Genomic DNA, 112,138 nt, shown 5'->3' with positions numbered 1-112,138 from the left:
CCTGAATACCGGGGTGACAGGCCGATCTGGTCGCACTAGGCGGGCAGAGTGCGCTGGGATGGGCAGCCCAGAGACCGCCGCAATGGAGATTGCAGAACTCTTTACAAACCTGCCGAGCGTCACCAATGTCCGGAACGCACAGGCTCGGCTACGGCGACTCTCCGACCCAGCCGCGACCTTTTCAGTGCTATGGCGCCAGTACATCAATTGCGGGTTCTCCAGTCAGGAAAAGAGCGATCCTGATACGCCTCTGGGCCGGTTCGCCAAAGGTGACTCGCCGCTCATGGACCTGCAGTCGATTCTCGACCGTGGCGAGGATTCTGAGTGGATCGCAGCCGAACTCGCGGCTGCCGGCCTCAATCGGATGACCCAGAGGAAGACGAAGCTGGTCCTCTCAGCGAGGGAGGCGTTTGCGGCGGCGAAGGGGCACGACGATCTGCTGGTCAATGGGCGCGCTGGCTCCGGACTAGACGTCTTTCTCGATCTAGCGAGTGGCCGTGCCAATGACCGCGACATCGCCACCTCGGCAAAGTTCAGTCAGCGCATTAATGCGGGACAGCTGTATGGCATCGGCCACAAGCAGATCCGAAACATCCTCGTGAATACCGGCCTTGCACACAACGTCATTCCGATTGACTCTCGATGGAAAGAGTACGTTGGTCATCGGATGCACTTCGATGCGGCTGATCTTGCGCAGCGCCCCCGCTATCTTGAAATCGAGGACGTGATTCGCAAGGCGTTGATGCTTGCCCAGGAGCGCCGAAACGACATCCCAAATCTCGCTGTGTTGGACGCGGTTGTCTTCGCGGTCCAATCAGCTGAAGGACACGCCGTTGGTGGCTGGACCGGGGCTTGATCGAGGGGCGCGCAGCCGTCGCTGGTGTTCACGGCAGCACGACTTCGGTCACATTGGACTAACAACCCGTAGCCTTGCCAAATGACCGCAAGCAGCCTACGTCGCGCTTTCCCAGCTTGTGCGGTAACGGACCGCAACCGCTGCATTGCAGCCGTTCATGACGGGTCGCATCTGTGATCGTGATGAACGTCCAGGACCAATAGACAGGCGGGCGCTTCCGTACGAACTGAATTCGACGATGTTGAGAGCCAAGCTCGCCTAGGTCGGTACGTGAAAGACTAGTACTGTCAGGATGAGTTCGCGGTTCGCATCGCCCTTGCTACTCAAAACATAGCGAAAACCACTCTCATGCGGCCAGTTCACAGGCCGCTTGAAGTTCGGATGTTGCTTCATCGTCGCGTCGACGCCGGTAAGGACCGTGCTGGTATCTACTCCGCGATTGAATACCAGGATCGCCGTCTTGCCATCGCGCCAAGTGGCATAGCCAAGCAGCTGGTCGATCGCTTCGCCGAATGCCTTTGGCCCTTTCCAGATCTTGCACTCGGCGATGAAGACGTTGCGATCACCTTCGCGTAGAAGGATGTCGGTCTTGCCCCCCATGTTGAAGGTCTCGCCGGTGGCCTTGCCTTCAAACTGGCCGTTCAGCTGCACGAGGAAGTGCTGTCGCAGCGCCTCTTCGTTCATCGACTTGAAGGCCCCAGGGCTGCGCTCCATGACGATCGCCATGTCCTGCATGATTTTCAGGGCCTGTTCGTACTGCTCCATCGCCCAGGCCGGCTCCGGTGTGAACGGCGCGGAAGATGCCGGGGGCAAAGATGGCGCGGCGTTGCGGCGTGTCGTCGGGATGGCATAGGTCCTTGGCGCATCGTCACGTCGTCTGACTGGAATGCCGAGAGCAGAAGCACGCTGCGACTGCGCAAGCAGTCTGGCCCGACGTTGTTCGATCGTCTGCATTGCAAGGCCAGACAATGCCGCGTTGTGCGCCTCGATCATCGGCTTCTGCCAGCTGATGTGCCGTTCGATGTCCTGCAAAGCACTATCAATCAGCGGGCGTACGTCTCTGGGCGAGTCGGCCGGACTTTCATAGCGGAGGATCAGCTCATTGCCGATAACAACTGCTCGTGGCGGATTCGAGCTCATCATGTTCGACTGTGAGTAGAAGAGTTCTGCCTCTCCCTCGAACGGGATGCGAACCTCCGTCCGCTCTCCCGGAATAAGCACTGGCCTGCTCGTGTCACTGATGTAGCGCATCCGATCGTGGCGCACGTCGATCTGAATTTCGGTCGTGTCGGCATACCAGTCGTCACGGAGTAACTTGATAGGCTCAATCCTGAACTTCTCTACAAAATGCTCGGCCAGATCACTGGGAGCTGTATTGAGAAGCCGATTGCCGTCGAGCTTCTCGATCTCCAGCCGCAAGGCGTCCTGCGTGTTCCTGATCGTCCCTGACAGATCGTAGGTACAAAAGAGCAGGCCTTTGCTCTTATCGATGCTTCCAAACATGTGTGCTCCTATTCCCGAGGGTACTTTTTGTATTTCATCCAGCGTAGTTCTGGTCAACCCGGCGGTCAATGGCAGAAGCCGATGGAGGATTCAACCGGACCAACTTTCCCTCATCACGAAGGCCTCAGCCGCCTTACCCCAAAACCCTTGTTCCCCAGGCGGGCCGCGAATCCGCAGCCCGCAGCCCGCAGACCAGCCGCTACCCGCCGGTCTCAGGCGCCCTGTGTCGCGCCTTCTCGTTCAACTGAAACAGCTCCCCAGCCTTGCGAGCCAGTTCAGCCGCAAGCCAAAGCAGGTTGTCCAGTTGTCGAGGCCCGCTCCCGCTGCACCAGTCGATGTCTTCCCCGTGGCAGACCCACAGGAGTGCTTCGAGTTGGGAGAGGGTGTTTTCGAGACGATCCGCCGGGTCTTGGGCGTTGTCTTCGGAAGCTCCGGGCGTACGAGGCCGGGCTATAGTCTTGGTAGCCATTTTTGTGCGTTCCTTTCCAAGGTGATTGCACGGATTTGGTTAGACGGTCGGGGTGCTCGTAACACCCTGGCCGTCGCCTTTTGATACCTCGCATTTGCATCGCTGCTTTCGCACCGACAACCTGCCGCGAGGCAAGCAGCCTTCATACATCTCGGTGTGTGGGTGTGTGGCGCCTTTCTTCTTCCCTAGGTGGGATATCGAGTGACAGGGGCATCCACTTTAGAGAAGAGCGCTGGCGCAGTGGCCGTTTCTTGCCGCACGAAGTCTCGGCAATCGCCAACAAATGCAGCTTCCGCAATGCGCCGCGCGCGTGCCTCAGGGGCCACGCGGTCTCAGTGCGCAACCGCGCTGAACGCGCAGGCCGATGGGGTGCCTTGCGCAGCGAAATAAAGGAGGAGGCCGAAGGCCGGGGGACATTCGCGGAGCAAGGTACCCCGTCGGCCTGAGCGCCCCCCGAACGCGAGCAGAAAGAGTCAGTCCATCCAGGACCGCGCCCGGTCCAGATGCTCGCGGCATTCGCGCACCATGCGTTCGAGCAGCTCCGCGCAGGTCGGAATGTCGTCGATCAGGCCGATGCACTGGCCCGCCGACACCACGCCGTTCTGCACCTCGCCGGATGCCAGCGCCGCCTTGCCGCGCGCGCCGGCGACCAGCGGGCGCACCTCTTCGAACTCGCAGCCGCCCGCGCGGTTCTCCATCGCCACCACCTCTTCGGAGATTGCGTTGCGGAACACGCGCGCGGTGTTGCGCATGGTGCGAAACATCAGCTTGGTGTCGCGCTCGGTCGCATCGACCAGCGCCTGCTTGATGTTGTCGTGGATGGGCGCTTCCTGGGTCACGCAGAAGCGCGTGCCCATGTTGATGCCCTCGGCGCCCAGCGCCAGCGCGGCGGCCATGCCGCGCCCGTCGGCGATGCCGCCCGACGCGATGATCGGAATGCGCAGCTTGCGCGCCGCAATCGGCAGCAGCACCAGGCCGGGCACGTCGTCCTCGCCCGGATGGCCCGCGCACTCGAAGCCGTCGACCGACACCGCGTCTACGCCATTGCGTTCGGCCGACAGCGCATGGCGCACCGAGGTGCACTTGTGCACGATCTTCACGTCATGGCGTTTCAGCGCCTCGATGAAGTCCTTCGGGCTGTTGCCCGCGGTCTCCACGATCTTCACGCCGCTGTCGATGATGGCCTGCACGTACTCGGCATATGGCGGCGGCTTCACCGACGGAAGAATGGTGAGGTTCACGCCGAAGGGCTTGTCGGTCATCGTGCGCATGCGCGCGATCTCGTGGCGCAGGTCGTCGGGCGTGGGCTGCGTCAGCGCCGTGAGCACGCCAAGGCCCCCGGCGTTCGACACGGCCGAGGCCAGCTCGGCGTGGCCCACCCATTGCATGCCGCCCTGAATGATCGGGTAGCGAATGCCGAGCAGCTCGGTGATGCGGGTCTTCATCGGCGCAGCCTCTTACAGCGCCTTCACCAGCTCGGGCACGGCCACGAACAGGTCGGCGACGAGGCCGTAGTCGGCCACGCTGAAGATCGGCGCTTCTTCGTCCTTGTTGATCGCGACGATGACCTTCGAGTCCTTCATGCCGGCCAAGTGCTGGATGGCGCCCGAAATGCCCGCTGCGATGTACAGCTGCGGCGCGACGATCTTGCCGGTCTGGCCCACTTGCCAGTCGTTGGGCGCGTAGCCTGCATCCACTGCAGCGCGGCTGGCGCCCAGGCCTGCGTTGAGCTTGTCGGCCAGGGGCGCCATCACTTCGGTGAACTTCTCGGCGCTGCCCAGGGCACGACCGCCCGAGACGATGATCTTGGCGGCCGTCAGTTCGGGGCGTTCGCTCTTGGTGACCTCACGGCCGACGAAGCTGCTCTTGCCGCTGTCGGCGACGCCTTCAGCGGTTTCGACGGTTGCAGTGCCACCGGTGGCCGCTGCAGCATCGAAGCCGGTCGTGCGAACCGTGATCACCTTGGTGGCGTCGCTGCTCTGCACGGTGGCGATGGCGTTGCCTGCGTAGATCGGGCGCTCGAAGGTGTCCGGGCTGTCCACCTTGGTGATGTCGCTGATCTGGGCCACGTCCAGCTTGGCAGCGACGCGAGGCGCCACGTTCTTGCCGTTGGCGGTCGAGGGGAACAGGATGTGGCTGTAGTTCGCCGCGATGGCGAGCACCTGAGCGGCGACGTTTTCAGCGAGGTTCTCGGCCAGGCTCGGGCTGTCCGCAGCGATGACCTTGGTCACGCCTGCGATCTGGGCTGCGGCCTTGGCGGCTTCGGCAGCGTTCGCGCCAGCAACCAGAACGTGCACTTCGCCACCGCAAGCTAGGGCCGCAGTCACGGTGTTGAGGGTGGCCGGCTTGATGCTGGCGTGGTCGTGTTCGGCAATAACAAGTGCGGTCATGTTCAGATCACCTTCGCTTCGTTCTTCAGTTTGTCCACCAGCGCTGCAACGTCGGGCACCTTGATGCCGGCACCGCGCTTGGGCGGCTCGCTGACCTTCAGGGTCTTCAGGCGGGGCTTCACATCGACGCCCAGGTCTTCGGGCTTGAAGGTGTCCAGCTGCTTCTTCTTGGCCTTCATGATGTTCGGCAGCGTCACGTAGCGCGGCTCGTTCAGGCGCAGGTCGGTCGTGATGACGGCCGGCAGCGTGAGGGTCAGCGTTTCCATGCCGCCGTCGACTTCGCGCGACACGGTGACCTTGTCGGCGGCCAGGTCGACCTTCGAGGCGAAGGTGGCCTGCGGCAGGTCGGCCAGCGCAGCCAGCATCTGGCCGGTCTGGTTGGCGTCGTCGTCGATGGCCTGCTTGCCCAGGATGATGAGTTGGGGCTGTTCCTTGTCGACCAGCGCCTTGAGCAGCTTGGCAACCGCCAGGGGCTGCAGCTCTTCGGTCGTTTCGACCAGGATGCCGCGATCGGCACCGATGGCCATCGCGGTGCGCAGGGTTTCCTGGCACTTGGCATCGCCGCAAGAAACAGCGATGACTTCGGTCACGATGCCCTTTTCCTTCAGGCGAACCGCCTCTTCGACAGCGATCTCGTCGAACGGGTTCATGCTCATCTTCACGTTGGCAATGTCCACCCCGGTGCCGTCGCTCTTCACGCGCACTTTGACGTTGTAGTCGACGACCCGCTTCACGGGCACAAGAATCTTCATGGTTGCTCCTTCGGATATCGGATGAGGTTCACTCGAGCTTTGCGCCCGATTGCTTGATCAGGCGCTCCCACACCGGGCGCTCTTGCTTCCAGGCGGCGGCAAAGAGTTCGGGTGAGCTGTCCTTGATTTCGAAACCCATGGCCGCGATGCGCTCGCGCACTTCGGGCTGTTGCGAGGCCTTGCGCACCTCGTCGGCAATGCGGTCCACGATGGCCTTGGGCGTCTTGGCGGGCACCGCGAAGGCGAGCCAGCCGGTCACGCTGTACGCCTCGTCCTTCAGGCCTTGCTCGGCCAGGGTGGGTATGTTGGGCAGCGCGGCCATGCGGCGCTCGCCGCTCACGCCGATGGCCCGGACCTTGCCCGCTTCGATGTGCGGCTTGGCCACCAGCGCGCTGGCATAGGCCATCTGGATCTGGCCGCCGATCAGGTCCTGCATCATCGGCGCCTCGCCCTTGTAGGCGACGTGGTTCATGTCGGCCTGCTGCGTGAGGCTCATGTGCGCGCCGGCCAGGTGCGGGTAGGCGCCCACGCCGTACGAGCCGTAGGCGACCTTGCCCTTGTTCGCGGCCACGTACTTCAGGAGTTCGGGCGCGGTCTTCACCGGCACGCTCGGATGCATCACCAGCACCAGCGGCCCCATGGCGACCTGGTAGACCAGCGTGAGGTCGCGCTGCGTGTCGTAGGGCAGCTTGTCGTAGAGGAACTCGTTGGTCAGCAGCGAGTTGCTCAGCGAGAAGACGACGGTGTAGCCGTCGGGTGCCGACTTGGCGACCGCGTCGGTGCCGATGATGCCGGCCGCCCCGGGCTTGTTGTCGATGAGCACGGGCTGGCCCAGGCCGGCCGACATCTTCTGGCCCAGCACGCGCGCCAGCACGTCGGTTGCGCCGCCTGCCTGGTAGGGAACCACCAGGCGGATCGGCTTGTTCGGATAGGGCGCCTGCGCGTGGGCGGGCGCCCACGCGAAGAGCGCGGCGGCCGACGAGGCGGCGCAAAGCAGGGCCCTGCGGTTGGGGCGTTGTGCAGTCATGGCTTGTCTCCAGTCTCTGGTTATAAAAAAGTCACTTCAGCGCGATGCGCGTCTTGAAGGGCAACGGCGCCAGCGCCTTGAGCAGCTGTTCGTGCAGCGGCGCGGCCAGCGCACCCGCCGCCGCGGCGTCGATCTGCACATGCACCAGGCTTTCGCCTTCGGTCTTCACCACGGGCCGCGCGGCCTCGCCCACGCCGAGCGCGGCGCACACCTCGGCCACCGTCGCGGCCACCACCTGCCGCGCGGCCATGGCGCGCAGCTCGGGCTTGTAGATCTTTCCGACGTTGGTCATCGGCATGGCCTCGATCACCGACACCCACTTGGGCCGGGCGGGCGCCTCGTCCACGCGGCCGGCGGTGAAGGCCAGCAGCTCTTCTTCGGTCGCCGAGGCGCCGGGCACCAGCGTCGCGAAGATCACCGGCAGCTCGCCCGCATAGGCGTCGGGCGCGCCCACGGCGGCGCACAGCTGCACGGCGGGGTGCGCGCCCAGCGCGTCCTCGATGGTCTTGGGGTCGATGTTGTGGCCGCTGCGAATGATCAGGTCCTTCGAGCGGCCCGTGAGGTTAAGGCGCTCCTCGCTGTCGATCCAGCCCAGGTCGCCGGTGGCGAGCCAGCCGTCGGCCGTGAAGGCCTTGGCGTTGTCGGCCGGGTCCACGAAGCCCGAGAACAGGTTGGGCGACTTGAACAGCACCATGCCCTGTTCGCCTTGCGGCATCTCGCGGTCGCTGGCGTTGCCGTTCTCGTCGAGTGCCACCACGCGCATCTGCATGTACGGCAGCCGAAAGCCCACGCAGCCCGCGGGCCCGCTCACGCCCGGCGGCGTGATGGTCGAGATGCCGGCCATCTCCGTCATGCCCAGGCTCTCGTGCACATGCAGGCCGAACAGGCGCTCGAAGCGCGCGGCCAGTTCGGGTGAGAGCACCGCGGCGCCGGTGCGGCAGTAGGTGATCGACGAAATATCGGCGCCGTCCAGCGGCACGTTGGCCAGCGCCGCGAGCACGGTGGGCACGGCCGACAGCGAGGTCGGCCGGTACTTCGCCACCAGCTTCCAGTAGTTGGCCAGCACCTCCTTGTTGCGCAGCAGCGAGGGCGTGGGAATGATCACCTCCACGCCCGCCGACAGCGCTGACAGCGACGCCGGCAACACGCCCGCCACATGGAACAGCGGATAGCCGTTGATGGAGATGCCGTTCTCGTTCATGCCCGCGACCTGCACGCTGGCCCAGGCGGTGAACACCTGCGCGCCGTGGCTGTGGCGCGCGAGCTTGGGCGCACCGGTGGTGCCGCCGGTGTGGAAGTAGGCCGCGATGTCGGTGGGGGCGATGTCGCGCCCGCTCACGAGGCGGTCGGTCGGCTGCGCGGCGCGCAGCACGTCGAACTCGGCCACGCCCTCGGGGAGTTCGCCCGCCGCGCCGGGTGCCTCGTCGTGGGGCGCCACGCGCAGCACGGTGGTCAGCGTGGGCACCTGGCCGCGCAGACGCATCGCCTTCGACCACATGCCCGACTCGCTGTCCGAGCCGTAGGCGATCAGCACCTTGGCGCGCGCGGCGGTCATCAGCGCGACCAGCTTCTCGTCCGTCAGCAGCGGGTTCAGCGGCTGCACGATGCCGGCCGCCTCGCCGCCCCACAGCGCCAGGTGGTACTCCAGGCAACCGGGCAGCAGCACCGCGACCGCGTCGCCAGGCCCCACGCCCAGCGTGTGCAGCAGGTTGGCGGTCTGGTGCAGGCGCGCGAGCAGCTCGGCGTACGACCAGCGGATCGGCTCGTCGGCCGGGTTGCCCGTGCGCAGGAAGGTCAGCGCGGTCTTGTCGCCGAAGGCATGGCCCGCGTTGCGAAAGATCTCGTAGGTGCTGCGCACCGTGACCGCCTGGTCCAGCGGCGTGGCTTCGAGCCGGTGGATGTCCGCGAGGCTGCGCACCGGGAACGCGGGGCGAAACGGCGTGCCGACCGGGGTCTTGTAGTTGTTGGCGTGCTTGTCTGTCATGTCTGTCTCCTTGGTGTTGTCGCCCTGCCGGCCCGGCCGGTTCTGGTTCTACTGGTTCGTGATGTGGTTGTCGCGAATGACCTTGCCCCAGCGCTCGAAGTCCTGCTTCATGCGCACGCCGGTCTGCTCGGGCGTGCGGTAGGCCGCGAAGGAGCCCACGCTCTCCAGCTTGTCCTGCACTTCCTTGTCGGCCAGCGCCTTCTTCAGCTCGGCGCTCATGCGCTCGACCACGTCCTTGGGCGTGCCGGCAGGGGCCAGCATGCCGCCCCACGAGGTGGCGTCGAAACCGGGAAAGCCCTGCTCGGCCACCGTCTTCACGTCGGGCAGCAGGCTCACGCGCTTGCCCGAACCCACCGCGATGGCGCGCACCTTGCCCGCACGGATGTGCGGAATCACGGCCACCAGGTCGGAGAACATCGCCGGCACCTGGCCGCCGATCAGGTCGGTCACGGCCGGCGCGCTGCCGCGGTAAGGCACGTGCTGCATGTCGAACTTGCCGATGTTCTTCAGCTGCTCGGTCGTCAGGTGGCCGAAGCTGCCGGCGCCGGCCGTCGTGTAGTTGAGCTTGCCGCCTTCGGCCTTGGCCTTGGCGATCAGGTCCTGCAGGCTGTTGACGTCGGGCAGCGACTTGGGGTTGACCACCAGCACGATCGGCAGGTCGTACACCGAGCCCACGGGCGTGAAGTTCTTGAAGATGTCGTAGCCGCCGGTGGCGCCGTACAGGTGCGAGGCCAGCAGCGTGGGCGTGGCCAGCATCACGAAGGTGTAGCCGTCCGGCGCGGCGCGCGCGGCCGTGGCGGCGCCCACGGTGCCCGAGGCGCCGCTGCGGTTGTCGATGACGATGTTCTGCTTGAGCGCGAGCGACATCTTCTGCGCCACGATGCGCGAGGCCACGTCGGTCGGGCCGCCGGGCGGGAAGGGCACGATCAGCGTGATCGGCTTGCTGGGCCAAGCTTGCGCGAAGGCGCTGCCGGCCACGAGTGAAAGGGTGAGGGGAAGGGCCAGGGCAAGGAGTGCGCGGCGAACGGGATTGCGGAGGGAACGGAAAGCGGGGGAGGCCATGGACTTCTTACTTCAGGGATGCACAGGGGAACAAGGGAAAACGGCGCGTCTTGCTCAGACCACGCCACTCGATTTCAGCGCGGCCAGCTTTTCATCCGACAGGCCGAGCAGGGACTGCAGCACGTCGTGCGTGCCTTCGCCCAGGGTGGGCGGCGCGCTGCGCACCGGCAGGCGCTCGCCGTCGAAACGGTAGGGCGGCGCCAGCACGTCGACCGTGCCGGCCACCGGGTGCGGTTGCCGGGTGACCAGGCCGGCATCGGTCGCGCGCTTGGATTGCAGCGCCTCCAGCAGGCCCAGCACCTCGCCGCACGGAATGCCCGAGGCGGTGAGCTTTTCGAGCAGGCCGGCGCGCGGGCGCTTGGCCAGTTCGGCGTGCAGCTCGGGCAGCAGCACCGCGCGGTTGGCCGAACGCAGGATGTTGGTCTTGAAGCGCTCGTCGGCCGCCAGGTCGGGCCGTTCGATCACCTCGGTGCAGAAGCGCGCGAACTGCGCGTTGTTGCCCACGGTGATCACCAGCGGGCCGTCGGCCGCGTCGAACACGCCGTACGGCACGATCGACGGGTGCGAGTTGCCGTAGCGCGGCGGGTCTTCGCCCATCAGCAGCGCTTCGAGGCCGTAGTAGGCGGTGATCATCAGGCCGCAGTCGAACAGCGCCATCTCCACGTGCCGGCCCTTGCCGGTCTTCTCGCGCTGGTACAGCGCGGCAAGGATGGCCTGCGCCGAGTACATGCCGGTGAACAGGTCGACCACGGCCACGCCGAACTTCAGCGGCGGCTGGTCGGCTTCGCCGTTGAGCGCCATCAGGCCGGCTTCGCCTTGCACGACGAGGTCGTAGCCCGGGCGCGCGGCCTCGGCGCCGGTGCGGTCGTAGCCCGAGATCGAGCAGTAGATGAGGCCGGGCTGCTCCTTGCTGAGCTGCTCGTAGCCCAGGCCCAGCTTGTCGATGCCGCCGAACTTGAAGTTCTGGATCACCACGTCGCACTGCTTGGCCAGGTCGCGCGCGATCTGCTGGCCTTCGGGCGTCTGCAGGTCGAGCGTGACCGAGCGCTTGTTGCGGTTCACGCTGTTGAAGTAGGCGGTTTCGGTCTTGCCGACACGCAGGCCCCAGTCGCGCGTGTCGTCGCCGCGGCCCGGGTGCTCGACCTTGATCACCTCGGCGCCCATGTCGGCCAGCACCATGCCGCACCAGGGGCCCGCCAGGATGCGGGACAGGTCGAGGACGCGCACGCCGGCGAGCGGCAGCGATGAATTCAATAGAGGCATGACACAGACTTCGGAGAAACGAGAAAGCCCCGCACAACGTGCGAGGCATGAAGTGAAAGCAGCACGGGTCGGGTCAGGACGCGTCCTTTGCCTTGTCGTGGCGCAAGGCGACGAAGTCGGCCTTGCGCTTGCCCAGGAACGCGCCGATGCCCTCGGCCGCTTCGGCGTCGCCCTGCGACTCGACCATGAACACGGCCTCGGCGTCGAGTTGCGCTTCGAGCGTGGCGTGGTGCGCCTGGCGGCACAGCGTCTTGATGCGCGTGGTGGCGCGCTGCGGGCCGGTCGCGACCTTGGCCGCGAGCGCCACGGCCTCGGCCAGCGCCGCGCCCTTGTCGGTCAGGCGGTTGACCGCGCCTAGCTGGTTCAGGCGCTCGGCCGTCATGCGGTCGCCGGTGAGGCACAGCTCGGTGAGCACCTGGCGCGAGACGAACTCGGCCAGGAAGGCGGTGGCGCCGCCGTCGGGCGTGAGGCCGACCTTGACGTAGGCCACGGTGTAGAACGCGTCGCGCGCCGACACCAGCATGTCGCAGGCCAGCGCCATCGACAGGCCTGCACCGGCCGCGCCGCCTTCGACCGCCGCGATCACTGGCTTGCTGCAATCGCGCAGCGCGCGGATCAGGTTGTTCAGGCCTTCCAGGATCTGGCGGCGTTCCGCCATGGGCAGCTCGCGGCGCTTGGCCAGCAGGTTCAGGTCGCCGCCGGAGCAGAAGAAGTCGCCCGCGCCGGTGAAGACGATGGCGCCGACTTCGGGGTCCTGCTCGGCGTCGGCGAGCGCGGCGCTCAGCTCGGCATACAGCGTCGGCGTGATCGCGTTGCGCGCGCCGGGGTTGCTGTTGGTCAGGATGCGCACGGCGCCTTCCTGCGAGATCAGCACGGTCTTGCTCGTCGTGTCCGTCATGCCGCGATCTCCTTGCCGAGCTGGATGTAGCGCTGCAGGTGATGGTCTTCGTCGCCCAGCTGGTGGTCGATCATCACCAGGCGCTTGGCGTAGTGGGGCAGGGGCAGCTCCCACGTCATGCCGATGCCGCCGTGCATCTGGATGCTTTCTTCGGCCACCAGCGCGCCGATGCGCCCGATGCTGAACTTGGCGGCCGACAGCGCGCGCTCGCGCGTCACGCGGTTGCCCGTGTCGAGGGCGGCCGCGGCGTTGATGACGGCCGAGCGGGCCTGCTCGATCTCCAGCAGCAGGTCGGCCATGCGGTGCTGCAGGGCCTGGAAGCTGCCGATGAGCGTGCCGAACTGCTTGCGCGTGCGCAGGTAGTCCAGCGTCGCGGTCTTGGCGGCTTCCATGGCGCCCAGCGCTTCGGCGCACAGCGCGAGCACGCCGCGGCCGATGGCGCGCTCCAGCGTGGCGTGGCCCTGGCCTTCGGCGCCCAGCAGCGCGTCGGCGCCCAGCTTCACGCCGTCGAACGCGAGTTCGGCGACACGGCCACCGTCGATGGACGGGCAGCCGCGCACCGTGAGGCCTGCGGCTTTCGCAGCTTTTGCGGGCACGAGGAACAGCGAGATGCCGGCTTCGTCGTCCACGTTGCCCGAGGTGCGCGCGGAGACCAGGAACAGGTCGGCCTGCTCGCCTTGCGGCACCACGGCCTTGGCGCCGTGCAGCACCCAGCCATCGCCATTGCGTTCGGCCTTGGTGGCCACGCGCGTGCGTTCGTAGTGCGTGTCGGCTTCGTCGTGCGCGAAGGCCACGACGCTCACGCCGTTGATGACGTCGCCGAGCTTTTCCTTCTGCGCCTCGGTGCCGGCCACGCTGAGGGCCTCGCCGACCATCACCGCGCCCAGCAGCGGCTCGACGACGAGGCCGCGGCCCAGGGCCTCGAAGACCACGGCAATGTCGAAGCCGCCGCCGCCGAAGCCGCCGTCGGCCTCGCTGAACAGCGCGCCGATCACGCCGAGTTCGGCGAACTGCTGGAAGATTTCCTTGCTGAACCCGTGCTGCGACTTCGCGATGCGGTCGCGCGCGTCGAAGGCGTACTGCTCGCTGATGAAGCGGTTCAGGCTGTCGGCGAGCATGCGCCGGTCTTCGGTGTGTTCGAAGTTCATTGCGTGTCTCCTTACAGGCCCAGGATCATCTTGCTGATGATGTTCTTCTGGATTTCATTGGAGCCGCCGAAGATCGACAGCTTGCGGTTGTTGAAATAGCGCGAGGCGGCGGCCGACGCGTAGTCGGGCCCGAAGGTCTCGCCGGTGTACCCGTCCTTCAGCGCCTCGGCCACGAAGGGGCGGCCGTACACGCCCATCGCGCGGCGCGCCAGCGACGAGATTTCCTGGCGGATCTCGGTGCCGCGGATCTTCAGCATCGAGCTTTCCGCGCCCGGCACGCCGCCGCCGGCCACCGCCGCGATCACGCGCAGGTTGGTCGTCTTCATGTTCTCCAGGTCGATCTCCACGCGCGCCAGGCGCGCCGCGAAGGCCGGGTCGTCCGCCAGCGGCTTGCCGTTCTTGGTCTGCGAGGCGGCAATGCCCTTCAACTGTTCGAGCGCGGCCACCGAGAAGCCCACCCCCGCGATGTTGGTGCGCTCGTAGGTCAGCAGGTACTTGGCGCAGGTCCAGCCCTTGTTCTCCTCGCCCACCAGGTTCTCGGCCGGCACGCGCACGTCGGAGAAGAACACTTCGTTCACTTCATGCTCGCCGTCGAGCGTGATGATCGGGCGCACTTCCACGCCGGGCGAGGTCATGTCGATCAGCAGGAAGCTGATGCCCTCCTGCTTCTTCGCCTCGCGGTTGGTGCGCACCAGGCAGAAGATCATGTTGGCGTGCTGGCCCAGCGTGGTCCAGGTCTTCTGGCCGTTCACGATGTAGTGGTCGCCCTGCGCGTCGATGCCGCGCACGGCGGACGTCTTCACCGCCGCCAGGTCGGAGCCGGCGCCGGGTTCCGAGTAGCCCTGGCACCACCAGTCGTCGCCGTTCAGGATGCGCGGCAGCCAGCGCTGCTTCTGCGCCTCGTTGCCGTACTTGATGAGCACCGGGCCGAGCATGTTCACGCCGAAGGGCACGATGCGCGGCGCGAAGGCCAGCGCGCATTCGTGTTCGAAGATGAACTTCTCGACCGCCGTCCAGCCCGGGCCGCCGTACTGCTCGGGCCAGTGGTTGGCGAGCCAGCCGCGCGCGTTCAGCGTGGCGTGCCACTCCTGCATGTCGGCCTTTTCCAGGATCTTGCCGCCGCGCACTTTCTCGGACAAGCGCACCGGCAGCTTGTCGGCCAGGAAGGCGCGCACTTCGCTGCGGAAGGCTTCTTCTTCGGGGGTGAAGTTCAGGTCCATCGCGCGTTCCTCAGTAGATTTCGAACAGGCCTGCGGCGCCCATGCCGCCGGCGATGCACATCGTGACCACCGCGTACTTGGCGCCGCGGCGCTTGCCTTCGATGAGCACGTGGCCCGTGAGGCGCGCGCCGGTCATGCCGAAGGGGTGGCCGATGGAGATGGCGCCGCCGTTCACGTTCAGGCGCTCCGACGGAATGCCCAGCTTGTCCTGGCAATAGATCGACTGCGAGGCGAAGGCTTCGTTGAGCTCCCACAGGTCGATGTCTTGCACCTTGAGGCCGTGGCGCGCGAGCAGCTTGGGCACGGCGAACACGGGGCCGATGCCCATTTCGTCGGGCTCGCAGCCGGCCAGCGCGAGGCCGCGGAAGGCGCCCAGCGGCTTGATGTTGGCGCGCTCTGCATCCTTGGCTTCCATCAGCACGCAGGCCGAGGCGCCGTCGGAGAGCTGCGAGGCGTTGCCGGCGGTGATGAACTTGTCCTCGCCCATCACCGGCTTGAGCTTGGCGAGCGCCTCGTAGGTGGTGCCGCGGCGGTTGCAGTTGTCTTCGGTGGCGGTGACTTCGCGGTGGGTGACTTCCTTGGTCTCCTTGTCGGTCACGGCCATGGTGGTGGTGCAGGCGACGATCTCGTCCTTGTAGCGTCCGGCGATCTGCGCCTCTTCGGTCTTGCGCTGGCTCTCGGCGGAGAAGCGGTCCTGCGCCTCGCGGCTGATGTTGTAGCGCTTGGCGACGATGTCGGCGGTGTCGATCATCGCCATGTACAGCTCGGGCTTGTGCTCGACGATCCACGGGTCCAGGCTGAGGTCGCCGCCATCGCCGGGGCTGCGGCCGCGGATCTGCGAGATGCTTTCGACGCCGCCCGCGATCATCGCCGGCGCGCCGTCCACCACGATGCGGCCTGCGGCCATGGCAATCGCCTGCAGGCCCGAGGCGCAGAAGCGGTTCACGGTGGTGCCGGCGATGCTGATCGGCAGGCCCGAACGGATGATGGCCTGGCGCGCGATGTTGCGGCCGGTGGTGCCTTCGGGGTAGCCGCAGCCGAGGATCGCGTCCTCGATGAGCGCGGGGTCGAGGCCCGAGCGCTCGACCGCCGCCTTCACGGCGAAGGACGCCAGCGTGGCGCCGGGGGTGATGTTGAATTCGCCGCGGTGCGCCTTGGTGAGCGGGGTGCGGGCGGTGGAAACGATGACGGCTTCACGCATGGGGTGTCTCCTGGACGGCTGTCTCTGTGATTACTCGGATTGATTGAGGCTGGCGAAATCTGCGCCGCGCTCCACCAGCTGCACCAGCAGCGGCGACGGCTTCCAGAAGATCGGGTCTTCCTTCGCGAACTCGCGGATGTCGGCCAGCACCTTCGGCAGGCCCACGGTGTCGGCGTACTTCATGGGGCCGCCGCGGTGGCGCGGGAAGCCGTAGCCGTACAGGAAGGTCACGTCCACGTCGAGCGGGCGCAGCGCAATGCGCTGGAGCACCACGTTGGCGCCTTCGTTGACCATCGCGGCCATGTAGCGGCGCATGATTTCTTCTTCGGTGAACTGGCGCGGCTTGATGCCCGCGCGTTCGCGTTCGGCGTCGATGATGGCCAGCACCTCGGGGTCGGGTTGGCCGGCGCGGGCGCCTTCGGGGTACAGGTAGTAGCCGCGCTGCGTCTTCTGGCCGAACCAGCCGCGCTCGCAGATGCGGTCGGCAATCTGCACATAGCGCGCCTGCGGGTCGCGCGTGGCGGCCTTGCGCTTGCGCGTGGCCCAGCCGATGTCGCCGCCGGCCAGGTCGGACACCTGGAACGGGCCCATCGGGTAGCCGAAGTTGCGCACGGCCGCGTCGATGTCGTACGGCGAGGCGCCGTCTTCCATCATGTGGTCGGCCGCCTGGCGGTACACGGCCAGGATGCGGTTGCCGATGAAGCCGTCGCACACGCCGGCGCGCACCGGCACCTTCTTCAGCTTCTTCGCGAGTTCGAAGCCCGTGGCGACCACGTCGGCGCTCACCTTGGCGGGCACCACGATCTCCAGCAGCTTCATGATGTTGGCCGGCGAGAAGAAGTGCAGGCCCACCACGTCCTGCGGGCGCGAAACGCTGGCGGCGATCTCGTCGATGTCCAGGTACGAGGTGTTGGTGGCCAGCACCGCGCCTTGCTTGCACACGCGGTCGAGTTCGGCGAACACGGCCTTCTTCACCGCCATGTCCTCGAACACCGCTTCGACCACGATGTCGGCGTCGGCCAGGGCGTCGTAGCTCGTGGAGCCGTTGAAGCGCGCCATCACCGCGGCCTTGGCCTCGGGCGTCATGCGCTCCTTCTTGATGAGGCCGTCGTACACCTTCTCGACGTTGGCGCGGCCATGCGCGAGCTGGGCGTCGTCGCGCTCGATCATGGTCACGGGCATGCCGGCGTCCAGCATGGCCACCGCAATGCCGGCGCCCATGGTGCCGCCGCCGACGATGCCGGCGGACGCCAGCGCGCGGGGCTTGGCCGACCGGGTCTCGGGCGCCTTCAGCACTTCGCGCTCGGCGAAGAAGGCGTGGATCAGGCCGGCGCGCTGCGGGCTGTCGATGCACTGCAGGAACAGCTTGCGTTCCAGCGCCATGCCTTCGTCGAAGGGCAGCGTGAGCGCGCCTTCGACGGCTTCGATGATCTTCATCGGCGAGAACAGGCCGCGGCTCTTCTTGGCGGTGTCGGCGCGCGCGGCTTCGAGGGCGGCGCGGCTGGCTTCCTTGTCGGCGAGGCCGGTGGCTTCGCGCGTGCGGCGCACGGGCGCGTTGGCGGCCACCAGTTCCTGCGCGTAGGCCAGGCCTTCGGCGCGCGCGTCGGCGTCGGTGGCCAGGCGGTCGACGAGGCCCAGCGACAGTGCTTCCTTCGCGCCCGCATGGCGGCCGCTCAACATCAGTTCCAGTGCGGGCTTCACGCCGATCAGGCGCGGCGCGCGCTGCGTGCCGCCCGAGCCGGGCAACAGGCCCAGCGCCACTTCGGGCAGGCCCAGCTTGGCGGTGGGCGAGGCCACGCGGTAGTGGGCCGACAGCGCCACTTCGAGCCCGCCGCCGAGCGCGGCGCCGTGGATGGCGGCGACCACCGGCTTGGTGCAGTTCTCGATCTTCAGGCAGGCCTCGGGCAGCGAAGGCGCTTGCGGCGGCTTGCCGAACTCGCGGATGTCCGCGCCGGCGATGAAGTTGCGGCCGGCGCCGACGATCAGCACCGCCCTCGCGGCGCCGTCGGCCTCGGCCGCGTCGATGGCGGCCACGAGGCCGCGGCGCACGTCCACGCCCAGGGCGTTGACGGGCGGGTTGTCGATGGTCACCACGAACACGTCGCCATGACGCTCGAAGGTGACGGGACCGGAAGACGTGGAAGGGCTGGTATCGGTTGTGGCCATGGTGCTTGTCTCTTGCGTGGCGGGCCCGCACGCGCGTCGCGCGAGGGGTCCGGAGGCTCTGGGGGGTGAACCCCGCATTCTTTGCCCGTAGCGGCGCTTTGACAATTGCATAGCTGGTTGACAGACTGTCAAAGAATTTTTGACACAATCCGGTGCATGGACCTGCAATCGCTCACCCTGCTGGTGGAAATCCTCGATGCGGGCAACCTGAGCGCGGCAGCCCGCCGCCTCAAGATGACCCGCGCCAACGTCAGCTACCACCTGAACCAGCTGGAGCGCTCGGTGGGCGCGCAGCTGGTGCGCCGCACCACCCGGCGCGCCGAACCGACCGAAATCGGCCTGCGCCTGTACCAGCACGGCGTGGCCATCCAGGGCGAGCTGCTGGCCGCGCGCGAATCGGTCACCGAGCTGGGCCAGGGCCTGCAGGGCCGCGTGCGCCTGAGCGTGCCCAGCGGCTACGGGCAGCTGGTGATGGCCGACTGGCTGATCGACTTCAAGCGGCAGTACCCGGGCATCGTGCTCGACGTGGTGTTCGAAAACCGCATCGAAGACCTGCTGCGCGACGAGGTCGACATCGCCATCCGCGTGATTCCCGAGCCGCCGCAGAACCTGGTGGCGCGCGAGATGGGGCCGGTGCGCTACGTGGCGTGCGCCTCGGCCGACTACGCGGCGAAGCACCCGCTGCCCGACCAGCTCGACGCCCTGCAGGGCGCGCCGGTGGTCACGGCCGCCGTCATCGGTCGCCAGCTGCGCGTGTCGGCCTACCAGGGGGAGACGCGGCGCGAGGTGATCCTGGAGCCGACGCTCATTTCGGAGAATTTCCTGTTCCTGCGCCAGGCCATCCTCGCGGGCCTGGGCATCGGCCTGGTGCCCGACTACGTGGTGCAGGACGACGTGCGCCGCGGCGACGTGGTGACCACGCTGGACGACTGGCGCCTTAGCATCTTCGGCACGCAGATGTTCATGCTGTACATGCCGAACCGCCAGCACACGCGGGCGATACGGACCTTCATCGACTTCGTGCTGGAGCGGGTACGCGGGCCGGGGGATGGGCCAGGGGATGGGCTGGGCGAGGTGCCTTAGCCGCTCGGCTACGTGCGCCGGTCGAGGCCCGTGCTCTCGTAGTACCGCGCCTTGTCCACGTACATCGCCCGGTCCGCGCGCTGCAGTGCGGCTTCCAGAGACTCGCCGGCATTGCAGGTCGCCAGCCCGATGGCCAGGCTCAGCGGATGGCCGCTCTGGCCCGCGTGGAACTGGTTGTTCAGCTCCAGCAGCATGAGGATGCGCTCGCGCATCGCGTCGGCGCCGCGCTCGTCGGTCATCGGCAGCAGCACGGCGAACTCGTCGCCGCCCACGCGCGCGGGCCAGGCCGGCGGCGCGACGGCCTTGTCGAGCACCTCGCCCATGCGGCGCAGCATCGAGTCGCCGGCGGCGTGGCCTTCCTGGTCGTTGAGCTGCTTCAGGCCGTTGAGGTCGATGACGACGATCGACACCGGCCACGGGCCCTTGCGCGACAGCCGGTTGAGCTCCTCGGTGTAGTAGGTGCGGTTGCACAGCTGCGTGAGCACGTCGTGCTTGCCGAGGTACTCGAGGTAGGCCTCGGCCTTCTTGCGCGCGGTGATGTCCACCAGCGACACCAGCACCAGGTCCCAGGTGTCGAGCCGGTCGTCCTGCACGGCGAACTGCATGTGGATGTTGAGCGCCTCGCCCGACAGCGAGTAGTTGAGCACCTCGCGGTGCTGCACCGTCTTGCCGTTCCACAGGTCGTGCAACTGCTCCGCGAAAGATTCGCGCATCTCGTCGCGAAAGACGCGCGACAGGCTGCCCAGCAGCGTGGTCAGGTCGGGCGCGCCGAACATGCGCAGGGTTTCCTGGTTCACGTCGATGACGCGGATCTCCTGCATGCAGCGCGTGACGAACTCGGGATGCACCTTGATGAAGGTGGCGAAGTCGGTGATGCCGCGCGCGCGGATGTTGTCCATCAGCGTGCGCACCGCGCTGAAGTCTTCCACCCACAGCGACACCGGCGAGCGGTCGAACAGGCTGCGCGCGTACCTGGCGCTTTCGTCGCGCAGGCGCTGCGCGGCCACGCGCTCGGTGATGTCGTCGAGCGAGACCAGCACGCGGTCCCAGCTGTCTTCATGGCCGGGCAGCACGCGGGCGCGCACGCGCACGTCGAGCCGGCGGCCGTCCAGGGCGTAGTTGACGGTCTCGCTCTCGAAGGTGAGTTCGCCGCGCCACAGCCGGTCGAGCTCGTGCACCACGGTGGCCGACATGTCGCCTCGGAACACGCGGTCGAGCGCGCCGAGCAGGGTTTCCTGGCTGTCGGCCGCAAAGAGCTTCAGCGTGTGCTGGTTGACCCGCAGCACCTTCAACAGCGCCATGCAGTCGCTCACGCGCAGGGGGTCTTCGGCCAGGTAGGCGACCAGGTCGGTGACGCCTTCGGCGCGCCAGCCGTCCAGCTTGCGCTTGAGGTCGCTGTAGTCCTCGACCCAGAGCGAGACGGGCGCCAGGTCGAACATGGCGTCGAGGTCGCCGGCGGAGGGTGGAGCGGTGGAGCCCGTTGAAACCGATGAAGAGGCGGACGCGGCTGCTGGCATGACCATCGATGAAGCTTTCGGAAAAGCGGCAGCAGCCATGGCTGACCGGCGCCGGCGAACGGGAGCCTTAATTATTACCCGCGTGCATAGCTTTGCATTTGACACGCGGCGCCCCGTTGACGCGCCCCCAGCGGGTCTTGCGCAACGACAGCACCGGCGGCATCAGCGGCATCAGCGGCTGTACAGGCCCACCACGCTCTGTCCGCCCAGCGCATGGCCCTTGAGCGCGGCCACCAGCGCGTCGCGCGACAGTCCGGCAGGCAGCGCGCCCGGTGCGAGGTCGGAGGCGACCACGGTCATCACGTAGTGGTGCGGCCGGTCGCCCACCGGCGGGCACATGCCGCGGTACGCGGGCGCGCCGGCCACGTTCGGGCCCATGGTGAAGTTGAAGTTCGAGCCCGCCTGGCCTTCGCCGGCCTTGAGTTCGCCGCGCTCGGCCGCGATGTTGTAGGCCACCCAGTGCGACACGCCCAGGCCGGCCGCGCCGTCCGGGTCGAAGATCAGCACGGCGACCGATTTGGTCTTGGCCGGCAGGTTGCTCCATGCCACGGGCGGCGAGACGTTCTTGCCGCCGCACTCGCCGGCCCCGGCGTGCTCGGCCGGGATCAGGCCGTTGTCGGCGAAGGCGCTGGAGCTGACGCGCATGCCCGTGAAGGCCTTGCCGCCGGCGCCGGTGCCGCCCGACATGCCGGTGCAGCCGGCCATGAGGCCTGCGAGGGCGAGGGCCGCCACTGGCGAGGCGAGGGAGTGAAGCTTGTTGCGCATGGAATCTCCTGTAAAGGTTGTGTTCATCCGGCGTGGCCCAGCCACACGCTGCCGTCCGTCTTCTCGTGCACCGCCAGCGGCGTGAGCCGCGCGCCGCGGCAGGGGCCGCCGACGCACTTGCCGGTGTCGGGCTCGAAGATGGCTCCGTGACGCGCGCACATCAGGAAGCGGCCCGAGCTTTCGAGCACCTGGCCCTCGAAGTCGAGCGGGCCGCCCGCATGCGGGCACTGGTTGAGGTAGGCGTACACCCCGCCGTGCCAGCGCACCGCGAAGGCGGGCACGCCATGGGGAGCGGTGAACTTGCTTGCGAGGCCATCGTCGGGGAGGTTGGCGCAAATCGGGCCGGGGGCGGGTGCCGTGGCGCCGTCATCGGGCGTAGGGGCGGGCGCTGTGGGGTCGTCGGTCATCTGCCAGCGAGGGTAGCCAAGGTTCGGGGGCTGCGCAATGCGCAATGGCCGGCTTACAAATCGCAGCCAGATGACAGGATTTCCGCGGGACGGCCGCGGTTTAAAACTGTATATTCATACAGTACCCGCTTCATCAAGGCCCCCGTGGACATCCAGCGCAAACTCGCCATCCTGGCCGACGCCGCCAAGTACGACGCCTCCTGCGCGTCGAGCGGCTCGCAGCCGCGCGATTCGCTGGGCGGGCGCGGCATCGGCTCCACCGAGGGCGCGGGCATCTGCCACAGCTACGCGCCCGACGGCCGCTGCATCTCGCTGCTGAAGGTGCTGCTGACCAACCACTGCCAGTACGACTGCCTCTATTGCGTCAACCGCGCGTCGAGCAACGTGCCGCGTGCGCGCTTTCGCGTCGAAGAAGTGGTGCAGCTCACGCTGGATTTCTACCGCCGCAACTGCATCGAGGGCTTGTTCCTGTCCAGCGGCATCATCAAGTCGCCCGACCACACCATGGAGCAGGTGGTCGAGGTGGCGCGCGTGCTGCGCGAGGAGCACGACTTTCGCGGCTACATCCACCTGAAGACCATTCCCGACGCCAGCGACGAACTGCTGGCGCGCGCCGGCCGCTATGCCGACCGGCTCAGCATCAACGTCGAGATGCCCACCGCCGAAGGGCTGCAGGCCCTGGCGCCCGAGAAGAACGAAAGCGCCATTCGCCGCTCCATGGCACGGCTGCGCCTGCGCATCGACGACACGCGCGAGGAGGCGCGCCGCGTGGTGCCCATCCGCGCGCTGCCGGGCGCCGCGCCCACCGCCGCCAAGCCGCCGCCTTTCGCGCCCGCAGGCCAGAGCACGCAGATGATCGTGGGCGCCGACGCCACCGACGACCGGCGCATCCTCGCGTCCAGCGCCACGCTGTACGGCGCCTACAAGTTGAAGCGCGTGTACTACTCGGCCTTCAGCCCCATTCCCGATGCGGCCCGCGCGCTGCCGCTGGTGGCACCGCCGCTCATGCGCGAGCACCGGCTCTACCAGGCCGACTGGCTCATGCGCTTCTACGGCTTCGAGCACCAGGAGATCGTGGCCGCGCCCGACGGACTGCTGCGGCTGGACGTCGACCCCAAGCTGGCCTGGGCGCTGGCGCATGCCGAGCGCTTTCCGGTCGACCTGAACCACGCGCCGCGCGAGATGCTGCTGCGCGTGCCCGGGCTGGGCGTGAAGGCGGTCGAGCGGCTGCTGCAGGCGCGGCGCGTGCGCCGGGTGCGCGCCGACGACCTGCGGCGCCTGCACGTGCCGGCGCGCAAGGTGCTGCCGTTCGTGGTGGCCGACGGGCACCGGCCGGCTGCGGGTGCCATGGCGTCGGCTGCGCCTGCGGCCCGGCCGGCGCAAGCGGCAGCGCAGGCTTCGCTGTTCTGAGCAAGGGCTGAAGAAAGGCCGAGGACCAGCACCATGCGCATACGGCTCGAAGACCCGGTCGATCTCGACGCTTTCCGCCGCCATGCGCGGCGCTTGCTGGCCGGCGGCGTGCCGCCCGACCAGGTCGAATGGAGCGACGGCGCGGTGAGCGAAGGCGCGGCCGGTGACCTGTTCGGCGGGGCTGGCGACGAAGGCGATGCGTTCGAGCTGGCACCGTCGCCACCGGCCGCCGGCGCCGTGCGGCACGCGGTGCCCGCGTTCTTCGTCGCGCTGTGTGCCGACGTGATCCTGCACCGCGATCCGCAACGCCTGGCGCTGCTGTACCGGCTGCTCTGGCGCCTGACCCGCGAGCCGGCCCTGCGGCACGACCCGCTGGACGCCGACATGATGCAGGCGCAGCAGATGGCCAAGGCCGTGCACCGCGACATCCACAAGATGCGCGCCTTCGTGCGCTTCACCCGCGTGGCGGACGCGCAAGTGGGCGAGCGCCACGTCGCGTGGTTCGAGCCCGACCACCGCATCGTGGCGGCCAACGCGCCGTTCTTCGCGCGCCGCTTCGCGCAGATGCGCTGGGCCATCCTCACGCCGGATCGCTGCGTCGAATGGAATGGCGAGGCCCTGTCTTTCCGCGACGGCGCCGACCGCCGCGAGAAGCCGCCGCCCGATGCCGGCGAGCAGCTCTGGCTGACCTACTACGCGCACATCTTCAACCCCGCGCGCCTGAAGGTCGCCATGATGCGGCGCGAGATGCCGCGCCGCTATTGGCACAACCTGCCGGAGGCCGCGCTGATCCAGCCGTTGACGGACGCGGCCGCGGCGCGCAGCCAGTCGATGATCGATGCGCCGCCCACGGTGGCCCGGCGCATCCGCGCACCCGTGCCGCTGCACCTGCGGCCGGCCGACGGCGTGGCGCCGGCCAGCCTCGACGAGTTGCGTGCCGCCGCGCATGCGTGCCGCGATTGCCCCATCGGCGCACTCGCCACGCAGGCCGTGTGCGGCGAAGGCCCGCAAGGCGCGCGGCACATGCTCGTCGGCGAGCAGCCCGGCGATCAGGAAGACCTGGCGGGCCGCCCCTTCGTCGGCCCGGCCGGCCAGCTGCTGGACCGCGCCATGGCGCAGCTGGGCTGGGCGCGCGACAGCGTGTACCTGGCCAACGCCGTGAAGCACTTCAAGTACGAGCTGCGCGGCAAGCGCCGCATCCACAAGACCGCGGCGCAGCGCGAGGCGCTGGCCTGCGCGCACTGGCTCGACAGCGAGATCGCGCTGGTGCGACCGCAGGCGCTGGTGGCGTTGGGCGCCACGGCGGCGCGCTCGCTGCTCGGGCGGGCGGTGGCGGTGCAGGCCGAGCGCGGCGCCTGGCTGCATGAGCGCGCGGACGGGCGGCCCGTGTTCGTCACGCTGCACCCGTCGGCGCTGCTGCGGCTGCCCGACGGGGAGCGCGCCGAGGCCTTCGAGCGCTGGCTGGCCGACCTCGCGTTGGCGCGCGGCACGCTTTCTGCTGCAATCGCGGCATGAACGATGCCCTTTCCATCGGCGCCGCGCCGCTCGCCGCGCAGCCGCTGACCGCCCAAGCCTTCGCGCCGTACGGCACCGTCATCGCGGCGCCCGCCACCGACCCCGGCCGGCCGATCAACGGCGGCAACGCCACGCGCTTCGACCTGCTGGCCGACCTGCAGCTCGGCGCCGACGGCGGGCGCCCGATGCTCGCGCTGTTCCGCGCGCAGGCCCGGCGCTTTCCGCATGCCGTCACGGAAATGGAGCGCCATGCCCTCGGCAGCCAGAGCTTCGTGCCGCTGGGCGAGCGCCGCTTCGTCATCGTGGTGGCGCGCGCCGGCGATGCGCCCGTGTCGGCGGGCGAGCTCGCTGCTTTCGTCACCAATGGGCGTCAGGGCGTGGTGCTTGCGCCCGGCACCTGGCATCACGCGCTGCTGGCGGTGGATGCGGGCGACTTCGTGGTGGTGGAGCGTGCGGGTGGCGAGGTCGACTGCGACATCTGCCACCTGGAAGTGCCGGCCGTCATCGAGGGATGATGCTGCCGCAAGCGAGGGTTCGGGGCGGCACTAGCGGCCCCGGTTCAGTTCAGGCTCAGGCTGCCAGGCGCTCGGCCAGCGCAACCAGAGACCGGTCCGACCCCGCCGGCCCCAGCAGCGAGAGGCCCAGCGGCGCGCCGTCGCGCGTCGCCAGCGGCATCGACAGCTGCGGAAAACCGGCCAGCCCCGCAATGCACAGCATCCGGATCGCGCGGTTGCGGTAATCCTCCAGCGAGGCCTCGCTGTCGCTGCGCAGCGGCGCGATGTCGGGCATGGTCGGCATCAGCAGCACGCCGTCGTCGCCGAGCAGCGCGGCCAGGTGGTCGCGGAACGCGGCGCGGAAGCCGCGGGCCGTGACCACCTGCGCGTCGGTCACTTCGCGGGACCACGCGAAGCGCTCGGCCACGCCGGGGCCCAGCGGCGGCGCGTAGCGCTCGATCAGCGGGCCGTCGGTGAGCCAGGCCTCGCGCGACTGCAGGTAGCGAAAGTTCCAGAACATCGTGTCGAAGGACTCGAGCGCCACGGTGGTCCCTTGCGCGGGACCGAACAACGCCTGCGCGCGGTCGGCCACGCCCTGCAGCGCGTTGGCGGCCGCGGGCACGGCCAGCGCCCACACGTCGTCGGGGCGCAGCAGGCGAACCCGCGCGGGAAGGCGGGCCGTGTCGGCGCCCAGCAGCACGTCGGCCACGCGCGCGAAGGTGCCGACGTCGCGCGCGAACCAGCCGCAGGTGTCGAAGCTGGGCGCGAGGTCGAGCGCGCCTTCCAGGCTCACGCGGCCGTGCGTGGGGCGCAGGCCGTACAGGCCGCAGTGGTTGGCCGGTGCGCGCACCGAGCCGCCGGTGTCGGTGCCCAGCGCGAAGTCGCACAGGCCCGACGACACGGCCGAGGCCGAGCCCGACGAGCTGCCGCCGGTGATGCGGTCCTTGGCGGCGCCGTTGAGGGGCGCGCCGAAGTGCGCGTTGTTGCCGTTCATCGAGAACGCGAGTTCGTCGGTCACGGTCTTGCCCGCGAAGCGCGCGCCGGCGTCGAGCAGCTTTTGCACGGTCGGCGCGGTCTGCGTCTTGATGCCCGACATCGCCAGCACGATGGGGTTGCCGCCGCCCGTGGGGTAGCCGGCCACGTCGAACAGGTCCTTGGCGGCAAAGCTCAGGTCGGCCAGCGGGCCGGTCGCGGCGCGCGGCACCGGCGCGTCGGGGTAGGGAACGAAGGCGTGGGCGGGGTCGTGCAGGGGCATGGCGATGAAGGGCGATGGAACGGTGGCTGAAAGGGCCTGGCGCAGCTCAGGCCATTCAGGCAACGAGCACCGGCGCGATGGCCGCCGCCGCATCTGTGTGGATGCAGCGTGCACGGTGATTCTGCGCGAGCTCCACCACCGGCGGTTGCGCGGCGCGGCAGGCGTCGCTGGCGAGCGCGCAGCGCTCGGCGAATGCGCAGCCCGGCGGCAGCGCGGACAGGTCGGGCGGCGCGCCGCCGATGGTCTCCAGCCGCGTGCCGCGCGCCAGTGCGCCGTGCGCGCGGCTCTTGAGCAGCGCAATGGTGTACGGATGCCGCGGCGAGCGGATCAGCTCGCGCGCCGTGCCTTCCTCCACGATGCGCCCCGCGTACATCACGGCGATGCGGTCGGCCACCTCGACGGCGGCGCCGATGTCGTGCGTGACGAAGATCACCGACAGCCCGAGGTCGCGCTGCAGCTCGCGCAGCAGCAGCAGGATCTGGATCTGCACGGTGGCGTCGAGCGCCGTGGTGGGCTCGTCGGCCAGCAGCAGCTGGGGCTTGCAGGCCAGCGCCAGCGCGATCATGGCGCGCTGGCGCATGCCGCCCGACATCTCGTGCGGGTAGGCCTGCAGCCGCCGCTCGGGGCTGGGAATGCGCACGCGTTCGAACAGCGCGAGCGCGCGTTGCTGCGCCTCGGCCGCGCTGACGGATTCATGGCGGCGGATCGACTCGACGATCTGCGCGCCCACCGAGTACACCGGGTCGAGCGCCAGCAGCGGCTCCTGGAAGATCATCGACGCGACCTTGCCGCGAAAGTCGGCCAGCTCGCGCTGCGACATCGCGAGCACGTCGCGCCCGGCCACCTGCACCGTGCCGCCCATGCGCGTGCGGCGCTCGGGGTGCAGGCGCAGCAGGGTGCGCATGGTCACGCTCTTGCCCGAGCCCGATTCGCCGATCAGCGCGACCACTTCGCCGCGCTGCACCTCCAGGCTCACGCCGCTGACGGCATGCACGGGCTTGCGAGCGCCGCTGAAGGTGACGCTGAGCTCGCTCAGGTGCACCATCGGCCCTGTGCCGGCAGCGGCGTCGTTCGTTGCTGTTGCTGTTGCGCTCATGCGGCCTTCCTCTGGAGCGTGGAGGCCATCGGATGGCCGCTGCCCGCCTCGTGGATCAGGCAGCTCACCGCATGCTGCGCACCGGTGGCGATGCGCTCGGGCACCACGCGGCTGCACACCGGCGCGGCGAGCGCGCAGCGCGGATGAAAGCGGCAGCCCGAGGGCGGGTTGATGGGGTTCGGCGGATCGCCCGCGAGCGCCGCCTCTTCGGTGCGGTGGTCGGGGTCCATCGACGGCATGGAGGACAGCAGCGCGCGCGTGTAGGGGTGCGCAGGCGCCTCGTACAGCGCGTCGGACGGGCCGATCTCCGCCACCTGGCCCAGGTACATCACCATGACGCGGTCGCTCACGTAACGCACCACGTTGAGGTCGTGGCTGATGAACACGTAGGTCAGGCCGAACTCGGCCTTCAGGTCGAGCAGCAGGTTGATGACCTGGGCCTCCACGGACTTGTCGAGCGCGGACACGGCTTCGTCGAGGATGACCATGCGCGGCTGCAGCGCCAGCGCGCGCGCGATGTTCACGCGCTGTCGCTGGCCGCCGGACAGTTCGTGCGGATAGCGTTCGGCAAAGCGCTGGGGCGCAAGGCCCACGCGCCCCAGCAGGTCGCGCGCCCGAGCCACCGATTCGCGCCGCGACACGCCGTGCACCTGCGGGCCGAAGGCGATGGAGTCTTCGATGGTGAGGCGCGGGTTGAGCGAGGCGTAGCTGTCCTGGAACACCATCTGCACCTGGCGGCGAAACTCCTTGAGCGGCAGGTCGCGGCTGCCGACCTCGCGCCCGTCGAAGACCACCTCGCCGCGCGTGGGCTCGATGAGCTGCATCAACAGGCGCGCGGTGGTCGACTTGCCGCAGCCCGATTCGCCGACCACGCCGAGCGTTTCGCCCTTGAGCACTTCGAAGTCCACGCCGTCCACGGCGCGCACCACGCCGCCGCCGCGTCCCAGCGGATCTTTCTTCAGCGGGAAGTGCTTGACCAGGCCCGTGACCGTGAGCAGCGGCTGGGCCGGGCCGCCGATGTCTTTCAGTGTGTCCATGGCGTCAGCCCTTGTTGTCCATCGCCGAGCGCAGGCCATCGGACAGGATGTTGAAGGAGATCGAGGTGATGAAGATCATCGCCCCCGGCAGCGCCGCCACCCACGGCTGCACATAGATCGCGGTACGCAGCGTGTTGAGCATCAGGCCCCATTCGGGTTCGGGCGGCTTCACGCCCAGGCCCAGGAACGACAGGCCCGAGGCCAGGATCATCGACACCGCGATCAGGCTCGTGGCATACACGAAGATCGGGCCCAGCACATTGCCCAGCACATGCACCCGCACGATGGTGAAGGGGCTGGCGCCCGAGGCGCGCGCCGCCTCCACGTAGTCGCGCGTGCGCACCTGCGTGGTCACGCTCTCGGCCACGCGCGCGATCTGCGGAATGAACACGATGGTCAGCGAGATCAGCGAATTGACCACCCCCGCGCCCAGCGTGCCCGACAGCGCAATCGCCAGCAGCACCGACGGGAAGGCGTAGAACACGTCGATGGTGCGCATGATCAGCGTGTTGACGATGCCGCCCGCATAGCCCGCGACGATGCCGATCACCGTGCCCAGCACGAAGGCGCACAGCACCGGCGTGATGCCGATGAACAGCGACAGCCGCGCGCCCACGATCAACCGCGAGAGCATGTCGCGGCCCAGCTCGTCGCTGCCCAGGGGCAGGCCCTCGGTGCCGATGGGTTTCAGGCGCTTGAGCATCGACGCCTGGTAGGGGTCGGACGGCGCGAGCCACGGGCCGAACAGCGCCAGTGCGACCATCAGCAGCACCACGACGGCCGCGCCCACGGCCACCGGGTCGCGCCGCAGGCGCAGCCACACCGAGGCCCAGTAGCCGCGCGAGCGCTGCATCGGCAGCGGCTCGGGCGTGGAGGAGGAAGGAGAAGAAGCGAGCACGGTGGACATTGGGTGTGTCTTTGGGGTGTCTTTGTCTTCTTCAGGCGCGCGCGATGCGCGGGTCGAGCAGGGTCTGCAGCACGTCGACCAGCAGGTTGAGCAGCACGAAGAACAGCGCCAGCACCAGGATCGTGCCCTGCAGCAGCGGCAGGTCGCGCTGGAAGATGGCCGAGTTCAGCAGGAAGCCGGTGCCAGGCCAGGAGAACACGGTCTCGATGAGGATGGAGCCGCCGAGCAGGTAGCCCAGTTGCAGGCCCATGACCGCCAGCGCCGTGGGCGCCGCGTTCTTCACCATGTGGCGGAACACGCCCACGTGCGTGAGCCCCTTGGCGCGCAGCCCGACGATGAACTCCTGGTCGAGGATGTCGGCCACCAGCGCACGCACCGTGCGCGCGATGATGCCCATGGGAATGACCGACATGGTGAGCGCCGGCAACACCAGGAACTGCAGGTGCTCCCAGTTCCAGGCCCACTCGCCCGAGCCGCCGGGCCCCGCGCCCGTGGCCGGCAGCCACATGAGCTGCGACGAGAACACGATGACCATCACCATGCCCAGCCAGTAGTGCGGCACGCTCACGCCCAGCACCGAGAACATCGAGGCCAGGCGGTCGACCCACGAGCCGCGGAAGTAGCCCGCCACGAAGCCGAACAGGCAGCCCAGCACGAAGCCGATGAAGGTGGCCACCACCGCCAGCCGCAGCGTGTTGCCCACGGCGGTGAACACCTCGCCGGCCACCGCGCGGTTGCTGGCGATGGAGGTGCCCAGGTCGCCGTGCAGCGCGCGCCACAGCCACATGGCGAACTGCTCGGGCAGCGAGCGGTTGAAGCCGTAGAGCTCGCGCAGCTGCGCCTGCAGCTCGGCCGAGGCGTCGGGCGGCAGGATCGACACCAGCGGGTCGCCCGGCGCGATGTGCACGAGCAGGAAGCACACGAGGGCCACGCCGATCATGATCGGCACGGCGTAGAGCACGCGGCGCAGGAGGTAGGCGAACATCGTCTGGAATGGCTGGCTGGTGGGCTGGCTGAAGAGGCGCTCAGTCCATCGTCATGGTCGCGATGTCGATGAACCAGCTCTTGGGCTGCACCACGTTCTTGACCTTGACCGACATGGCGCGCGGACCCACGTCGTGCGCGATCCACACGAAGGGCGCGTCGTCCACGATGTGCGTGTGCAGCTTGGCGAGCGCGGCGTCGCGCGCCTTGTCGTCGAAGCTGGTGCGTGCGTCGGCCACCAGCTTGTCGACTTCGGGGTTGCCGTAGTAGCCCCAGTTGTTCGACACCGGTGGAAAGGCCTTGGTGCTCACGAAGCGCACCATCGCGAAGAACGGGTCCATGGCCGCGAAGCTGATGTTGACCGCGTTGGCGCCGTTGGCCGACGGGTCCTTCGCGCCCTTGCGCCAGTTGGTGAACAGCGTGTTCCATTCGATCACGTCGAACTGCACGTCGAAGTAGCACTGCTTGAGCGACTGCTGGGCGAACTCGTTCATGGGCAGCGGCTGCATCTGGCCCGAGCCCGAGGCAGAAATCTGCACCTTCACCTTGATCGGCTTGGCCGCCGAGTAGCCGGCCTGCGTCATGAGCGCCTGCGCGGCCTTCACGTCGTAGCGGATGTCGAAGGTTGGCTTGCCGAACCACGGGTGGCCCGGCGGCACGGTGCCCTTGGGCTCGGCCATCATGCCGCCCAGCAGCTGCTTCATGCCGCCGCGGTCGATGCACAGGTTGGCGGCCTGGCGCACGCGCTTGTCGAGCCAGGGCGAGCCTTCGGCGAACGACAGCTGCCACGGCCACACATGCGGCTGCGCGTTCGAATAGACCTTGAAGCCGCGCTGCGTGATCTGCGCCATGGCGTCGGGCGAGGGCGCCTCGATCCAGTCGACCTGCCCGCCGAGCAGCGCGGCGGTGCGCGCGTTGGCCTCGGGCATGGGGATCAGCACGACCTTGTCGATCTTGGGCACGCGCTTGGCGTCCCAGTACGTCTTGTTGGCGGCGAGCTCCAGGCGTTCGCGTGCCACGAAGCGCGTGACCTTGAACGGGCCCGAGCCCGAGGGGTCGGCGGCGAAGGCGGTCCAGGCGGCCTTGGCCTTGTCGGCGGGCGTGGCGCCGGCGGCGGCGTCGAACTTCTTCTGCCAGTGCGCGGGCGAAGCCATGAACAGGTTCGACAGGTTGATCGGCAAAAAGGCGTCGGGCTCGCTGGTGGTGAGCTCCACCGTCAGGTCGTCGATCTTGCGGGCCGACTTGAGCGTGGGCATGCGCGAGGCCGTCACGCCGACCTGGCTGGGGTCGAACTGCGGGGCGTCCTTGTCGAGCACCTTCTGCACGTTCCACACCACAGCGTCGGCGGTGAAGGCCGAGCCGTCGTGGAACTTGACGCCGGGGCGCAGCTTGAAGACCCACTTGGTCTTGTCCTTGGCGTCGACCGCCCATGCGGTGGCCACGCCCGGAATGAGCACGCTGGGCGCGTCGGCCTTGGACAGGTCCCACTGCGTGAGCGAGTCGTAGATGGGAATGCCGGTGAAGCGGTTGCCCTCGAACCCCTGGTCGGGCTGGCCCAGCGTGCGCGGAATGTCGGCGGCCGTCATGGCGATGCGCAGCGTCTTCTCCTGCGCCATGGCGCCGGGCGCGGCCAGCATCAGGGCAGCGAGTGCCGCGCAGGCGGCCAGGGGGTTCAGGAACAGGGCAGGGGCGGCACGCTTCACATGGAACTCCGGTGGATGGGTGACTGAAAGGTTCAAGAGAAGCTCTCAAGCACGACATGTGCCAGCCGCTGAAACCGTTGGCGGTTCCGCTGCGTACATGACCTGACGGCTACGCCATCCGGCGAATAGACGCCCTGGGGCTGCGTTTTGACAATACAAACAAGCTCATTCCAGAGTCCGCGATTCAAGCGTCAGGAGAGGGAATCCCAATGATCACGCTGAAACAGGGTTGGCGCGGCGCCGACGTGCGCCGCTTGCAGGAGGCACTGAACCGCAAGCTGTCACCCAGCCCGGCGCTGGCCATCGACGGCGACTACGGCCCGCGCACCCGCGCCGCGGTGCTGCGGCTGCAGGCCGCGCACTGGCTGGTGGAAGACGGCGAGGCCGGCCCTTGCACGCAGAACGTGGCGTTCGACGGCGAGCGCGAGGCCCCCATCCTGCATCCCGTGGCACTGATTCCGCCGCTGGAGCCCGCGCTGTGCTGGGCCGCCGGCATCGCGATGATGACCCGCTCCACCGTGGCGGCGGTGCTGGCACGCACGCCCGGCGACCTGCTGGCCACGGACGGCGCGTTGCAGCCCTTCGTCTGCACCCGGGTAGAGGGAGCCGAGGGAGCCGAGGGCGCCGAAGGCGGGGCGGAAGGCGACTGGCGCTTCGCGCAGGCGCACGGCCTCACGGTGCGCGCGCCGTCGCCCTGGTCGCTCGCATCGCTGCGCGCCGCGCTGCAGGAGGGCCCGGTCATGCTCGACATGCTGTGGGGCCCCAAGGGCTATGCGCAAGGCGTGGGCCGGCCTGGCCACACGGTGGTGGTCGCTGGCATCCGCGGCGACTGCGACCCGAGCGGGCGCGGCACCACGCTGCGCGTCTTCGACCCCTGGCCGCCGAAGAAGGGCGCACGCAGGTCGGTCAATTTCTTCAAGTGGGTGCAGGCCGCGGGGACGCGCACCTGCCGGGTGTTCCAGCGGTAGCGGCCGCTGCTGAAGGCCGGGTGCAACGCGGGCCGCAGCGCCGCGCGCGCCGCGGGGCCGATGCGACAATCGCCCCCGCCATGACAGACACCCTCACGATCACCCGCCCCGACGACTGGCACCTGCACGTGCGCGATGGCGCCGCCCTCGAAGCCGTCGTTCCCCACAGCGCCCGCCAGTTCGGCCGCGCGCTGATCATGCCCAACCTGCGCCCGCCCGTGACCACCGCCGCCCAGGCGCTGGCCTACCGCGACCGCATCCGCGCCGCCGTGCCCGAAGGCGTGGCCTTCGAGCCGGTGATGTCGCTCTACCTCACCGACAAGCTGCCGCCCGAAGAAATCGCCCTGGCCGCGCAAGCCGGTGTGCGTGCGCTCAAGCTCTACCCGGCCGGCGCCACCACCAACAGCGATGCCGGCGTGACCGACATCCGCAAGACCTACAAGACGCTCGAGGCCATGCAGAAGCACGGCCTGCTGCTGCTGGTGCACGGCGAGGTGACCGACCCGGCCATCGACCTGTTCGACCGCGAGGCCGTGTTCGTCGACCGCGTGATGATTCCGCTGCGCCGCGACTTTCCCGAACTGAAGGTGGTGTTCGAGCACCTGACCACCCAGGAAGGCGCCCACTACGTGCGCGACGCCGACCGCTTCACCGCCGCCACCATCACGGCGCACCACCTGCTGTACAACCGCAACGCCATCTTCACCGGCGGCATCCGTCCGCACTACTACTGCCTGCCCGTGCTCAAGCGCGAGACGCACCGCGTGGCGCTGGTCGAGGCGGCCACCAGTGGAAGCGACCGCTTCTTCCTGGGCACCGACAGCGCGCCGCACCCGGCGCACCTGAAGGAACACGCGCTCGGCTGCGCGGGCTGCTACACCGCGCTGACCGCCATCGAGCTCTATGCGGAAGCCTTCGACAGCGTGAACGCGCTCGACAAGCTCGAAGGCTTCGCGAGCTTCCACGGCCCCGACTTCTACGAGCTGCCGCGCCACACCGACACCGTCACGCTCCAGCGCGAGAGCTGGACCGTGCCCGAGACCGTGCCCTACGGCGAGGCCACGCTCAAGCCCTTGCGCGGCGGCGAAACGATCAACTGGAAGCTCGCATGACCCCCACGCCGCGCGTGATGCTGCTGATCGACGCCGACAACGTCTCGGCCGATGTGATCGAACAGGCCGTGCAGCGCACGATGGACGACTACGGCGCCATCCATGTGCGCCGCGCCTACTGCAACGCCGAGATGGCGGTGAACCGGCAGGCGATGTTCAAGCGGCTGCAGGTGCGCCCGATGGTGAACCTGTCCACGGGCAAGAACAGCACCGACATCGCGCTCGCGGTCGACGCCATCGACCTGGTGATCGACGAGCGGCCCGACGTGGTGGTGCTGGTGTCTTCCGACTCCGACTTCGCGCCGCTGGTGATCCGGCTGCGCGAAAAGGGCTGCCGCGTGTGCGGCATCGGCCAGCAGGGCAAGACGGGCGAGGAAACGGTCGGCATCTACGACGCGTTCATCGACCTGGAACACCACGGCGTGAAGCCCGCGGTGCGCACCGCGACCGCGAAGAAGGCGGCGGCCAAGTCGGCACCCGCGAAAAAGACACGAACGACGCGCGCGAGCAGCGCGGCCGCAGCGGCGGCCCCCGCGTCCGCGCCTGCACCGGCTGCCCGCAAGGCCGCGACCAAGACGCCGGCGCGCAAGACAGCCAAGGCCGCCAAGCCGCAGGTGCCGCAGAAGCCGCCCACCTCCGAGGCGGCCGAGTTCATCCTGCAGGCCGTGCCCGCCTTGCGCAGCGGCGCCGACGTGCAGCTCAACGACGTGGCCCAGGCCCTGCGCGCTGCGGGCCTGCTCGGCAAGCACGGCAGTTCGCTCAAGCTGTTCGACAAGCTCACGGCGGAGTTCGTGGTGATGCAGCACCCCGACCGCATCCGCTGGACGGGCGCCTCCACCTCTTGAGCCTGCCGGCCGTCGACTGGGCGCAGCCCTGGCTGGCGCCCTATCGCGCCCACGGCGAAGCGGTGGCGCAGGCCGCGCGGCACACCTCGGTGGCCGCGGCGCTGCAAGGCGCCAGGCCGGCTTCGGCGCCCGACTTCGTGGCCCAGCACGCGCTGCCCGCGGGCCGGGCCTACGAAGCGCACATCTTCCAGACCCGCACCGTTCCCACCCGCGACAACCTGCACGACCTGTTCAACGGCCTCGTGTGGCTCGCCTTTCCGCAGGCCAAGCGCCGCCTCAACGAACTGCAGGCGGGCGAGATCGCGCGCGCGGGCGTCGGCGACGTGCGCGGGCCGCTGCGCGACGCGCTCACGCTGTTCGACGAGAACGGTGCGCTGCTCGATGCGCCGCCCGCGCTGTGGCAGGCCCTGGTCGCGCGCGACTGGCACACGCTGTTCGTCGCACGGCGCGGGCTGTGGAACGAAGCGCGGCTGCTGCTGTTCGGCCACGCGCTGCTCGAGAAACTCGTGACGCCGCGCAAGCCGATCACCGCGCACGTGCTGCTGGCGCACGACCTGCGCGGGTTCATCGCCCCCGGCGGCGTGGGCGACGAGGCCGACGAGGCCGACGCCGCGATCGCGCGAAATCTCGACGCGAAAACGTTGGAAGCGAAGCCTTTCGTTCCCCTGCCGGTGCTCGGCGTGCCAGGCTGGTGCGCGGACAATGCGGCCGCGTCCTTCTACGCCGACGCGCAGGTCTTCCGGCCGTTGCTGCAGACGCCGACCCCCTAGCTTTTGCAGCGCTTCGTGCATGCGGCCCCAGGGCCGCGCAGCTGGGTCGCGCGCCGCGTCTCGGGGTGGCGCACAGAACTTCAATCAGAGGAGAGTCAATAAAAACATGGACACCGTCATCATCGTTCTCAAGGTCGGGCTGATCCTTTACGCGATCTACAGCCTCATCGTCTATGCCTCGCGCCGCTCCGGCAACAAGAGCGCGCTGAAGGGCTTCCGTGACAGGCCGGTGCTTCGCCGCATCACCGACGAAGAAAAGTCCGCGCTGCAGCCGTTCCTGATGGGGCAGGGCCTCACCGTCGAGGACGACGTGCGCGAACTCAGCGGCGCCTTCCTGCGGCACGGCCTGCAGTCGCAAGGCTCGTCCACCGAGCACGACACCATCGGCGACGTCGACGTGCTGCTGCCCTACGACGCCATCGAGTACGTCGAGGCGTACAACGAGGCGCTGGTGGTGTTGAGCAAGAAGTGCGCGGTGGTGATCCGCGTGAACGGCTTCGACCTGCTCGAAGGCCGCCAGCGCGCGCAACGCCAGCAGGCGCAGGACGCGCAATGGAAGCGCGGCGAGCCCGGCGCGCTGCCCAGCTTGGACGACGTGGAACCCGGCGCCGGCCTGCGCGCACCCGAGGCCGCCGCTTCGGTGGCGAGCGACCCGGACGCGCGCTACAAGCGCGGCGAGGTCGTCATCCTGAACCAGCGCGCCGAGACGCCCGAGGAAGTCGAGAGCCGCGTGGGACGCGGCAGCGGCTGGGGCTCGGCGCTGGTGTGGCTGCTGGCGTTCGCGCTGCTGTGGCTCGCCACCTGGGACGCCACGCGCGCCGCGCAGCCGTACCTGCTGGGCGCGGGGCTGGTCGCGGCCCTGTGCGCCGCATGGCTCTTCGTGCGCCGGCCTTCCGGCACCTCGGCCGAGCGCCATCCGCAACAGGTCAACCGCGTGCGCGGCATGCTCAACGAGATTGCCGTGGTCAACGCGGGCAACGTGGCGATCAAGCGCGTGGGCCTTTTTCTCGGCGACAAGCTCAGCGTCGCACTGCCTTCGCACTGGGCGCATGCGCCTTCCACGCCGTATGGCGAGGTGATCGAGGCCGAACTGCGTGCCAGCGACTGCAGTGCGGTGAGCTTCGGCGACAAGTGGTCAGTGGCCGACGAATGGCGGCGCTTCCGCCCCGCGTACTGGGGGCGCCATCTGCTGCACCTGCTGGTCGGGCTGCTTGCGCTGGCGGCATTGGCGCTGTCGCTGCCCGATCCGCGCGCCGACCTGCGCGGCGACCTGGCGCTGGTCGCGCAATCGGTCTTGCATGAAGAAGCGCCGGCGTACACCGACGCCGCGCAGCTGGCCGCCCAGCCGCCCAAGTGGGGCAGCCTGGTGAGCCTGAAGGGCGAAGGCCGCTGCGAGATCGGCATGGGCGGCCACGGCGACGGCAACCGCACGGCGCCCGTGGTCGACTGCACCCAGGTGCGCTGGAACGGCCAGGCGCCCGTGGTGCCCGAGCTGAAGATCCCCGAAAGCATCGTGGCCCTCGGCGGCCCCGACTTCATCCGCGCGTCGGAAAACGGCATTGCCGCCAGCCTCATGGCGATGCTGCGCATGCAGATGGGCCAGGGTGCCGACCCGCTGGCGGCCTACCGCGCGCGCGAGAACGTGCCGATGATCGTGCGCCGCTTCGATCGCACCGTGGCCACGGTGGAGGCGGCCTGCAAGGACAGCGACGGCCTCTCGCCGGGCGGCTGCCGCAACCTGCAGCAAGCCATCGTCAACACGGTGGAAGCCTCGGTGGAAACGGACGGCACCGACACGCCGATCCGCAGCTGGGCGGCGCTGGCCGCGAGCGTGGCGCCGGACAAGGAAAACGCCGACCTCGTGCTGACGCGCAGCCAGCTGGCCACCCTGCAGCGCGCGGTGCGGCAGTCGGTCGACGGCCTGGTCGCCGCGAAGATCGAGGCGGCGCGTCCCGCCATCGTGCCGGCCCGCGGCGGCGTGGTGCTGGTGTCCACGGCGCCGATCGGCGGCGTGCAACGCCAGGCGAACGAGGAAGGCACCACCGTGGCCGACGACGCGGATGCGGCCGTGGTCGAAGCCGCGGCGGCCGTCGACGGCGAGGACACCGGCGACGATTCGCTGCTCGGCCGCTGGGCGCGCCTGCAGCGCAATGCCGCGCCCGAAGGCGTGAAGCCCTTCGTTCTTGCGGGGCTTGTGACGGCCAGCGACACCGACGGCTCGGGCGCGGTGCGCCTGCACATCGACCCGCACCGCGACGCCACGCAGGCCGCGGCGGCCGGTGCGCACACGCTGTGGGCGCTGTTCGGGCTGGCGCTGGTGCTGGTCAACGGCGTGCTGTTCGCGTGGCGCTTCGCGCAGGGCATGCGCCGCCGCAGCCGGCTGCATGCCGACATCGCCACCCGCCCGGCACCGGGCGCGACGGGCCTTTTCTGAGGCGGCTACAGGCCTTTGCGGGAGCGGGGAATACCCGGGCGCCGCAACTTTTGCTCCTATCATGGTTCTCCCTGCTGCCGCCGCGCGGAGCGCCCTGCAACGCACCACGACACCCGGGCCCTCCATGCCGCGCATGGCTTGAAGAGGGCCCAGGGGCCCTTATCTAGGTGGCAAGTTTCCCCACGGAGAATTCAACTTGAAACGTATCCTGCTGTTCGTCCTGACCAATGTGATGGTCGTTGCCGTGCTGGGCGTGGTTGCCAGCCTGCTCGGCGTGAACCGCTTCCTCACGGCCAACGGGCTCAACCTGGGCGCGCTGCTCGGCTTTGCGCTGGTGATGGGTTTCGGCGGCGCGATCATCTCGCTGCTCATCAGCAAGCCCATGGCCAAGTGGACCAGCGGCCTGCGCATGATCGACAACCCCCAGACGCCCGACGAGGCATGGATCGTCGGCACGGTGCGCAAGTTTGCCGACAAGGCCGGCATCGGCATGCCCGAAGTCGGCATCTTCGAGGGCGAGCCCAACGCCTTCGCGACCGGCGCGTTCAAGAACTCGTCGCTGGTGGCGGTGTCCACCGGCCTGCTGCAGGGCATGACGCGCGAAGAGGTCGAGGCCGTCATCGGCCACGAGGTGGCCCACATCGCCAACGGCGACATGGTGACCATGACGCTGATCCAGGGCGTGATGAACACCTTCGTGGTGTTCCTGTCGCGCGTGATCGGCTATGCGGTCGACAGCTTCCTGCGCCGCGGCGACGACCGCTCGTCGGGCCCGGGCATCGGCTACTACGTGAGCACCATCGTGCTGGACATCGTGCTCGGCTTCGCCGCCGCGATGGTGGTGGCCTGGTTCTCGCGCCACCGCGAATTCCGCGCCGACGCCGGCGCCGCCGCGCTCATGGGCCAGAAGCAGCCGATGATCAACGCGCTCGCGCGCCTGGGCGGCCTGCCGGCCGGCGAACTGCCGAAGGCGGTGGAGGCCATGGGCATCACCGGCAGCATGGGCAAGCTGTTCGCCACGCACCCGCCGATCGAAGAGCGCATTGCGGCGTTGCAGAACGCGCGCTGAGCCCGCGGGCAGCGGCGATGCGGCGACGACGACGGCCGCCCATGAAAAAAACCGCCACATCGCTGTGGCGGTTTTTTTTCGTGCGCGGCGTGCTCAGTCTGCGGCGGGCGCTTCTGGCGTGGCGGGTGTTGCAGGTGCTTCGGGGGCTGCTGCAGGCGCTTGCGATGCGGCGGGCGGTTCAGCAGCCTCGGCATCCGCTTGCGCTTCGGGCGCTGCTGCTTGCGCGGCGGGTGCGGGCGCTTCCGCTTCCGCTTCCGGCGCCTTGGCTGCCACAGGCGCTGCACGGTCGGCGCGGGCGCGCTGCAGGGTGCGCGTCACGTCGCCGTGCTTCATGCCGTACATGTCGGCGAACTCCTGCTCGCTGCGGCCGCTGGCCTCGAAGGCGCGCAGCAGCGCTTCGCGCTTGGCGGCCTGCTGGGCGAGTTCGGCCAGGGCTTCGTCGACCACGGCGTTGTTGTTCTCGTCGCGCGAGCGCACCAGCACCGCATAGGCTTCGCGGTCCAGGCCCGAGGCCTCGACCGCCTTGGCGATGCGCGCCACCAGCTGCGGGCGCAGGTCTTCGCCGTTGTTGTTGCGCTGCGAGCGGCGGCGATGCAGCTCCAGGATGGCGTGGTGCACATGCTCGGGCGCGACCGGGTCGAGCGCATTGCCGTCGAGGTCGTGGCGCGCCAGGCCGGCGGCCACGCTTTCCAGGTAGCGGGTGGAGCGCGCGTGCTGGCCCATGGCAATCTTCAGGTCTTCGGCCTTGAAGTCTTCCGGGTGGCGCGCAAGCAGCTCTTCGTACACGCCGAGCTTCAGCGGCACGAAGCGCGCGCCGAAGAGCTGCGGGTACAGCTCGAACAGCCGTTCGAGCACCGGGCTGACCTTGCGCGGCGTGCGCTGGGGCTGGGCCTGGCCCTGGCCTTGCGCTGCCTGATTGCGGGGTTGCTGCTGCTGGCGCTGCGGGCGCTGGTTGCCGCCGCCCTGGTTGTTCTGCCGGGGCGGGCGGGACTGGCGGGGTTCACGTGGTTCGCGGGGTTCGCGTGGCTCGCGTGGCTGCTGCGGCTGCGCGGGCGATTCCGCGCTGGCGCCCGTGCCCGCATCGGGACCGGCCTGCAGCTGCTTCAGCTGATCGGCCATGTCCAGTTGCTGGCGCCGGGGCGGGCGCGCGTTCGTCTTCGGGGTGGCGGTGGAAGCGTCGGTCATGCGGGGGGCGCGGCGAGGGGCGCGGTGGAATGAAAGAGGAAAGAAATGAAGCCCGGTGCGCGTTCAGCGCGGCCGGAACATCTTGAAGAGATTGTCGGGGCTGACTTCGAAATAGTCCGCCGGTCCGCCGCCGCGCAAGATCGGTTGCGCCGCGGCGGTGTCGTAGATGCCGTTTTTCAGCAGGTGGCGGGCAATGTGCACGCCCACCACTTCACCCAGCACCAGCCAGGTCTGCACGGGCGTGCCGTCCACCCCCTCGAGCTGCAGGATCTGCGTGAGCCTGCACTCGAAGGACACCGGGCTTTCGGCCACGCGCGGCACGGCGATGGTTTGGGAGGCGGCCGTGGTGAGCCCTGCAAGCTCGAACTCGTTCACCTCGGGCGGCACGGCGGCGCACGAGCGGTTCATCTGCTCGGCCAGCGGGCGCGTGGCAAGGTTCCAGCCGAACTCGCGCGTCTGGCGGATGTTGTGCAGGCTGTCCTTGGCGCCGATGCTGGCGAAGCCCACGATGGGCGGCGTGTAGTTGAAGGCGTTGAAGAAGCTGTAGGGCGCGAGGTTGAGCACGCCGTTTTCGTCCTGCGACGAGATCCAGCCGATGGGGCGCGGCCCGACCATCGCGTTGAACGGGTCGTGCGGCAGGCCGTGGCCCTTGGCCGGTTCGTAGAAGTGAAAGCCGTCGTTCGACATCGTGGACCTCAATGGCTCAGGGCCGAAGCCCGGGCGGCCTGCCGGCCGATCAGCAGCCGGAACGGCAGCAGCATGAGCACGCCCACGCCCAGCTTCACCCCGAGGTCGCCCAGCGCCCAGGTGAGCCAGGGTCCGTCGGTGCCCGCGAAGGCGATGCCCCAGAACACGATGCTGTCGAGCACCGCCGCGATCACCGTGGCCACCAGCGGCGCGCGCCACCAGAGGCCGCGGCGCAGGCGGTCGAACACGCCGATGTCGAGCAGCTGCGAGGCGATGAAGGCCAGCCCCGAGGCCGCCGCGATGCGCGCGGGCGCGAGCAGCAGCGACACGCCCACGGCCACCGCAAAGCCGACCCACGCCACGCGACGTGCCATGCCGGGACCGAAGCGCCGGTTGACGAGATCGCTCACGAGGTAGGCCACCGGGTAGGTGAAGGCGCCCCAGGTCAGCCAGTCGTTGAGGGCGAACTGCACCAGGATGTTGGACGCGAGCACCACCGCGGCCATGGCCAGCGTGGCCGCGGTCAACTGGCCGAAGGTAGGGCGAGCGAAGTGCATGGCTGTCATCAGACGCTTGCGGTGCGTTCGCGCTCGGACGCGGCCAGCACGGCGTGCGCCACGGCCTCGGCCACCTTGATGCCGTCCACGCCGGCCGACAGGATGCCGCCTGCGTAGCTCGCGCCTTCGCCGGCGGGGTACAGGCCGCGCACGTTGAGGCTCTGGAAGTCGTCGCCGCGCGTGATGCGGATGGGCGACGAGGTGCGCGTTTCCACGCCGGTGAGCACCGCGTCGTGCGTGTCGAAGCCCTTGATCTTGCGGCCGAAGGCGGGGAAGGCCTCGCGCATGGCCTCGATGGCGTAGGCGGGCAGGGCCTGGTGCAGGTCGGTCGGCGTCACGCCGGGCTTGTAAGAAGGGGTGACGCTGCCGAGTGCCGTGGAGGGCTTGCCGGCCACGAAGTCGCCCACCAGCTGGCCGGGCGCGTGGTAGTTGCTGCCGCCGAGCACATAGGCATTGGACTCGAGCTCGCGCTGCAGCACGATGCCGGCGAGTGCGTCGCCCGGTGCATCGGCTTTCCAGCCCGGGAAGTCCTTGGGGTCGATGCCCACCACGATGCCCGCGTTGGCGTTGCGCTCGTTGCGCGAGTACTGGCTCATGCCGTTGGTGACCACGCGGCCCGGCTCGCTGGTGGCCGCAACCACGGTGCCGCCGGGGCACATGCAGAAGCTGTAGACCGAGCGGCCGTTGCTGGCGTGGTGCACCAGCTTGTAGTCGGCCGCGCCCAGCAGCGGGTGGCCCGCATGGCGGCCCCAGCGCGCGCGGTCGATCAGGCCTTGCGGGTGCTCCACGCGAAAGCCGATGGAGAAGGGCTTGGCCTCGATGTGCACGCCGCGCGCATGCAGCATCTCGAAGGTGTCGCGCGAGCTGTGGCCCAGCGCCATCACGACGTGGTCGGCGCGCAGGTCGCTGCGGGTGCCGGTCGTCTGGTCGAGCACCGTGAGGCCACGCAGATGGCCATCTTCGATGTGCACGTCCGTCACGCGCTGCTCGAAACGAATTTCGCCGCCCAGCGCCACGATCTGCTCGCGGATGTTCTCCACCACCTTCACCAGCTTGAAGGTGCCGATGTGCGGATGCGCGACGTAAAGAATCTCGGGGGGCGCGCCGGCCTTCACGAACTCTTCCATCACCTTGCGGCCGAGGAAGCGCGGGTCCTTGATCTGGCTGTACAGCTTGCCGTCGGAGAAGGTGCCGGCGCCGCCTTCGCCGAACTGCACGTTCGACTCGGGGTTGAGCGTGCTCTTGCGCCACAGGCCCCAGGTGTCGCGGGTGCGCTGGCGCACGGTCTTGCCTCGCTCCAGCACGATGGGCCTGAAACCCATCTTCGCCAGCATCAGCGCCGCGAAGATGCCGCAGGGGCCGAAGCCGATGACCACCGGGCGCGCCGTGCCTTCGGGCGCATCGGCCGGCGGCGTGTAGCGCATGTCGGGCGCGGCCTGGATGTGCGGATGGCCCGCGTGCTGCGCGAGCAGGCTGGCCTCGAGCTTCGCGTCTGCCAGCTGCACGTCGCAGATGTAGACCGTGAGCAGTTCGACCTTGCGCGCGTCGAAGCTGCGCTTGTAGACGGTGTGCGAGGCGATCGCGTCGAGCGGAACGGCCAGCGTTCTTGCGATCAGGGTGACCAGCGCGTCGGGCGCGTGGTCGAGAGGGAGTTTGAGTTCGGAGATTCTCAGCATGGGGGCGGCGTAGGGCTTGTGGTTATCAAGCAGGCCGCGCATTTTAAGCGCCGCAGGCGCTATGAAAGGGATAGCTGACGGATGGCCCTGTTACCGCCTGTCAGGCCGGCAGGAAGCCTTCGACCGACAGATAGCGTTCGCCGGTGTCGTAGTTGAAGCCCAGCACCACCGCGTCGGGTGCCAGCGAAGGCAGCTTCTGCGCGATGGCCGCAAGCGTGGCGCCCGACGAGATGCCGACCAGCATGCCTTCTTCCTGCGCGCAGCGGCGGGCCATTTCGCGCGCCGGTTCGGCGTCGACCTGCAGCACGCCGTCGAGCATCGAGGTGTCGAGGTTCTTCGGAATGAAGCCCGCGCCGATGCCCTGGATCGGGTGCGGCGCCGGCGCGCCGCCGGAGATCACAGGCGAGGCCACCGGCTCCACTGCGAACACCTGCAGCTTCGGCCACTTCTTCTTGAGCACCCGCGCCACGCCGGTGATGTGGCCGCCCGTGCCCACGCCGGTGATGAGCACGTCGATGCCGTCGGGGAAGTCGGCCGCGATTTCCTCGGCCGTGGTGCGCACGTGCACCTCGACGTTGGCCGGGTTGTTGAACTGCTGCGGCATCCACGCGCCCGGCGTGCCGGCCACGATTTCCTCGGCGCGCGCAATGGAGGCCTTCATGCCGCCGGCGCGCGGCGTCAGGTCGAAGGTGGCGCCGTAGGCCAGCATGAGGCGGCGGCGTTCGACGGACATGCTGTCGGGCATCACCAGGATGAGCTTGTAGCCCTTGACGGCCGCCACCATTGCCAGGCCGATGCCGGTGTTGCCCGAGGTGGGCTCCACGATGGTGCCGCCGGGCTGGAGCGCGCCGCTCTTCTCGGCGTCTTCCACCATCGCGAGCGCGATGCGGTCCTTGATCGAGCCGCCGGGGTTGGCGCGCTCGGACTTGATCCACACCTGCTGCTTCGCATTGCCGAACAGGCGGTTGATGCGGATGTGCGGCGTGTTGCCGATGGTCTGGAGGATGTTCTGGGCCTTCATGGATCGTGTCTCCTGGGATGCAATGCGTTGGTCGGATGGACAGCGCGCATTGTGGGACCAGCCCAAGACCCTTATGCCGAACCGGGTGTGAACTTCATCGCCACGCCGTTCATGCAGTAGCGCAGCCCGGTGGGCTTGGGCCCGTCGTCGAACACATGGCCCAGGTGGCCGCCGCAGCGGCTGCAATGCACCTCCGTGCGGGCCATGCCGAACGAGCGGTCGGTGTGCTCGCCCACGGCCTTGTCCAGCGGCTGCCAGAAGCTGGGCCAGCCGGTCTTGCTGTCGAACTTGGTCTTGGAGGAGAACAGGTCGAGCGCGCAGCCCGCGCAAGCAAAGCGCCCGGCCCGGTGCTCGTCGTTCAGCGGGCTCGTATAGGGGCGCTCGGTGCCTTCCTGGCGCAACACCGCGAACTGGTTGGCGTCGAGCAGCTTGCGCCATTCGGCCTCGGTGTGGGTGACAGCGAAGGTCTCGTTCTGCGCGGCCTGCGCCCGGCGCGCGCCCGCGCCGAACAGGCTGAGGGACTGGGCCACGGCCAGCCCCAGGGTCGAGGCGCCGGCGGCGAGGGCGAAGCGGCGTCCAGTTTTTTGCGTCATGACAGGCCTTCAGTCGGTGGTGGTCGAAGTTCTTTCGAATGCAACTTCTAGTTCGCACCGACGGGGCACGGGGTTACAGCGGCCCGGCGCTTTCTTCATGAGGCGATAATCCGCCCCGTGAAGCACGCCAGACCGCCGCTGGTGCAAGCCCGCAAGGGGCGACGCCGCAAGGCGCCGTGTCGAAAGACCGCACTGGAGGAACGTCCGGACTGCACAGGACAGCGCAGGAGTTAACGACTCTCCACCGTGAGGTGAGGATCAGAGCAACAGAGACGAGCCGATTAAGTTCGGGTGAAACGGGCAATCTCTGCGCGCAGCAACACCAAGTAGGCCAGTATCGAGGTGGTTCCGCTGAGCTGGCGGGTAGGTGGCATCGAGCCGTTTGGCGACAAACGGCCCAGAGTAATGGCGGTCACGTCGAGGGTTTCGCAAGGGGCCCTCGATGCACAGAATCCGGCTTATCGGCGGGCTTCACACTTTTCTTTCCCCTTTTCATTTCGCGGGCCTTCGCCCTGAAGGCGGGCGGCAGCGTTGCCGCCTGCACGAATTGGTAGTAACCCGTATAATCAGTAGCAGACTAACTAATAGGCAGCTACCGTGATCGAACCCGACACCCTCCCACAGCCGCGCGAACAGGCGCTGATGCGGCTCGGCACGTCGCTCGCGGTCCTGCAGCGTGGCTACCGCGCGGCGGCCGACAAGGCGGTGGCGCACGTCGGCGTGTCGCAGACGCTGGCCTACCCCATCGTGATGCTCGGGCGCATGAACGGCGAGGTGCGCCAGGGCGTGCTGGCCGAGGCGCTGGGCATCGAAGGCCCGTCGCTGGTGCGCTCGGTCGACCAGCTGGTCGAGGCGGGCCTGGTCGAACGCCGCGAAGACCCGGCCGACCGACGTGCCAAGACCCTGCACCTCACCGAGGCCGGCAAGGCCACCTGTGCGCCCCTCGAGGCCGCCTTGACGTTGATGCGCGCGTCGTTGTTCGACGGCGTGCCCGACGCCGACATTGCCGCCTGCCTGCGCGTGTTCGGCGTGCTCGAGGAGCGCATGGGCGTTCGCACCGTGCAGAACCTGCCCTCGCTGGAAGGGCGCAAGTAGATGGCCACGCTCAGCCTGCCGCGCTTCACCCGCGCGGAGCTTCTCTTTTCCGGCAAGAGCTTTGCCGCCGCGATGCTGGCGATGTACCTCGCCAGCCGCGCCGGCCTGCCGCGCCCGTTCTGGGCGCTCATGACCACCTACGTCGTGGCCCATCCGCTGGCCGGCGCGGTGCGCTCCAAGGCGCTGTACCGCTTCTGCGGCACGCTCATCGGCAGCACCGCCACCGTGCTGCTGGTGCCCGCGCTGTCCAACGCCCCCGAGCTGCTGACGCTGGTGCTCGCGCTGTGGGTCGGGCTGTGCCTGTGCATCTCGCTGTTCGACCGCACGCCGCGTTCGTACGTTTTCATGCTCGCGGGCTACACGGCCGCGCTGATCGGTTTTCCGTCGGTGCAGACGCCGCTGGTGCTGTTCGACACCGCCGTGGCGCGCGTGGAAGAAATCGGCCTGGGCATCTTCTGCGCCACGCTGGTCCACAGCCTGGTGTTTCCCGCGGGGCTCGCGCCGACCGTGCTCGGCCTGCTCGACCGCACGCTGGTGGACGCGCGCAAGTGGCTCGGCGACCTGCTGCAGCCCGCGGGCCAGGGCGAGCGCAGCGCAAGCGCCGACCCCCGGCGCCTCGACGACGACCGCCGCCGCCTGGCCGGCGACATCACGCAGCTGCGCCTGCTGTCCACCCACGTGCCCTTCGACACCACGCACCTGCGCTGGACCGCCGGCGCCATCCGCGCCATGCAGGACCGCGTGGCCGCGCTCACGCCCGCGCTCTCCGCCGTCGAAGACCGGCTGCAGGCGCTGGTGCAGGCCGAAGGCGCACTGGCGAGCGACGTGACGGCCGTGCTCGCGCAGGCCTCGCAATGGCTGCGCGAAGAAGCCGAACCTGCCGCCGATGCAGCGGCCCGTGCGGCCCGCGCCGAACGCCTGCAGGCCCTGCGCCGTGCCATCGACGCGCTGAGCGCCAGCGCCACGCCTGACAGCGCGGCGGCAGCGCCCACCCCCTGGGGCCGCGCCCTGCGCATCGGCCTGGCCGGTCGCCTCGAAGAGCTCGTCGACGGCTGGACCGCCTGCGCGCAGTTGCGCCAGGACATCGACGAAGGCCTGAAGGGCGCCGCGCCGCTGCGCCGAACCGCCGCGCTCGGCGCCCGCGTGCTGCACCGCGACTACGGCATGGCGCTGCTGTCGGCGCTGGCCGCCGTCATTGCCATCTGCCTGTGCGGCGCGTTCTGGATCGTCACCGGCTGGCCCATGGGCTCGGCCGCGACCATGATGGCCGCCGTCTTCTGCTGCTTCTTCGCCACCATGGACGACCCGGTGCCGGCCATCCACGGCTTCCTGAAGTGGACGCTGTGGTCGGTGCCCATCTCCGCGCTCTATGTGCTGGTGCTGATGCCCACGGTGCAGGACTTCGGCATGCTGGTGGCCATCTGCGCGCCGCTGTTCCTGCTGCTGGGCTTGTACCTGCCGCGCCCCACGCATTTCATGCCGGCGATGGCGCTCATCTTCGGCGTGTGCGGCACGCTGGCGCTGCACGACACGGCCAGCTCCGACCTGGTGAGCTTCATCAACAGCATGATCGGCCAGATCGTCGGCGTGGTGGTCGCGGCGCGCGTCACCCGCCTTGTGCGTTCGGTGGGTGCCGACTGGAGCGCGCGCCGCATCCAGCGCGCCACCTGGCGCGAGCTGGGCGACATGGCCGCCTCTTCCCAACCGCAGTACGCGCAGAGCGATGCTTATGCCGTGCGCATGCTCGACCGCATCGGCCTGCTCGCGCCGCGCATCGCGCAGGCGGGCGGCACGGTCGAAGGCGTGGCCGCGAACGACGCGCTGCGCGACCTGCGCATGGGCGCCGACATCGCCGTGCTGCAACGTGTGCGCGCGCAGTTGCCGATGGCCACTGCCGCTGCGTTGCTGGGCAGCATCTCGCGCTTCTTCCGCCAGCGCGGCGAAGGCGGCACGAACCCGCGCCCGCCCAGCCTGCTGCCGCAGATCGACGACGCACTGAATGCGGTGCTGCAGGCGCGCGACACCGCCGCCTCGGCCGCCTCGCGCGCCGCCGTCACCGCCCTGGTCGGCCTGCGCCGCAACCTCTTTCCCGACGCGCCGCCCCTGCGGCCGAGCGCACCTGTTCAAGGAGCTTCCGCATGATCGGCGAAGCCAGTTTCTACGGCCTGTACCTGCCCTGGATCATGGTGCTGGCCCTCGGCGCCTTCCTGGCCCTGTGGGCCGTGCGCCGCCTGCTCGCGGCCACCGGCGTGTACCGCTGGGTGTGGCACCCCGCGCTGTTCGACATGGCGCTGTACCTGCTGCTGCTCTACGCGCTGAGCCGCGTCACCTCCTACCTTCAATGAATGACGAGATTCCGATGAAAGCCAGTTTCCTCTCCGACAACCCCTGGGCACCGCGCCTGGGCCGCGTGCTTCTGACCGTGGCTGTGGTGGCCGCGGCCGTGTGGGCGGGCCTTCGCCTGTGGGACCACTACGAGCTCGCGCCCTGGACGCGCGACGGCCGCGTGCGCGCCAACGTCGTGCAGATCGCGCCCGACGTGTCGGGCCTGGTCACCTCCGTGCCCATCCGCGACAACCAGTCGGTGGCCGCCGGCACGCTGCTGTTCGAGGTGGACCGCGCGCGCTACGACCTGGCCGTGCGCCAGGCGCAGGCCGCGCTCTCCGCGCAGCGCGCCATGGCCGCCCAGGTGCAGCGCGAGAACGCGCGCAACGTGGGCCTGAGCGACCTCATCTCCAAGGAGTCGCGCGAGCAGACCCGCTCGCGCGTCGAGCAGATGCAGGCCGCCGTCGCGCAGGCCGAAGTGGCGCTCGACTCGGCCCGCCTCAACCTGCAGCGCGCCGAAGTGCGCGCGCCCACCGCCGGCCTGGTCACCAACCTCGACCTGCGCCAGGGCAGCTACGCCGCGGCGGGCCGCCCGGTGCTCGCGCTGGTCGATGCGCAGTCGTTCTACGTCGAGGGCTACTTCGAGGAAACCAAGCTGCCGCGCATCCACCTCGGCGACCGCGTGCGCGTGACGCCCATGGGCGGCGGCGCGGTGCTCGAAGGCGCGGTCGACAGCGTGGCCGCCGGCATTGCCGACCACGACCGCTCCACCAGCGCCAACCTGCTGCCCAGCGTGAACCCCACCTTCAACTGGGTGCGCCTGGCGCAGCGCATTCCGGTGCGCATCAAGCTCGACCCGCTGCCGCAGGGCGCGCGCCTCGTGTCGGGCCAGACGGTCACGGTGCAGGTGCTGGACAACAAGACCGCGCAGAGCAGGACGGCCGCCGAGCCTGCTGCTGAACCCGCCTCGGCGGCACCGCAGAAGGGATGAACACCATGACGACCCGCTTCGTCTTTCGCATCGCGACGCTGGCCGCCGCGGCCGCGCTCGCGGCCTGCGCGGCGGTCGGCCCCGACTACAAGCAGCCGCCCGAAGCCGTGGCCAGCCAGAGCGCCGCCGGCAAGCCTTTCGCGGGTACCGCCGCGGGCTCGCCCGCCAGCGCCGCGCCGCTGCCCGCCCACTGGTGGCGCCTGTACCACGACCCGCTGCTCGACCGCCTCGTGGAGCAGGCGCTGGCCCACAACACCGACCTGCGCCAGGCCGTGGCCAACCTGGAGCGCGAGCGCGCCATCGACGACGAAGTGGCCGGCGGCAAGTACCCCACCCTCGGCGTGAGCGGCGGGCCGTCGTTCGGCCACCAGTCGGGCATCCAGCTGCTGCAGCGCGGCTACGAGCCGCCGAGTACCTTCAACTACAGCCTGGGCGCCTCGCTGTCGTACCAGGTCGACCTGTTCGGCCAGCTGCGCCGCGCCATCGAGGCCTCCGCCGCGAACACCGAGGCCGCCGAAGCCGCGCTCGACCTGGTGCGCGTGAACGTCGCCGCCGGCACCGCGCGTGCCTACGCCGAAGCCTGCTCCACCGGCCTGCGCCTGGAGATCGCGCAGAAGTCCGTCAGCCTGCAGAAAGACGCGGTGAACGTCACCGAGCGCCTGCAGAACGCCGGGCGCGCGGGCGCCATCGACGCGGGCCGCGCACGCGCGCAGCTGCAGTCGCTCAACGCCGCGCTGCCGCCGCTGCAGGCCAGCCGCCAGGCCGCGCTGTACCGCCTGGCCACGCTCACCGGCGCACTGCCGCAGGACTTTCCGCGCGAAGTGGCGAGCTGCACCACGCCGCCGCGCGTGGCCGGCGTGCTGCCCGTGGGCGACGGCGCGCAGTTGCTGCGCCGCCGGCCCGACATCCGCCAGGCCGAGCGCACGCTGGCCGCGTCCACCGCGCGCATCGGCGTGGCCACGGCCGACCTGTACCCGCACGTCTCGATCGGCCTGTCGGCGATGTCGGCCAGCACCGCCGCCGATTTCGGCCGCAAGGACAGCATGAGCTACAGCCTCGGCCCGCTGATCTCGTGGACGATTCCGAACACCGGCGTGGTCCAGTCGCGCATCGCACAGGCCGAGGCCGGCACCCGCGGCGCGCTTGCCAAGTTCGACGGCACCGTGCTCACGGCGCTGCGCGAGACCGAGACCGCGCTGGGCGCCTACGCCCGCGAACTCGACCGACGCGCCGCGCTCGAAGCCTCGCGCGACCAGAGCGCCATCGTGGCGCGCCAGGCCCGTCAGCTCTACCAGAACGGCCGCACCGGCTACCTCGATTCGCTCGACGCCGAGCGCGCGCTGGCCGCGAGCGAATCCGCGCTGGCCGCCAGCGAGGCGCAGCTGTCCGACGACCAGGTCATGCTTTTCATGGCACTGGGCGGCGGCTGGGAGCCCGACGATACGAACCTTGCGCAAGGCGCCGACCCGTCCCGCGCGAGCACCACCAAGCAATGACCGCCACCGTCACCTCCGCGCCGCAGCGCCGCCCCCACGCGCCGCTGTGGCTGCTGGCGCTGGTCACCTTCAGCGGCACGCTGGCCATGCACATCTTCGTGCCCGCGCTGCCCATTGCCGCGAAGAACCTGGGCGCCGGCATGGGCGCCATGCAGATGACGGTGAGCCTCTACATCTTCGGGCTCGCGGTGGGGCAGCTGGTGTACGGCCCGCTGGCCGACCGCTACGGGCGGCGGCCGGTGCTGCTGTTCGGGCTGGGGCTCTATTGCGTGTCGGGCCTGGCCGCCGCCATGGCGCCCGAGGTGAATTCGCTCATCGCCGCGCGGCTGTTCCAGGCCATCGGCGGCTGCGCGGGCCTGGTTCTGGGCCGCAGCATCGTGCGCGACACCGCCGAGCCGCAGGAGGCCACGCGCCGCCTCGCGCTGATGAACCTCATGGTCACCGTCGGCCCCAGCCTCGCGCCGCTCATCGGTGGCGCACTGGCCACCACGCTGGGCTGGCGCTCGATCTTCTATGCGCTGTTCGGCCTGGGCGTGGTCGGCTTCCTGTTCACCTGGCGCCTGATGCCCGAGACCGGCGCGCCCGGCGCGGCCGTCAATGCGCGCGACCTGGCGCGCAACTACAAAAAGCTGCTGGCCTCGCCGGCGTTCCTGGGCTTTTCCATCGGCGGAGGCTGCGCCACCACGTCGATGTATGCCTTCATCGCGTCGGCGCCCTTCATCTTCGTGGACCAGCTGCACCGGCCTGCGCACGAGGCGGGCATCTACCTCGCCATCCTGGTGTCGGGCGTGTGGCTGGGCAGCTTTCTCACCAGCCACCTGATCTCGCGCGTGCGCGTCGACCGGCTCATGGTCCGCTCGAACGCATTGAGCGTGGCCGCAGCCTTCGTGCTGCTGGGCGCGGCGCTCACCGGGCACCTGTCGGTGCCGCTCATCGTCGCCAGCATGTTCCTGTTCACGGTCGGCTGCGGCATGGCTTCGCCGGCCGCGCTGACGCAGGCGATCAGCGTGAACCCGCAGGTCATCGGCTCGGCCTCGGGCCTGTACGGCTTCACGCAGATGGCCGTGGGCGCGCTGTGCACCGCGCTGGCCGGCATGGGCCACCGCAACCCGGCGCTGGCCTCGGCCATCGTGCTGGCGGGGGCGGGCATCGTGGCGCAACTGTCGTTCGCGGTGGCGCTGCGCACGCAAAGGCGCATGGACGCCCTCAGCGCCTGAGGTGCTGATGCGCCTTGCACGCCTGAGGTGCTGACGCGCCCTCAGCGCCCGAGGTGCTGACGCACTCTCAACGCGTGAAGAGCCAGCCGCCCTTCGGCTGGCGCGTCAGCTCGTGCCGCTTCACGGCGCGTTCCTCGCCGTCGTCGCCCACGTAGACCACCTCGAAGCGCAGCAGCTTCGGCGTCACCATCTTCCAGTTCTGGATGCGCTGCACCGTCACGCAGGCGGTCTTGTCGTGGTACTGCATCTCCGACATCGGCCCGCCCTGGAAGCCCGTGCCGTCGAACAGCCGCCCGGGCGCCGCGAAGGGACTGAGCACCGCGCCGTTGCGAGCGGTGATGCAGCCCTCGGTGCGCACGAACGACTCGATGGTCGGCGATGCGCTGCGCAGCACCTTGTCGACCGCGGGGCTCGGCGGCTTGCCGCCCAGGGCCTCGCGGATGCGCTCCACCTGCGCCTCGGTGATGGGCGCCAGGCCGTCCCGGGTGACCACGGGCGGGGGCGGCGTGGACGGTGCGGGCGGCGGGGTGGGCTCGAAGAGCGGAAAGAACGAGCAGCCCGTTACCAGGGCCAGGGGCATGGAGCAGGCGAGGGCAGCGCGTAGATGCATCGTTGTTGTCGTCCCTTGTCAGAAAAATCGAAAAGCCCCACGAGCCCGAGGGGCCCGAGGAGCCCGAAAGCGCACCTAACGAGCCCGAAGATTTTCAGAAGCGCTCGTCGGGCGCCAGGTAGCGCCACTGGCCGGGCTGCAGCCCCGCCAGCGGCACGCGTCCGATGCGGATGCGCCGCATCGCCAGGATGCGCAGCTCCACGTTGTCGCAGATGTGCGCAATCTGCCCCGGCTGCGCGCCCTTCAGCGCAAAGCGCAGGCCGGTCTGTTCGTCGCTCTGGCGGCCGATGCTCACGCGAGCGGGCGAGCGCTCCAGCCGCGCCAGTGTCTCGGGGCTCACCTGGCCTGCCACGTCCACCATCACCTCGTGTTCGAGGATGCCCGCGTCTTCCTGCAGCTTGCGTTCGATGCGGAACTCCTGCGTGTACGCCACCAGGCCGCTGGCGCCGGTTTCCAGCGGCGTCATGCAGCGCTGCCCCTTGGTGTGCACCGCCAGGAATCGCTGGCCGGCGCGTTCGGGTTCGTGGTGGTTCGCGGCCACCAGCAGGCGGTGTGCGTTGTCGGTCGGCATGCCTGCAGGCTTGTACAGCAGCAATGTGACAGGCACGATGGGCTCGGGCTTCGCACCCGCGGCAATCTCGACCTGCTGGTGCGCCAGCACGCGCGACTGCGGCAGCATCTGCTGCACGCCGTCCACGCGCACCGCGCCGTTCTCGATCAGCAGTTCGGCTTCGCGGCGCGACACGCCGGCCAACGCGGCCACGCGCTTGGCCAGGCGGATGCCTTCGTCGGCGCCGTCGTTCCGGGGGGAGTTGTTGTGGTCGTTCTTGTTCATCAAGTTGCAGTCAGTTGCCGGATGCGCGCCACATGCGCAGCCAGCGAGCGGGCGGCCACCGGCCACATGCGCTCGGGCACATCGTCGTAGGCGATGGGCAGCCATTGTTCGGGCGTGCCGTCGGGCAGCTTGCGCATGGCCGCGGCAATCTTGGCTTCGCGCTTCAGGCGGTGCGCCTTCAGCATGCCGATGGCGGTGCGCGCGGTGCCGATCACGTAGCCGTGCGCGGGCAAGATGAATTCGACGTGCCCCGCCTCGCAGGCCGCGTCGAGCGTGTCCAGCGAATCGAGGTAGGCCGTCATGTCGCCGTCGGGCGGGTCGACCACCGTGGTGCTGCCGTTGAGGATGTGGTCGCCGGAGAACAGAAGGCCGTCTTCCTCTAGCACCAGGCACAGGTGGTTGGCCGCGTGGCCGGGGGTGTGGATCACGCGCAGGGTGTGGGTCAGCGGGTTGCCTTCCGGCGCGGTGCCCGACAGCACCAGCCGCTCGCCGTCCCGCAGTTCGCGCTCGGCGACGAAGCGCGCGGACGAGCGCGCGGTCGGCGCGGACGACAGGCCCAGGATCGGCGGCTTCGTGTCCTTGCACAGCGCCTGCAGCGGCGCCGCGCCCGGCGAGTGGTCGGCATGCGAATGCGTGCACACGATCATGCGCACGTCGCCGTGCGTGGCGCGCCACAGCCGGCCGATGTGGTCGAAGTCGTTCGGGCCCGGGTCGATCACGATGTAGCCCGTGGCCGCATCGCCCACGATGTAGGTGTTGGTGCCCGGCCCGGTCATGGCGCTCGGGTTGGGCGCGGTGAGGCGCATCACGTTCTTCAGCAGCGGCACCGGCTGCTCGCTTTGCCAGTCGAGCGTGTGCAGCATCTGGCCGTCGGGGCACACCAGCGCGAGCTCGCCGAAGGGCTGCTCGTGCTCCATGTAGCGCACGTCCTGGCCTTTCAGCAGGCCGCCGCGCGGGCAGCTGGTCCACAGCGGCCTCTCGCCTGCGCCGCCGGCGCCGCCGGGCGCGCAGGCCGCGAGCACCGAATCGACCGTGGTGTACGCCGCCATGCGCTGCAGCGTGCGCACAGTCGGGAAGATCATGAAGAAGGTGCCTGCCGCATGGCGCGCGAGCGCGTCGGCCGGACGCACCCAGCAGGGCTCGAACTGTTCGCTTTCGTCGGCCGAGGGCACCTGGCCTTCGGGCATGCGCGCGACCAGGAAGGGCACGTCGAAGCGTCGGGGCAGGTCGCGGTCGGTGATCCAGTGCGCGAAGGTGAACACCTGGTCCGAATCGAGCACCAGGCCGCGTGCCGCGCACTGGTCGGCGAAGGCGGTGCCCGCGGTGTCGTTGCGGTCCATCGCGGCGATGTCGTCGGCGCTCACGGGGCCGCCGTCGGCATGGCGCGCGAGCAGCACGCCCAGCTCTTCGAAGGCCTCGCGAATGGCCGCGATGGCCTGCGTGCGCTGCACGCGGCTTTGCGTGGAGCGGCGCGTGGCGATGCGCTTGGCGGCTTCGTCGGCCGCGTCGATGTGGCCACCGGGAAATACATAGGCGCCGGGTGCGAAGCTGGCAGTGGCCGAGCGGCGCGTCATGAGCACTTCGAAGCCGGCGTCGGTGTCGCGCAGCAGCAGCACGGTGGCGGCTGCGCGCACCGTCGCGGGCTCGCGATGGGGGTGTAGTTGTTGGGTGGGACGGACCATGGGGAGATTATGGGGAGCGGGCGCGGTACGTGCTTGAAACGGCGGGCCGCGTGCATAAGCTCATGGGGAAACGGGCATGAGCCGCGCTCCACAATTCGCCCTTTCGCGATTTGCACCGCCTGCTCCGAAGGAAGACTGACATGGCCTATTCTCGTTCCTCTCCTTTTGCCCATTGGGCCCATTGGGCCCGTTGCGCAGGTCTTGCCCGCCGCGCCGTGCTGCTTGCCGCGGCATCGCTCGCTGTTCCGGCTGCCTTCGCGCAGCAAGACTGGCCCCAGCAACCCGTCACGCTGATCATGGGCTTCCCGGCCGGCTCGGGCGTCGACGTGGTGGCCCGCGCCATCCAGGAGCCGCTGTCGAAGCAGCTGGGCCGCCCGGTCATCATCGACTACAAGTCGGGCGCTGCCGGCAACATCGCCAGCGACTACGTGGCCCACGCCAAGCCCGACGGCTACGCGCTCGCGTTCGGCACCGCCGCCACGCATGGCAGCAACGCCGCGCTGTACAAGAAGCTGCCCTTCGACGTGGAGGCCGACTTCATCGCGGTGGCGCCGGTGCTCGACGTGTCGAACGTGCTCACCGTCAATCCGGACGTGATCAACGTCAAGACCTTGAAGGAATTCGTCGAGCTGGTCAAGGCCAACCCGGGCAAGTACAACTATGCGTCTACAGGCAATGGCGCGGGCACGCACATGGCGTTTGCCGAGTTCAACTCGCGCCTGGGGCTGACCATGGTGCACGTGCCCTACAAGGGCGGCCCGGAGGCCATCACCTCGGTGGTGCGCGGCGAGACCTGCTGCATCATGAACCAGGTGCAAACGGTGCTGCCGCACTACAAGGCGGGCAAGGTGCGGCTGCTGGGTGTGACCACCGCCGCCGCGGTGCCGGCCGTGAAAGAGGTGCCGACCATCGCCTCCAGCGGCCTGCCGGGCACCAAGGGTTTCGACAGCTCGATCTGGTTCGGCATCTTCGCGCCCAAGGGCACCGACCCGCAGATCGTCGACAAGCTAAATGCCGCCGTGAAGGCGGTGCTGGAAACACCCGAGATCCGCGAGCGCTTCGAGAGCCAGGGCAACACGGTGCGCATCGAGACGCCTGCACAGTTCAAGAAGACCGTGCACGACAACCGGGTGAAGTGGGCCGAGGTCGCCAAGGCGGCGAACATCAGCATCGACTGATTTCCGGCGCCGTTGTTCGGGGCCGGTGCACAGGCCGTCGCCAGGGCTACAGCGTCTTCGTCAACGTCAGGATGAAGCGCGCCTTGTTGGGCGAGTAAGTCTGGCGGCCGAAAGCGCCGAACCCCAGGTCCACACCGGGGTTGCTCACCGCAAGATAAGCGCTCTGCTTGTTCGCACCTTGCACCGACCCGGCCAGAGACAGGCCGTTGCCGAAGTCGTACGACGCACCGACGTTGTAGTCGACATAGCTCTTGTAGCCCAGGCTGCGGATGTCGCTCGACATGTTCGTGTAGCCCACCGCCGCCTTCAGCGTGACCTTGGGAAGAATCTCCTTGCTGTACGCCAGGTTCAGGTAACCGGTGTTCGTGCCCTTCAGGCCCGAGCCGGCCTTGTTGCCCGCGTAGCCGAAGTAGTCCTTCGACACCGTGTGCGAATACTTCAGCGTGAACGAGCCGATGGCCTCGTCGGTGTAGCCCGCGCTGCCGTACAGCTCCGTGGTGTTGCCCGACGAGTTGCCCGGGTAGATGTAGGTGAGCGCGCCCACGTCCATGTCGAACGGGCCGGCCTTGAACTTGTAGCCGCCGTAGATGTCGCTCTCCAGGCTGTTGCCCTTGAGCCAGTTGACGCTCGAATTCCAGTTGCCCACGTAGAAGCCGCTGTCGCCGAAGGCGTAGTCGAAGCCACCCTGAATAGCGGGCTTGAAGGCGCTCGTCTTCGCGTAGTCGTTCTTGCCCAGCATGTCCTGGTCCTGGCCGCGGAACTTGTAGTTGGTGGTGAGCGCCACGTTGCCCGTGAGCTGCGCGTTCGCGAGCATCGGCAGGGCGGCGAGGGTGGGGAGAACGAGCACCGGCAAGGCGATGCGAAGAAGGTGTTTCATCGAAAGAATTCGCTAACGGATGGAGGAGCCGGCAGCGTAGGAGCGAGCGTCTAAAAGCCGCGTAAAAATCGAAGGCTTCGGCGCAAAAGTTTTGCCTCGGGCATCGTCATCGCGATGACGCCGGCCACCACGCACGCCAGCCCGGCCCACGCCGTGGCCGCCATCGTCTCGCCCAGGAACACCACGCCGATCATCACGCCGATGGGCACGCGCAGATAAGCCTGCGCAGCGGTGGACATCGGCCCCAGCGTCCTGATGAGCCGGAAGTAGATCGTGAAGGCCAGCGCCGTCGACAGCACCGCCAGCGCCAGCACCGCCAGCATCGATTCGGCCGAAGGAGACAGCGTCCAGGGCCTGTCGATCAGCAGGCTCGCGGGCAGCAGCATCGCCGCCCCGCTCAGCAGCGAGCCGGCCGCCGGCACCATCGGGTCCAGCCCCTTGAACACGCGGCCGAACATCGCGGCGCAGCCGTAGCAGACGGCGGCCACCACCAGCCCGAGCTGCGCGAGCAGCGAATGCCCGAGGCCGTTCAGCGCCTCGAAGCCCACGATCAGGCAGATGCCCGCCAGCCCCGCGCCCACGCCGAACAACCGGCGCAGCGTGGGCTTCTCCGAGCCGCCCACGCCCAGCCCCAGCAGGAAGATGAAGATCGGCGAGGTCGAGTTGAGGATGGTCGCCAGCCCCGCATCGACGCTGCGTTCGGCCCACGCGATGAGCGTGAACGGCAGCACGCTGTTCAGGCAGGCCTGCAGCACGAAGCGCCGCCATGTGGCAGCGTCCCTGGGCAGGCGCACGCCGCGCATGCGCAGCACCGCGAGCAGCAGCAGGCCTGCGACAAGGGTGCGTGCCGCGATCAGCGTGACGGGCGGAATCGTCGCCACGCCGATCTTGATGAAGGTGTACGAAGCGCCCCAGCAGGTCGCGAGTACCGCGAGCAGCGCCCATTCGAGGGCGGGGGCGTGGGGTTTGCCTGAAGCGGCGAGAGGGGTGGTGTGCATGGTGCGCCGATCTTCGCGAGACCGGCCCGCCGACACTTCGCCGCAGAGCGAAACGTGCAGGCTCTGCCGGCCTTCGCAGATGCAGGCTTTGCCGGCCTTCGAAGATGCAGGCTTCGCCTGCGTGCGAAACCTGAACGCCTCAGTGGCTGTGATCGTGCCCGTGGCTGCGTGCCGGCGCACTGCCGTTCAACAGCGCGGCCAGGTCCACCTCCTGCTCGGCCGCCGCGCCGGCAATCACGCGCTGCTCCAGTTCGTCGAGGTGTTCCAGCGCCATCGCGAGGGCCTTGTCCAGCGACTTGCCGGTGAGCGCTTCGATGATCTGTTCATGCTCGCGCGGCGCGCAGCTCGCGGCCTCGGCCGAGTCGTACAGCGCCTTGTACAGCTCGGTGTTCGAAATCAGCCGCTGGATGTACGACAGCAGCTCGTCGCTGCCCGCCATCTGCGCCAGCAGCAGGTGGAAGTCGCCCGCCAGGCGAATGGAGTCTTCGCGCCGCCCTTCCTTGAACGCCTTCTGCTCCGCCTGCACGTGCTTGCGCAGCGCGGCCACCTGCTCGCGCGCGAGCTGCCCGAACAGCGTGGTGATGAGCCCGGCCTCCACGATGCGCCGCGCGCGGTAGATGCCGCGCATGTCCGCTATCGACGGGTTGGGCACGAAGGCGCCGCGGTTGTGCTCCAGCACCAGCCGCTTTTCAGACCCCAGCCGCGCCAGCGCCTTGCGCACCGCGCCGCGCGTGCAGCCCAGCGCCTCGGCCAGGGCGCGCTCGCGCAGCGGCGTGCCGGGGCGCAGCTTGCCGCTCAGCAGGGCCTTGGAGACCGCGGCGTAGACGCGCTCGTCCACGTTCGCGTCGTCGGCGTCCGAGGGCTGCGGCGGTTCGGCGGGGGCGGGGGTTTTGCGTGCGGTGGAAGGCATAGGCGTGGCGATTATTGCCCGCGCCCTGTCGCCTCCGGGAAATCCCCCGGATTGACGCAGGCGGCTCGGCTCCGTACCATTTGCCACGTTTGGTTAACCAAAACAAATATGTATGGTCAACCAAAATAGGATTCAACTCTCAACCAAACCCGGAATCGAGGCTCCCCGATGAAATCCGTCAAATGGCTGGCCGCGCTGCCCGTCGTCGCTTTTTTCAGCGGCGGGTGGCTCTCGTCCGTCGCGCCCACCTTCGTGCTCGGCATGCCCTTCCTGATGGTGTGGAACGTCAGCTGGCTGGTGCTGACCTCGCTGATCATGGTGGTCATCGACCGCGCCGAAGGCGACATCGACGCACCCGCAGCGGGAGGCACGCAATGAACGCCGCGCTGGCAGTGATTGCGCTGTTCGTCATCGGCGCGCTCGGCCTCGCGGTGCTCGCGCGGCGCGGGCGCACCATGAGCCTGGAGCAATGGGCGCTGGGCGGGCGCGGGCTGGGCGCCATCATGGTGTTCCTGCTGATGGCGGGCGAGTCGTTCTCCACCTTCACCTTCCTGGGCGCGAGCGGCTGGTCGTACAGCAAGGGCACGCCGGCCTTCTACATCCTGGCCTACGGCGGGCTGGCCTACCTCATGGCCTTCTGGATGCTGCCTGCCGTGTGGCGCTACGCCACCAAGCACAAGCTGGTGTCGTTCTCGGACTTCTTCGCGCACAAGTACAACAGCCGCCCGCTCGGCGTGCTGGTGTCCGTCGTGGCGCTCATGGGCATGGTGGCGCTGCTGACCATCCAGCTGCGCGGCCTGGGCATCATCGTGTCGGAAGCCTCGTACGGCACCATCGCGCCGCAGGTGGCCATCTGGATCGGCACCGTGGTCATGGTGAGCTACATCCTGTTCTCGGGCATCCACGGCTCGGCCAGCATCGCCATCGTGAAGGACGTGCTCATCCTCGCGCTCGCGGTGTTCCTCGGCATCTACCTGCCGTGGCACTACTACGGCGGCGTCACGCCCATGTTCACGGCCATCCATGCCGCCAACCCGAGCTTCTTCGAGTTCCCCAAGGAGGGCCTGAACCTCACCTGGTACAACTCGACCGTGCTGCTCACGGCGCTGGGCTACTACCTGTACCCGTTCAACCTCACCTCGGTGTACGCGGCCAAGAGCGCGAGCGCGGTGCGCCGCAACACCATCCTGATGCCGCTGTACCAGGTGGTCATCGCCTTCCTGTTCCTGGTGGGCTTCGCGGCCATCCTGCAGGTGCCGGGCTTGAAGGGCTCCGAGGTCGACCTGGCCCTGTTCGGCCTGGTGAAGCACACCTTCGACCCCTGGTTCGTCGGCGTCATCGGCGGCACGGGCGTGCTCACGGCGCTGGTGCCGGGCTCGATGATCTTGCTGACCGCATCGACCGTGATCGGCAAGAACGTCTACAAGGAAGGCTTCGCCCACAACGCGACCGACAAGCAGGTGTCGCGCGTGGCACGCGGCGTGCTGCCGCTGTTCGCGCTGGTGGCGGTGTACTTCGTGCTGCGCGGCGGCACCACCATCGTGGCCGTGGCCATCTTCGCGTCCAGCCTGCTCACGCAGCTGTTGCCCTCGCTGCTGTTCAGCCTCATGAAGAGGCCGTTCGGCAACAAGCACGCGGCCTTCGCGGGCATCCTGGCGGGCGGCGCGGTGCTGGGTTTCATGATGACGACGGGCTCGAACCTGGGTACGCTGTTCCCCGCGGCGCCGGTGGTGTTCAAGTCGCTCAACACCGGGCTGGTGGCGCTGGCGACCAATGCGCTGGTGTTCGTGATCGTTGCGCTGTTCACGGCGCGCATCGTGCCGCGCACCGTTTCCGCACAACCGGCCTGATTCGACGCCTGATGTCCCTGAAAGAACACAACCCATGTCCTCGCTCCTGATCCGCAACGTGCGCCCCATGGGCGGTGCCGCCACCGACGTGCGCGTGCACGACGGCCGCATCGCCGAGCTGGGCGCGGGGCTGGCCGCGCCCGCCGGCGCCGCCGTCGAAGACGGGCAGGGCGCCTTGCTGCTGCCCGGCCTGGTCGAAGGCCACACCCACCTCGACAAGACCCTGTGGGGCATGGACTGGTACCGCAACGAGGTCGGAACCAACCTCACCGACAAGATCGACAACGAGCGCGCCTTCCGCCACGCCAGCGGCCACGACGCCGCCGTGCAGTCGCTGGTGCTGGCCAAGGCCTTTCTCGCGCTGGGCACCACGCGGCTGCGCACGCACGTCGACGTCGACACGCAGGCCGGCCTGCGCCACCTCGAAGGCACGCTGCGCACGCGCGAGGCGTTGCGCGAGGTGCAGCAGATACAGGTCGTGGCCTTTCCGCAGTCGGGCCTGCTGGGCCGGCCCGGCACGGCCGAGCTGCTCGATGCGTCGCTCGCCATGGGCGCCGACGTGCTCGGCGGCCTCGACCCCTGCGCCATTGACGGCGACCCGGTGAAGTCGCTCGACGTGCTGTTCGGCATCGCCCACAAGCACCAGCGCCCGCTGGACATCCACCTGCACGAGCCCGGTGCCATGGGCGCGTTTTCGCTTGACCTGATCCTGCAGCGCACCGAGGCGCTGGGCATGCAGGGCCAGGTGGCGATCAGCCACGGCTTCTGTCTGGGCGACGTGAGCGAACGCGAGCGCGAAGCGCTGCTCGCGCGCATGGCGAAGCTGGGCGTGGTGCTCATCACCAGCGCGCCGCCTTCGCGCAGCGTGCCGCCGCTCATGGCCTGCCGCCAGGCCGGCGTGACCGTGCTCGGCGGCAACGACGGCATCCGCGACACCTGGTCGCCGTACGGCAACCCCGACATGCTCGAGCGCGCCATGATCATCGGCCTGCGCTACAACCTGCGCCGCGACGACGAGATCGAAGTGGCGCTGGACACCGTCACGCACTCCGGCGCGCGCGGCTGCGGCTTCGAGGCCTACGGGCTGGTGCCCGGCAACCGCGCCGACCTGGTGCTGCTCGACGCGCAGACCGTCGCGCAGGCCGTGGTGTCGCGCCCCGTGCGCCGGCTGGTGGTGTCGGGCGGGCGCATCGTGGCGCGCAACGGTGTGCTGCAGGCGGACGTGGCCGCCTTGTGAGCGCCAGAAGCAGCCGTGATGGCGGCATGGCCTTCGCCGTCGTCATCGTGCTGGTGGCGCTGAACCTGCGCGCCTTTCTCACGTCGAGCAGCCCGCTGCTGGCGGCCATTCGGCAGGCCACGGGCATCAGCTTTCACGCCGTGGCCCTGCTCACGGTGCTGCCGATGTTCGCGATGGGCGCCATGTCGCTGTTCGGCGCGGCCGTGGGCCAGCGCATGGGTGCGCGTGCCGGCATTGCGGCCGGCCTGGCCGCCATCGCTGTCGCCTGCGCGAGCCGCTATGTGGCGGGTGGCGCAGCGGCCTTGCTGTGGAGCGCGGCGCTCGCGGGCGCGGGCGTCGGCCTCGTCCAGGCGCTGATGCCCGGCGTGGTCAAGCAGGCGTACCCGGCGCGCATCGGCGTGATGACGGGCCTGTACTCCGCCGCCATCATGGGCGGCGGCGGGCTCGGCGCCATGGCCAGCCCGTGGGTGGCGCATGCGTTCGGCGGCGCGCAGCCCGACTGGCATGCGGGCCTGGCCATCTGGGCCCTGCTCGCGACCTTCGCGCTGCTGTACTGGCTGAACATGCGGCGCATGCAGTTCACCGCCGATGCACCGCGACAGAACCTCTCGTGGCTGCGCTGCTTCGGCAACCGCCGCGCATGGCTGCTGGCCGTGTGCTTCGGCCTCATCAACGGCGGCTACACCAGCCTGGTCGCATGGCTGCCGCACTTCTATGCCCAGCAGGGCTGGAGCGCGCAGCAGGGCGGCTCGGTGCTCGCGCTGATGACGCTCGCGCAGGTGGTGGCCGCGCTGGCCATGCCCGCCGTCGCGCGCAGCCGGGGGCGCGACATGCGGCCCTGGCTGCTGCTCACGCTGCTTGCGCAGCTTGCGGGCTTTGCCGCGCTCACGTTCGAGGCGCCCGTGCCTGCACCGGCCATCGCCATCGTGCTGGGCTTCGGCCTGGGCGGCGCCTTTGCGCTGTGCATGGTGCTGGCGCTCGACCACCTGGGCGACCCCGCGCAGGCCGGCGCGCTCGCGGGCTTCATGCAGGGCGTGGGCTTCATGATTGCGGCGCTCGCGCCTTTCGTCACCGGCTGGGTGCGCGAGCACACGGGCGGCTTCACGCTCGCATGGGCGTACCTGGCGGTGGTGGTCGTGGTGCTGCTGCCGCTGATGCTGTGCTTCGACCCGCGCCGCTACGCTGCGGCCATGGCCGGGCTCTTCGCACCGCAGGCGCCCCATGCATTGCAACCGATCAACGCGCTCGACAGCGCAGGAAAGGCCTGACCCCCATGTACCACCAGCCATTCATGCAGCGCGCGCTCGCCCTCTCGGCGATGGCGTTGACGCAGCCTGGCACCGAGCCCTTCGGCGCCGTCGTCGTGAAGGACGGCGCCATCGTCGGCGAGGGCTTCAACCACTCCGTCGCGCACGCCGACCCCACCTCGCACGGCGAGGTCGAAGCCATTCGCGATGCCTGCCGCAAGCTGGGCACGGTCAGCCTCGCGGGCTGCGAGCTGTACACCTCGTGCGAGCCCTGCGCCATGTGCGTGGCGGCCATGCACATCGCGGGCATCGGCAAGCTGTACTACGCGGCGTCGCTCGCGCAGTCGGGCGAGGCGTTCGAGGGCGTGTGCGTGGCGGCGCGCCATCCGATCGATGTCGAGGTGCTGCGCATCGAAGCGGGTGCCGCGCTGGAAGGCCGCAGCTTGCCTGCCGAGCAGAAGCTGGCCGCCGAAGCCGTGCAGATTCTTTCGGACTGGGCGGCCACGCGCCGCGCTCGCCCGGCAGGCTGACCCGGCGGCTGCGGCCCCGCGTGTGATTCAATCGCCCGGAAAACTTCGGGAGATCCTGGTGAAGCGATTGTTTTTGGCTGCGTTCCTGCTCGGCGTCTGCATGGCCGCATCGGCCCAGACGGTCTGGCCCAGCTACATCGGCGATCTTCCGCGCGCCGTGTCCGAAAGTGCCGTGGCGGCCGAGTTGCCGCCGCAGGTGGCCGCTCTGGCCGAGGACACCACCGCACCCGCCGAGGTCGCGCAGTGGAGCGGCATCTGGCGCGGCTGGGCCTGTCGCGGCGCGGGTTGCGACGTCAAGATCGCCATTCGCGACCTCTCCGCCACGGGCGCGACGGTTACCTATGTGGCTGCGAGCCCGCTGCAGACGGTGGTCGACGAAGCCCCCGGCCGCTTCGAGAAAGACGAACTCCACGTCCGGCTGAAGACGGGCGCCAAGCTCGTGCTGCGCCTGCGCAAGGACGGCGACATGGAAATGGGCGCGTGGCGGCCGGAGTCGCAGCTGCTGTCCGTGGGCGTGCTGTCGCGGCGCCCGCCTGCCTATGTGCGCCGCGTCGAATGGCTGGACACCCCGTTCACAGAGAACGGCAAGCCCGTGCGCCTCGAAATGATCGTGCACCGGCCCGAAGGCGACGGACCCTTTCCCACCCTGGTCATGAACCACGGATCGACCGGCATGGGCAATCGCCCGGAATGGTTCGGGTTGACGTGGGTCAGCCCCGAGGTGAGCGCGTTCTTCGTCGCGCGGGGCTGGCAGGTCGTCTATCCGCAGCGCCGCGGCCGGGGCCACTCGGAAGGGCTGTACGACGAGGGCTTCGAAGCAGACCGCTCGCGCTATTCATGCCAGGCCGCGCTGTCGCTGCCCGGTTTCGACCGCGCGCTGGCAGACATGCAGGTGGCCATGGCGCAGATACGGCAGCGCAGCGATGTGGACGCCCGGCGCGTCGTCATCGGCGGCGTGTCGCGCGGCGGGATTCTCGCGACGGCCTATGCAGGGCTGCATCCGCAAGAGGTGGTGGGCGCGATCAACTTCGTCGGCGGCTGGATCGGCGCCGGGTGCCCGGACGCGGTCAAGGTGAACGGCGAACTGTTCAAGCGCGGCGCCGCTTTTCCCGGGACTACGCTCTGGCTCTATGGAGAGGCAGACCCGTACTACCCCATCGCGCACAGCCGGGGCAACTTCAACGCATTCCAGTCGGCCGGCGGGCAAGGGACGTTCGAGGTGTTGGTGCCGCCGAAGGGGCTGGACGGCCACGGCACCTACACCGTGCAGCGGCTCTGGGGCGGGTTTGTCGATGCGTACCTGGGGTCGATCCGCTGAAGGACCTGGAGCCCTTTGTCGGGCTTGTCCGCCACGCCATGCGCGGCCACGGCTGACACGGCGGCGCTGAAGCCGGTGTAACCATCGAGCCTGATTTCAACAACTGGAGGACCCGCTTAATGAACAAAGCCCTGATCGCCATCGCCACGTCGCTCACCCTGCTTGCAGCCGGCACCGCCAGCGCCCAGATTGGCAAGGCCGCCTCCGAAGCGACCGACGCCGCCCAGCACAAGATCGACGAGAAGCAGGCCGACAGCAAGGCCAAGAAGAGCGGCCCCGTCGGCAAGGCCGTGAACAACGTCAAGTCGGGTTATCACAAGAACCGCTCGAAGGCATCGGCCGACAAGGCCAAGCAGTCGCTGAAGAACGCCGGCTGAGCTTCGGCCTCTTCCTGACCTGACCTGAAAGGCATGCTGCCTCGCGCAGCATGCCTTTTGTCGTTGTGCCTCAGGGTGTTCGATGTGAATGGGTATGGCGATGGCCTGAACGCAGGGTCGGGATAATTCCGCTTCCCACACCTCGAGGACACCATGAGCGCCCCTGCGACCCTCGCCACCTTGCTGCTGGCCGCCTCCTCGTTCCTGGCGTCGCAGGCATTTGCGCAAGCACCGGCAGCGCGCGCCAGCTACGCCGGCCCGCTGTTCGACACCCACCTGCACTACAACCAGGAAGCCTGGGACGGCAATACCGGCCCGTACCCACCCGCTGAAGCCTTGTCGCGCATGCAGCGCAACCACGTGAAGGCCATCGTCGCCAACTCGCGACCCAACGCCGGCACGCAGACCCTGGCCGCATCGAAGGAGGCACGCGCCGCCGGCGTGGCCGTGGTGCCCTTCGTGCGCCTGTACCGCAACCGCGACGACTACAGCAACTGGTTCCGCGACGACACCATCTACGACATGGTGCAGGCCGAGCTCGCGCGCGGCACCCCGAGCGGGCCGTACCGCGGCCTGGGCGAGTTCCACCTGTACGACAGCGCCAATGCCAACGGCCCCGTAGCCAAGAAACTCGTCGCGCTGGCCGAGCGCCAGAAGCTCGCGGTGCTCGCGCACGTCGACGACGAGGCGATCGACCTGCTGATGGCCAACGCGCCGTCGAAGGGCCGCAACCTGCGCCTCATCTGGGCCCACACCGGCATCGGCGGCGCGCCCATCGAGCGCGTGCAGGCGCTGCTGGAGCGCTACCCGCTGCTGATGGGCGAGCTGTCTTACCGCCCCGGGCTCACCTGCGACGGCGGCACGCTGTGCCCCGAGTGGCGCGCGCTCATCCTCAAGTACCCGGAGCGCTTTCTGGTCGGCTCCGACACCTGGGTCAACCAGCGCTGGAGCGCCTACGACGAGATCATGCGCGGCTACCGCGTGTGGCTGGGCGACCTGCCGCCCGACGTGGCGCAGCGCATTGCCTGGGGCAATGCGGCTGCGCTGTTCGACCTGCGCTGAGCGCGGCTGCTACCGGTCGGCGTTGCGGTTCGCGCTTTCCCGCGCGCGGACCACGGTGGTCGTTTCCCCTGCGAAGCCCCAGTTGTCGGTGTCGATCTCGTCGATCACCACGTGCGTGAGCTCGGGCTTCTTGCCCAGCACGCGCTGCAGCGTGTCGGTGATCTCCGCGATCACGGTGGCCTTCTGCTCGCGCGTGACACCGTCGCGCGTGATGCGTACGTTGACGTAGGGCATGGTGGTCTCCTTGCGCTCGGGGTTCAGAAGTTGCCGGCGGCCGCGGCGCCGTCCACCGCCAGCACCGCGCCGCTGGTGAAGCCCGCGTTCACCAGGTAGAGCACCGCATCGGCGATTTCGTCGACCGTGCCCAGGCGGCCGGTGGGCTGCAGCGTCTTCAGGAACGCATGCGACTCGGCCGGGTGCATCGGGCTGTCGATGATGCCGGGCGCCACCGCGTTCACGCGCACCCCGTGCGGCGCCAGTTCGAGCGCCAGCGCACGCGTGGCGGCGTTCAGCCCGCCCTTGAGCAGCACCGCCATGAAGGCCGGCACATTGCTGCGCGGCTGCAGCGCGATCGACGCGGTGATGTTCACGATGGCGCCCGAGCCGCGCGCCACCATCTGCCGCGCCGCCGCTTGCGACGCGAAGATGGTGCCCTTCACGTTGATGGCGATCTGCTCTTCGATTTCTTCGGGCGTGAAGTCGATGAAGGGCTTGGGCAGGAACACGCCCGCGTTGTTGACCAGCGCATCGACGGCGCCGAAGCGCGCCACGGCATGGTCGACCAGCGCCTGCGCGGTGCGCGGGTCGGCAATGTCGCCGGCCACGCCGGCAAAGCGGTCGCCCGCGTTAAGCTGGCGCGCGGCCTCCTGCAGCCGCGCGTCGCTGCGCGCATTGCCGACCACGTTCCAGCCGTCGGCGAGCAGGCGGCGGGCGATGGCGAAGCCGATGCCGCTGCTGGCGCCGGTGACGACGGCGGTCTGGCCGCCCTTGGGGTTCTGTGCAGTCATGATGAATTTCCTTCCGGTTCAGCGGGCCGCGACATGCGGCGCGTCGTGGAAGGAAGTGTGGATTCAGCCGTGCAAAGAGTGAATGCCCGACGTTCGGCAAACACTCTTCCGCGCGGCGAGCGAATCAGCCGCGCCGGGGCTTGGAAACCGTCTTGGCCCTGGGCTTCGGTGCAGCCTTGGCCTTGGGCGCACAAGCCTCGCTCCACGCCGCGAAGCCCGCGCGCAGCTTGGGCAGCGCAAAGTCGACGAAGGCCCGCACCTTGGGCACCGACAGCCGCCCGTGCGGGGACACCAGGTGCACCGGCAGCGGGGGCGCCTCGTCGCCGGCCAGAATGATGCGCAGCCGACCTTCGGCCACCTCGTCGGCCACGTGGTACGAGAACGAGCGCAGCACGCCGCGCCCTTCGGCCGCCGAGGCCACCGCCGCGCGCAGGCTGTTGACCACGAAGCGCGGCGTGAACTGCACCGTGCGCGGCATGGTCGAGCCCGCCTCCGGCGGGAAGCTCCACGAGTCGATGCCGAAGTGCGTCATGGCCACCACCTGGTGCTGCGCCAGGTCCGCCGGCTGTTCGATGCGCGGGTGCCGCGCCAGGTAGCGCGGCGACGCCGTCACCACCCGGCGCACCTCGCCCACGGGCAGTGCCACCAGCGTGGAGTCGGCCAGATGCGCGATGCGCAGCGCCACGTCGATGCCCTCGTCGATCAGGTTGGCCGGCCGGTCGAGCAGGTGCAGCCGCACCGACACCGTGGGGTGCGCGTTCATGAACTCGTCGAGGATGGGCCGCAGCAGCGCTTCGCCGACCGCCACCGCCGCCGTTACCGTGAGCCGGCCGCGCGGCGCCGAGCGTTCGCCGGCGGCGGCGATGTCGGCCTCTTCCAGGTCGGTGAGAATGCGCCGGCACGCCACCGCATAGCGCTCGCCCGCGTCGCTCAGGCGAATGGAGCGCGTCGTGCGGTGCAGCAGCTCGGCGCCCACGTGCGTCTCGAGGAACGCGATGGCGCGGCTCACGGCGGCGGGCGACTTGCCCAGTTTGCGGCCCGCGCCGGCCAGGCTGCCTTCGGCCAGCGCTGCGACGAAGACCTTCATGGCGTCGATGCGGTCCACGATTCTTCCTTGTTCCGAAATACTGAATGCCCAAGCATAGGGATTCACTCGCAGCGCGGCAATCCATAGCATCGAAGCATCGATTCACTGGAGAGCTTCCATGGCCGCAGGCCCGCGCATTGCCGCCGCCGATACGGTGACTGTTCCGCACCAGCTGCATCGCGCCGCGCCGCCGTGGCGCGCCATCCTCGCGGGCTTTTGCGCCACGCTGGTCGGGCTGGGGCTGGCGCGCTTCGGCTACACGCCCTTGCTGCCGGCCATCATCGAGGCGCACTGGTTCAGCGCCTCGGCCGCCACTTACCTCGGCGCGGCCAACCTCGTGGGCTACCTGCTGGGCGCGTTGCTCGGCGGGCCCATGTCGGCGCGCTGGCCGGTGCGCAGCGTGCTGCGCGCCATGATGCTGGCCACGGCCGCCTCGCTGCTCGCCTGCGCATGGCCCATCGACTTTGCATGGTTCTTCGGCTGGCGCGTGGTCTCGGGCATTGCCGGCGGCGCGCTGATGGTGCTGGCCGCGCCCACCGTGCTCGCGCACGTCACGCCGCAGCAGCGCGGGCTGGCCAGCGGCATGGTGTTCGCGGGGATCGGCCTGGGCATTGCGGCTTCGGGCACGCTGGTGCCCTTGCTGCTGCGCCAGGGCCTGTCGGCCACGTGGGTCGGGCTGGCCGTGCTTGCGCTGCTGCTCACGGTGGTTGCGTGGCACGGCTGGCCTGCGTCGGAGCCGGCGCCTGTTGCCCCTGGCGCGCGTGCGGCACATGTGCCCGTATCGCGCCCGCCTGTCGCCAAGGGCGCGCTGCGCACGTTGACGATCTCTTATGCGCTGAACGCGGTGGGCCTGGTGCCGCACATGATCTTTCTGGTCGACTTCGTCGCGCGTGGGCTCGGGCAGGGGCTGGCGGTCGGCGCGCAGTACTGGGTGGTGTTCGGGCTGGGGGCCATCGTGGGCCCGGTGCTCAGCGGCTACCTGGCCGACCGCGTCGGCTTCGGCGCCGCGCTTCGCATTGCCTTCGGCGTGCAGGCTGTGGCGCTCGCGCTGCCTGCCCTGGGCCTCATCGGCCACGGCGGGCTCATCGTTTCCAGCGCGGTGGTCGGCGCCTTCACGCCGGGCATCGTGCCGCTGGTGCTGGGCCGGGTGCAGGAACTGCTGGCGCACCATCCGTCGCTGCAGAAGGCGGCATGGAGCCGCGCGACCACCGGCTTTGCCGTGCTGCAGGCCAGCGCGGCCTACGGCATGTCGTGGCTGCTCGGGCATTCGGGTGGTAACCATGCGTTGCTCTTCTCACTGGGCGCAGGCGCCCTCGTGTTGGCACTGCTTACAGACCTTGTTGCCGGCAGGCTGCACCGCGTGCGGTGAATCGGCCTGCCGCACTTAGACTGCGGCGATGGAAAGCACAGGGGAAGTACAACGCAGCCTGCAGCCCGTGGTGGAGCTGCGGGAGGAGGGGGCGTATTTCGCCTACTCCGTGCGCGCGCCCCGCTCCAAGGGCGTGATACCGCCCAGCTCGTACCAGGACTGCGGCTTTGCCACCCTTGCCGAGTGCCTGAGCGACGTGGCCAACGCCCTCGGCGGCGACTTCAAACGCATCTACGTGCGGCTGGACGGCCACTGCGTCGGCGAGCGCGACATTGCCGAGCTGCGCCAGTCGCCGGAACTGGTCGCGGCCGCGCTGAGCGCCGCATGCGATTCGCTGAACCTGCGCCCGCTGCCCGGTACAGAAGCCGCTCCCCGAGAGATGGAAGGCCAGATCGCCGCGGGGTAGGCCCCGCGCGAAATGGTCACTCCACGTAACGCAGCCAAAGGTGCGTTCGGCCTTCGATGGCCTGGGTGAACGCATCGGCCAGTGCCTGCCGCTCTTCGTCGTCCGCGTTGTAGAGCGCGCACAGGTCCGCCGCAACGGCCTTGGCCGCCGCTGCATCTGGCGGCGCCGCACGCAGACAGCCCAGATACGACGCACCCACGCCGATCAGCTCGTAGCCATGCGCGCTGTGCAGATGGCGCGCCACCGCAAAGTTCAGCGCCGGGCTCAGGTCGCAACTGAAGTAGCCGTTGGGAAAGGCCGCGAGCGCTTCATGCGGTTGCTCCACCGGCACCACCAGCGCCGACACCGGCTGGTCGAGCAGCGACAGCGGGTCGTTCTGGCAGCCGATCCATTCCTGCAGCCCTTCGTCGTCCAGCGTGAGCCCATGCGCGCAGGCGTCGTCGAACGAAGCCGTGGCCGTTTGCTTGCGAAAGTTGTGCAGGCAGATGAAGAACTCCGCCTTCGTGCTCAGGTAGCCCAGGTACTGGCCGTCTTCGAAGCACTCCGCGGGCAGGCCTGAAATGTCGAGGCCGGCGACGTCCTCCAGCGCCATGTTCATGCGCGCATGCCCGGAGGTGTAGCGCGCTTGGCCGAAGTCGTCGAGCGAGAAAAGCGGCGTGCAGCCGGGGTGGTCGGCGGCAATCTGCCGGCGGGCCACGGCCAGCTCGTCAAGGCTGGCGATGTCGCTCAACCGGTACTCGTCGCACAGGCCCTGCGAGGGGTTCGCGTTGGCGCCGTTGCCGCAAAACTTGATGTCCATCGAGGTGTTCCGCAGGAGGGTGGCCGGCGATGGTCGCACAGCCCCGGGGCGTGGCTGCGGTGGGCATCAGACATGCGCAACTGTCCTACTCCAGCATTGCGCTTTTGGCGGTTTTCTCGTTTTTGCGCGATGCAGAAAACGGAGCCATGTCTACCTATGAATCAGTGCTGCAGGAGACGGGCCGCTTCGAAGTTGTCGATGCGCGCGACAAGACAGCCACCGTGCTCGAGTACACGGAGTGCCTGTACCGCGTGAGCATTTCCAAGCGGTACCCGGCGGTCAGGGGTGCAACCAGCTACAGGCTGCTCGACGGAACGCCGCTGCGCCGATCGAACAAGGGCTTCTTCGACACGCTCGACGGCATGAAGCGCTTCTTTGTCGTGCAAGGGGTCGAGACGCCGGAAGCGGCGTGCTGACCCCCCGCGCCTTTCAGCCAGCGCTTGCAGCGTGGTGTTCATCACGGCGCCTTCACTTCGCGCAGGGTGCCGGCCATGCGAACGAAGTCGTGCCCGGCCGTCGTGTAGTACGAGCGCGATTGCCCGGCCTCGAAGTCGTCGACGTGCACCACCGTGCCCTTGTCGGCCTCTTGCCACGAGAGCGCGTAGAGCCCGGGGGCGAGCTGTTCGCTTTGGTAGCGCACCTCGGCGGTCGCGCCGGTGAAAGGGCCGGCCGTGACCTCGTAGCGCATCGTCTGACCGTCGGCCGCGTAGATGTTCAGCGCGGTCATCGTGTCGCCGTAGCGCACTTCGAAGGTGCGGCCCGCGAAAGGCAAGGCGCTTGCCATGTCGTTGTTCATGGCGTTGCCGCTCAGTCCCAGGCCGGCGACAGGCCGGCCGGGTCGGTGAGGCGCTCGTTGCGGTCGAGCGCGGCCATTTGCGCCATGTCGGCGTCCGTCAGCTTCAGCTGCTGCGCCTTCAGGTTGCCTTCGAGGTTCGCGCGCTGGGTGGACGACGGAATCACCGCGTAGCCCAGCTGCATCGCCCACGCCAGCACCACCTGCGCCGCGGTGGCGCCGTGCGCCTTCGCAATGGCCTCGACCACCGGGTCGCTCAGCACCTTGCCGTACGCCAGCGTCATGTAAGAGGTGATGCGAATGCCCTGGCTCGCAGCGAAGGCCGCCACCTTGCGGTTCTGCAGGTAGGGGTGCAGCTCGACCTGGTTGGTCGCGATGTTCTCTGCGCCCACGGCTGCAATCGCTTCCTTCATGAGCGCGATGTTGAAGTTCGACACGCCGATGTGCTTCGTGAGCCCCTGCGCCTTGGCCTCGGCCAGCGCGCCCATGAACTCGGCCACCGGCACCGCGTTGCCGGGCGAGGGCCAGTGGATCAGCGTCAGGTCCACATGGTCCGTGCGCAGCTTGGCCAGGCTGTCTTTCAGGCTGGGCACCAGCTTGGTGGCGGCGTAGTTGTCGGTCCAGATCTTGGTGGTGATGAACAGGTCCTTGCGGGCCACGCCGCTTTCGGCGATGGCCTGGCCCACCTCGGCTTCGTTGCCGTAGATCTGCGCCGTGTCGATCACGCGGTAGCCCACGTCCAGGCCGTTCTTCACCGAGTCGATGACCACCTGGCCCTTCAGGCGGAAGGTGCCGAGGCCGAAGGCCGGAATGGTGTTGTTGTTCGTGTTCATGTGTTGTCCTTGTGCGTTGAAAAAAGAAGATGAGGAAAAAAAGCAGAGAGGCGGCTCAGTGCCCGACCGGCACCGGCCCCGAGGCCCGCACCGGAATGCCGGCCCGGCGGTCGAGCGCGCCGCTCCAGTAGGTGAGGCCCAGCGACACCAGCACCACCAGCGCGCCGATCCAGGGTGTATGCATCAGGCCCAGGTGCGTCACGATCAGGCCGCCGGCCCAGGCTGCGAGGGCAATGCCCAGGTTGAAGGCCGCGATGTTCAGGCCCGAGGCCACGTCCACCGCCTGCGGCGTGAAGCGCTCGGCCTGCTTCACCACGTACACCTGCAGGCCCGGCACGTTGCCGAAGGCCACCGCGCCCCACATCAGCACCGCCACCAGGGCCAGCCACTTGTGCGGCGCCGCGAAGTTGAAGACCAGCAGCACGGCCGCCAGCAGCGCGAAGATGATCTTCAGCGCCGGCACCGGCCCCAGCCGGTCGGCCAGCTTGCCGCCCCAGATGTTGCCCACCGCCACCGACACACCGTACACCAGCATCACCCAGCCCACCGCCCCGGCGCTGAAGCCCGACACGTCCGTGAGGATGGGCGCCAGGAACGTGAACGGAATGAACGAGCCGCCGTAGCCGATGGCCGTCTTGGCATACACCAGCAGCAGGCGCGGCTCGGCCAGCACCTTGGCTTGCTGCGCCAGCGAGGCCGGCGGCGTGTGGCGGATGTTGGAGGGCACGAAGATCCAGCTGCCGATGAACGCCACCACGCCCAGCGCCGACACGGCCAGGAAGGTCTCGCGCCAGCCGAAGTGCTGCCCGATGAACGTGCCCAGCGGCACGCCCGTGACCAGCGCCACCGTGAGGCCGGTGAACATCACCGCGATGGCGCTCGCGGCCTTTTCCTTGGGCACCAGGCCGGTGGCGATGGTCGAGCCGATGGAGAAGAACACGCCGTGCGCCAGGCCCGTGAGCACGCGGGCGGCCACCAGCGATTCATAGCTGGGCGCCTTCCACGCCAGCAGGTTGCCGACCGTGAACAGCGCCATCAGCCCGAGCAGCAGCGCCTTGCGCGGCAGCTTGCCCGTGAGGGCGGTGAGCACCGGCGCGCCAATGGCGACGCCCAGCGCGTAGAGGCTGACCAGCAGGCCGGCGGAGGGAAGGCCGATGCCGAGGTCGGCAGCGACGGTGGGGATGAGGCCAACGATGACGAACTCGGTCGTCCCGATGGCGAAGGCGCTGAGGGTCAGCGCGAGCAGGGCGATTGGCATGGGGCACTCCTTCTTGGGTGGGGAGGAGTGTCTTGCGGATACCTTTGCGGATTAAGGGGGGTGTGGGCAGAAGATAGTTGCTTGGGAGTCAAATATCCTTGCGCAAAGGTAAGACCTGCTCCATATAAATTCATTCTCCTTGACGTCAAAAATCGGTGTTGCAGACACTTCGGGTTTCCCCTGTTGGTCGATTTCGAATTAAGGCGCGTGCTCCGATCTCGGCAGCTAGGCGCGGTCAACCTTACGCATATTGATAACAATCGAGACGCCGCGCGTTACTATCTGCTACATGATGAATGGAGGAGATAGATGAATTTTCAACAAGTTCGCCACCCGATTGACTATGTGGTTCAGCGCATACGGTCGGGAAGATTGGCGTTGCCTGACTTTCAACGCGATTTTGTTTGGAGCCCGAGTCAAGTAGTAGATTTACTTGATAGTGTGGCGCGGGAGTGGCCAATTGGATCATTGCTCTTGCTTAGTGGTCCTCAGCCATTCGCATTTCGAGCCATTGATAACGCTCCAGCTACTAGCGGTACAGAACTTGAGCTTTATGTTTTGGATGGACAGCAACGCGTTACAGCGATGTATCACGCCATAGCGAATGTCTCGAAGTATTGCTATTACGTAGACTTCCAAGAATTACTCGACGGTGGGGTTGATCCCATCAAATGGGCATCAAGATCCATATTTGATAAGAAATATCCTGATTTGAATTCTCGCGCCCGTGCAGGCTTGGCTTTAATAAAGGACATTTGGGATCAGCCAGCATTTTTTTCTTGGCTGGCTGAAATTAGATCCGAGCAGCTAAAAGATAATTTTATTCAAGCCCGCGAAACGAATCTTGCGGGTTTGCAATCGAAGGTTTACCAAATCATGGCGATCGAACTCGAGCGAGGAATCGAGTTAGAGGCGCTTGCGAGAATATTTGAAACAATTAATCGGACGGGCGTCGCTCTTACGGCGTTTGATTTGCTGGTTGCAAAGCTGTATCCTACAAAATTTAATCTAAGGGAAGCTTGGGATCAAGCTAAAGAGCGATACGAAAATCTCCTTCGATTTGACCCTAATGAGCTAGAGATACTGAAATTAATATCTTTGCTTATTAGGAAAAACGAAGGGCGGCAATACTCCAAAGGTGTGCGGCAAGGCGATTTGTTGGCGCTTGACCCGAGTCTGCTTGTCCAGTACTGGGAGGAGGCCGTTGATCTTTACGCTGCTGCACTCGATGAGTGCAAAAACTTCGGTATTACGACGAGTGAATTGGTCCCAAGTTGGTCAATGATCCTTGGCGTTGCTGGTTGCTTGCTATATCAGGTGCCAGGGCAAACCGAAGCTTGGTGGAAAGATCGCCTCCGCAGGCAGGTATTTGCACAGGCGGCAAACACAAAAATCGTTGCTGAATTTGATTCAGGCATGGCGCTTGAAATTGTTCAGGATGAAATCGGGGAAGGCACTGACCCGCTAAATTTTTTAGACAAACCTGCACGAGCAAATGGGCTCCTTACGAAGGGCCTGCTCGGACTGTTCGTGGCTAGAGGTGCGATAGATGCGCTCACCGGTGAAAAAATCGCTGCAAGCGATCAAGTGGCAATTAGATGGGTTGATCAAAACGGAGAAATTAAAAAACTTACCAGCGATGGCCCAATTGGCCGGGCTATTGTTTTGTCTGACGCCTCTGCAAAAAAATTAAAGAAAGGTATAAAAATAACAGACCTTCCTTACGGTGGGCAAGCTTCCAAGTCGCAAGGCCTTGAAGCGCTTGAGCATGCGCGTGACGCAGACACTGTTCGACAATTGTTCGCGTAGAGGAATGAAAATAATGAAGAAGCGTTATATTGCTGCCGCCTGCATAGTGCCCGTTGTCCTCTGGTTGCTAGTCCCTTGGATTATTCGTTATCCAGCCGGTGTGTATGGCGCTAGTGATTTATGCGTAGGAAAAGATGCTGAAACGTGTAGGGCAGCTATCGCGCTGCTTGGGCAAGCCGGCGATACATATGGAATCGTCTCATCTCTATTTTCTGGACTTGCTTTATTTGCAGTAGCGGCAACCCTGTATGCAGACTTTGCTGCTCGAAGAAGCAGTCGAAAACCTCTGGTGGTTTGCACAATTGATCCCGTCAAAGAAATCACTTTCGACGAACCAAGTTATACGCAACCCCGAAGTGTTCGCCTTGTGGTCAGCTTGCAGGTAAAGGCCGCAAACGAATCAGCTTTAAATACTGCGGTTGAGGTGAAGTTTTCATGCGGTTCATTCTCCATGGATCTTGGGTGTAATTCGGTTCAAATTCCGCTTTTGAGCGGTGATTCGACTACGCTTGAATTTTTTGGAAGAATTTCTGCGGTTGACGCGCTGGTAACCCAAATTAATTTAGGGTCACAGATGTTTGTTGACGTGAGCGCGAAATGCGAGAGCATCGAAGGACTGCGATGGGAGACGGCCGTGGGGTATCGCTTAGATTTTCGTAAAAATCCAGATGCTTCAATGATACGAACGCTGATCGGTGACGAGCAGAGCTTGCGCGATACTTGGCCAGCAGACGCATCCATTGCTCTCAAAGGCCAAGTCCGGGCAAACTCATGGAAATATAAGAGTCTTTAGTTTTCGATTGAGTACGTCAAACATGCGATAAGGTCCTGTCGGGTTATGAATTCTTTTCTTGTTAACGATACGATTATTCATTCAATTGCTCAACTCGTTGATGATTCCAATAACAATGGAAATTATCGCGAGCCATCGCATTCAGATATTGAGTTTCAAATCAATGCGGCTGGCCTTTCAGAATTTGATCCAAAACACCACGGGCAAACTATAGGGAAGGCGAAAAGAGTTCGAGCTGTCTTGTATGGGGCATCAGATGGTGACCCTGCTCGCAGTTCGCGATTCGTAGTCGGCATTCTTGCCAAGATCCGAGCGTGTGGCGGATTTCGATCATCTTCAGTAAATTTTGTTGGCAACGAAGCTATTGAAAATGCAAAAGGCGCATTCGAGTCGGAAGGATTCGTTCTGGCCTCAGATGGTTCGATTGCGCCTAAGGTTCTTGACTCGCTTATAGGGCGTGATCTGTCTGAAGCATTGCTTCGATATGCCGAACGTGCCCGTAGAGGTGCTGAGGATGCTGCGTTATTGTCTGGGACCGGAAAGGATCTCTTGGAGGCCACGGCGGCTCATTCACTTGTGACTTTGAATGGCACTTATCCGGCGAATTTGAATTTTCAAAGTTTGCTTGGCATGGCTTTTGTCGCACTTGAAATGGCAGTCCCTGAACTCCCAGAGCAGCCCGGAGAATTACCAACGAAGTTGTTGGAGCGAGGAATGTTTCAGTCGGCCTTGGCTATAAATCGCCTTCGCAATAAGCAAGGCACAGGCCACGGCCGTCCTTGGCTGCCATCTATTGCAGATCACCAAGCGAAAGCCGCAATCGAGACTGTCGGAATTATTGCTGCCTATATGCTGGCAAAACTCGAAAATAAATCACGCGGTCGTAGCTAGCAAGGCTGCTTTGAAATTGACTAGCTTTAGCTGCGAGGTGTTTGCGGGCTGAGTTTTCATCCGCGTAGCGCTCACCATCGGCCCCTGACAGCAACCACATCGATATACTTCTTCGTCGCGCAAAAACTGCGCGATCGGGTTTGGAAGCCCGTCGAACCCTCTGCGACGAAAGCCGCAGTTACCGCACATGGTCTGCGGCTTTTTCGTTCGCTCGCCTTTTTTGGCGGCTCGAACGGGAGAGCGCAAGCTCTGCCGGCTTTCGCAAGAGGGTTCCCGGTCTTCCAACCCGTTCGAGCTGCCGCCTCCGTTTGGAAGCGGGTGCGGTGGCTGTAGCAATCCGAACCTGATTGGAGGCCTCTCATGGCTGAATCTGCATCCGCCCCCGCGCAACTCAGCGCCCGTCCCACTTCCCCCGCTACCGAGCTGAACGACCTCGTCATCCAAGCCTGCGACGACGCCGACAGCCTCTACGGCGTCATGCACGCCTACACGGCGCTGGAAAAACTCGTAGACACCGGCGCCTCTGCCGACAGCGAGGAGCCGAGCGGCCCCCAACTGAGCGCCTTGCTCGGCTTGCTCAACGAAAAGCTGATGGCCCGCATCGAAGCCATCAACGCCACGACCGGCGCGGTGCAAGCCGCCCTGCGAGGCGTCGCGCTCCACGCGCGCTGACGCAGCGGCAGCGCCAGCATTCAGGCAGCCGGCACGCCCGGCTGCCCCACCTCAGGCCTCGCGGCCCCCGCCTCCGATGCCTCCGGCGTCGCCCATGCCACCCGCAGCTCCCGCAGCTCCCGCCGCGCCCGCGTCCACCGCCCCCAGCATCCATTCCCTGAAGTGGGAGTGATGCTGGGGTTTGCTGTGTCGACGTTGTTGGCGCAGGGGATTCGGGGGAGGGGGTGAAGGGGGCGTTTCACACCCTCAACTTCTCATTGCTCGCTCGGTTGCTTCGGCGGTCCCTCGGACCATTTGCAGCACGAGTGCGTATTCCAGTTCATCTGAGCACCTTATCCGGCACTCATGAGCACATCGGACACGTGACCATTTCTTGAAGCTGGACGACCTGCGGTAACGTCGAATCGCATTGACCGGTGATCCCTGCGCATGTCGGCTTCGTGTTTGATGCATTGGCCTTAAGCCCCATCGATGCCCTCGTGAGCAAATTGAGAATGCTCACCAAGCCGCAGACCACCGCACAGATCCCTGCGGCCGACGAAGAAAAAGCAGAACGAAGCGGCCAACATGGCGCCCGCCAAGGCGACCAGCGGGCGACTGGGTGAATCCGTCAGCCTGGCCAGGGCGGCATAGATGACCGGGCCGATGGCTGTGCCGACCGCGAAGAAGGCACTCAGCGCACCGTAGATCCTCCCGAACGATTCGGGCCCGAAGTATTTGGCCGCCATGTAGGGCAAGACGTCGCCTTCGCCCCCAGTCGCGAGCCCTATGAGAAACGCCGCCACCATGGCGGCGCCCAGGGTGTCGCTGTATCCGTAGCCGAGGATGGCGACGGCTCCCAGCATGTTCGTTGCAACGGCCAGCGTTCGTGTGCCCATGCGGTCGAGCAGGAAGCCGCCAAGCAAGCGCCCCAGCAGGATCGTGACCCCGCCGACGGCCTGCACCTTTGCAATTTCCGCAAGCCCGAGCGAAGCGGTGTGCGAAAGGATGTGCACCGCATTCGTGATGAGGCCGTACACCGCGGCACCGCCAACCAGGTAAGCGACAGCGAGCATCCAGAAGTCAATCGTGCACAGGGCTTGCCTCAGTGTCAGGGAACGTACCTGACCCAGCGCTGCGTCTGTTCGGGCACGGGCGGGGGTGGCCGCCTCGCCCAGTGGTCGCCCATCGGCGGCCAGTCCATAGGATGCCGGACTGTCACGCACCATGGCCAGTACCAACGGCAGAACCACGAGCAGTTGCAGTGCAGCGATGGTCAATGGAACGGCGGACCAACCCGCCAGACTGACGGCGCGCTGGGTCGCGAAGGGATAGATGGCGCCGCCGAGCGCCAGACCGCTGGCCGCCAGGCCGATGGCCAGGCCTCTGCGGCGATCGAACCAGAGCACCAGCGCCCTCAGGTAGGAGATGGTGTAGCCCATGGCGCCCACGATGCCCATGGCAAACAGGCAGGCATAGAGCTCCCAGAGCGCGTGGACCGTACTCAAAACGAGCATCAACACCGCCACGCCGCAGATCCCCAAGGTCACGACCCGTCGTGTGCCGAGCCGGTCCAGCAGGGTGCCCGCCAGCGGAAACCCGATTACCTGCCCCAGCAGGTAGAACGTGGCGCCAGCGGCGACTTCGATCAGCGACCAGCCAAACGCCTTGCTCAGCGCAGCCGCGAGGAATGTGAATCCCGTGGCGATGAACATCTGCATGCTGAAGCCCATGCCCACCGCCGAGCCGCCCACCACCCACCATCCTGAATATCGTCTTGTCATGTCACGAGACCCGATGTGGCTCCGGTTCGACGAACGCGAGCCCTTGCAGATCGCGCAGCGGCCATTTCGGCCGCGCGATGCGCCGATGCGCCAGCGCGTCCCAGTCGGAAGTCACGGTGCCCAGTGCCTTGGCGTAGATCACCTGGCCGGCCAGCTTGGAGAAGTGCGCGTAGAAGTGTTGCGTCGACTTCACGACGATGATTTGCTTGTCCCGCAGTTCACAGCCCAGGCCTGTGAACAGATCGGTGCCCATGGCTTGCAGGCGATGGCTGATCACCACCACGTCGATGCCGTCGACGGCCAGCCACGCCGAGTCGCCGCAGTCCATGCGTTCGCCCTCGGACAGCCCAGACATCGTGTGACCGCGCTTGAGCGCACGCACGGTCACTTCGATATCCAACGGGTCACCCGACATCGGGCCTGTCTTGCCGCCCAGGCGCACGCGCAGGCGCGCGCCTGCGCCGGCGTTGAAGGCCATGTCCACGACCGCGGGGTCCCACATCGGCGCCAGCGCCGCGTTGCCGATGCCGCGCTCGATCAGGCGGCGAAGGAAGAAGGTGGAATCGCCCGCTGCCCCGCCACCGGCGTTGTCGGCACCATCGGCAATGACCACTGGGGTCGTGACAGACGCAAGTGCGCGGTCCAGCGCGGGATCGATCTCGATCTCGTCGATGCGCAAGGCCTCGCGCACGGCGATCACCTCGTCGGCCAGCATGCGCACAGTGCGCTGCGCCAGCGCCACGTCGGCGTCCGCATAAACCAGCGTCTTGGTCCCCATGCCCGGCACGTCGGCCCATGGAAAGCCGTGGTTGAGCGAAACCGACAACACCCCGGGGAGTTGCTCCAGCGCACGCTGTCGCGCCACCAGCGCACGGCCGGGCTCTTGCGTCGTAAAGACCGGCACGATCATCTGGCAATCCACCAGCGCGGCTACTGGCCGGCAGCGCCCCTGCACCTTGTCGGCAAGAATGTCCACGAGCTCGAACGCACGCTCGACGATGTCGGTGTGCGGGTACTCCTTCCAGCAGATCAGCAGATCGGCGGCACACACCATCTCGTCGGTCATGTGGCCGTGCGGATCAAGCGTGGCGCCGACGGCAACCCCCGCGCCGACGATGGCGCGAACGTGAGCGAGCAGATCCCCCTCGCAGTCGTCGTAGCCGTCGGCCACCATTGCGCCATGCAAGCCGAGCACCACCATGTCCACCGGTAGCGCGGCGCGAAGGTCGATGAGTATCTGGTCGCGCAGACCCTCGTAGGCTTCGCGCGTGGTGACGCCCGCAGGATGTGCCGCGGCGACCAGCCCCTCCTTCACGACCCATCCATGCGTCTTGGCGCGCTCGCGCGCTGCCCACAGAGGGCCGGCGAAAAACGTAGGATGCGGTGGGTGCTGGCCGGCCGGAAAAAACATTCCCGTCTCGAACGCCGGCCGCCCGGTGGGTAGCGGAGAGAAGGTGTTGGTCTCTGTGGCCAGGGTGGCGGTGAAGACATGCATGGTCGGTTGTGGTGTTGATGTTGTTCGGGGTCGATCGCAGTTCGGTGCCGGCGAGGTGCCGACATCGCTGGGAACAGGCTATTGCCGACGCGCGAACCAAACCGTCAACCAGTTGACGTTCCCCGGGTTTACCCGCCATGCGCTGCAGGGTTACGATGAATTCGTGTCGAACACGCTTCAAAACAACTGGATCGATTCCGTCCCTGCTGCCGTGAAGCGAGAGCTGCAAGCGGCAATGACACGCCGGCAGTACCGGCGTGGGCAGACCATCTATCGCGCCGGCGAGATCTCTGCAACGATTTATCAGATCGTCTCTGGAACTGTGCATTTCACGGAAGCACTCGATAGCGGGCGAGAAGCGATGTATGCGGTCAGCGGCTCGGGCGCCTGTTTCGGGATGTCGCCTGCGGTGGATGGCGGGCCACGAGTCGGCACGGCCGTGGCGGCAGAGGCGACAGTGCTTGGTTGCCTAGGCAAGGGCGACTTTGATCGCTTGCGCGACCTCTACCCTGTGATCGACCGTGCGTTGCTGGTCTGGGCGTTTCGGCATCTGCGCGAGCTGGCGCACCGTGCCATCGGGACTCAGGAGCGAGACCTGTCACAGCGCCTGGCCTCCCATGTGGTCTTTCTGTTGGAGTACGGTGGGCCGCTGCCCGATGGCAGTCCGTTGGACACGCTCGAAATGACGCATGAGACGCTCGCCGCCACGGTGGGTGCCACTCGCCAGGGCATCAGCAAGATCGTGCGCGACTGGTCGGACGCCGGCATCGTGCAGTACCACTATGGGCGCTTTCGCGTGCTCGACATCAAGCGGCTGGCCACTATGGCGCGCGCTTAGTAGCGCTGATCTGGCTCCAAGCGTTCGACGCTGGCTGCCGCCCGGCGCGTACGGCGGCCCAGAGGGCAATCCGACTGAAGGCTTGCACCGCACAGGTGCGAGGCCTCGCCGAATATCGATGGGTGCTCATGGCCGTCGGAACGGGTGCTCAGATCAAACCGGAATAGGTGCTCACTGCGGATCGCAATATGCAACGAGCGCGTTTTCGCGCAGGCGGGTTGAACAGAGGCGTGCACAACGTCCAGGCTCGCAAGGTTTCTGATCGACGGGCGCTCGACTTCGTCGACATGGGCGTGCACCTCGACGGAGGTCGCAGTGCCCAGCGTTGTCAGAAGACCGGCGATTTCGTCGAGCCGGCGACGCGCCTTCTTCGACGAAGCGGCATCGCCCTTGATGGCGCGGGCAAACACGTCGGCGCGGTAGACGCCGCCAGTCGCCCGGTTGGGATCTCGCTGCACGGCAAACCACTCCGCCAACAAGACGAGTTCCCGCGATTCGAGGCGTGTGCTTGCAGGAGCGAACTGCACGTCGTGCGAGAGCCCGGAAAACGAGCATGCGGCGGCCCATGCAGGGGCGAAGACGAAGACGAGGGAGAAAAAGTTACGTGCTCGCATCAGCGCTCCAATCCGTCCCGAAGACCGGGATTGCAGCCGGGCAGTTTTGAAGTCTTCAGATCGGGATAGAGCTGGATGGCGGCGAAGTCATTGACCTGCACATCACCGTCTCTTTTCTCCCGGTAGGCATGTGCAAATTCCTCGACGTCGAGGCGTGCGGGGAACAGGTTCTTCAGCGCGCGAGCCACGTTGCCGGCGCGCGTTCGTGCGAGTTGCGCCGCCTCTCTCGTAGTTCTCTCGGGCGGCTTGGCGGTAGCGCCTGCTTCGACACCTGCGCTGTTGTACGTCGCAAACATCGCATCTGCGTTGGCAATCCATTCGGCCAGGCGGACGATTTGCGCACGGTCCAGCGCCGCGGAGCCGTCCGCGAATGTCAACGTGATCTGAATGATTCGCTGGCATGCCGAGGCATGGGCACACGCTGCAACTATCGCCGCGGCCAGCAGCCACTTAGCTCGCATAAAACACCTCGTCCCAGACAACGTAGCCAGAAATACTGTCCGCGTTGGTTTTCATGCTCGCAGCGTTCGTTCTCGCTGCGGCACGAGATTGACCCAAGTGGTACAGCGTATCGAGGCTGCCAAAGACATCGTCGAAGTGCGTGACTTCGTGGATGAGCGTTGACAGCTTCGAGTCCTGATTGGCGGATACGTCGCGCAGCGTGCAAAACGAGACATTGATCGCGATGGTTCGCGTCGCGATGTCCGGCCGGCAGACCATCGCGAGCGTGCTGTGGTCATGCTTTGGCACGATGCAGCTGAGCTCCTTGCCCTCGTCTGTGAGGCGAACGAAGTTCTTGCAAGTGAGGTCCCTCAGTACAGATTCGCATGCGACCAAGCCCTTTTGCAGATAGTCCCGCATGGGCAGGTCGGCCACGCCGAACCATTCCTTTACTCGCGCCATGTCTTCTTTGTTCCAGCGCGCCAACTCGGGGAGGCGCTTCTTCGCGATGAGCATCACTGCTTTGTCCCGTAGATCGAGCATCGTGTCGCAAAACTGTTTGTTGGTCGTGTTGGGGCAAATGTTCTCTGTCTGCTCTGCCTCGGGCGGGTGGTTGACCGCTCGGTCGATAAGCTTCTTGCTTGCGGCAACAGTGGCAGCATCTGCAGAAAACCAGTCCGGCGATGCGATCAGGGCGCGACTGAAAACCCCGGCTGCCTCGGCCATGCCATCCTCGTAGCTGGACGACTGCTGAAGCGTAGCTGCGATCGGCTGTGGCACCGGGCAGTGACAAACCACCACATCTCCCTCCAGCGCCACCTCGGAGATGAACTGCAGTCGCCGCGGCCCACCCGCCTTGGCGATGATGCCGACGCTGTTGCACCCCTCGCAATACGCCCTGCCGCCGATCAGCGCGGCTCGGTGGCCATACAGATCGAACATCGGCCCGCCGTAGGGCAGCACGCGGCCGCCAGGTGCCGGCGGATCGCCGACCACGAGAATTTTTCGCATCATCTTGGAACCTCCCAGTTGTGGTCTGGGGGTTCTAGAAGGATGTGGCCGATGACACTGTGGTCCAGTGTCAACCGGTCAGAACTTTGTCACGCCGGCGGCGGTTTCGTTCAAGGCGGTTGCTGATTGGCCGTACACCGCCATGAAGAAAATCAGCCCCGCGCAGGAAAGATGCTCTTCTTCACCAGCGCATGCACCCCCCAGTTGCCATCCACCACCTGCGTGATCCCGAAGTCCACGGCAATCGACATCAGCGAAATCGCCTCGTCTTCACCCAGCCCCTGCGTGGTCATCAGAAAGTGGCGCATCTTGTGATACGCGTCCCTCAGCGCCAGGTCGACCGACGACTTCTTGAAGATCTGGTTCTGCGCATCCGGCCCCAGCTCGGCCAGGTAGTTGGCGTAGCTGAAGCCGTGCAGCAGCCACTCGTCCTGCGTTTCCAGCAGCGGATAGCGCAGCTCGGCCAGCGGCGTGCCCGGCAGGCTGGCCTTCTTGTGCAGGATGAGCTGGAAGGTGCCCGTCAGCGAACACTCGATGGCCGTGCCGCACAGCTCCGAGTCGCCTTGCGACGCATGCGGGTCGCCCACCGTGAACATCGCGCCCGGTGCCGCCACCGGAAAGTACATGGTCGCGCCCTTGCCGATGCGCCAGTTGTCGATGTTGCCGCCCGTGTAGCTCGGCGGAATGGAGCTGACCATGTCCGCCTCGGCCGGCGCCACGCCGATGGTGCCGAAGTGCGGGCGCACCGGCACGCGGATGTTCTTCAGCACGTTCTCGTTCTTGCTGATGGTGCGGTGGTCCACCGGCACGCCCGGGTAGTCGATGGTCGGGTGCACCACGCCGAAGGGGTCGGTCTGCGGCGTCCAGCGAAAGTTGTAGACCGCGCGCGCCCAGTTGCGCTCACCCGTCACGTCCACCTCGTAGATGGTGACGACCTCGCGCTTCTTGGGCTCGGTGAGCGTGTCGCCGTAATGAAAGCCCCAGTTGGCGGCTGCGTTGCTGCCGAAGGCACGGCCCTTGTACTTGGGGTTGCCCGAAGGGCGGGGCACCACGTCGATGATGCGCACCTCCAGGATGTCGCCCGGCTCCGCGCCCTTCACGCGCACGGGGCCCGTGCAGATGTGCACGCCCTGGCCGCCGCCCGCGCCGTTCTTGGCGTCCATGGGGCCCGCGCCGCGCCGGTTGACACCCTTGCGCTGCTTGTCCCAGAAGAACACGCTCTCCGCGCCCGCGTCGCCCTGCACCATGCGCTCGGCGTCGTCGTTGGCGTGGTGGGTCAGGGTTTCGATGGTCACGTAGTCGCCCGACTCCACCTCGACCACCGGCTTGGCGATCTTGCTGAAGTAGCCCCACAGCACGGTGTTGGCCGCGGCCGGTATGTAGTAGTGGCTGGCCATGTTGCTGCCGGGCTGCGCGCTGGACGCCCCCTGCGCGAAGGCCTTGGTCGGTGCCATGGCCCCGGTCAGCGCACCGGCCGACACGGCCCCGCCGCCGACCACCATGGCGTCGCGCAGGAAGGAGCGGCGCGCCACCTGGAACTCTTCCTTGATGAGCTTTTCTTCCGCCGGCGAGGCGCCGTGCGTGCAGGTGGGGCCGCAGATGTGGTCGTACTTCAGGGTCATGGCATCGCTCCTCGCGAATGTTGTGGATGTGCGGCCCAGTCTCGAAGCGCCGCCCCGTTTCTGCCTTGTTCGCAGGCGCACAAAAACTTGTAGGGGCGCGGTTCTCGGGCGAATGCCTTGCCCAGCCCCGCCCGGCGCGGTCATAGTTCAGCCCTGATGCTGGACGACCTTCGACGCTTTTCGACCGATGCCTTCCCCGAGGCCTTGCGCCAGTCCGCGCTGGACGAGGTGCTGGCCCGCGCGCTGGTGCGCAGCGAGGCGGCAGTGGGGCAGGGCGTGCCGCCGCTGGAAGGGCATGTGTCTTCGCGCAGCTCCACGCTCGACTCGGTGTTCGTGCGGCTCGCGTCGTCGCCGCAGGTGCTGGTGCCCGACGCCGGCACTGCGCGGCATTCGGGGCGGGCGGTGCTGTTGTTCGTGCTGCTGAAGGGCAGCGGCGTGCTGGAAGAGCAGGGCGCTTCGGTCGTGCTTACTGCCAACGCCGCCTTGCTGCTCGACCCGGCGCAGCTCTGGCGGCTTGGCCTGCGCACCGATTGCCGCGCGCTGCTGGTCAAGTTCGAATCCGCGAGCTTTTTGCTGCGGCTGGTGCGCACCTGCAGCCCCGAGGCCAAGCGCATCACGCCCGCGCACGGCGTCGGCGCGATGTGCCTGACCATGGCCGAGTCGCTGGCCGAGCAGATCGATCACCTGGGGCGCGACGACCTGCTCTCGGTCGAGACCACGCTCACGGACCTGCTGGTGACCTGCCTGTCGCGCGAGGTGGAGGCATCCACCGACCCGGCTGAGCTGGCCGAGCCATCGGACCAACCGACCTCGGTGCAGCTGAGCCACCTGCGCCGCATCTGCCGCACCATCGAGGCGCGGCTGGGCGACGCGGAGCTGTCGCTCGAGAGCGTCGCGCGGGTCGAGGGGCTGTCCACCCGCTATCTGCAGAAGCTCTTCAAGGTCGGCGCGACCAGCTTCGGCGAGTACCTGCGCGAGCGCCGGCTGGAGCGCTGCAAGCTTGACCTGGCGAACCGCGCGCTGAACCACTTCACGATTTCGGCGCTGTGTTTTCGCTGGGGCTTCGGCGACGCGGCAAATTTCAGCCGGGCCTTCACGGCGCGCTATGGCGTGTCGCCCAAGGCCTATCGCGCGCAGCCGGCGTCGCAGGCCGATGCGCTGCACGACCAGCGCGGGCGGCCGTTGAAGGGCAGCGAGGTGAAGCCGGCATCCGCCACTGCTGATGCGGTTCCGGCGCGCACGCCGCACAGCCCGTTCCAGGCGCTGCTGCGCGACCACGCGCGCTACGCCGTGGCGCTGGCGCTGACGCCCAAGCGTTCGGCCTCTTCTTCCTCTTTTTCTTCTTCAAACGCCGACGGCACCGCGCCCAGCCACTACTACCTGCCCGTGTCCGACAAGACGGTGCACTGGGGCTACCTGAGCCGCTCGCTGAAGCCGGTGATCTCGGTGCGCTCGGGCGACGTGGTGACCATCGAGACGCTGACGCAGCACGCCAGCGACGACCGCGAACGCATGATCGACGGCGACCCCGGCGCCGAAAGCGTCTTCCACTGGACCGCCGACAAGAAGGCCGTCGACCGCCGCGGTGCCGGCCCGATGGACGCATCGATCTTCGGGCGCGGCGCCGGCGAGGGCTTCGGCGTGCACATCTGCACCGGGCCGGTGTACGTGCACGACGCGGAGCCGGGCGACGTGCTGGAGATCCGCATCCTCGACGTGCAGCCGCGGCCGAGTTGCAGCGCGGCGTTTCACGGGCGCATCTTCGGCAGCAACGCGGCGGCGTGGTGGGGCTTTCATTACCGCGACCAGATCACCGAGCCGAAGCAGCGCGAGGTGGTGACCATCTACGAGATCGACAACGCGGTGCCGCAGGCGCCGGTGGCGCGCGCGGTCTACAACTTCCGCTGGACGCCGCAGACCGACCCTTTCGGCGTGCGGCACGAAACCATCGACTACCCGGGCGTGCCGGTCGACCCCGAGACCATCGTCAAGCGCTTCGGCGTGCTGCAGAAGGCGCGCGTGCCGCTGCGCCCGCATTTCGGCATGCTGGCCGTGGCGCCGCGCGAGGCGGGCCTGGTCGACTCGATTCCGCCGGGCTACTTCGGCGGCAACCTGGACAACTGGCGCGCGGGCAAGGGCAGCAAGCTGTTCTTGCCGGTGTCGGTGCCGGGCGCGCTGTTCTCGGCGGGCGACCCGCATGCGTCGCAGGGCGATTCGGAGCTGTGCGGCACGGCGATCGAGTGTTCGTTGACGGGGGTGTTCCAGCTGGTGCTGCACAAGCGCGCGCAGATCGAGGGCGGGTTCCTGGCGGAGCTGAACTACCCCTTTCTCGAAACCGAGACCGAATGGGTGGTGCAGGGATTCAGCTTTGCCAATCACCTGGCCGAATTGGGGGCAGACGCGCAGGCGCAGATCTACAAGAAGTCGTCGCTCGAAGGGGCGATGCGCGATGCGTTCAACAAGACGCGTCGTTACCTGATGCAGGCGCACGCGTTGGACGAGGACGAGGCGGTGTCGCTCATTTCGGTGGCGGTGGACTTTGCGGTAACCCAGGTGGTGGATGGCAACTGGGGGGTGCATGCCGTCATCAAGAAGGCGCTGTTTCCTCAAGATCTGGCGTTGTGATCTCTGCCAGCAGCGGTCGTTGATCGGCCGCACACCAGCCGCGTGCCCCAGTGCACAGGGCGTCGGGTGCTCCCCGCAGCGAAATAAAGGGGGAGGCCGCAGGCCGGAGGACATTCGCGGAGGGGAGTACCCGGCGGCCTGTGCACCCGCCCCGAACAACAGCGGCCCAAAAAACAGCAGAAGTTTTTTGAACCAGGCTGCATCCAAACCCGCATCTGGTGTGTAGACCCTACAGCAGCGAGGAGCTGCTGACCCTCTACAACCTCAGGAGTATTTCCATGCACACCACCCGTTCGATCGCCGTGCTCGGCGCCGTTTCCGCCGCAGCTTTCCTGACGGCCTGTGGCTCGATGTCGATGGCCCCCACGTTCAACCAGTCGAGCCTGCCGCCCACCATCCAGGTGCCGGCCGGCAACAAGGTCGCCATGGAAACCGTGGGCAAGGGCGACATCACCTACGAATGCCGCGACAAGGCCAACGCCCCCGGCCAGACCGAATGGGTGTTCGTCGGCCCCGACGCCAAGCTCATGGACCGCAGCGGCAAGCAGGTCGGCAAGTACTACGGCCCGCCCGCCACCTGGGAATCGATGGACGGCTCCAAGCTGACCGCCACCCAGCTGGCCGTTGCGCCGTCGGGTCCGACCAGCCTGCCGTTCCAGCTCGTCAAGGCCAACCCCGCCATGGGCTCGGGTGCCATGACCGGTGTGACCTACATCCAGCGCGTGGCCCTGCAAGGCGGCGTGGCACCGGCGGCCATGCCCTGCACCCCGGCCACCAAGGGCCAGAAGCAGGTCGTGCAGTACCAGGCCGACTACATCTTCTGGAAGGCGTCCTGATCCGGGGGTGAATGTGCGGCGGGGGCGCCGGGTCCGACTACCATCGGGGCCTTGCCCACCCCCCCGCCGCCGACCTTGCCCGCCGCAGAACCCTTCGACTACGACGCCGCTCTCATGGCCTGCGCCCGCGGCGACCGCCAGGCCCTGCAGCAGCTGTACCAGCGCGAGGGCCGCTACCTGATGGGCGTGGCCCTGCGCATCGTGCGCCAGCGCCAGCAGGCCGAAGACGTGCTGCACGACGCCTTTCTCAGCATCTGGCAGCGCGCCGAAAGCTTCAACCCTGCCCGCGGCGAAGGCCGCGGCTGGATCTACAGCGTGGTGCGCAACGCCGCGCTGAACATGGTGCGCAGCGGCGCGCGCCAGGTGCATGTGAGCGAAGAGGCGGCGGAAGTCATCGACGACCAGGCCGCGCTCGCGGCCTACGCCTCGTCGGCCGACCCGTTCGAGCTGCGCGCCGACCTGGGCAAGCTCGAAGGCTGCCTGGGCGGGCTGGAGCCGGCGCGGCGTGACTGCATCCTGTATGCGTACGTGGAAGGCTGCTCGCACGGCGAGATTGCCGAGCGGCTGCAAACGCCGCTGGGCACGGTCAAGTCGTGGATCCAGCGCGGCATGCGCACGCTGCGGGAGTGCATGGCATGAGCACGACCCCTGGCAACGGCATCAGCAAAGATTTCGAAGACATCGACGCACTGGCGGGCGAGTACGTGCTGGGCACGCTGTCGGCCAGTGCCCGCGCCGCGGTCGATGCCCGCATGCGCACCGAGCCCGCGCTGCGCGACGCCGTGCAGGCCTGGGAAGCACGCCTGCTGCCGCTGACCGCGCTCGCGCCGCCGGCCGAGCCGTCGCCCGCGCTGTGGTCGCGCATCGAACAAAGCCTCGGGCCCGTGGCCAGCAGTGCCGCCGCACCCAAGGCCGCACCGGCGCGCCCGTCGGGCTTCGCCAACTGGTGGAACAACCTGAACCTGTGGCGCGGCCTGGCCGCTGGCGGTTTTGCCGCCGCCGCGCTGATGGTGGCCGTGATGGTCACGCGCCCGCTGCCTTCGCCGCAGTACATGGTGGTGCTGGTCGCCCCGCAGGACAAGGCGCCCGGCTGGGTGATCCAGACCAGTTCGTCGCGCCAGCTGAGCCTGGTGCCGCTGGGCACTTTCGAGGTGCCGCCGCAGAAGACGCTGCAGTTCTGGACCAAGGCCGACCAATGGCGCGGCCCGGTGTCGCTGGGCCTGGTGAAGCAGCAGGGCCAGACGCTGCGCATTCCCATCGACAAGCTGCCGCCGCTGGAGCCCAACCAGTTGTTCGAGCTGACGCTGGAGCCCGAGAACGGCTCGCCGACCGACCGCCCGACCGGGCCGATCCAGTTCATCGGGCGTGCGGTGAAGGTGCTGTAGCCGGCGACGCTTTGGGTTGCCTTCCTCCTTCCCCCTCTGGGGGAAGGCCGGGATGGGGGCAGGCAGAGCGCCCGATAGGTACGTCGCTGGCCCCCACCCCAGCCCTCCCCCGGGAGGGGAGGGAGAAAAACCTTGGGTCCGTCGCTGTTGACCAGGCGCTCTACAGGCTGCGCGCGGCTTAGTCCTCGCCCTTCAGCACCGACTGCGCAGCGGTTCGCACGCGTTCGTCGGTGTCGTGCTGCGCAGCATGTGCCACCGCCGCATGCCAGGGCAAGCTTTCGGCTTTCCATTCGCCGATGGCCATGGCGGCCGTCCAGCGCACGTCGGCGTCGTCGTCCTTCTGCAGGCGCTCGGCCAGCACCGGCAGCACGCGCTGGCCGATGGCGCTGCCCACGCCCCGCTCCCAGCACAGGTTGGCCGCGTGCCGGCGCATGAAGGCGTGCGGCGACGCGAGCCCTCGCAACACCTCGTCGACCTCGCCGGGGCGCATGGCGCAGTAGCCGCTGCCGGGGCTGAGGATGTCGAGCGCCAGGGCGACCGTGGCGGGCGGGCCCTCGAGCAAGGCCTGCAGGGGCCCGTAGTCCAGCGGCAGCGGCGTCGGGTCGCGAAATGACGAGTAGGGCGCGCACAGGCCTTCGACGGCCACCTTGGCGGCGTCCGGCAGGCTGTCTGCGGCCTGTGGCTGTTGCGCCAGCTGCGCCAGCAGCCAGTCGCTCTGCCCCAGGTACGCCAGCGCCCGCGCGGCCCAGGCGCGAGCGGGTTCGTCGCGTGATTTCGCCATTTGCGTCTTCAGCGCGTCCAGCACGTCGGGCGTGGCCACGCCGATGGCGCCCAGCAGCAGGGCGCTATCCCACCCGCGTTTGCTCTTGCCCTTGCCGTCGCCCATGCGCGCGAGCAGCGCCGGCACGGCGGGCGCGCCGATGGCGGCCAGCTGCTTTCTGGCTTCTTCGGAGCCGATGGCGCCGACTTCGCGGTCCAGGCGGGCGACCAGGAACTCGACGCGCTCGGCGACGGGCAGCGCGGCAACCCGGGCGCGTTCGCGGTCGTCGCGGGCGTCTTTCTGGAAGATGCGCTCGAAGGTCGCATCCCCAAGGCAGCGCCGGGCCAGCGCGGTGGCGTATTCCTCGTCGTTCACGAACATGACGAAGTCGGGCGTGAGCTGGGGCGCGTCGCCGAGGGCTTCGCGCACCTTTTGCGAGGCCGACACCAGCATGTCGAAGCAGTCTTTCTCGGCCTGCAGCCAATCGGCGCGCGAGCCTTGGCGGGCGGCCTTGTCCGCGGCGTCGGCGGCTTGCTGGAGCGCGTCGCTTTCAAAATCGACCAGCTCGTGCGCCCAGTCGGCCGGGTTCCAGTCGGCGTCCCAGAAGTCGTCGGAAGACTGGTCTTCGTTCTCGCGCGCCGATACCGCGTTGGCGCCCAGCGAGGGCAGGGTGATGACACCGTCGCACTCGCGGTACACACCATGGAAGGCGGCCACGTAGAACCGGTCGTCGGGGTTCTGCGCCATCAGCTCGCGCAGTGCGCGCAGGGCGTCCTCGACGATCAACGGTTCCAGCGCTTTCCAGTGGTTCATGCAGGCCTCTCCCTCGGGGTCTCGTTTGGGCCTGCGATCGTAAAGGGCGGTGCCGGTGGCGATAATCCCGAGATGCGAATCCGCTTTACCAAGATGCAGGGCGCCGGCAACGATTTCGTCGTGCTGGACGAAACACGCGGCACGCTGGGCCTCAGCGCCGCGCAATACCGCTTTCTGGCCGACCGCCATTTCGGCGTCGGCGCCGACCAGATCCTTACCGTGAGGCCATCGCCCGCGGAAGGCATCGACTTCCAGTACGTCATTCACAACGCCGACGGCGGCGAGGTGGAGCAGTGCGGCAACGGCGCGCGCTGTTTCATGCGCTTCGTCAGCGAACACAAGCTCACCGACAAAAGCGAAGTGCGCGTGCAGACGCTGGCCGGCGTCATCGCCCCGCGCATGGGCGCCGACGGCCGCGTGACGGTCGACATGGGCGCGCCGGTGTTCGAGCCCGCGCGCGTGCCCTTCGATGCGGCCGGGCTCGATGCGCAGCCCGACGGTTCATGGGAAAAGTGGCACCTTGCCCTTGGTACACATGCGAGCAGCGCTATCGTTTCGGTAGCGGTGCTGTCCATGGGCAACCCGCACGCGGTGCAGGTGGTCTACAACGTCGACACCGCCCCGGTGGCCGAGCAGGGCCCGCTGATCGAGCACCACCCGCGTTTTCCGCAGCGGGTGAACGCGGGCTTCATGCAGGTGGTGGACCGCACGCACATCCGGCTGCGGGTGTTCGAGCGCGGCGCCGGCGAAACGCTGGCCTGCGGCACGGGTGCCTGCGCGGCGGTGGTGGCGGGCATCCGGCTCGGCCTGCTGGACCGCAGGGTCGACGTGCAGACGCACGGCGGCATTCTCACGATCGAGTGGCAGGGCGAGGGTCAGCCGGTGCTGATGACGGGCCCGGCCACCACGGTTTTCGAAGGCGACATCGAGGTTCCCGACTTGACATGACTTCCTCCTCCAATAACAACGACGCCAACGCCATGAACCCGATCACCGAGGACGACATCGCCAACTACCTGGCGAACACCCCCGACTTCTTCGAGCGCCATGCCCAGCTGCTGGCGCAGGTGCAGCTCACCAGCCCGCACGGCAACCGCGCCGTGAGCCTGCAGGAGCGCCAGGCCGAGATGCTGCGCGAGAAGATCAAGGCGCTTGAGCATCGCCTGATGGACATGGTGCGCCACGGCACCGAGAACGTGGTCATTGCCGACCGCCTGCAGCGCTGGACCAAGGGCCTGCTGACCACGCGCGACCCGCGCAGCCTGCCGTACCGCATCGCGGTCGACCTGCAGTCGCTGTTCCTGGTGCCGCAGACGGCCATCAAGGTGTGGGACTGCAGCAGCGAATACCTGAACGAAGCCTATGCCCAGTGGGTGAGCGACGACGTGAAGGCGCTGGCCACTTCGCTGACCTCGCCGTACTGCGGCCTGAACTCGGGCTTCGAGGCGGCCGACTGGCTGCCCGAGCCCAAGTCGGCCCAGTCGATCGCGCTGATTCCGCTGCGTGCCGACCCCGAGTCGCCGGCCTTCGGCATGCTGGTGCTGGCGTCGCCCGACGCGCAGCGCTTCAACGCCGAGATGGGCACCGACTTTCTGGAGCGCATCGCCGAGCTGGCCTCGGGCGGACTGTCGCGGCTGCGTCCTTGAACCGTCCACGCGGGTTGCGGCGCCGCTTGCAGGTCTTGCTGGCTGGCGTGCTGCTGGGCGGGGTGCTGGCGTACGCCGCCATCGGGGCCTTCGTGTGGTGGCAGGCCGAAGAACGCTTGGCCAACCCGCCGCAGCGAGCGGCCGATGCGGCGCTGGTGCTGGGCAGCCGCGCTTATCTGGACGGCAAGCCGCACCCCTGCCTGTCGGGCCGGGTCGATACGGCGGTGGCGCTGGCCAGGGCCGGCGTCGTCAAGCAGCTCGCCTTCACGGGCGGGGTGGATTCCGAAGACGGCCGCATCGAGGCCAAGGTGATGCAGGAGCGCGCCGTGGCGCAGGGCTTTGCCGGGCCGATGCTGCTGGAGCCCGCGTCCACCTCGACGCGGCAGAACCTGTCGCTGTCGCTTCCGCTGCTGCAGGTGGCCGGGGTGCGCAGCGTGGTGATCGTCTCGGAGCCCTTCCACCTGTGGCGCGTGCAGCGGCTGGTGAAGATGAGCGGTTTCGACCGCAGCTTCGACGTGCAGTACGCGGCGGCGCCCACCTCGTGCTGGAACGCGCTGGGGCCGTTGTCGAAGGGCGCGTTGCGCGAGCCGGCGGCCATCGTGAACAATGCCTTCCGTGGATTCCTCTTCTGAAGCCGCGCTTCCGGCCGATTCGGGCTGGATCGACAAGTACCTCGCGCATGTGCGCGTGGAGCGCCGGCTTGCGGCGCGCACGGTCGAGCTCTATGCCTTTCATTTGAAGGCGCTGACCGACAACGCGGCCGAGGCCGGGCTGACGCTGGACCGCGTGCAGACCGCCCACATCCGGCGCTGGATGACCCGGCTGCACAGCGCCGGGCGCGAGCCGCGCGGCATTGCGCTGGTGCTGTCGTGCTGGCGCAGCTTTTACCGCTGGCTGGGCCATGAAGGCCTGATCGGCTTCAACCCGGTGCAGGACGTGCATGCGCCCAAGGCGGGCCGGCCGCTGCCCAAGGCGCTGGGCGTGGACGACGCGGTGCGCCTGGCCGAGCTGTACGACCCCGAGGCCGACCCCTGGACCGAGTCGCGCGACGGCGCCATCGTCGAGGTGCTGTACGGCTGCGGCCTGCGCGTGAGCGAGCTCACCGGGCTCGACGCCCAGGCCAGCAACACGGCGCGTGGCTGGATCGACCTGGACGCGGGCGAGGCCAACGTGCTGGGCAAGGGCAGCAAGCGGCGCATCGTGCCGCTGGGCAGCAAGGCGGCCGAGGCGGTGCGCGACTGGCTCGCGGTGCGCGGCGACTGCGCGGCCATCACCGTGGCGCAGGTGCGCGACCCGCAGGCGGCCGCGGCCCTGTTCATCAGCGCCAAGGGCGTGCGCATGTCGTCGCAGGCGGTGTGGAAGCTGTTGCGCGAGCGCAGCCTGAAGGCCGGCCTGGCCGCGCCGGTGCACCCGCACATGCTTCGCCATTCGTTCGCCAGCCACGTGCTGCAGTCGAGCAGCGACCTGCGCGCGGTGCAGGAGTTGCTGGGGCACGCGAGCATCGCGACCACGCAGATCTATACACGGCTGGACTTCCAGCACCTGGCCAAGGTCTATGACCAGGCCCATCCGCGGGCGAAATCCCGCGAAGACAAAGACAAGTAAGAACCCATGAAAACCCTTCGCCTCAAACCCGGCAAGGAGCGTTCGCTCCTGCGCCGACACCCCTGGGTCTTCGAATCGGCCATTGCGCGCGGCGGCGCCGACTCCGGCGAAACGGTGCGCGTGGAATCGCACGAGGGCGCCTTCCTGGCCTGGGCCGCGTTCAGCGCCGAATCGAAGATCCGCGCGCGGGCGTGGAGCTTTGTCGAAACGCAGCGCATCGACGCGGCGTTTCTGGCGTCGGTGTGCGTGCGCGCGGTGAAGGCCCGGAGCCTGTTCGACCTGCAGAGCGACGGTGTGCGCATCGTCCACGGCGAGGCCGACGGCCTGCCGGGGCTGATCGTCGACCGCTACGGCAGCGGACCTGACGGGGTGCTGGTGGCGCAGTTTCTCTCGGCCGGCGTGGAGCGCTGGAAGGACGTGCTGGCCGATGCGCTGCTCGCCGCCACGGGCCTCACCAGGCTCTATGAGCGCTCCGACGCCAGCGGGCGCGAGCGCGAAGGGCTCAAGCCCGTCACGGGCTGGCTGCGCGGGGAGGGCGCCACCGAGATCACCATTCGCGAGCACGACTGGCAGCTGGGGCTGAACATCGCGACCGGCCACAAGACCGGCTTTTACCTCGACCAGCGCGACAGCCGCCAGCGCTTTGCCGAACTGGCGAAGCACCGGCGCTTCAAGCGCGTGCTGAACTGCTTTTGCTACACGGGCGGCTTCACCGTGGCGGCGCTGGCCGGGCTCAAGGCCGCGGGCGCGCTCGACGGGGCCGAGCTGGTGTCGGTCGATTCGTCGCTGCCGGCGCTGAACCTGGCGCGCGCCAACGTTGCGCTCAACGGCTTCGGCGGCGAGGGTTCGGGGGTGAAGACGGAGTTTCTCGACGCCAACGTCAACACCCTGCTGCGCGAGTTCGTCGACCAGGGCCGCACCTTCGACGCGATCGTGCTCGACCCGCCCAAGTTCGCGCCCACCGTGGCGCACGCCGAGCGCGCCGCGCGGGCCTACAAGGACATCAACCGCCTGGCGCTGAAGATCCTGGAGCCGGGCGGCGTGCTGCTGACCTTCTCGTGCTCGGGCGGCATCGGCGCCGACCTGTTCCACAAGATCGTGGCCTCGGCGGGGCTGGACGCGGGGGTGGACGGCTACATCAGCGAGCGCCTGGGCGCTGCGCCCGACCATCCGATGACCATCGAGTTCCCCGAGGGCGAGTACCTGAAGGGGCTGGTGGTGGTCAGGAAGCCGCTCTGACACAGGGTCTGACACTTCCTTGACCCCTTCGCCAACGCAACTCAGTGGCATTGGCTAAACTTCCCGCCACGCCTTTTTCGGCTCTTTTCCTGTTTTCCGCTTCCGGAGCACTCCCCCCATGGCCCTCATTCCCGCGACCATCCTGACCGGCTTTCTCGGCTCGGGCAAAACCACGCTGCTCAAGCGCATCCTGACCGAGGCCCATGGCCAGAAGATCGCGGTCATCGAGAACGAGTTCGGCGAAGAGAACATCGACAGCGACATCCTGGTGACGGAGTCGAAAGAGCAGATCGTGCAAATGAGCAACGGCTGCGTGTGCTGCACCATCCGCGAAGACCTGCGCGAAGCGCTGCAGCTGCTGGCCGCCAAGAAGCGCCAGGGCCTGCTGGACTTCGACCGCGTGGTCATCGAAACCACCGGCCTGGCCGACCCCGGCCCGGTGGCGCAGACCTTCTTCATGGACGACGAGATCGCCGAGAGCTACCTGCTCGACTCGATCCTGACGCTGGTGGACGCCAAGCACGCGCCGCAGCAGCTCAACGACCGCCAGGAAGCGCGCCGCCAGGTGGGCTTTGCCGACCAGATCTTCATCAGCAAGAGCGAGCTGGTGTCGGCCGAGGAAACCGAGGCGCTCATCCACCGCCTGAAGCACATGAACCCGCGCGCGCCGCAGCAGAAGGCGCACTTCGGCGACGTGCCGCTGAAGGACATCTTCGACCTGCGCGGCTTCAACCTGAACGCCAAGCTGGACATCGACCCCGACTTCCTGAAGGAAGACGACCACGGCCACGATCACCACGACCATGACCACGCGCATGGCGAGGCGTGCGACCACCCTTCGCACAAGCACGAAGGCCACGGCCACCACCATCACACCGACGACGACGTGAAGAGCTTCGTCTACAAGGCCGACCGCCCCTTCGACCCGGCCAAGCTGGAAGACTTTCTGGGCGCCATCGTCAACATCTACGGCCCGCGCATGCTGCGCTACAAGGGCGTGCTGAGCATGAAGGGCACCGAGCGCAAGGTGATCTTCCAGGGCGTGCACCAGCTGATGGGCAGCGACCTGGGCCCGGAATGGGGCAAGGACGAAGCGCGCCAGAGCCGCATGGTGTTCATCGGCATCGAGCTGCCGCGCGAAATCCTGGAGCAGGGGCTGGAGCAGTGCCTGGTGTGAGCCGCTGAATTGCTTTGCTCCTTCCCCCGCTGGGGGAAGGTTGGGAAGGTTGGGATGGAGGCAGGCCTTCGATCAGGCGCTGTGTTTTCCGGGGAGGCCGTCGTGCCCCCACCCCGGCCCTCCCCCAGAGGGGGAGGGAGAGATCGCTAGTTGCCCGGGGCGCCCAGCGGCTTGCCGTTGATCTTCAGGCTGCCGTCGGTGAACTCGATCTGGCCGGTCACGTCGTCGCCGTCGCGCTTCACGAAGCCCTTTTCCTCCCCTTGCTCGACCAGGCCCGCCACCATTTCGGGCGGGGGCGTCTGGCCGCTCTCGGCGCCGGTTTCGGCCAGCTTCTCGAGCCATTTCATGGGCAGGCGGGCATTGGCCTTGAGCGCGCCGCGCTTCATCAGCAAGGCGGTGCCGGGCAGTTGCAGGTCTTCGTCGGTCACACCGGCCATGCCGGCCATGTAGCTGATCTCGCCGCGCTTGCCGTCGATCTCGACCACCATCTTGTCGATGCCGGCTTCAGGGCTGTACTTGGCCATGGCCTTGAGGTCGGGGGCCAGCTGGTCGGCCAGGGCCTGCATCGCGGCCTGCGCCGCCTTGCTGCCGCCCTTGCCGCAGCCGTTGACGGCGCTGGACTGCATCCAGGCGTCGGCCAGCTTCTTGTAGGTGGCGGCGTGGATGCGGCGCGCGCTGCTGGTCAGCTCGAACTTGTCGATCTTGGTCTCGCCGATCTTGCCGGTGCCCTTGACGGTGCCGCCGGACGCGTAGAGGCCGTCCTTGATGCTGGCTTCGCCGAGCAGGTCGAGGCCCTGCAGCAGCACGGTGGTCACGATCTTGGGCGGGGTGTCGGCCGGCACGGCCGAGGCGCCCAGCGGGCCGCCGGTCTTCCTGACGACGAGCTCGAGCGTGTCGAGCTTGCCCTCGGTCTTGCCGGTGGACAGGAACCAGCCGGCGCTGCTGTCCATGTCGGCCTTGGCGGTGAGCTTGCCCATCTTCATGGTGGTGCCGGTGCGCGCGTCGCTGAAGTCCAGGCCGGGCATGGTCATGTCGTAGCGCACCTGGGTGCGCGCGGCGTTCACTTCCATGCGGGCCTGCGCGCCTTGCCAGGCGAACTGGCCCTTGCCCTCTTCGGTCAGCTTGGCGGGAGCGACGACCAGGTCGGTGGTGAAGGCGCCGCCGAAGCCGACCTTGGTGTGCGAGGTCAGGGGCTTGGCCTCGCCGAACACCTTCTTCAGGTCGTCCTGGGTCTTGGCGTCGAGCACCAGTTCGCTGTCGATGGTGGCGGCCGCGAGCGAGCCGCCGGCGATCGGGCCGTGGTGGATGGTGTCGCGGATGGTGATGCGCAGCGGCTTGGCGTCGGCTTCTTCTTCGTCGTCGGCGTCCGCTTGCTCGCCTTCGGCCGGCTTGGCGGGGGTGGCTGCGGTTGCATCGGCCGCGCAGCCGATCTCCAGGGTCACGGTGCTGACGGCGCCTAGAAAGCCGCGCTCGTACTGGCGCTCGATCACGCGCACCAGCGCGGTCTGCTTGGGCAACTCTTCGAAGGCGCTGTCGTAGCGCGACTTGACCTGCGACCCGGCGTACCAGGTGCTCCCGCCGTAGGCCACCACGATCGCCGCGGCCAGGACGCCCAAAACTGCTTTCTTGCTCAAGGTTGTTCTCTCTTTTATGTCGAATGATGGGATAAGCCCCCACTGCCGAATGGGCAAACCAGGGCAGGGCGCGGACCTGCGTTGTCCCCCCGACAACGCCGCGCGATGCTAACGGAGTTGCCGGCGCCGCCGACCGGCAGGCACGGACATCGCGCGCGTCGGCGAGTTCTCTATACAATCGCGCGCCTGTTCCGCCAGCCACGCCTCGTCCACATGGAAGAGATGTGACTTGTGGCACGGGGCTCCGCACGTTTCTGGCGGGCTTTCGGGGGTATAACCCCGGGGTTCGTCACTGGCGAGCACCCGACAACGGAGACACCGCGCGGCCTGAAGGCCGCAGGGTCTCCATGGGAGGAGACACCCAGTGAAAGCGCGTTCCAGTTCGTCAAAGGAGCCAGTCACCGTGAAGAAACCCGCCGCCAAGGCCACGCCAGCAACCAAGCCCGCCACCAAGAAGGCGCCGGCTGCGAAGCAGGCTGTACCTGCGGCAAAAAAGGTTTCCGCTGCTGCACTCGACTCCGCCGCGAACGAGAAAAGCGCCTCCAAAAAGCCCGCAGCACCACCGGCCAAGGCCGAGACCGCTGCGAAGAAGTCCGCCAAGCCTGCCACTGCTGCAACCAAGACCGCAGGCGCGGGTCCATCGTCATCCAAACCTGTCGGCCGCCCTGCTGCCGTTCCTTCTGTCCCCCTGAGTCCCATGAAAAAAACGGCTGCCGCCTCCACTTCCGCCCCGGCGACACCCTCGATGCCCGCTCAAACCGCCACGCCCGCTCCCGCGCGTGGTGGCCGCGTGTCCCGGCTGTCGCAATTGACCGTTCCCTCGATGCCGCAGTCCGTGGCATCGACCGCCGCCAAGTCCAGCTTCTCGCAGGCACCTTCCACCGCGCTGGTGCCGCCGCCGCCCCTGGCCGTGAAGAAAGACCCGAAGCTGGCCAACAACTGGAAGACCAAGACCGCCGCCGAGCTGATCGATGCCGAAGTCATCGCCATGCCGGACGACGAGTACATGAACGAAAAGCAGATGGCGTTCTTCCGCCTGAAGCTCGTCGAACTCAAGCGCGGCATCCTCGAGAACGCCGGCGAGACCACCGAGCACCTGCGTGAAGACACCGTGGTCGTGCCCGACCCGGCCGACCGCGCCACCATCGAGGAAGAGCACGCCCTCGAGCTGCGCACGCGCGACCGCGAACGCAAGCTGCTGAAGAAGATCGAGCAGTCGATCCAGCGCATCGACGCGGGCGACTACGGCTACTGCGACGAAACCGGCGAACCCATCGGCGTGGGCCGCCTGCTGGCGCGCCCCACGGCCACGCTGTCGCTCGAAGCGCAGCAGCGCCGCGAGCTCAAGCAGAAGATGTTCGGGGACTGATCGGGAACAAAGCCAGGACACCTTTCGCTCGATAGTCTTCACCGCATGGCCAAGGAAGAATCGGGTCGCCTTTTTTCCAAGGTGGCCAAGTTTGTTCGCAATCCCCTGAAGGATTGGTCGGAGCTCGACGCGCCGGCTGCATCCGATTCTTCGCTGCCCGACCAGACCTACAGCCGCGAGATGCTGAAGGAAATGATCGAGCGGCGCCAGCGCAACGACTTCGTGCGCCGGCGCGAGTTCGACATGCTGCGCAAGCTGCGCCAGCGCGAGGCCGCCTCTCACGCCTCCGATGCGACGGTCACGCCGTCGTCGTTCAACGTCAACAGTTCCTCCGAGAAGCTCGAAGGCCGCGCGCTCACGCTCAAGAAGATCGACGAGATCGAAGAGCAGATGTCGCAGCAGTGGTGGAAGGGGCGCGGGCCGAACGGCGAACCCCTGGTCAGGCCGCCGCCGGACGCCGGCGCCGAGACGCTGCCGCCCGTGCACGCCGACGAGCCTGCAGGAGAGGAGCTTCGGCGGCCGGCGGCTGCCGCTGCGCCCATGGCGCAGTCTGCCGTCCCGCCTCCCGCCGCGCAGCCCCAGGTCGACGCGCAGGTGTCGGTGCCTGCCGAGATGCCCCTGACCTCGTCGCACCTCGCGCACGACGGCGCGCTCGAAGAGGCGGTGATCCGCTTCGCGCACGGCGACGACACGGGCGCCGAAGCCATCTTGCTGCAGGCCCTGGCCTCCGACAGCGCACCGCCCGGCGAAGCCGATCACGGCCCCGCGGCCGAGCTCGACGACGACCGCTGGCGCGCGCTGTTCGATCTTTACCGCGCCACGGGCGACGCCGCCAAGTTCGCGGCTGCCCGCATGCGCTACGCCCAGCGCATGCGGCGCATGGGCCCCGACTGGGTCTCGCTCGAGGATCTGGCCCGCAGCGTCAAGGCGGTCACGGCCAGCGAAGAAGCGGCCGAGGCCTCCGCCGAGGGCGGCGCGCACGCCGACTGGGCCAGCCCGGCGCGCCTGGCGCGCGACGGCCTGGTGGAGCTCACGCGCGCGCTGTCGAAGGCGGGCTCGGTCTGGACGCTCGATTGGCGCGGCCTGGCCGGCATCGAGATCGAAGCCGCCGCGCCGCTGCGCGTGCTGTTCAACCACTGGGCCGATTCGCCGGTGCAGCTGCGCTTCATGGGTTCGCCGCAGCTGCTGGCCGTGCTGTCCGAGGCGGCGCCCAACAACCAGCGCGGCACCGACGACGTGTGGTGGCAACTGCACCTGGCCGCGCTGCGGCTGATGCACCTGCCCGACGACTTCGAGCTGGTGGCGCTGAACTACTGCATCACCTACGAGGTGTCGCCGCCGTCGTGGCAAGACCCGCGTGGCGAATGCACCGCGCTGGCCGCGCCGCCGGCGAACCGGCACAGCTCGGTGTGGTCGCTGCTGTCGTCCGGCGGAGACTCCGAGAGCTTTCCGTCCACCGACACCGGCTTTGCCGCGCTGGCGGGCGACTTGCGGGGTGAATCGCTGTCGAGCTGGCATCGGCTGGACCACGACCTGCGGCACACCGCCGCGCCGGTCATTTCCTGCGCCGCGCTGCTGCGCATGGACCTGGCGGCCGCCGGCACCCTGCTGGCCTGGGTGCGCGCACGCGACGCCAACGGCGAGCGGGTGCAGTTCGTGGACGCCCACCGCCTGATTGCCGCGCTGTTCAACCTGGTAGGCATTGCCGATCACGCGACGGTAGCGGTTAGAAAAAACTAAGGCCCCGGCCCGCCCTTGCGCGGGTTGCATTGCTTGTCGCCATCCCCAGATGGCTTCGATGGAACAGTTTCACGGCACCACCATCGTGAGCGTGCGCCGCAAGACCCCCCAAGGCGATCAGGTCGCCATTGGCGGGGACGGGCAGGTCACTCTCGGCAATATCGTCATCAAGGGCACGGCGCGCAAAGTGCGCCGGCTGTATCACGGCAAGGTGCTCGCCGGCTTTGCCGGCGCCACGGCCGACGCCTTCACGCTCTTCGAGCGTTTCGAGGCCAAGCTCGAAAAGCACCAGGGTCACCTGACCCGCGCGGCAGTCGAGCTCACCAAGGACTGGCGCACCGACCGCGTGCTGCGCAAGCTCGAGGCCATGCTGGCCGTGGCCGACGCGACCACCTCGCTCATCATCACCGGCAACGGCGACGTGCTGGAGCCCGAAGACGGCGTGATCGCCATCGGCTCGGGCGGCGCCTATGCGCAGTCGGCGGCCAAGGCGCTGATCGACAACACCGACCTTTCGGCCGAGCAGATCGTGCGCAAATCGCTGGCGATCGCCGGAGAAATCTGCATTTACACGAACATGAACCACACGGTGGAAGCGCTCTGACCATGTCCATGACCCCCCAGGAAATCGTCTCCGAGCTCGATAACCACATCGTCGGGCAGCCGGCCGCCAAGCGCGCCGTGGCCATCGCCCTGCGCAACCGCTGGCGCCGCCAGCAGGTCGACGAAAAGCTGCGCCACGAGATCACGCCCAAGAACATCCTCATGATCGGCCCCACGGGCGTGGGCAAGACCGAAATCGCACGCCGCCTGGCACGCCTGGCGGACGCGCCCTTCATCAAGGTCGAGGCCACCAAGTTCACCGAGGTGGGCTACGTGGGCAAGGACGTCGATTCGATCATTCGCGACCTGGCCGAAATCGCCGTCAAGCAGACGCGCGAGTCCGAAAGCATCAAGGTTCGCGCGCGTGCCGAAGACGCGGCCGAGGAACGCATCCTCGACGTGCTGCTGCCCCCGGCGCGCGTTGCCGACGGCGCCACGCCCGCGCTGGACGGCCCCAACCCCACGCGCCAGGCCTTCCGCAAAAAGCTGCGCGAGCACCAGCTCGACGACAAGGAAATCGAACTCGACCTGGCCGAGACGCGCACGCCGCTGGAAATCATGGGCCCCGCCGGCATGGAGGAAATGACCGAGCAGCTGCGCGGCATGTTCGGCCAGATGGGCGGGGGCAAGCGCAAGACGCGCAAGCTCAAGATCGCCGAGGCGATGCGCCTGCTGATCGACGAGGAAGCGGGCAAGCTGATCAACGAGGACGAGATCCGCGCGCAGGCGATCCACAACGCCGAGCAGAACGGCATCGTCTTCATCGACGAGATCGACAAGGTGGCCACGCGCAGCGATGCGCAGGGCTCCGACGTGTCGCGCCAGGGCGTGCAGCGCGACTTGCTGCCGCTGGTGGAGGGCACCGCAGTCACCACCAAGTACGGTGTGGTGCGCACCGATCACATGCTGTTCATCGCGAGCGGCGCGTTCCACCTGAGCAAGCCGAGCGACCTGATTCCCGAGCTGCAGGGCCGCATGCCGATTCGCGTGGAGCTGCAATCGCTCTCGGTGTCCGACTTCGAGAGCATCCTCACGCAAACGCGTGCGTCGCTCGTGAAGCAGTACCAGGCGCTGCTGGCCACCGAGGGTGTGACGCTCGAGTTCACGCCCGACGGCGTGAACCGCCTGGCCACCATCGCTTACGAGGTGAACGAGCGCACGGAGAACATCGGTGCGCGCCGCCTGTCGACCGTCATGGAGCGCCTGCTGGATGAGGTAAGCTTCGACGCGACCCGCCTCGAAGGCCAATCGATCCGCATCGATGCTGCCTACGTCGACCAGCGCCTTGCGGCACTAAGTCACGACGAAGACCTTTCGCGCTTCATCCTCTGAAGTCGCTTCTTCTGCCCCTGTAACGGCGGCAATGCTTCACGCATCACTTTCAGTGCGTGAGCTAAGTCTTTCATTGGCAACGATATTCGCCGATTCCAAGCTTTTGGAATCGGCGCTAAGTCGTTGATTCCATTACAAAAAATACCACCAACGGCCAGTTGCTTCCTAAGTGTTTCCTGCTACAGTGCAAAAAAGTGCATTTAAGTGGGAAAAAGTGCGGGTAGTGCCCCCTTCGGGTGCTGCAGCACCTCCCAACACAGGGGTTTCGTGGTCGTGTTTCAAGGCGCTTCATCGCTCAGTCTGGATGCCAAGGGGCGGCTCTCAGTGCCGACCCGGCATCGCGACGTCCTGAGCGCCACGGCAGGCGGCCAGCTCACGATCACCAAGCATCCGCATGGGTGCCTGATGGTGTTCCCCCGTCCCGAATGGGAAAAATTCCGCGAGCGCATCGCCGCGCTGCCGATGTCGGCGCAGTGGTGGAAGCGCGTCTTCCTGGGCAATGCCATGGACGTCGAGATGGACGGCACCGGCCGCATCCTGGTCTCGCCCGAACTGCGCGCCGCCACCGGCATCGCACGCGACACGCTGCTGCTGGGCATGGGCAACCACTTCGAACTCTGGGACAAGGCCACGTACGAGGCCAAGGAGGCCGAGGCCACCCAGGGCGAGATGCCGGATGTGTTTCAGGACTTCGCGTTCTGAGGATTCACGTGAACACTCCATGGACCCATACGACCGTCTTGCTGAACGAAGCGGTGGAAGCCCTTCTTTCAGGCAGCACGGCAGCCCCCGGCACCTATGTGGATGCCACCTTCGGCCGGGGAGGTCACGCGCGCGCCATCCTCTCCAGGCTGGCGCCGGAAGGCAGGCTGATCGCATTCGACAAGGATGCGGAAGCAGTGGCCGAAGCAGCGCGCATCTCCGATGCGCGTTTTTCCATCCGGCACCAGGGATTCCGCTCGCTCGGTGAGCTGCCCGATGCAAGCGTCGACGGCTTGCTGATGGACCTGGGCGTGAGTTCGCCGCAGATCGACAACCCGGTGCGCGGTTTCAGTTTTCGTTTCGACGGCCCGCTCGACATGCGCATGGACACCACGCGCGGCGAGAGCGTGGCCGAGTGGCTGGCAACAGCCGAACTTCAGCAGATTGCAGAGGTGATCCGTGACTATGGCGAAGAACGGTTTGCTGTTCAGGTTGCAAAGGCGATTGTTGCTCGCCGACAAGAACGGGGCCCAATTTCAACCACCACCGAACTGGCCGAGCTCGTGGCTGGCACGGTCAAAACCCGCGAGCAGGGCCAGAACCCTGCAACGCGCACATTTCAGGCTTTTCGGATTTTCATCAACGCCGAGCTTGAAGAGCTGCAACAGGCGCTAGAGGCGAGCCTCTCGGTGCTGAAGCCCGGCGGGCGGCTCGCGGTGATCAGCTTCCACTCGCTGGAAGACCGCATCGTCAAGCAGTTCATCGCCAAGCACTCCAAGGAGGTCTACGACCGCCGCGCGCCCTTTGCCGCGCCGAAGGTGATGAAGCTCAATGCGCTGGAGCGCATCAAGCCGTCCGACGACGAAGTGCGCGGCAACCCGCGTTCGCGCAGCGCCATTCTTCGCGTGGCCGAACGTACCGAGGCCAGCTGAGCATGGCCCGCATCAATCTGCTCCTGCTGCTGGCCGTCGTTGCGACGGCGCTGTACCTCGTGCACACGCAGTACCAGTCGCGCCAGCTCTACACCGAGCTGGACCGCGTGCAGCAGGAAGCCCGCCGCCTGGAGCTGGACCATGACCGCCTGCAGGTCGAGAAGCGCGCGCAGGCCACGCCGCTGCGCGTGGAAAAGCTCGCCAAGGAACAACTGCAGATGCGCACCACCTCGCCGGCCATCACGCAGTACGTGCGCCCGGACGGCTCGGTGATTCCGGCCGTGGCCCCGGTGGCGCCGGCGGTGCCCGCCGCCACGGGTGCGAAGCCTGCGGCCAAGCCTGTCACCGCAGCGAGGGCCCCGCGATGAGCCGTCGCAGCGTGCGCTACACCACCAGCCCCTTGCTTGCGAGCAAGACGCCGGTGTGGCGCAGCAAGTTCATCGTGGCGGGCATCGCGCTGGGCTTCGTCATGCTGGCGGGACGTGCCGCCTACGTGCAGGTGTTCAACAACAGCTTCTTCCAGCGCCAGGGCGAAGTGCGCTTCGCGCGCACGCTGGAGCTGCCGGCCAACCGCGGCCGCATCCTCGACCGCAACGGCCTCATCCTCGCGTCCAGCGTGGTGGCGCCCAGTATCTGGGCCATTCCCGAAGACATCGAGCGCGACGACCCCGAGGTGCGCGCCAAGCTCAAGCAGGTGGCCAAGCTGCTCGAGATGCCGCAGAAGGATTTCGACAAGAAGCTCGAAGACGAGGACAAGACCTTCGTCTGGGTCAAGCGCCAGGTCGACGAGCCCATCGCCAAGCAGATTGCCGCGCTGAACATCAAGGGCATCTACCAGCGCCGCGAATACAAGCGCCAGTACCCCGAGGGCGAGGCCGCCGCGCACGTGGTGGGCTTCACCAGCGTGGAAGACAACGGCCAGGAGGGCATCGAGCTCGCGTTCAACAAGGAGCTGGCCGGCAAGGCCGGCTCGCGCCGCGTCATCAAGGACCGCCTGGGCCGCGTGGTCGAAGGCGTGGGCGACACCGTGCCGCCGCTCGACGGCAAGGACATCCAGCTGAGCGTGGACAGCAAGGTGCAGTTCTTCGCCTACCAGAAGCTGCGCGACGCCGTGACGGCGCGCAAGGCCAAGGCCGGCAGCGTGGTGGTGCTCGACAGCACCACCGGCGAGGTGCTGGCGCTGGCCAACTACCCGAGCTACGTGCCGGACAAGCGCCAGAACCTCACCGGCGAGCAGCTGCGCAACCGCGCGCTCACCGACACCTTCGAGCCCGGCTCGACCATGAAGCCCATCACCGTGGCGATGGCGCTGGAAGCCGGCCGCGTGAAGCCGCAGACGCTGATCGAAACCGGCCCGGGCCGCTTCCAGATTGGCGGCTTCACCATCAGCGACACGCACAACTACGGCACGCTGACGGTCGAGGGCGTGATCCAGAAGTCGAGCAACGTCGGCGCGCTCAAGATCGCGCAGAAGATGACCCCGCACGAGATGTGGGACACCTACACCGCGCTGGGCTACGGCCAGAAGCCGCAGATCCAGTTTCCCGGTGCCGTCACCGGCCGGCTGCGCCCGTGGAAGACCTGGAAGCCGGTCGAGCAGGCCACCATGGCCTACGGCTACGGCCTGTCGGCGTCGCTGTTCCAGATGGCGCATTCGTACACCTCGTTCGCGCACGACGGCTCGCTCATTCCGGTGACCATCCTGAAGAACGCGGAGCCGCCGGTCGGCGTGCGGGTGTTCTCGCCCTCCAACGCGCTGGCCGTGCGCAAGATGCTGCAGATGGCCGCCGGCCCGGGCGGCACCGGTACGCGCGCCCAGACCATCGGCTATTCGGTCGGCGGCAAGTCGGGCACGGCGCACAAGCAGGTCGGCAAGGGCTACGCCAGCAACAAGTACCGTGCCTGGTTCACCGGCATGGCACCCATCGAGAAGCCGCGAATCATCGTGGCCGTGATGATCGACGAGCCCAGCGACGGCCAGTATTTCGGCGGCGTGGCCGCGGCGCCCGTGTTCAGCGAAGTCGTGCAGCAGACGCTGCGCATGATGAACGTACCGCCCGACCTGGCTGTCAAACCGCTGGTGATGACGCAGGGCGTCGACGAGAGCTTCTGACCATGCTGACCTTCACTTCCCCCTCCATGGCCGCCGCCTGGCTCAAGAAGCGCGCGCCGCAGGCCGCGCTGCATGCCGACAGCCGGGCCGTGGGCGCGGGCGATGTCTTCATCGCCTGGCCCGGTGCCGCCACCGACGGGCGCAAGCACGTGGCGGCCGCGCTGGCGCAGGGCGCGGCGGTGTGCCTGGTGGAGCACGAGGGCGTCGAGGCCTTCGGTTTCGAAGGCGACGAGCGCATCGTGAGCTACCCCGGCCTGAAGGCCGCCACCGGCCCGATCGCCTCGGCCTTCTACGACAACCCCTCGGCCCTGCTCGACGTGCTGGCCGTGACCGGCACCAACGGCAAGACCTCCACCGCCTGGTGGCTCGCCGAATCGCTCTCCACGCTGCGCGCGGCGGGCGGCCTGCGCGCGATGAATCCCGACGGCACCGTGCAGCGCGATGCGCCGTCGCCCTGCGCCGTGATGGGCACGCTGGGCATCGGCGTGCCGCCCGAACTCACCTACACCGGCCTGACCACGCCCGACCCCGTCATGATGCAGCGCGAGCTGCGTTCGCTGGTGTCGCGCGGCTTCGGCGCCTGCGCCATCGAGGCCTCGTCCATCGGCATCGCCGAACGCCGCCTCGACGGCGCGCAGATCGCGGTGGCCGTGTTCACCAACTTCACGCAGGACCACCTCGACTACCACGGCAGCATGGACGCCTACTGGCAGGCCAAGGCCGAGCTGTTCCGCTGGCCCGGCCTGCGCGCGGCGGTGATCAACATCGACGACACGCACGGCGCGACCCTGTGCGCCAACCTGATCGACGTGGGCATCGGCGCGCTCGACGTGTGGACCGTGTCGGCCGACGGCAAGCCGGCCCGCCTCATGGCGCGCGACATCGGCTACGACGCGCAGGGCCTGCAGTTCTCGGTGGCCGAACAGGGCACCGACGCGGTGCAGCGCCTGTCGACGGGCCTCATCGGCCAGTACAACGTGGCCAACCTGCTGGGGGTGATCGGCACGCTGCGCGCGCTGGGCCTGTCGTTGGCGCGGGCCGTGGCGGCATGCGCCCATCTGACGAGCGTGCCGGGCCGCATGGACCGCGCCGGCACCGGCGACGGCGCGCCGCTGGCCGTGGTCGACTACGCCCACACGCCCGACGCGCTCGACAAGGCCCTGATCGGCCTGCGCCCGCTCGCCAAGCAGCGCGGCGGTGCGCTGTGGTGCCTGTTCGGCTGCGGCGGCGACCGCGACCCGATCAAGCGCCCGATGATGGCCGCCGTGGCCGAGCGCCAGGCTGACCACGTGGTCGTCACCAGCGACAACCCGCGCAGCGAAAAGCCCGACGCGATCATTGCGCAGGTGCTGCGCGGCTTCTCGCGCCCCGAGGCGGCGCAGGTGCAGCCCGACCGCGCGGCCGCCATTGCCGACGTGCTCGCGCAGGCCGCCCCGCAGGACGTGGTGCTGATCGCCGGCAAGGGCCACGAGGCGTGGCAAGAGATTGCCGGCCAGCGCATCGCCTTCTCCGACAAGGCCCATGCGCTGCAGGCGCTGGCCCTGCGAAGCAGCGGAGGGCAAGCAGCATGACCGGCGCCACACCGCTCGCCCTCACGCTGGCCCGGTTGCAGCAATGGATTCCGGGTTCACGCCTGGTGGGTGACGCCTCGACCGTCATCGCCCGCGTGCACACCGACACGCGCACGCTCGCGCCCGGCGACCTGTTCGTCGCGCTCAAGGGCGAGCGCTTCGACGCCAACGATTTCCTCGCCGACGCGAAGGCGCAGGGCGCCGTGGCGGCCATTGCGCACCACGGCCTCGAAGCCGCCGGCCTGGCCGGGCTCGAAGTGCCCGATTCGCTGGCCGCGCTCGGTGCGCTCGGCGCCGGCTGGCGCGCGCAGTTCGAGCTGCCGCTCATTGCCGTCACGGGCAGCAACGGCAAGACCACGGTCACGCAGATGATCGCGGCGGTGCTGCTCGCCGGCAGCGCCGAACGCGCCCTGGCGACGGCGGGCAACTTCAACAACGAGATCGGCGTGCCGCTCACGCTGCTGCGCCTGCGCGCGGAACACCGCCGCGCGGTGCTCGAGCTGGGCATGAACCATCCGGGCGAAATCGCGCGGCTGGCCGCCATCTCGCGCCCGACCATCGCGCTGGTCAACAACGCGCAGCGCGAGCACCAGGAGTTCATGGCCAGCGTCGAGGCGGTGGCCGTCGAGAACGCCGCCGTGTTCGCGGTGCTGCCCGACGACGGCACCGCGGTGTTCCCGTATGGCGACCCCTTCACCTCGCTGTGGACCGACATGGCGCGCGACGGCGGTGCCCGCCGCTGCATGACCTTCGGCGAGCCGCAGGACGCCGACATCTCGCTGGAGCGCGCCGAATGGGCGCAGGGCGCCTGGGCCGTGCGCATCCGCACGCCGATCGGCGCCTTCGACACGCGCCTGCACATCGCCGGGCGCCACAACGTCGTGAACGCACTGGCGGCCACCGCCTGTGCGCTGGCGGCGGGCGTGTCGCTGGACACCATTGCCGCAGGCCTGGACGCCTTCGAGCCCGTCAAGGGCCGCTCGCGCGCCAGCGAGGTCGTGCTGCCCGGCGGCCATGCGCTCACGCTGGTCGACGACAGCTACAACGCCAACCCCGATTCCGTGATCGCCGCCATCGACGTGCTCGCCGCCCTGCCGGGCCCGCGCCTGCTGGTGCTTGGCGAAATGGGCGAGGTGGGCGACCGCTCGCCGGAGTTCCACGCCGAAGTCGGCGCCTGGGCACGGCAACGCGGCATCGAGTCCGTCTACACGCTGGGCGCCGCCACGGCGCATGCCGCCACCGCGTTCCAGGGCGGCGGCGACGGACAACATTTCGACGCGTTCGACGCGCTGTGCGCGGCGGTGCTCGCCCGCCTGCCGCAGGTCGGCAGCGTGCTGGTCAAGGGATCGCGCTTCATGAAGATGGAGCGCGTGGTTCAAGCCATCGAGGCGCAATCAAAACAACAAAAGGAGGCCGGTCATGACGCATGAGCCGCGCGAAAACACATGCTGCTGAGCCTCGCTCAATGGCTGCAGACGCTGTCGCCCGAATTCGGGTTCCTGCGCATCTTCCAGTACCTCACCTTCCGCGCGCTGATGGCCGCGGTGACCGCGCTCGTGGTCGGCCTGGTGGCGGGCCCGTTCGTCATTCGCCGCCTGACCGCGCTCAAGATCGGCCAGCCGGTGCGCGGCTACGGCATGGAAACGCACCTGACCAAGAGCGGCACGCCCACCATGGGCGGCGTGCTGGTG

104 protein-coding genes and 1 other RNA gene (1 of these 105 only partly in view) are annotated in these 112,138 nt (G+C 67.8%); 56 read left to right on the top strand and 49 right to left on the bottom strand.

Annotated features, from left to right (window positions below; translation table 11 throughout):
• Positions 1-82: 82 nt before the first annotated feature.
• Complete coding sequence (locus ACSFBM_RS22295; RefSeq protein ID WP_435486314.1) at positions 83-856, top strand: hypothetical protein; 774 nt, start codon at positions 83-85, stop codon at positions 854-856.
• 258 nt (positions 857-1,114) lie between these two features.
• On the opposite strand, the gene ACSFBM_RS22290 is transcribed toward ACSFBM_RS22295, so the two are convergent.
• From ACSFBM_RS22290 to ACSFBM_RS22230, 13 genes are all read right to left on the bottom strand, one after another.
• Entirely contained in the window at positions 1,115-2,359 is a 1,245-nt protein-coding gene (locus ACSFBM_RS22290) for a hypothetical protein (RefSeq protein ID WP_435486313.1), read from the bottom strand.
• A 942-nt stretch (positions 2,360-3,301) separates the two neighbouring features.
• Positions 3,302-4,273: an NAD(P)H-dependent flavin oxidoreductase gene (locus ACSFBM_RS22285; protein WP_435486312.1), complete on the bottom strand. Its 972-nt coding sequence runs from the start codon at positions 4,271-4,273 to the stop codon at positions 3,302-3,304.
• Positions 4,274-4,285: 12 nt separating this feature from the next.
• Entirely contained in the window at positions 4,286-5,218 is a 933-nt protein-coding gene (locus ACSFBM_RS22280; protein WP_435486311.1) for an electron transfer flavoprotein subunit alpha/FixB family protein, read from the bottom strand.
• Between the two features lie 2 nt (positions 5,219-5,220).
• On the bottom strand, positions 5,221-5,970 hold the full coding sequence (locus ACSFBM_RS22275) for an electron transfer flavoprotein subunit beta/FixA family protein (protein ID WP_435437975.1): 750 nt from the start codon (positions 5,968-5,970) through the stop codon (positions 5,221-5,223).
• A gap of 28 nt (positions 5,971-5,998) precedes the next feature.
• Entirely contained in the window at positions 5,999-6,997 is a 999-nt protein-coding gene (locus ACSFBM_RS22270; RefSeq protein ID WP_435486310.1) for a Bug family tripartite tricarboxylate transporter substrate binding protein, read from the bottom strand.
• Between the two features lie 31 nt (positions 6,998-7,028).
• Positions 7,029-8,915, bottom strand: a complete 1,887-nt coding sequence (locus ACSFBM_RS22265; protein ID WP_435486309.1) for an acyl-CoA synthetase — start codon at positions 8,913-8,915, stop codon at positions 7,029-7,031.
• 114 nt (positions 8,916-9,029) lie between these two features.
• Positions 9,030-10,043 carry a Bug family tripartite tricarboxylate transporter substrate binding protein gene (locus tag ACSFBM_RS22260; protein ID WP_435486308.1) on the bottom strand — a complete coding sequence of 338 codons (1,014 nt, stop codon included), beginning with the start codon at positions 10,041-10,043 and terminating at the stop codon, positions 9,030-9,032.
• A gap of 54 nt (positions 10,044-10,097) precedes the next feature.
• Complete coding sequence (locus tag ACSFBM_RS22255; RefSeq protein WP_435486307.1) at positions 10,098-11,306, bottom strand: CaiB/BaiF CoA transferase family protein; 1,209 nt, start codon at positions 11,304-11,306, stop codon at positions 10,098-10,100.
• Between the two features lie 73 nt (positions 11,307-11,379).
• A complete protein-coding gene (locus ACSFBM_RS22250) occupies positions 11,380-12,204 on the bottom strand; it encodes an oxepin-CoA hydrolase, alternative type (RefSeq protein ID WP_435486306.1) in 825 nt (274 codons plus the stop codon).
• Entirely contained in the window at positions 12,201-13,352 is a 1,152-nt protein-coding gene (locus ACSFBM_RS22245; protein WP_435486305.1) for an acyl-CoA dehydrogenase family protein, read from the bottom strand. Before ACSFBM_RS22245 ends, ACSFBM_RS22250 begins: the two co-directional genes overlap by 4 nt.
• Before the next feature lie 11 nt (positions 13,353-13,363).
• Positions 13,364-14,572: an acyl-CoA dehydrogenase family protein gene (locus ACSFBM_RS22240; protein WP_435486304.1), complete on the bottom strand. Its 1,209-nt coding sequence runs from the start codon at positions 14,570-14,572 to the stop codon at positions 13,364-13,366.
• 10 nt (positions 14,573-14,582) lie between these two features.
• Positions 14,583-15,773, bottom strand: coding sequence for an acetyl-CoA C-acyltransferase (locus ACSFBM_RS22235; RefSeq protein ID WP_435486303.1), 1,191 nt, complete (start codon positions 15,771-15,773; stop codon positions 14,583-14,585).
• Between the two features lie 30 nt (positions 15,774-15,803).
• Positions 15,804-17,939, bottom strand: a complete 2,136-nt coding sequence (locus tag ACSFBM_RS22230) for a 3-hydroxyacyl-CoA dehydrogenase NAD-binding domain-containing protein (RefSeq protein WP_435486302.1) — start codon at positions 17,937-17,939, stop codon at positions 15,804-15,806.
• Between the two features lie 156 nt (positions 17,940-18,095).
• On the opposite strand from ACSFBM_RS22230, the gene ACSFBM_RS22225 reads away from it, so the two are divergent.
• Positions 18,096-19,022 (top strand): LysR family transcriptional regulator, encoded by a 927-nt coding sequence (locus tag ACSFBM_RS22225; RefSeq protein WP_435486301.1) that lies wholly within the window; start codon positions 18,096-18,098, stop codon positions 19,020-19,022.
• 8 nt (positions 19,023-19,030) lie between these two features.
• Here the strand turns inward: ACSFBM_RS22225 and ACSFBM_RS22220 are convergent, their stop codons facing one another.
• The 3 genes from ACSFBM_RS22220 to ACSFBM_RS22210 form a co-directional block, all read right to left on the bottom strand.
• The gene (locus tag ACSFBM_RS22220; protein ID WP_435486300.1) at positions 19,031-20,545 is read right to left on the bottom strand and encodes a sensor domain-containing diguanylate cyclase; all 1,515 of its coding nucleotides are present in this window, start codon (positions 20,543-20,545) and stop codon (positions 19,031-19,033) included.
• Positions 20,546-20,710: 165 nt separating this feature from the next.
• On the bottom strand, positions 20,711-21,304 hold the full coding sequence (locus ACSFBM_RS22215; RefSeq protein ID WP_435486299.1) for a YbhB/YbcL family Raf kinase inhibitor-like protein: 594 nt from the start codon (positions 21,302-21,304) through the stop codon (positions 20,711-20,713).
• Between the two features lie 23 nt (positions 21,305-21,327).
• Positions 21,328-21,711, bottom strand: a complete 384-nt coding sequence (locus ACSFBM_RS22210; protein ID WP_435486298.1) for a Rieske (2Fe-2S) protein — start codon at positions 21,709-21,711, stop codon at positions 21,328-21,330.
• Between the two features lie 144 nt (positions 21,712-21,855).
• On the opposite strand from ACSFBM_RS22210, the gene ACSFBM_RS22205 reads away from it, so the two are divergent.
• The 3 genes from ACSFBM_RS22205 to ACSFBM_RS22195 are packed head-to-tail and all read left to right on the top strand — an operon-like array spanning position 21,856 to position 25,151.
• Positions 21,856-23,121 carry a putative DNA modification/repair radical SAM protein gene (locus ACSFBM_RS22205; protein WP_435486297.1) on the top strand — a complete coding sequence of 422 codons (1,266 nt, stop codon included), beginning with the start codon at positions 21,856-21,858 and terminating at the stop codon, positions 23,119-23,121.
• 33 nt (positions 23,122-23,154) lie between these two features.
• Positions 23,155-24,636 carry a UdgX family uracil-DNA binding protein gene (locus ACSFBM_RS22200; RefSeq protein ID WP_435486296.1) on the top strand — a complete coding sequence of 494 codons (1,482 nt, stop codon included), beginning with the start codon at positions 23,155-23,157 and terminating at the stop codon, positions 24,634-24,636.
• Positions 24,633-25,151 carry an ureidoglycolate lyase gene (locus ACSFBM_RS22195; protein ID WP_435486295.1) on the top strand — a complete coding sequence of 173 codons (519 nt, stop codon included), beginning with the start codon at positions 24,633-24,635 and terminating at the stop codon, positions 25,149-25,151. Before ACSFBM_RS22200 ends, ACSFBM_RS22195 begins: the two co-directional genes overlap by 4 nt.
• A 55-nt stretch (positions 25,152-25,206) precedes the next feature.
• On the opposite strand, the gene ACSFBM_RS22190 is transcribed toward ACSFBM_RS22195, so the two are convergent.
• From ACSFBM_RS22190 to ACSFBM_RS22165, 6 genes are read right to left on the bottom strand one after another with little or no spacing between them, the layout of a single operon-like run.
• Complete coding sequence (locus ACSFBM_RS22190; RefSeq protein ID WP_435486294.1) at positions 25,207-26,385, bottom strand: amidase; 1,179 nt, start codon at positions 26,383-26,385, stop codon at positions 25,207-25,209.
• A gap of 55 nt (positions 26,386-26,440) precedes the next feature.
• The gene (locus ACSFBM_RS22185) at positions 26,441-27,481 is read right to left on the bottom strand and encodes an ABC transporter ATP-binding protein (protein WP_435486293.1); all 1,041 of its coding nucleotides are present in this window, start codon (positions 27,479-27,481) and stop codon (positions 26,441-26,443) included.
• Positions 27,478-28,518: an ABC transporter ATP-binding protein gene (locus ACSFBM_RS22180; RefSeq protein WP_435486292.1), complete on the bottom strand. Its 1,041-nt coding sequence runs from the start codon at positions 28,516-28,518 to the stop codon at positions 27,478-27,480. The genes ACSFBM_RS22185 and ACSFBM_RS22180 overlap by 4 nt, the downstream gene beginning before the upstream one ends.
• Positions 28,519-28,522: 4 nt before the next feature.
• A complete protein-coding gene (locus tag ACSFBM_RS22175; protein ID WP_435486291.1) occupies positions 28,523-29,425 on the bottom strand; it encodes an ABC transporter permease in 903 nt (300 codons plus the stop codon).
• Positions 29,426-29,456: 31 nt separating this feature from the next.
• The gene (locus ACSFBM_RS22170) at positions 29,457-30,410 is read right to left on the bottom strand and encodes an ABC transporter permease (RefSeq protein WP_435437995.1); all 954 of its coding nucleotides are present in this window, start codon (positions 30,408-30,410) and stop codon (positions 29,457-29,459) included.
• Between the two features lie 40 nt (positions 30,411-30,450).
• The gene (locus ACSFBM_RS22165; protein WP_435486460.1) at positions 30,451-32,112 is read right to left on the bottom strand and encodes an ABC transporter substrate-binding protein; all 1,662 of its coding nucleotides are present in this window, start codon (positions 32,110-32,112) and stop codon (positions 30,451-30,453) included.
• 209 nt (positions 32,113-32,321) lie between these two features.
• Here ACSFBM_RS22165 and ACSFBM_RS22160 point away from each other — a divergent pair, with 209 nt between their 5' ends.
• From ACSFBM_RS22160 to htpX, 6 genes are all read left to right on the top strand, one after another.
• Complete coding sequence (locus tag ACSFBM_RS22160) at positions 32,322-33,080, top strand: peptidoglycan-binding protein (protein ID WP_435486290.1); 759 nt, start codon at positions 32,322-32,324, stop codon at positions 33,078-33,080.
• An 80-nt stretch (positions 33,081-33,160) separates the two neighbouring features.
• Positions 33,161-34,192: a dihydroorotase gene (gene pyrC / locus ACSFBM_RS22155; protein WP_435486289.1), complete on the top strand. Its 1,032-nt coding sequence runs from the start codon at positions 33,161-33,163 to the stop codon at positions 34,190-34,192.
• Entirely contained in the window at positions 34,189-35,037 is an 849-nt protein-coding gene (locus tag ACSFBM_RS22150) for an NYN domain-containing protein (RefSeq protein WP_435486288.1), read from the top strand. The genes pyrC and ACSFBM_RS22150 overlap by 4 nt, the downstream gene beginning before the upstream one ends.
• Complete coding sequence (locus tag ACSFBM_RS22145) at positions 35,034-35,807, top strand: DUF3025 domain-containing protein (protein WP_435486287.1); 774 nt, start codon at positions 35,034-35,036, stop codon at positions 35,805-35,807. The genes ACSFBM_RS22150 and ACSFBM_RS22145 overlap by 4 nt, the downstream gene beginning before the upstream one ends.
• Positions 35,808-35,913: 106 nt before the next feature.
• The gene (locus ACSFBM_RS22140) at positions 35,914-38,241 is read left to right on the top strand and encodes an IgaA/UmoB family intracellular growth attenuator (protein ID WP_435486286.1); all 2,328 of its coding nucleotides are present in this window, start codon (positions 35,914-35,916) and stop codon (positions 38,239-38,241) included.
• A gap of 196 nt (positions 38,242-38,437) precedes the next feature.
• Positions 38,438-39,310, top strand: coding sequence for a protease HtpX (gene htpX, locus ACSFBM_RS22135; protein ID WP_435486285.1), 873 nt, complete (start codon positions 38,438-38,440; stop codon positions 39,308-39,310).
• Positions 39,311-39,403: 93 nt separating this feature from the next.
• Here htpX and ACSFBM_RS22130 read toward each other — a convergent pair whose 3' ends face one another.
• The 6 genes from ACSFBM_RS22130 to msrB all read right to left on the bottom strand — a co-directional run bounded on the left by ACSFBM_RS22130 (position 39,404) and on the right by msrB (position 45,029).
• A complete protein-coding gene (locus tag ACSFBM_RS22130; protein WP_435486284.1) occupies positions 39,404-40,495 on the bottom strand; it encodes a ProQ/FinO family protein in 1,092 nt (363 codons plus the stop codon).
• 63 nt (positions 40,496-40,558) lie between these two features.
• Positions 40,559-41,182 (bottom strand): flavin reductase family protein, encoded by a 624-nt coding sequence (locus ACSFBM_RS22125; RefSeq protein WP_435486283.1) that lies wholly within the window; start codon positions 41,180-41,182, stop codon positions 40,559-40,561.
• An 8-nt stretch (positions 41,183-41,190) separates the two neighbouring features.
• On the bottom strand, positions 41,191-41,748 hold the full coding sequence (locus ACSFBM_RS22120) for a VUT family protein (RefSeq protein WP_435438004.1): 558 nt from the start codon (positions 41,746-41,748) through the stop codon (positions 41,191-41,193).
• A complete protein-coding gene (locus ACSFBM_RS22115) occupies positions 41,748-43,415 on the bottom strand; it encodes an NAD(P)/FAD-dependent oxidoreductase (RefSeq protein WP_435486282.1) in 1,668 nt (555 codons plus the stop codon). The genes ACSFBM_RS22120 and ACSFBM_RS22115 overlap by 1 nt, the downstream gene beginning before the upstream one ends.
• Positions 43,416-43,515: 100 nt before the next feature.
• The gene (cysK, locus tag ACSFBM_RS22110; RefSeq protein WP_435486281.1) at positions 43,516-44,436 is read right to left on the bottom strand and encodes a cysteine synthase A; all 921 of its coding nucleotides are present in this window, start codon (positions 44,434-44,436) and stop codon (positions 43,516-43,518) included.
• A gap of 71 nt (positions 44,437-44,507) precedes the next feature.
• Positions 44,508-45,029 (bottom strand): peptide-methionine (R)-S-oxide reductase MsrB, encoded by a 522-nt coding sequence (gene msrB / locus ACSFBM_RS22105; RefSeq protein WP_435486280.1) that lies wholly within the window; start codon positions 45,027-45,029, stop codon positions 44,508-44,510.
• 119 nt (positions 45,030-45,148) lie between these two features.
• On the opposite strand from msrB, the gene rnpB reads away from it, so the two are divergent.
• The 7 genes from rnpB (at position 45,149) to ACSFBM_RS22070 (ending at position 52,153) form a co-directional block, all read left to right on the top strand.
• An RNA gene (gene rnpB / locus ACSFBM_RS22100) (RNase P RNA component class A) lies at positions 45,149-45,506 on the top strand.
• A 165-nt stretch (positions 45,507-45,671) separates the two neighbouring features.
• Positions 45,672-46,124, top strand: a complete 453-nt coding sequence (locus ACSFBM_RS22095; protein ID WP_435438069.1) for a MarR family winged helix-turn-helix transcriptional regulator — start codon at positions 45,672-45,674, stop codon at positions 46,122-46,124.
• Positions 46,125-48,266 carry an FUSC family protein gene (locus ACSFBM_RS22090; RefSeq protein WP_435486279.1) on the top strand — a complete coding sequence of 714 codons (2,142 nt, stop codon included), beginning with the start codon at positions 46,125-46,127 and terminating at the stop codon, positions 48,264-48,266.
• On the top strand, positions 48,263-48,469 hold the full coding sequence (locus ACSFBM_RS22085) for a DUF1656 domain-containing protein (RefSeq protein WP_435486278.1): 207 nt from the start codon (positions 48,263-48,265) through the stop codon (positions 48,467-48,469). Before ACSFBM_RS22090 ends, ACSFBM_RS22085 begins: the two co-directional genes overlap by 4 nt.
• A 14-nt stretch (positions 48,470-48,483) precedes the next feature.
• Complete coding sequence (locus tag ACSFBM_RS22080) at positions 48,484-49,440, top strand: efflux RND transporter periplasmic adaptor subunit (RefSeq protein ID WP_435486277.1); 957 nt, start codon at positions 48,484-48,486, stop codon at positions 49,438-49,440.
• Complete coding sequence (locus ACSFBM_RS22075) at positions 49,437-50,936, top strand: efflux transporter outer membrane subunit (protein ID WP_435486276.1); 1,500 nt, start codon at positions 49,437-49,439, stop codon at positions 50,934-50,936. The genes ACSFBM_RS22080 and ACSFBM_RS22075 overlap by 4 nt, the downstream gene beginning before the upstream one ends.
• A complete protein-coding gene (locus ACSFBM_RS22070; RefSeq protein ID WP_435486275.1) occupies positions 50,933-52,153 on the top strand; it encodes a multidrug effflux MFS transporter in 1,221 nt (406 codons plus the stop codon). The genes ACSFBM_RS22075 and ACSFBM_RS22070 overlap by 4 nt, the downstream gene beginning before the upstream one ends.
• Before the next feature lie 67 nt (positions 52,154-52,220).
• On the opposite strand, the gene ACSFBM_RS22065 is transcribed toward ACSFBM_RS22070, so the two are convergent.
• From ACSFBM_RS22065 to ACSFBM_RS22055, 3 genes are all read right to left on the bottom strand, one after another.
• Positions 52,221-52,733, bottom strand: a complete 513-nt coding sequence (locus tag ACSFBM_RS22065; RefSeq protein ID WP_435486274.1) for a hypothetical protein — start codon at positions 52,731-52,733, stop codon at positions 52,221-52,223.
• A 124-nt stretch (positions 52,734-52,857) separates the two neighbouring features.
• The gene (locus ACSFBM_RS22060) at positions 52,858-53,598 is read right to left on the bottom strand and encodes an RNA pseudouridine synthase (RefSeq protein ID WP_435486273.1); all 741 of its coding nucleotides are present in this window, start codon (positions 53,596-53,598) and stop codon (positions 52,858-52,860) included.
• Positions 53,598-55,280, bottom strand: a complete 1,683-nt coding sequence (locus tag ACSFBM_RS22055) for an MBL fold metallo-hydrolase (RefSeq protein ID WP_435486272.1) — start codon at positions 55,278-55,280, stop codon at positions 53,598-53,600. Before ACSFBM_RS22055 ends, ACSFBM_RS22060 begins: the two co-directional genes overlap by 1 nt.
• A gap of 140 nt (positions 55,281-55,420) precedes the next feature.
• Between ACSFBM_RS22055 and ACSFBM_RS22050 the strand changes: the two genes are divergently transcribed.
• Positions 55,421-56,458 carry a Bug family tripartite tricarboxylate transporter substrate binding protein gene (locus ACSFBM_RS22050; RefSeq protein WP_435486271.1) on the top strand — a complete coding sequence of 346 codons (1,038 nt, stop codon included), beginning with the start codon at positions 55,421-55,423 and terminating at the stop codon, positions 56,456-56,458.
• 46 nt (positions 56,459-56,504) lie between these two features.
• On the opposite strand, the gene ACSFBM_RS22045 is transcribed toward ACSFBM_RS22050, so the two are convergent.
• From ACSFBM_RS22045 to ACSFBM_RS22035, 3 genes are all read right to left on the bottom strand, one after another.
• Entirely contained in the window at positions 56,505-57,335 is an 831-nt protein-coding gene (locus ACSFBM_RS22045; protein WP_435486270.1) for a TorF family putative porin, read from the bottom strand.
• A gap of 50 nt (positions 57,336-57,385) precedes the next feature.
• Positions 57,386-58,333 (bottom strand): DMT family transporter, encoded by a 948-nt coding sequence (locus ACSFBM_RS22040; protein WP_435486269.1) that lies wholly within the window; start codon positions 58,331-58,333, stop codon positions 57,386-57,388.
• Between the two features lie 139 nt (positions 58,334-58,472).
• Entirely contained in the window at positions 58,473-59,243 is a 771-nt protein-coding gene (locus ACSFBM_RS22035; protein WP_435486268.1) for a GntR family transcriptional regulator, read from the bottom strand.
• 168 nt (positions 59,244-59,411) lie between these two features.
• On the opposite strand from ACSFBM_RS22035, the gene ACSFBM_RS22030 reads away from it, so the two are divergent.
• From ACSFBM_RS22030 to ACSFBM_RS21995, 8 genes are all read left to right on the top strand, one after another.
• Complete coding sequence (locus tag ACSFBM_RS22030; protein WP_435438020.1) at positions 59,412-59,621, top strand: DUF3311 domain-containing protein; 210 nt, start codon at positions 59,412-59,414, stop codon at positions 59,619-59,621.
• On the top strand, positions 59,618-61,093 hold the full coding sequence (locus tag ACSFBM_RS22025) for a sodium:solute symporter family protein (RefSeq protein ID WP_435486267.1): 1,476 nt from the start codon (positions 59,618-59,620) through the stop codon (positions 61,091-61,093). The genes ACSFBM_RS22030 and ACSFBM_RS22025 overlap by 4 nt, the downstream gene beginning before the upstream one ends.
• A 34-nt stretch (positions 61,094-61,127) precedes the next feature.
• Positions 61,128-62,330, top strand: coding sequence for an amidohydrolase family protein (locus ACSFBM_RS22020; RefSeq protein WP_435486266.1), 1,203 nt, complete (start codon positions 61,128-61,130; stop codon positions 62,328-62,330).
• A gap of 26 nt (positions 62,331-62,356) precedes the next feature.
• Positions 62,357-63,598: a cyanate transporter gene (locus ACSFBM_RS22015; RefSeq protein ID WP_435486265.1), complete on the top strand. Its 1,242-nt coding sequence runs from the start codon at positions 62,357-62,359 to the stop codon at positions 63,596-63,598.
• 5 nt (positions 63,599-63,603) lie between these two features.
• The gene (locus ACSFBM_RS22010) at positions 63,604-64,107 is read left to right on the top strand and encodes a nucleoside deaminase (RefSeq protein WP_435486264.1); all 504 of its coding nucleotides are present in this window, start codon (positions 63,604-63,606) and stop codon (positions 64,105-64,107) included.
• Positions 64,108-64,165: 58 nt separating this feature from the next.
• Entirely contained in the window at positions 64,166-65,425 is a 1,260-nt protein-coding gene (locus ACSFBM_RS22005) for an alpha/beta hydrolase family protein (protein ID WP_435486263.1), read from the top strand.
• 119 nt (positions 65,426-65,544) lie between these two features.
• Complete coding sequence (locus ACSFBM_RS22000; protein WP_116910600.1) at positions 65,545-65,802, top strand: hypothetical protein; 258 nt, start codon at positions 65,545-65,547, stop codon at positions 65,800-65,802.
• 153 nt (positions 65,803-65,955) lie between these two features.
• A complete protein-coding gene (locus ACSFBM_RS21995) occupies positions 65,956-66,864 on the top strand; it encodes an amidohydrolase family protein (RefSeq protein WP_435486262.1) in 909 nt (302 codons plus the stop codon).
• A 9-nt stretch (positions 66,865-66,873) separates the two neighbouring features.
• Here the strand turns inward: ACSFBM_RS21995 and ACSFBM_RS21990 are convergent, their stop codons facing one another.
• From ACSFBM_RS21990 to ACSFBM_RS21980, 3 genes are all read right to left on the bottom strand, one after another.
• Positions 66,874-67,098, bottom strand: coding sequence for a tautomerase family protein (locus ACSFBM_RS21990; RefSeq protein WP_435438026.1), 225 nt, complete (start codon positions 67,096-67,098; stop codon positions 66,874-66,876).
• A 23-nt stretch (positions 67,099-67,121) separates the two neighbouring features.
• The gene (locus ACSFBM_RS21985; protein WP_435486261.1) at positions 67,122-67,871 is read right to left on the bottom strand and encodes an SDR family NAD(P)-dependent oxidoreductase; all 750 of its coding nucleotides are present in this window, start codon (positions 67,869-67,871) and stop codon (positions 67,122-67,124) included.
• Between the two features lie 124 nt (positions 67,872-67,995).
• The gene (locus tag ACSFBM_RS21980; protein WP_435486260.1) at positions 67,996-68,976 is read right to left on the bottom strand and encodes a LysR family transcriptional regulator; all 981 of its coding nucleotides are present in this window, start codon (positions 68,974-68,976) and stop codon (positions 67,996-67,998) included.
• A 100-nt stretch (positions 68,977-69,076) separates the two neighbouring features.
• On the opposite strand from ACSFBM_RS21980, the gene ACSFBM_RS21975 reads away from it, so the two are divergent.
• Both ACSFBM_RS21975 and ACSFBM_RS21970 read left to right on the top strand, forming a co-directional pair.
• Positions 69,077-70,327 (top strand): YbfB/YjiJ family MFS transporter, encoded by a 1,251-nt coding sequence (locus ACSFBM_RS21975; protein WP_435486259.1) that lies wholly within the window; start codon positions 69,077-69,079, stop codon positions 70,325-70,327.
• A 28-nt stretch (positions 70,328-70,355) separates the two neighbouring features.
• Positions 70,356-70,733 carry a hypothetical protein gene (locus ACSFBM_RS21970; protein WP_435486258.1) on the top strand — a complete coding sequence of 126 codons (378 nt, stop codon included), beginning with the start codon at positions 70,356-70,358 and terminating at the stop codon, positions 70,731-70,733.
• Positions 70,734-70,749: 16 nt separating this feature from the next.
• Here the strand turns inward: ACSFBM_RS21970 and ACSFBM_RS21965 are convergent, their stop codons facing one another.
• Positions 70,750-71,532 carry a DUF4253 domain-containing protein gene (locus ACSFBM_RS21965; RefSeq protein WP_435486257.1) on the bottom strand — a complete coding sequence of 261 codons (783 nt, stop codon included), beginning with the start codon at positions 71,530-71,532 and terminating at the stop codon, positions 70,750-70,752.
• 29 nt (positions 71,533-71,561) lie between these two features.
• On the opposite strand from ACSFBM_RS21965, the gene ACSFBM_RS21960 reads away from it, so the two are divergent.
• Entirely contained in the window at positions 71,562-71,948 is a 387-nt protein-coding gene (locus ACSFBM_RS21960) for a hypothetical protein (RefSeq protein ID WP_435486256.1), read from the top strand.
• A 41-nt stretch (positions 71,949-71,989) separates the two neighbouring features.
• Here ACSFBM_RS21960 and ACSFBM_RS21955 read toward each other — a convergent pair whose 3' ends face one another.
• Genes ACSFBM_RS21955 through ACSFBM_RS21945 form a run of 3 tightly spaced genes read right to left on the bottom strand, consistent with a single transcriptional unit; the run spans position 71,990 to position 74,416 of the window.
• Positions 71,990-72,328, bottom strand: a complete 339-nt coding sequence (locus ACSFBM_RS21955; RefSeq protein WP_435486255.1) for a MoaF-related domain-containing protein — start codon at positions 72,326-72,328, stop codon at positions 71,990-71,992.
• 11 nt (positions 72,329-72,339) lie between these two features.
• Entirely contained in the window at positions 72,340-73,158 is an 819-nt protein-coding gene (dkgB, locus tag ACSFBM_RS21950) for a 2,5-didehydrogluconate reductase DkgB (RefSeq protein ID WP_435486254.1), read from the bottom strand.
• A gap of 55 nt (positions 73,159-73,213) precedes the next feature.
• A complete protein-coding gene (locus ACSFBM_RS21945; protein ID WP_435438035.1) occupies positions 73,214-74,416 on the bottom strand; it encodes an MFS transporter in 1,203 nt (400 codons plus the stop codon).
• Between the two features lie 309 nt (positions 74,417-74,725).
• On the opposite strand from ACSFBM_RS21945, the gene ACSFBM_RS21940 reads away from it, so the two are divergent.
• From ACSFBM_RS21940 to ACSFBM_RS21925, 4 genes are all read left to right on the top strand, one after another.
• Positions 74,726-76,225, top strand: a complete 1,500-nt coding sequence (locus tag ACSFBM_RS21940) for a DUF262 domain-containing protein (protein WP_435486253.1) — start codon at positions 74,726-74,728, stop codon at positions 76,223-76,225.
• 13 nt (positions 76,226-76,238) lie between these two features.
• A complete protein-coding gene (locus tag ACSFBM_RS21935; protein WP_435486252.1) occupies positions 76,239-77,018 on the top strand; it encodes a hypothetical protein in 780 nt (259 codons plus the stop codon).
• Between the two features lie 45 nt (positions 77,019-77,063).
• The gene (locus ACSFBM_RS21930; protein WP_435486251.1) at positions 77,064-77,909 is read left to right on the top strand and encodes an abortive infection family protein; all 846 of its coding nucleotides are present in this window, start codon (positions 77,064-77,066) and stop codon (positions 77,907-77,909) included.
• 360 nt (positions 77,910-78,269) lie between these two features.
• Complete coding sequence (locus ACSFBM_RS21925) at positions 78,270-78,581, top strand: hypothetical protein (RefSeq protein ID WP_435486250.1); 312 nt, start codon at positions 78,270-78,272, stop codon at positions 78,579-78,581.
• A gap of 458 nt (positions 78,582-79,039) precedes the next feature.
• Here ACSFBM_RS21925 and ACSFBM_RS21920 read toward each other — a convergent pair whose 3' ends face one another.
• Together ACSFBM_RS21920 and ACSFBM_RS21915 are read right to left on the bottom strand one after the other, a co-directional pair.
• A complete protein-coding gene (locus tag ACSFBM_RS21920; RefSeq protein ID WP_435486249.1) occupies positions 79,040-80,344 on the bottom strand; it encodes an MFS transporter in 1,305 nt (434 codons plus the stop codon).
• Between the two features lies 1 nt (position 80,345).
• Positions 80,346-81,839: a M81 family metallopeptidase gene (locus tag ACSFBM_RS21915; protein WP_435486248.1), complete on the bottom strand. Its 1,494-nt coding sequence runs from the start codon at positions 81,837-81,839 to the stop codon at positions 80,346-80,348.
• 55 nt (positions 81,840-81,894) lie between these two features.
• On the opposite strand from ACSFBM_RS21915, the gene ACSFBM_RS21910 reads away from it, so the two are divergent.
• The gene (locus ACSFBM_RS21910) at positions 81,895-82,677 is read left to right on the top strand and encodes a Crp/Fnr family transcriptional regulator (RefSeq protein ID WP_435486247.1); all 783 of its coding nucleotides are present in this window, start codon (positions 81,895-81,897) and stop codon (positions 82,675-82,677) included.
• Here the strand turns inward: ACSFBM_RS21910 and ACSFBM_RS21905 are convergent.
• From ACSFBM_RS21905 to ACSFBM_RS21890, 4 genes are all read right to left on the bottom strand, one after another.
• Positions 82,674-83,291, bottom strand: a complete 618-nt coding sequence (locus ACSFBM_RS21905) for a hypothetical protein (RefSeq protein WP_435486246.1) — start codon at positions 83,289-83,291, stop codon at positions 82,674-82,676. The genes ACSFBM_RS21910 and ACSFBM_RS21905 overlap by 4 nt on opposite strands.
• Positions 83,291-83,668 carry a hypothetical protein gene (locus ACSFBM_RS21900; protein ID WP_435486245.1) on the bottom strand — a complete coding sequence of 126 codons (378 nt, stop codon included), beginning with the start codon at positions 83,666-83,668 and terminating at the stop codon, positions 83,291-83,293. The genes ACSFBM_RS21905 and ACSFBM_RS21900 overlap by 1 nt, the downstream gene beginning before the upstream one ends.
• A 73-nt stretch (positions 83,669-83,741) precedes the next feature.
• Entirely contained in the window at positions 83,742-84,746 is a 1,005-nt protein-coding gene (locus ACSFBM_RS21895) for a M35 family metalloendopeptidase (protein ID WP_435486244.1), read from the bottom strand.
• A 149-nt stretch (positions 84,747-84,895) separates the two neighbouring features.
• On the bottom strand, positions 84,896-86,365 hold the full coding sequence (locus ACSFBM_RS21890; RefSeq protein WP_435486243.1) for an acetamidase/formamidase family protein: 1,470 nt from the start codon (positions 86,363-86,365) through the stop codon (positions 84,896-84,898).
• A gap of 156 nt (positions 86,366-86,521) precedes the next feature.
• On the opposite strand from ACSFBM_RS21890, the gene ACSFBM_RS21885 reads away from it, so the two are divergent.
• The 4 genes from ACSFBM_RS21885 to ACSFBM_RS21870 all read left to right on the top strand — a co-directional run bounded on the left by ACSFBM_RS21885 (position 86,522) and on the right by ACSFBM_RS21870 (position 91,211).
• Entirely contained in the window at positions 86,522-88,990 is a 2,469-nt protein-coding gene (locus ACSFBM_RS21885) for an acetamidase/formamidase family protein (protein ID WP_435486242.1), read from the top strand.
• Positions 88,991-89,268: 278 nt separating this feature from the next.
• On the top strand, positions 89,269-89,826 hold the full coding sequence (locus ACSFBM_RS21880; RefSeq protein WP_435438041.1) for a DUF3455 domain-containing protein: 558 nt from the start codon (positions 89,269-89,271) through the stop codon (positions 89,824-89,826).
• A gap of 114 nt (positions 89,827-89,940) precedes the next feature.
• On the top strand, positions 89,941-90,465 hold the full coding sequence (locus ACSFBM_RS21875; RefSeq protein WP_435486459.1) for a sigma-70 family RNA polymerase sigma factor: 525 nt from the start codon (positions 89,941-89,943) through the stop codon (positions 90,463-90,465).
• Positions 90,462-91,211 (top strand): anti-sigma factor, encoded by a 750-nt coding sequence (locus tag ACSFBM_RS21870; protein WP_435486241.1) that lies wholly within the window; start codon positions 90,462-90,464, stop codon positions 91,209-91,211. The genes ACSFBM_RS21875 and ACSFBM_RS21870 overlap by 4 nt, the downstream gene beginning before the upstream one ends.
• A gap of 178 nt (positions 91,212-91,389) precedes the next feature.
• Here ACSFBM_RS21870 and ACSFBM_RS21865 read toward each other — a convergent pair whose 3' ends face one another.
• Positions 91,390-92,784: a HEAT repeat domain-containing protein gene (locus ACSFBM_RS21865; RefSeq protein ID WP_435486240.1), complete on the bottom strand. Its 1,395-nt coding sequence runs from the start codon at positions 92,782-92,784 to the stop codon at positions 91,390-91,392.
• Positions 92,785-92,856: 72 nt separating this feature from the next.
• On the opposite strand from ACSFBM_RS21865, the gene dapF reads away from it, so the two are divergent.
• From dapF to ACSFBM_RS21835, 6 genes are all read left to right on the top strand, one after another.
• Positions 92,857-93,732 carry a diaminopimelate epimerase gene (dapF, locus tag ACSFBM_RS21860; RefSeq protein ID WP_435486239.1) on the top strand — a complete coding sequence of 292 codons (876 nt, stop codon included), beginning with the start codon at positions 92,857-92,859 and terminating at the stop codon, positions 93,730-93,732.
• Entirely contained in the window at positions 93,729-94,430 is a 702-nt protein-coding gene (locus ACSFBM_RS21855) for a DUF484 family protein (protein WP_435486238.1), read from the top strand. The genes dapF and ACSFBM_RS21855 overlap by 4 nt, the downstream gene beginning before the upstream one ends.
• Entirely contained in the window at positions 94,427-95,062 is a 636-nt protein-coding gene (locus ACSFBM_RS21850; protein WP_435486237.1) for a YdcF family protein, read from the top strand. Before ACSFBM_RS21855 ends, ACSFBM_RS21850 begins: the two co-directional genes overlap by 4 nt.
• Positions 95,037-96,035, top strand: a complete 999-nt coding sequence (locus ACSFBM_RS21845) for a tyrosine recombinase XerC (protein ID WP_435486236.1) — start codon at positions 95,037-95,039, stop codon at positions 96,033-96,035. Before ACSFBM_RS21850 ends, ACSFBM_RS21845 begins: the two co-directional genes overlap by 26 nt.
• 6 nt (positions 96,036-96,041) lie before the next feature.
• Positions 96,042-97,274, top strand: coding sequence for a class I SAM-dependent rRNA methyltransferase (locus ACSFBM_RS21840; RefSeq protein WP_435486235.1), 1,233 nt, complete (start codon positions 96,042-96,044; stop codon positions 97,272-97,274).
• A gap of 118 nt (positions 97,275-97,392) precedes the next feature.
• Positions 97,393-98,451 (top strand): CobW family GTP-binding protein, encoded by a 1,059-nt coding sequence (locus ACSFBM_RS21835; protein WP_435486234.1) that lies wholly within the window; start codon positions 97,393-97,395, stop codon positions 98,449-98,451.
• A 146-nt stretch (positions 98,452-98,597) separates the two neighbouring features.
• Here ACSFBM_RS21835 and ACSFBM_RS21830 read toward each other — a convergent pair whose 3' ends face one another.
• Positions 98,598-100,085: a YdgA family protein gene (locus ACSFBM_RS21830; RefSeq protein ID WP_435486233.1), complete on the bottom strand. Its 1,488-nt coding sequence runs from the start codon at positions 100,083-100,085 to the stop codon at positions 98,598-98,600.
• 403 nt (positions 100,086-100,488) lie between these two features.
• Between ACSFBM_RS21830 and dksA the strand changes: the two genes are divergently transcribed.
• The 11 genes from dksA to mraY all read left to right on the top strand — a co-directional run.
• Positions 100,489-101,454 (top strand): RNA polymerase-binding protein DksA, encoded by a 966-nt coding sequence (gene dksA, locus ACSFBM_RS21825; protein ID WP_435486232.1) that lies wholly within the window; start codon positions 100,489-100,491, stop codon positions 101,452-101,454.
• Between the two features lie 45 nt (positions 101,455-101,499).
• Positions 101,500-103,194 carry an STAS domain-containing protein gene (locus ACSFBM_RS21820; RefSeq protein ID WP_435486231.1) on the top strand — a complete coding sequence of 565 codons (1,695 nt, stop codon included), beginning with the start codon at positions 101,500-101,502 and terminating at the stop codon, positions 103,192-103,194.
• A gap of 58 nt (positions 103,195-103,252) precedes the next feature.
• Positions 103,253-103,798 (top strand): ATP-dependent protease subunit HslV, encoded by a 546-nt coding sequence (hslV, locus tag ACSFBM_RS21815; protein ID WP_042578379.1) that lies wholly within the window; start codon positions 103,253-103,255, stop codon positions 103,796-103,798.
• A 2-nt stretch (positions 103,799-103,800) separates the two neighbouring features.
• On the top strand, positions 103,801-105,129 hold the full coding sequence (gene hslU, locus ACSFBM_RS21810) for an ATP-dependent protease ATPase subunit HslU (protein WP_435438054.1): 1,329 nt from the start codon (positions 103,801-103,803) through the stop codon (positions 105,127-105,129).
• 273 nt (positions 105,130-105,402) lie between these two features.
• Positions 105,403-105,831 (top strand): division/cell wall cluster transcriptional repressor MraZ, encoded by a 429-nt coding sequence (mraZ, locus tag ACSFBM_RS21805; RefSeq protein ID WP_013539433.1) that lies wholly within the window; start codon positions 105,403-105,405, stop codon positions 105,829-105,831.
• 8 nt (positions 105,832-105,839) lie between these two features.
• On the top strand, positions 105,840-106,763 hold the full coding sequence (gene rsmH / locus ACSFBM_RS21800; RefSeq protein ID WP_435438055.1) for a 16S rRNA (cytosine(1402)-N(4))-methyltransferase RsmH: 924 nt from the start codon (positions 105,840-105,842) through the stop codon (positions 106,761-106,763).
• A gap of 2 nt (positions 106,764-106,765) precedes the next feature.
• Complete coding sequence (gene ftsL, locus ACSFBM_RS21795; RefSeq protein WP_435486230.1) at positions 106,766-107,131, top strand: cell division protein FtsL; 366 nt, start codon at positions 106,766-106,768, stop codon at positions 107,129-107,131.
• Complete coding sequence (locus tag ACSFBM_RS21790) at positions 107,128-108,876, top strand: peptidoglycan D,D-transpeptidase FtsI family protein (protein WP_435486229.1); 1,749 nt, start codon at positions 107,128-107,130, stop codon at positions 108,874-108,876. Before ftsL ends, ACSFBM_RS21790 begins: the two co-directional genes overlap by 4 nt.
• Before the next feature lie 2 nt (positions 108,877-108,878).
• The gene (locus ACSFBM_RS21785; RefSeq protein ID WP_435486228.1) at positions 108,879-110,447 is read left to right on the top strand and encodes a UDP-N-acetylmuramoyl-L-alanyl-D-glutamate--2,6-diaminopimelate ligase; all 1,569 of its coding nucleotides are present in this window, start codon (positions 108,879-108,881) and stop codon (positions 110,445-110,447) included.
• A complete protein-coding gene (locus tag ACSFBM_RS21780; protein ID WP_435441246.1) occupies positions 110,444-111,877 on the top strand; it encodes a UDP-N-acetylmuramoyl-tripeptide--D-alanyl-D-alanine ligase in 1,434 nt (477 codons plus the stop codon). The genes ACSFBM_RS21785 and ACSFBM_RS21780 overlap by 4 nt, the downstream gene beginning before the upstream one ends.
• A 15-nt stretch (positions 111,878-111,892) precedes the next feature.
• Positions 111,893-112,138 carry the beginning of a phospho-N-acetylmuramoyl-pentapeptide-transferase gene (gene mraY, locus ACSFBM_RS21775; RefSeq protein WP_435486227.1) on the top strand. Its footprint extends 933 nt past the window's final position, so 246 of the gene's 1,179 nt are visible here — the first part of the coding sequence; it begins with the start codon at positions 111,893-111,895; its stop codon lies beyond the right edge, outside the window.

It is taken from the genome of Variovorax pasteuri (assembly GCF_051216435.1).
GTDB lineage: Bacteria > Pseudomonadota > Gammaproteobacteria > Burkholderiales > Burkholderiaceae_C > Variovorax.
Note: the sequence above shows the minus strand (reverse complement) of the source record. Positions and strands in the feature narration are given on the sequence as shown.

Excerpts from the sequence above, each read along its gene's own strand:
- ACSFBM_RS22290 (WP_435486313.1), bottom strand. The coding sequence starts at position 2,359 with ATGTTTGGAAGCATCGATAAGAGCAAAGGCCTGCTCTTTTGTACCTAC.
- ACSFBM_RS22120 (WP_435438004.1), bottom strand. The coding sequence starts at position 41,748 with ATGACAGCCATGCACTTCGCTCGCCCTACCTTCGGCCAGTTGACCGCG.
- ACSFBM_RS21960 (WP_435486256.1), top strand. The coding sequence starts at position 71,562 with ATGGTCGCACAGCCCCGGGGCGTGGCTGCGGTGGGCATCAGACATGCG.
- ACSFBM_RS22025 (WP_435486267.1), top strand. The coding sequence starts at position 59,618 with ATGAACGCCGCGCTGGCAGTGATTGCGCTGTTCGTCATCGGCGCGCTC.
- ACSFBM_RS21895 (WP_435486244.1), bottom strand. The coding sequence starts at position 84,746 with ATGATGCGAAAAATTCTCGTGGTCGGCGATCCGCCGGCACCTGGCGGC.
- ACSFBM_RS22095 (WP_435438069.1), top strand. The coding sequence starts at position 45,672 with ATGCGGCTCGGCACGTCGCTCGCGGTCCTGCAGCGTGGCTACCGCGCG.
- ACSFBM_RS21985 (WP_435486261.1), bottom strand. The coding sequence starts at position 67,871 with ATGACTGCACAGAACCCCAAGGGCGGCCAGACCGCCGTCGTCACCGGC.
- ACSFBM_RS21905 (WP_435486246.1), bottom strand. The coding sequence starts at position 83,291 with ATGCGAGCACGTAACTTTTTCTCCCTCGTCTTCGTCTTCGCCCCTGCA.
- ACSFBM_RS22070 (WP_435486275.1), top strand. The coding sequence starts at position 50,933 with ATGACCGCCACCGTCACCTCCGCGCCGCAGCGCCGCCCCCACGCGCCG.
- ACSFBM_RS21840 (WP_435486235.1), top strand. The coding sequence starts at position 96,042 with ATGAAAACCCTTCGCCTCAAACCCGGCAAGGAGCGTTCGCTCCTGCGC.
- ACSFBM_RS22220 (WP_435486300.1), bottom strand. The coding sequence starts at position 20,545 with ATGGTCATGCCAGCAGCCGCGTCCGCCTCTTCATCGGTTTCAACGGGC.
- ACSFBM_RS21845 (WP_435486236.1), top strand. The coding sequence starts at position 95,037 with ATGCCTTCCGTGGATTCCTCTTCTGAAGCCGCGCTTCCGGCCGATTCG.
- ACSFBM_RS22230 (WP_435486302.1), bottom strand. The coding sequence starts at position 17,939 with ATGGCCACAACCGATACCAGCCCTTCCACGTCTTCCGGTCCCGTCACC.
- ACSFBM_RS22280 (WP_435486311.1), bottom strand. The coding sequence starts at position 5,218 with ATGACCGCACTTGTTATTGCCGAACACGACCACGCCAGCATCAAGCCG.
- ACSFBM_RS22175 (WP_435486291.1), bottom strand. The coding sequence starts at position 29,425 with ATGTCCACCGTGCTCGCTTCTTCTCCTTCCTCCTCCACGCCCGAGCCG.
- ACSFBM_RS22150 (WP_435486288.1), top strand. The coding sequence starts at position 34,189 with ATGACCCCCACGCCGCGCGTGATGCTGCTGATCGACGCCGACAACGTC.
- ftsL (WP_435486230.1), top strand. The coding sequence starts at position 106,766 with ATGGCCCGCATCAATCTGCTCCTGCTGCTGGCCGTCGTTGCGACGGCG.
- ACSFBM_RS21870 (WP_435486241.1), top strand. The coding sequence starts at position 90,462 with ATGAGCACGACCCCTGGCAACGGCATCAGCAAAGATTTCGAAGACATC.
- hslV (WP_042578379.1), top strand. The coding sequence starts at position 103,253 with ATGGAACAGTTTCACGGCACCACCATCGTGAGCGTGCGCCGCAAGACC.
- ACSFBM_RS21935 (WP_435486252.1), top strand. The coding sequence starts at position 76,239 with ATGAAGAAGCGTTATATTGCTGCCGCCTGCATAGTGCCCGTTGTCCTC.
- ACSFBM_RS22240 (WP_435486304.1), bottom strand. The coding sequence starts at position 14,572 with ATGGACCTGAACTTCACCCCCGAAGAAGAAGCCTTCCGCAGCGAAGTG.
- ACSFBM_RS22285 (WP_435486312.1), bottom strand. The coding sequence starts at position 4,273 with ATGAAGACCCGCATCACCGAGCTGCTCGGCATTCGCTACCCGATCATT.
- ACSFBM_RS22115 (WP_435486282.1), bottom strand. The coding sequence starts at position 43,415 with ATGCTGAGAATCTCCGAACTCAAACTCCCTCTCGACCACGCGCCCGAC.
- ACSFBM_RS22200 (WP_435486296.1), top strand. The coding sequence starts at position 23,155 with ATGCGCATACGGCTCGAAGACCCGGTCGATCTCGACGCTTTCCGCCGC.
- ACSFBM_RS21940 (WP_435486253.1), top strand. The coding sequence starts at position 74,726 with ATGAATTTTCAACAAGTTCGCCACCCGATTGACTATGTGGTTCAGCGC.
- ACSFBM_RS22040 (WP_435486269.1), bottom strand. The coding sequence starts at position 58,333 with ATGCACACCACCCCTCTCGCCGCTTCAGGCAAACCCCACGCCCCCGCC.
- ACSFBM_RS22080 (WP_435486277.1), top strand. The coding sequence starts at position 48,484 with ATGAAAGCCAGTTTCCTCTCCGACAACCCCTGGGCACCGCGCCTGGGC.
- cysK (WP_435486281.1), bottom strand. The coding sequence starts at position 44,436 with ATGAAGGCCCAGAACATCCTCCAGACCATCGGCAACACGCCGCACATC.
- ACSFBM_RS22140 (WP_435486286.1), top strand. The coding sequence starts at position 35,914 with ATGGACACCGTCATCATCGTTCTCAAGGTCGGGCTGATCCTTTACGCG.
- ACSFBM_RS22255 (WP_435486307.1), bottom strand. The coding sequence starts at position 11,306 with ATGCCTCTATTGAATTCATCGCTGCCGCTCGCCGGCGTGCGCGTCCTC.
- ACSFBM_RS22090 (WP_435486279.1), top strand. The coding sequence starts at position 46,125 with ATGGCCACGCTCAGCCTGCCGCGCTTCACCCGCGCGGAGCTTCTCTTT.
- ACSFBM_RS21855 (WP_435486238.1), top strand. The coding sequence starts at position 93,729 with ATGACTTCCTCCTCCAATAACAACGACGCCAACGCCATGAACCCGATC.
- pyrC (WP_435486289.1), top strand. The coding sequence starts at position 33,161 with ATGACAGACACCCTCACGATCACCCGCCCCGACGACTGGCACCTGCAC.
- ACSFBM_RS21890 (WP_435486243.1), bottom strand. The coding sequence starts at position 86,365 with ATGACCCTGAAGTACGACCACATCTGCGGCCCCACCTGCACGCACGGC.
- ACSFBM_RS22050 (WP_435486271.1), top strand. The coding sequence starts at position 55,421 with ATGGCCTATTCTCGTTCCTCTCCTTTTGCCCATTGGGCCCATTGGGCC.
- ACSFBM_RS21780 (WP_435441246.1), top strand. The coding sequence starts at position 110,444 with ATGACCGGCGCCACACCGCTCGCCCTCACGCTGGCCCGGTTGCAGCAA.
- ACSFBM_RS21995 (WP_435486262.1), top strand. The coding sequence starts at position 65,956 with ATGAGCGCCCCTGCGACCCTCGCCACCTTGCTGCTGGCCGCCTCCTCG.
- ACSFBM_RS22125 (WP_435486283.1), bottom strand. The coding sequence starts at position 41,182 with ATGTCGAACGACGGCTTTCACTTCTACGAACCGGCCAAGGGCCACGGC.
- ACSFBM_RS22045 (WP_435486270.1), bottom strand. The coding sequence starts at position 57,335 with ATGAAACACCTTCTTCGCATCGCCTTGCCGGTGCTCGTTCTCCCCACC.
- ACSFBM_RS22160 (WP_435486290.1), top strand. The coding sequence starts at position 32,322 with ATGATCACGCTGAAACAGGGTTGGCGCGGCGCCGACGTGCGCCGCTTG.
- dapF (WP_435486239.1), top strand. The coding sequence starts at position 92,857 with ATGCGAATCCGCTTTACCAAGATGCAGGGCGCCGGCAACGATTTCGTC.
- dkgB (WP_435486254.1), bottom strand. The coding sequence starts at position 73,158 with ATGAACACGAACAACAACACCATTCCGGCCTTCGGCCTCGGCACCTTC.
- ACSFBM_RS21885 (WP_435486242.1), top strand. The coding sequence starts at position 86,522 with ATGCTGGACGACCTTCGACGCTTTTCGACCGATGCCTTCCCCGAGGCC.
- ACSFBM_RS22210 (WP_435486298.1), bottom strand. The coding sequence starts at position 21,711 with ATGACCGACGACCCCACAGCGCCCGCCCCTACGCCCGATGACGGCGCC.
- ACSFBM_RS21925 (WP_435486250.1), top strand. The coding sequence starts at position 78,270 with ATGGCTGAATCTGCATCCGCCCCCGCGCAACTCAGCGCCCGTCCCACT.
- ACSFBM_RS21970 (WP_435486258.1), top strand. The coding sequence starts at position 70,356 with ATGGAAAGCACAGGGGAAGTACAACGCAGCCTGCAGCCCGTGGTGGAG.
- ACSFBM_RS21880 (WP_435438041.1), top strand. The coding sequence starts at position 89,269 with ATGCACACCACCCGTTCGATCGCCGTGCTCGGCGCCGTTTCCGCCGCA.
- ACSFBM_RS22195 (WP_435486295.1), top strand. The coding sequence starts at position 24,633 with ATGAACGATGCCCTTTCCATCGGCGCCGCGCCGCTCGCCGCGCAGCCG.
- ACSFBM_RS22185 (WP_435486293.1), bottom strand. The coding sequence starts at position 27,481 with ATGAGCGCAACAGCAACAGCAACGAACGACGCCGCTGCCGGCACAGGG.
- ACSFBM_RS22295 (WP_435486314.1), top strand. The coding sequence starts at position 83 with ATGGAGATTGCAGAACTCTTTACAAACCTGCCGAGCGTCACCAATGTC.
- ACSFBM_RS22180 (WP_435486292.1), bottom strand. The coding sequence starts at position 28,518 with ATGGACACACTGAAAGACATCGGCGGCCCGGCCCAGCCGCTGCTCACG.
- hslU (WP_435438054.1), top strand. The coding sequence starts at position 103,801 with ATGTCCATGACCCCCCAGGAAATCGTCTCCGAGCTCGATAACCACATC.
- ACSFBM_RS21955 (WP_435486255.1), bottom strand. The coding sequence starts at position 72,328 with ATGAACAACGACATGGCAAGCGCCTTGCCTTTCGCGGGCCGCACCTTC.
- ACSFBM_RS21965 (WP_435486257.1), bottom strand. The coding sequence starts at position 71,532 with ATGGACATCAAGTTTTGCGGCAACGGCGCCAACGCGAACCCCTCGCAG.
- ACSFBM_RS22215 (WP_435486299.1), bottom strand. The coding sequence starts at position 21,304 with ATGCGCAACAAGCTTCACTCCCTCGCCTCGCCAGTGGCGGCCCTCGCC.
- ACSFBM_RS22170 (WP_435437995.1), bottom strand. The coding sequence starts at position 30,410 with ATGTTCGCCTACCTCCTGCGCCGCGTGCTCTACGCCGTGCCGATCATG.
- ACSFBM_RS21790 (WP_435486229.1), top strand. The coding sequence starts at position 107,128 with ATGAGCCGTCGCAGCGTGCGCTACACCACCAGCCCCTTGCTTGCGAGC.
- ACSFBM_RS21990 (WP_435438026.1), bottom strand. The coding sequence starts at position 67,098 with ATGCCCTACGTCAACGTACGCATCACGCGCGACGGTGTCACGCGCGAG.
- ACSFBM_RS22010 (WP_435486264.1), top strand. The coding sequence starts at position 63,604 with ATGTACCACCAGCCATTCATGCAGCGCGCGCTCGCCCTCTCGGCGATG.
- ACSFBM_RS22060 (WP_435486273.1), bottom strand. The coding sequence starts at position 53,598 with ATGAACAAGAACGACCACAACAACTCCCCCCGGAACGACGGCGCCGAC.
- ACSFBM_RS21820 (WP_435486231.1), top strand. The coding sequence starts at position 101,500 with ATGGCCAAGGAAGAATCGGGTCGCCTTTTTTCCAAGGTGGCCAAGTTT.
- ACSFBM_RS21975 (WP_435486259.1), top strand. The coding sequence starts at position 69,077 with ATGGCCGCAGGCCCGCGCATTGCCGCCGCCGATACGGTGACTGTTCCG.
- ACSFBM_RS21945 (WP_435438035.1), bottom strand. The coding sequence starts at position 74,416 with ATGCCAATCGCCCTGCTCGCGCTGACCCTCAGCGCCTTCGCCATCGGG.
- ACSFBM_RS21930 (WP_435486251.1), top strand. The coding sequence starts at position 77,064 with ATGAATTCTTTTCTTGTTAACGATACGATTATTCATTCAATTGCTCAA.
- ACSFBM_RS22065 (WP_435486274.1), bottom strand. The coding sequence starts at position 52,733 with ATGCCCCTGGCCCTGGTAACGGGCTGCTCGTTCTTTCCGCTCTTCGAG.
- ACSFBM_RS22075 (WP_435486276.1), top strand. The coding sequence starts at position 49,437 with ATGAACACCATGACGACCCGCTTCGTCTTTCGCATCGCGACGCTGGCC.
- ACSFBM_RS21920 (WP_435486249.1), bottom strand. The coding sequence starts at position 80,344 with ATGACAAGACGATATTCAGGATGGTGGGTGGTGGGCGGCTCGGCGGTG.
- ACSFBM_RS22020 (WP_435486266.1), top strand. The coding sequence starts at position 61,128 with ATGTCCTCGCTCCTGATCCGCAACGTGCGCCCCATGGGCGGTGCCGCC.
- ACSFBM_RS22270 (WP_435486310.1), bottom strand. The coding sequence starts at position 6,997 with ATGACTGCACAACGCCCCAACCGCAGGGCCCTGCTTTGCGCCGCCTCG.
- ACSFBM_RS21865 (WP_435486240.1), bottom strand. The coding sequence starts at position 92,784 with ATGAACCACTGGAAAGCGCTGGAACCGTTGATCGTCGAGGACGCCCTG.
- ACSFBM_RS22275 (WP_435437975.1), bottom strand. The coding sequence starts at position 5,970 with ATGAAGATTCTTGTGCCCGTGAAGCGGGTCGTCGACTACAACGTCAAA.
- ACSFBM_RS22035 (WP_435486268.1), bottom strand. The coding sequence starts at position 59,243 with ATGCCTTCCACCGCACGCAAAACCCCCGCCCCCGCCGAACCGCCGCAG.
- ACSFBM_RS22235 (WP_435486303.1), bottom strand. The coding sequence starts at position 15,773 with ATGCGTGAAGCCGTCATCGTTTCCACCGCCCGCACCCCGCTCACCAAG.
- ACSFBM_RS21875 (WP_435486459.1), top strand. The coding sequence starts at position 89,941 with ATGGCCTGCGCCCGCGGCGACCGCCAGGCCCTGCAGCAGCTGTACCAG.
- ACSFBM_RS21915 (WP_435486248.1), bottom strand. The coding sequence starts at position 81,839 with ATGCATGTCTTCACCGCCACCCTGGCCACAGAGACCAACACCTTCTCT.
- ACSFBM_RS22055 (WP_435486272.1), bottom strand. The coding sequence starts at position 55,280 with ATGGTCCGTCCCACCCAACAACTACACCCCCATCGCGAGCCCGCGACG.
- ACSFBM_RS22130 (WP_435486284.1), bottom strand. The coding sequence starts at position 40,495 with ATGACCGACGCTTCCACCGCCACCCCGAAGACGAACGCGCGCCCGCCC.
- ACSFBM_RS22245 (WP_435486305.1), bottom strand. The coding sequence starts at position 13,352 with ATGAACTTCGAACACACCGAAGACCGGCGCATGCTCGCCGACAGCCTG.
- msrB (WP_435486280.1), bottom strand. The coding sequence starts at position 45,029 with ATGACGCAAAAAACTGGACGCCGCTTCGCCCTCGCCGCCGGCGCCTCG.
- ACSFBM_RS22260 (WP_435486308.1), bottom strand. The coding sequence starts at position 10,043 with ATGGCCTCCCCCGCTTTCCGTTCCCTCCGCAATCCCGTTCGCCGCGCA.
- ACSFBM_RS21835 (WP_435486234.1), top strand. The coding sequence starts at position 97,393 with ATGGCCCTCATTCCCGCGACCATCCTGACCGGCTTTCTCGGCTCGGGC.
- ACSFBM_RS22250 (WP_435486306.1), bottom strand. The coding sequence starts at position 12,204 with ATGACGGACACGACGAGCAAGACCGTGCTGATCTCGCAGGAAGGCGCC.
- ACSFBM_RS21785 (WP_435486228.1), top strand. The coding sequence starts at position 108,879 with ATGCTGACCTTCACTTCCCCCTCCATGGCCGCCGCCTGGCTCAAGAAG.
- ACSFBM_RS22190 (WP_435486294.1), bottom strand. The coding sequence starts at position 26,385 with ATGCCCCTGCACGACCCCGCCCACGCCTTCGTTCCCTACCCCGACGCG.
- ACSFBM_RS22085 (WP_435486278.1), top strand. The coding sequence starts at position 48,263 with ATGATCGGCGAAGCCAGTTTCTACGGCCTGTACCTGCCCTGGATCATG.
- ACSFBM_RS22225 (WP_435486301.1), top strand. The coding sequence starts at position 18,096 with ATGGACCTGCAATCGCTCACCCTGCTGGTGGAAATCCTCGATGCGGGC.
- ACSFBM_RS22030 (WP_435438020.1), top strand. The coding sequence starts at position 59,412 with ATGAAATCCGTCAAATGGCTGGCCGCGCTGCCCGTCGTCGCTTTTTTC.
- ACSFBM_RS22015 (WP_435486265.1), top strand. The coding sequence starts at position 62,357 with ATGGCCTTCGCCGTCGTCATCGTGCTGGTGGCGCTGAACCTGCGCGCC.
- ACSFBM_RS22000 (WP_116910600.1), top strand. The coding sequence starts at position 65,545 with ATGAACAAAGCCCTGATCGCCATCGCCACGTCGCTCACCCTGCTTGCA.